This is a genomic window from Acuticoccus mangrovi (assembly GCF_016411865.1).
Taxonomy (GTDB): Bacteria; Pseudomonadota; Alphaproteobacteria; order Rhizobiales; family Amorphaceae; genus Acuticoccus; species Acuticoccus mangrovi.
Window position 1 is genome coordinate 57,672 of sequence record NZ_JAEKJA010000006.1, and the last position, 114,416, is coordinate 172,087.

The following is a 114,416-nucleotide window of genomic DNA, read 5'->3' on the forward strand; positions in this document are numbered from 1 at the left end:
TCGCGGTTGGTGAGGGCGGAGAGGCGGAAGATCGCCACCTCCTCGCCGATGCGGAACTGCTCCACGTGGGGAAGCTGTCGCGGGTCGCGGGCGATGCGCTCGATCTCGGCGCCGCGCGGGTGGACGGCGCTGAGGCGGGCGCCGCGGATCTCGGCCGGCAGCTTGGGGTCCTGCCGGCGCAGGTCGGCGAACACCTTGCCGGCCGAGGGGTTCATGTAGTCGATGCGCAGCTCGTCGTCGGCGGATGCCGTCAGCACCGCCTGGCTCGACTGCTCGATCATCTGCGCCTGACGGAAGGCCCGCTCGGCGGTGACGGCGAGCTTGCCGAGCGCGGCCTGCATCCGCCCCACCTCGTCCTGACGGTTGACCGTGATGTCCACGACCTCGCCGTTCGACAGGGCGGTGATCTGGTCCGCCGCGGTGCCGAGGGGGCGAAGCAGCACGTAGGAAATGGCGCAGGCGGCGAGCGTCGCGAGCAGGATCAGCACGGCGTTCATCAGCACCAGGCCGATGGCGGTCTCGTTGTAGCGGGCGCTCAGCCCGGTGTCGCGCACGCCGACATAGAGGATGCCGGCGACGCCGGCGGCGTTCTTGGGCACGCTCGCCGAGGAGCTGAAGATCGGCAGATAGAGCGTCTGGTAGGAGGTGCCGAGAATGACGGCGGTGCCGAGATAGGGCTTTCCGCTCTGGATGGGGGCGTAGGCGGCGCTGGCGCTGCCGAGCACGGTCCCGACCGCGCGCTGGCCGTCGGGCTTGATGATGTTGGTGGTGCGGCGGACGAAGTCGTTCTGGGCCGGATCGTAGGCGAAGATGGTGGCGGTCTGGCGGGTCAGCTTGCCGATATAGTCGATGAACGAATGATCGGGCTCCGACTTGCTCGCGAGAGCCGGCCACATGGTGACGGTGAGGCGGGAGATGCCGCCGCTCTTGTTCTCCTGGAAGCTGACGCCCTCCACCTCGCCGGCGAGGAGGTTGGCGGCGACGCGCAGATTCTCCCGTTGCATGGCGAGGATCTGATCGGTCATCGTGGCGCGCATTTCGAACAGCGCGAACAGCGTGACCAACACGCCCATCGTGACCATCGCCACCGTCGTCACGGTGACAAGTTTCACCCAGAGGGGCAAACGACTCACAATCGCCATTGCACTCACCGCAGCTTCGAGGAACGGACCGCCCGGTGAGCTATGCGCGAGACTGCTTTGGTCAGCCTTGCCGGCCTAGTTGTAGGGCTCGGCGACCACGTCCTCGAGCTGATAGCCGACGTCGGCGAGGATGGTGGCGACGGGCTTTGCCCGCAGCGTGCCGGTGACCCACACGGGGGCGAACATGTTCGGCGTGGTCGCCGCCTTCTCCACGTAGACGATCTGGTTGGGCGGCGGCGGCGGAACGTGGATGCAGGCGCCGAGCTCCGGCACGAGCAGGAACGACGTCTCCTCCGGGCCGAAGCCCACCGGCGTGGTGTAGCCGGCAAGGCGCACGCGCTTGCCGTCGAGGTCGGGGCGGATGCCGCCGACATTCGCCTGCAGGGCGCGCATGTCGGCGATGTCGAGGAAGAAGTTCGAGATGTCCTCCGCCGTGGAGCCGTCGGGGAAGAGGTCCTTGCCGGGCGTGCCGAGGCGATCCTTGCCGCCATCGTCGATGGTGAGGGTGCCGTCGGTCCAGAGATCCTGCCAGGTGAGGTCGGTGGCGCCCGCGCGTAGTGGCGGCAGCGTCTTCGGCCGGGGCATCTCGTAGCGGATCAGCTGATGCGGTCCGGCGGCGTCGGAGACGGGCGCGAGGTCGCCACCGTCGGTCGGCGCGGGGACTTCGCTGATCTGCGCCTGGCCGCCGGCCCCGCGGCCCGACAGCCCCGTCGGCGGCGACCACAGCGCCAGCACCACGACGACGATGGCGACCACCGCTGCCGCCGCCATCGCGGACCTCAGTAGGAAGGCACCCATCGCCGTCTCCCGAACATCGAACTGGTGGGGCGGCGGCCCGCACCCACCCGATATAGGCCCATGCCGGCCGCCGTGCAGCGCCTCGGTTGTCGCGGGTGGCGCGTCTCGGCGCGGCGTCAGGCGCCGTCGATGGGCTCCACGCCGCACCAATCGGCGATGAAGAGGGCGATGGCGCCGGTGACCCGCTGCAGCGAGGACAGGCTCACGCGCTCGTCGAAGCCGTGGATATTCTCCGTCAGCGGACCGTATACCAGGCAGGGGATGCCCTGGTAGATCACGAACACGCGACCGTCGAGATAGCCGGCGGTGACGAAGGATTCGAGCGCCTTGCCGTGCGCCGTCCGGTGGGCTTTGGCGAGCGTCTCCTCCGCCGCCGTGCCCTCCTCGAGCACATATCCCTCGGCGTAGAAGCCGTTCCACACGATCTTCGGCGGCGAGTTGGACAGGAACGGGTCGTCCCGCGCGGCCGCGGCGATCGCGGCCTCGATCTCGCGGGCGGCCTCCGCCGCAGGGGTGCCGGGATAGATTGCGATGCGGCAGTCGATGGCGCACCAGGCGGGCACGGAGGAGGCCCAGTCGCCGCCCTCGATCTTGCCGACATTGAAGTTGATCGGATGGTCGAGGTCGCCGAAATGGCGGTGGGAGAAGCGGCGGGCGTTCCACTCCGCCTCGAGCTTGCGCAGGGCGGCGATGACCCGGTAGGTCGCCTCGATGGCGTTCGCCCCGGTCCCCGCCTCGCGCACGTGGACGGGCTTGCCCGACACCTCGACGCGGAACCAGATGACGCCGGTGTTGGCGCGCACCAGCATGTCGTCCTCGGGCTCGGGGATGATCGCCGCGTCGGCCTCGAAGCCGCGCGCCATGCAGGCGAGGGCGCCGTTGCCGGTGCACTCCTCCTCGCTGACGGCCTGGAGGTAGACGGTCGCCGCCGGTTGCAGGCCGAGCCGCCGCAGCGCGTCGAGCGCGGCGATGTTGGCTGAGAGGCCGGCCTTCATGTCGCCGGCGCCGCGGCCATAGAGCCAGTCGCCGTCGCGGCGGGCCGAGTAGGGCGGGTCGGTCCACATCTCCACGGGACCGGTGGGCACCACGTCCATGTGGCCGTTGAGGATCAGCGAGCGGCCCGTCTCCTGCCGCGGCCGATGGGTCGCGACCACGTTGACGACGTTGTCGTAGCTGATCGTCGTCGGCGAGAAGCCCGGGTGGTCGCGGATGAGGTCGAGATCGATCGGGAAGACCTCGGTCGCGTAGCCGCGGGCGCGGGTGGCGCGCGCGAAATAGTCCTGCGCCGGTGCCTCGTCGCCCCGCTGAGAGGGGATCTTCACGAGGTCCGAGAGGAAGGCGACCTGCTCCTCGAACCCGTCGGCGACCGCCTGGAGGATCGCCTCGTCGCTCGGCTTCATCGGGACTGTCCCATCGTTGTCATGCGCTTTCGAGGGCGCCGGTCCATGTCGCGCCGGGCACGGCGGCGAGGAGGCGCTTGGTGTAGTCGTCCTGCGGGTTGAGGAACACGTCGGCCACCTTGCCGATCTCTACGAGACGGCCCTTCTGCATCACCGCGATGCGGTCGCAGAGCTGGGCCGCCACACGCAGATCGTGGGTGATGAAGAGGATCGAGAGGCCGAAGCGGTCCTTGAGGTCGCGCAGCAGCTCCAGCACCTGCGCCTGGATCGAGACGTCGAGCGCGGAGACGGCCTCGTCGGCGATGATCAGCTCCGGGCGCATCGCGAGGGCGCGGGCGATGCCGATGCGCTGGCGCTGACCGCCGGAGAATTCGTGCGGGTAGCGGTCGGCGGCGGAGGCGTCGAGGCCCACGGTCTCGAGGAGGCGTCGGGCGTCGGCCATCGCCTCACGCCGGGGTGTGCCGGCGGCGATTGGCCCCTGGGCGATGGCGCGGGCGATCTTGGTGCGTGGGTTGAGCGAGGCGTAGGGGTCCTGGAACACCATCTGCGCCCGGCGGCGGGCGCGGCGCAGACCGGCGGCGTCGAGGCTCGTGATCTCCTCGCCGTCGATGGTGACGCTCCCCCCGTCCGGCTCGACGAGACGCACGAGGCAGCGCCCCACGGTGGACTTGCCGGAGCCCGATTCGCCCACGAGCCCCAGCACCTCGCCCTTGGCGATGGCGAAGGAGACGTCGTCGACGGCGTGCGTCACCCGCGGCTTGGCGAAGAGGCCGCCGCCGGTGGTGTAGGTTTTGCGCAGATGCTGAACCTCGAGCATCGGCGTGTCGCGCACCGCCCCGGCGGTGGGAACGACGTCGGACGGGACGGCGGCGAGGAGGCGCTTGGTGTAGTCGTGCTGCGGCGCGTTCAGCACCGTCTCGCGCTCGCCCTCCTCGACGATCTCGCCGTGGCGCATGACGATGACGCGCGTCGCGATCTCCGCCACCACGCCGAAGTCGTGGGTGATGAACATGACCGCCATGCCGTGGCGGTGCTGCAGGTTGCGGATGAGGTCGAGGATCTGCGCCTGGGTGGTGACGTCGAGGGCGGTGGTCGGCTCGTCGGCGATGAGGATCGAGGGCTCGAGCGCCAGCGCCATCGCGATCATCGCCCGCTGGCGCTGGCCGCCGGAGAGCTGGAAGGGGTAGGAGTGGACGATCGCGGCGGGGTCGGGAAGGCCGACCTCGGCGGCGAGCGCCACGGCCCGCTCCCGGCGTTCGCGCGGAGAGAGCTTGCCGTGCGCCTCGAACACCTCGGCGATCTGCTCGCCGATGCGCATCAGCGGGTTGAGCGCCGTCATCGGCTCCTGGAAGATCATGGCGATGCGGTCGCCTCGGATCGCCTGCTTCGCGCGCTCGGGCAGGGCAAGGAGGTCGCGCCCCTCGAACGTCGCGGTGCCGCGCTCCACCCGCACGAGGTCGGGCAGGAGACCCATGATGGCGTTGGCGGCCATCGACTTGCCGGACCCCGATTCGCCGACGACGCAGAGGATCTCGCCGGCCGCGAGGTCGAACGAGATGCCGTCGACGGCATAGGCGCGGTCGGCGCCCCGCGGCAGGCGGATCGCGAGGTCGCGGATCGCGAGCACGCTCATCGGCCCTTCCTCGCGAGGCGCGGGTTGAGCGCGTCGTTGAGCCCTTCGCCGATGAGGTTGAGGGCGAGCACGGTGACGAGGATCGCGACGCCCGGGAAGAAGGAGAGCCACCAGGCGGTGCGGATCACGGTGCGGGAGGCGCCGATCATGTAGCCCCAGCTCATGATGTTGGGATCGCCGAGGCCGAGGAAGGAGAGCGAGCTCTCGAGGAGGATCGCCGTCGCCACCATCAGCGAGGCCATGACGATGATGGGGCTCATCGCGTTGGGCAGGATCTGGCGCACGAGGATGTGGGCGTTGGAGAGGCCGGCGAGGCGCGAGGCCTCCACGAACTCCCGTCGCTTGAGGCTCATCACCTCGGCCCGCACCAGGCGGGCGACGGGCGGCCAGGAGACCACCGCGATCGCCGCCACGATGGAGGTGAGGGAGGGCTGGAAGATCGCCACCAGCACGATGGCGAGGGCGAAGGGGGGGATCGTCTGGAAGAATTCGGTGAAGCGCATCAAGGCGTCGTCGACGATGCCGCCGAAATAGCCGGCGGCGGCGCCGAGCGGCACGCCGATCGCCAGCGAGAAGAGGGTGGAGACGAGCCCCACGATGAGCGACACGCGCGCCCCGTGGGCGAGCCCGGAGGCGACGTCGCGGCCGAGCGTGTCGGTGCCGAGGGGCAGCCCCTCAACCTGGAAGGGGGCGAGGAAGGGGCGCTGCACCATCTTCCACGGGCTCTGCGGGAACATGACCGTGGCGAGGATCGCCACCGCGATCACCGCGAGGAGGATGAGGAGCCCGAGGAGGGCGCCCCGGTTGCGGGCGAAGCGGAACCAGAAGTCGAGGACGGGTCCGCGCGCGGCGGAGCGGGGGGCGTCGGCGGCAAGGCTCATGGCGCGGCTCCGATGCGGGGATCGACGATGGAGTAGATGACGTCGGTGAGGATGTTGAAGGCGATCACCAAGGCGGCGGAGATCAGAAGGATGCCGAGGAGGAGGTTGTAGTCGCGCTGGGCGAGGGCATCGAACATCAGCCGGCCGATGCCGGGCCAGGCGAACACCGTTTCGGTGAGCACCGCGCCGCCGACGAGCTGGCCCGCCTGGAGGCCGGCGAGCGTCACCACGGGCAGGAGGGCGTTGCGCAGCACGTGGCGGCGCTGGACGCGGCCGGGCGACAGGCCCTTCGCCTTCGCGGTCTTCACGAAGTCCATGCCCGACACCTCCAGCATCGAGGCGCGCGTCATGCGCATGTAGATGGCGGTGAAGAACAGGCCGAGGGTGAGGGCGGGCAGCACCAGATGGCGGGCGACGTCGAGGGCGTGGGCGAGGCCGGTGGCGTCGGAGCCGATCGTCTCGTAGCCGTAGCCCGGCAGCCAGCCGAGCTGCACCGAGAAGAGCAGCACCGCCATCAGCGCCAGCCAGTAGAGAGGCGTCGCGTAGAAGAGAAGGGCGAGGGAGGTGACGAGGCTGTCGGTCCACTTGCCCTGCCGCGCGGCGGCGACGACGCCCGAGACGACGCCAAGGGTCAGCGAGATGACGAAGGCGGTGAGGGTGAGGAGGAGGGTCGCCGGCAGCCGCTCCAGGATGAGGTCGAGAACCGGCGCCTGCTGACGGTAGGAGTAGCCGAGATTGAGTTGCAGAACGCCCTTCACATAGGTCCACAGCTGGACGAGGAAGGGCTGATCGAGGCCGAAGCGCTCGCGCAGCTGGGCGATGAACTTCTCGTCGGCGGCACCCGCCTCGCCCGCCATCACCGCGGCGGGATCGCCCGGCGCGGCATGGATCAGCAGGAAGTTGGCGATCACGATGAGGAGGAGCACCACGACCGCCTTGGCGAGCCGTGTCGCGATGAGACTGAGGATGCGCAAGGGCTGGCTCCCGGTCTGGTGTCGCCTCGGCCGCTGCAATCCGCATGCCCAGCCGCGCCGAGGGTGGCCCGCGGCTCGGGGTGGCGTCAACGCCCCCGCCCGCTCCGGCCCTGACAAGCCTCGCGCAAGCCCCGCCATTGTGGCGACTCGTTCGTTCTGATAAACTTTAGATTGATATTCCCGAAAAGGCAGCCTCCCATGTCCGAGCCGCCGATCGATCGCCCGCCGTCCATCTCGCGAGAGCCACCGTCCGCCGAGCCGGCCGCGGCGATCGACGTCGTGTCGATCTGCGACTGGCTGCCGCCGGACTTCGGCGCTGTCGGCCAGTATGCGGTGCTCGCCGCCCGGGAGGAGGCGGCCGCGGGCGCAAACGTGGTGCTCGTGGGGCTGTCGAGCGCAGGCTCGGCACGCGCGGCGGAGCAGGTGGGGGAGGGCACGCTCACCACCGTGCGCCTTTCGGCCGCCGCCTACGCCAAGCATCGCACGCTCGCCCGGCTGTGGTGGACGGTGGTGACCAACACCCGCCTCCTCCTCGCCGCCTGGCCCTATCTGCGTCGCGCCGAGCGGGTGCGCTTCACCGGCAGCCCGCCGTTCTTTCTGCACTGGATCGCCGCGGCCAATCTCCTGCTGCGGCGGCGCCTTGTCTACCGCATCAGCGACTTTCACCCCGAGTGCGCCATTGCCGAGCGGGGGCGCTGCGGACCGCTCCTCTACCTTGCCCTCGCGACGACGCGCTTCTGGCGCCGCCGCGTCGACACCTTCGAGGCGCTGGGTCTCGACCAGGTCCGCCGCCTCATCGCGGGCGGTATCGACCCGGCCCGCGTCGTGCTGCGCCCCGATCCCTCGCCGGCGACGATCACCGCCGAGACCGCGCCGCTTCCGCGCCCGTCGGCGGCGGACGGGGCGGTTCTCCTCCTCTACTCCGGCAACTGGGGCGTGGCGCACGACGCGGCCACCTTCCTCTCCGCCTATCGGGCGCATCATGTCCTGGGCTCGGGCCGCGTCATCCTGTGGTTGAACGCGCTGGGCGCCAAGGCCGGCGAGGTGCGCACCCAGCTCACGGCCGAAGGAATCCCCTTCGTCGACGGCTCCCCCGTCCCGCTCGACGAGCTTGCGGGCCTCCTCGTCACCCCGGACGCTCACCTCGTGACGTTGCTCGACCCCTTCGTCGGCTACGTCCTACCCTCGAAGATCCACGGTGCCATCGCCTCCCGCCGCCCCGTGCTCTTCGTCGGCAGTGCCGGATCGGACGTGCACCGGCTCGCCAAGGGGGCCGAGCTTCCCTTCTATCGGCGCGTCGACGTCGGCGCCGACCGCCAGCTCGAGGAGGTGTTCGAGGCGCTCGCCGACCATGTCGCCGCGACCCGCCGGGCGGCGCTCACCCTCCATGGCGACAACGTGGTGTCGTTCCTGGAGGCTGCGGCCTCGCTGCGCGCCCGCCGCGAGCGGCACCCGCCGGCCCGCCCCGCCGCGCGCTGAGAGCGCTCGGACCGGCGCGTATCGAGGAGCAAGGAGCCGGGTCACCGCCCGGAATGCGCGCCGAGCAGCGGGATGGGGCTCGATGAGCGCGAGCCGGCACGAGCGGGAAGCGGCACGCGGATGGAAAGACGTCGTGCAGGCAGGCGAGGAGAAGCTCGGCACACCTTAGGTGCGCCGAGGAGGCTTCCTCGCTCCGGCAGCCAACCGGGTCGAGGGTGTGCGCTCGGCCCGCAACGACCGCTCCGCGCCGAACGCTTGCCGAGGCGCGGCCCGCACGGTTCCGTGGCGTTCTGCCGATATGATCCGGATCAATGCCCTCGACCGGAGCGAGGGGGAGCAAGCCGATCTCGAATGCCCAAGGAAGCGAGGCACGAGGCTCGGCGGCAGATGGGACGCGGCTTGGCCGTGCAGGTCACCAAACTGGGCGACGGTCGCGAGAGGTCCTTCCATCCCAGCGGGATCGACGGGATCGGGCAGAGTTTATCGCACCCTCCGAGGGAGAGCCTCCTGCGCCGAAGGGAAGGCAGAACGCTGTGGGTGTGCGGTCCCAAGAGGCGTTCTCTTCATGGAGATTGCGACGCTCGTGCCCCGCCGGCGTTGCCGCTGCCGAGGCGAAGGGTTGCGGGTGCCCTTGGCGGTGGCGGGGATCCGCTCGGAGCGGCGGCGTGCTGTGCGCTCTCAGCGAGAGCGTCGGGTTGGGTCCCGAGCGAGCCGGTCTCACACGACGAAACGGCCGGAGAGGGTCCGGCCGTTTGCTTTGCGTCTCAGTCCGCCGGCGCTGTTCGCGAGGCCGGGCCGGTGTCGTTGCGGCGAGCGCTCCCGCGCTATTGCTGGATGGCGCGCGCCGGGGTGCGGTCCTTCACCGAGTAGAGCCGCTTCTTGGCCCACTCCGAATTCTCGATGTCGCCCTTGTCCGGCAGCGCCGCGGTGTCGGCGGGGGTGCGATAGTCGTCGGGCGGCTGGATGAGATACTTGCGCGGTGCCGCCTTGCCCTCGTCGGTGAGGAGAGCGTTCTGCTTGCGCATGCTGGGGATGCCCTGCTTCAGCTCCTCGCGGCTCATCACGAAGCTCTGGCTGCGCCAGTCGTGCAGCACCTTGTCGTCGCCGCGGGCGAAGCCACCGCCGGCGCGCCGGCCTTCGATCACGTCGTCCGGCGACAGCCGGCCGTCGACACCGGTGGTGCGGCCATTCTGCTCGAACGCGGCCTCTTTGCCCTTTTCGTTGAGCTCGGCCTGGTGCTGACGGCGGCGATCGTCGTCGTCGACCGGGAAATTCACCGCCTGCTCGGCCGCCGAGGCTTGCTCCGGCGGCGGCAGATCGCTGGTGCCGGGCATCGCCAGCGGGGCGCGCGGCTTGTAGTTGATCGGGCTCTTCGGCTTCGCGACGATGCCGCTCATCGACAGGATGGCGCCGAACGCGGTCGAGTCACCCTCCTGCTCGGAGGCGTCGGCATCCTCCTCGAAATAGTTGTAGGCGGTGTTGCAGCCGCCGAGGGCGATCGTGACAACGGCCAGCAGGCAGGCGAGACGGATCATCAAAACTCTCCACTTGTCGGCAACGACCAGATTCCGCCAGCGCGCAGCCTTCGCGCCAACCGGCCTCCCAGTCAACCGCCCGCTGCCGTCCAGCGCGGACTGATGCACAAATGGCACAATTGGCGGACCGAGGTTAATCTTTTGTTTGGCCCGATCGTCCCCCCACCACGCTGTCGAGCAGCAGCAGGGCGACGCCGATCACGATGGCTGCATCGGCGATGTTGAACACGTACCAGTTGAAGCCCGCATAGTGAAGATGCACGTAGTCGACGACCGCGCCATAGGCGACGCGATCGACGAGATTGCCCATGGCACCGCCGAGGATCGTGCCGATGGCAACGGCGAGGAGGAGGCGCCGGGCCCGCATCAGCCAGACGCCGAGGCCGACGGACACCGCGAGCGTCGCCACCACCAGGAGCCAGCGGCCGAGGCCCTCCTGCTGCAACAGGCCGTAGCTGATGCCGCGGTTCCAGATGAGCGTGATGTTGAGGAACGGCAGCACCCGCACGGGACCGGCCGAAAAGTCGATCCCGTGCAGCACCCACAGCTTGGCGAGCTGATCGGCGATGAAGAGCACGACCGCCAGCCAGAGGCCGACGGTGCGCGGGGGCGTGCGGCTCACGCGGCCGCAGCGCCGTCGATCTCGGCCATCGCCGCCGCATCACGGGCGGAAAGGTCCGGATAGCGCGGGTCCGAGCCGACGTCGGAGGTATAGCGCCAGGAGCGGGCGCAGCGCGTGCCCTCGGCGTGGTGGACGGCGGCGGAGACGCCCGGCACCTCCGGCAGCGCGAAGGCGGCCGGGTCCGGCTCGCCCGCCACCAGCGTGACGGCGCTGGTGATCACCACGTCGGCGAAGTCCACCCCCTCCACCACCGCGAGGAGGGCGGGGTCGGCGATGGTGACGACCGGATGGGCCTCCAGCGAGCCGCGGATCCGTTTCTCGCGCCGCTCCACCTCCAGCGCGCCGGTGACGACGCGGCGGACACGACGCACCTTCTCCCACTTCTCAGCGAGCGCGTCGTCGCGCCAGGCGGGATCGATCGTCGCGAAGAGCGCGAAGTTGATCGACCGCTCGTGGCCGCGCGCCGCCCAGCTCTCCTCCATGGTGAAGGGCAGGAGCGGGGCGAGCCAGGTCACCAGCGCGTCGAACAGGGTACGCACCGTGAAGAGGGCGGCATGGCGTCGCGGGCTCGACGGGGCGTCGCAGTAGAGCGCGTCCTTGCGGATGTCGAAGTAGAAGGCCGACAATTCGACGTTGGCGAAGTTCATCAGCGTGTGCGCCACGTGACCGTAGTCGTAGCGGCGGTAAGCCTCGCGCACCTCGCCGTCGAGCACGGCGAGGCGATGCAGCATCAGCCGCTCGAGCTCGGGCATCGTCGCGAACCCGGGCGTCTCGCCGCTGTCGTGGGCGAGGGTGCCGAGCATCCAGCGGATCGAGTTGCGCAGCTTGCGGTAAGCGTCGGCGACGCCCTTCAGGATCTCCTTCCCGATGCGCTGATCGTCGGTGTAGTCCTGCGAGGCGACCCACAGGCGCAGGATGTCGGCGCCGTACTGGTCGATGATGTTCTGCGGGGCGATGGTGTTGCCGAGCGACTTGCTCATCTTGCGCCCGTCCTCGGCCATGGTGAAGCCATGGGTGATGACGGCGTCGTAGGGCGCCCGGCCGCGGGTGCCGCAGGATTCGAGCAGCGAGGAGTGGAACCACCCGCGGTGCTGGTCGGAGCCTTCGAGGTAGACGTCGGCCGGCCATTTGAGGTCCGGCCGCTGCTCCAGGCAGAAGGCGTGGGTGGAGCCGGAATCGAACCACACGTCGAGGATGTCGTCGACCTTCTCCCACACGGCCGGATCGTAGGCCTCGCCCAGGAAGCGGGCGGCGGCGCCCTCCTCGAACCAGGCGTCGGCCCCCTCCGCCTCGAAGGCGGCGCCGATGCGGGCGTTGACGGCCTCGTCCTTCAGGATCTCGCCGGTGTTCTTGTTCACGAACACGGTGATCGGGACGCCCCAGGCGCGCTGGCGCGACACCACCCAGTCGGGCCGGTGCTCGATCATGCCGCGCAGCCGGTTCTGTCCGCTCGCCGGCACGAACTGCGTCCGGTCGATCGCGTTGAGGGCGCGCGAGCGCAGCGTCGAGCCGTCGCCGAGGTCCTTGTCCATGGCGATGAACCACTGCGGCGTGTTGCGGAAGATCACTGGCTTCTTGGAGCGCCAGGAGTGCGGGTACTGGTGCTTCAGCCGGCCGCGCCCGATGAGCGCCCCGGCCTCGGTCAGCGCGTCGATGACGGCCTTGTTGGCCTCGCCCTTCTTGCCCTCGTCGGTGATGACGGAAAGGCCTTCGAAGCCCGGCGCGTCCTTGGTGTACTTGCCGTCGGCGCCGACGGTGTAGGGGATCGTGGGATCGATGCCGGCGGCCTCGAGGTCGCGCTTGTTCTCCATCCACACCTCGAAGTCCTCCACGCCGTGGCCGGGCGCGGTGTGGACGAAGCCGGTGCCCGCGTCGTCGGTGACGTGGTCGCCGGGCAGCAGCGGGACGGTGAACTCGTAGCCCCGTCCCGCGAGCGGGTGATGGGCGGTCACGCCCGCGAGCACGCTGGTCGGCACGTCGTCGCGCCGCTCGTAGGCCTCGACGCGGGCCTCCTTGAACACCTCTTCGGCGAGGCTGTCGGCGAGGAGGAAGCGGTCGCCCGGCTTCGCCCAGTTCTCCGCCGGTGCCGCCGTCACCTCGTAGACGCCGTAGGAGATGCCGGGGCCATAGGAGATGGCGCGGTTGCCCGGCAGCGTCCACGGCGTGGTGGTCCAGATCACCACGCGCGCCTCGAGAAGGTCGGTGAGGACCTTCTCGTCCTCCTCCGTGCCGGGCTCGGACGGGCCGTCGCGCAGCGCGTTGATCGCCTTGGTGTCGATGTTGGCGATCTTGAAGGCGACGAGCACGGTGTCCGACTGGTAGTCGTGATACTCCACCTCGGCCTCGGCGAGGGCGGTGCGCTCCACCACCGACCACATCACCGGCTTGGAGCCGCGATAGAGCTGGTCCGACGTCGCGAACTTCATCAGCTCGCGGGCGATGCCGGCCTCGGCGGGGTAGCTCATCGTGAGGTAGGGGTCGTCGAAGTCGCCCACCACGCCGAGGCGCTGGAACTCGGCCTTCTGCACGGCGAGCCACTTCTGCGCGAACTCGCGGCACTCGCGGCGGAACTCGTTGACCGGGATCGCGTCCTTGCTGCGGCCCTCGGCACGGAAATTCTCCTCCACCTTCCACTCGATGGGCAGCCCATGGCAGTCCCAGCCCGGCACGTAGTTCGCGTCGTAGCCGAGCATCTGGTGGGAGCGCACGACGAAGTCCTTCAGGATCTTGTTGAGCGCGGTGCCGATGTGGATGTGGCCGTTCGCATAGGGCGGGCCGTCGTGGAGGATGAATTTTTCGCGACCGGCGCTCTCTTTGCGCAGCGCGTGATAGAGATCGAGGTCGGTCCACGACCGGATCCAACCCGGCTCCTGCTTCGGCAGTCCCGCACGCATCGGAAAGTCCGTCTTGGGCAGGAAGAGGGTGTCGGAATAGTCGCGGGTGGCCTCACTTGCGGGGGCGTCGCTCATTGCTCATTCTTTCGGCATGTCCGGCGCCTTGCTCGTCGGGGCGGCGCCATGTCAACGGAAGGCGGGCCGGCGGCGCGGCGATTACGCCAGAGGGCACGCAACTTGCAGAAGCCGACAGCGCCACTAGGCGCCGAACGAACCCCGTCCCGCCGACGGCTTCGGACCGGCGGACGGGCAGGAAATTCGCCCGAACACCGGGCCGGTGAGCCCGTATGAGGTCATGCGTCTCATCATGCCGCTTCGATTAGCAGAGCCGGATTGGATCGGGAAGGGGGCCGAGGCCCCCAGCCTATCACAGGGCTGCCAGCATCGCCTGGGCGCCGGACACCTCGGCCTGGCCGGGCGTCTCCTCGATGTTGAGGATCTTCACCACGCCGTCCTCCACCAGCATGGAGAAGCGCTTGATCCGCAGCCCCATGCCGAAGCCGGAGGCGTCGAGCTCGAGGCCGGTGGCCTTGGCGAAGTCGGCCGAGCCGTCGGCGAGGAAGGTGATCTTGCCGACCCCGCCCGACGACTTCGCCCACGCCTGCATCACGAACATGTCGTTGACCGACACCACGGCGATCTCGTCGACACCCTTCGCCTTGATGGCGTCGAGGAGTTCGATGAAGCCGGGGAGGTGGTTGCGGTCGCACGTCGGCGTGAACGCGCCGGGCACGCCGAAGAGCACCACCTTGCGCCCCTTGGTGAGCTCTTCGACGGTCACCTCGGAGGGTCCGTCGGGGGTCATCACCTTGAAGGTGGCGGCAGGCAGAGTATCGCCGACGGCAATCGTCATGGGTGTTCTCCGGTCGCGTCAGGGTCAGTTCCGCTTCTTCTATGGCAACCGCGCGACGCTGACGAGCCCCGACATTCGCGGCATCGACACTATATTGAGCTGAGATCCAACGGCGAGGAGAGGAGATGATGGCAACCACCGAAGGTTACCTCGAAGGACAGTGCCTCATCGCCATGCCGCAGATGGGCGACACGCGGTTCGAGCGCGCGCTGGTCTTCCTCTGCGCCCATTCGGCGGAAGGGGCGATGGGGATCGTCGTCAACAAGCCGGCGAAGAACGTGTCCTTCGTGGACCTCCTGACGCAGCTCAACGTGATCGAGGACGACAAGGCGATCCAGCTGCCCGACACTGCCCGGCGCGTCGCCGTCTATAATGGCGGTCCGGTGGAGACCGGGCGCGGTTTCGTGCTCCACACCTCCGACTTCATCCTGAAGGAGGCGACGCTCGTCACCGGCAACGACGTGTGCCTGACGGCGACGGTGGAGATCCTGCGGGCGATCGCCAACGGTCACGGCCCGTCCCAGGCGCTGCTCGCCCTCGGCTATGCGGGGTGGGCGCCCGGCCAGCTCGAGCACGAGATCTCCAATAACGGGTGGCTGCACTGCGAGGCCGACCACGACCTGCTGTTCGATCCCGACATCGACGCGAAATATGACCGTGCAATCCAGAAGCTGGGGATCGACCCGATGCTTCTGTCAAGCGCCGCAGGACATGCCTGAGGCAACGCGTTCCTGTTGACACGACGGTACGATAAGCGCTTCTGACTGCCGGGGGGAGGAGCGAAGCGTGCAGTACATCTCCACACGGGGCGGCGGGCGTCCGCTCGGCTTTTGCGACGCCACCTTGGCGGGTCTTGCGGCAGACGGCGGCCTGTTCGTGCCGGACACATATCCTGAGTTCAGCGAGGCCGAACTCGTCGCGCTCGCGGGGCAGCCCTTCGAGGCGATGGCGCTCGCCGTGCTCTCGCGCTTTGCCGGCGGCGAGCTCGCCGACGCCGAGCTGAAGTCCGACATCGACGCGGCGATGGCGACGTTCCGCCATGCCGCCCGCACCCCGTTGGTGCAGATCGGCCCGCGCGACTTCGTGATGGAGCTGTTCCACGGCCCGACCTTCGCCTTCAAGGACGTCGCCATGCAGACGCTGGCGCGCCTGATGGACCGCATCCTGAAGGCCCGCGGCCGCCGCGCCACCATCGTGACGGCGACGTCGGGCGACACCGGTGCCGCCGCCGCCGAGGCGTTCCGCGGGCGCGACGCCATCGATCTCTTCATCCTCTATCCGGACGGCCGGGTGAGCGACGTGCAGCGCCGCCAGATGACCACCATCGCCGACGCCAACGTCCACACCCTCGCCGTCGCCGGGGACTTCGACGACTGCCAGCGCATCGTGAAGGCGCTGTTCGTCGACCGCACCTTCAACGAGCGCGTGGCGATGAGCGGCGTGAACTCGATCAACTGGGCCCGCGTCGCGGCGCAGATCACCTACTATCTCTTCGGAGCCCTCGCGCTCGGCGGGCCGCACCGCAAGGTGGCCTTCTCGGTGCCCACCGGCAATTTCGGCGACATCCTCGCCGGCTACGTCGCCGGGCGGATGGGGCTGCCCATCGAGAAGCTCGTCATCGCCACCAACCAGAACGACATTCTCGACCGCACTGCCCGCACCGGGCGCTACGCTCCGGGGCGCGTCGCCCCCTCCACCTCGCCGTCGATGGACATCCAGGTGTCGTCCAACTTCGAGCGCCTGGTGTTCGACCTCTCCGGCCGCGACGCCGGCTCGGTGATGGCGCGGATGGCGGACCTTTCGAACGGCTTCGAGCTGACGGACGGCGAGCGCGCCGCCATGGCGCGGCTGTTCGCCTCCGGCCGCGCCGACGATGCCGACACCGCCCGCCTCATCGGCGAGATCTACGCCGAGACCGGCATGATCGTCGATCCGCACACCGCCGTCGGCCTCAAGGCCGCCCGCGAGACGGCGCTGCCCGACGGCGTGCCGATGGTGACGCTCGCGACCGCGCATCCCGCGAAGTTCCCCGACGCCGTCGAGGCGGGCTGCGGCGTCGTCCCGGCGCGCCCGGCCGCGCTCGAGCGCGTCATGCGCGATCCGGAGCGCATGACGCGGGTGCCGGCCGAGATCGGCGCCGTCGCCGACCACATCCTCGACCATTCGCGGGCGGTGACCGCATGACGCGCATGACGCGGCTCGACAGCGGCCTCACCGTGGTGAGCGACGAGATGGAGCACGTCGATTCGGCCGCGCTCGGGGTGTGGGTCGAGACCGGCGTCCGCTCCGAGGAGGAGGGCGAGCACGGCATCGCCCACTTCCTGGAGCACATGGCCTTCAAGGGCACGGCGACCCGCTCGGCCCGCTCGATCTCCGAGGCGATCGAGAGCGTCGGCGGCGAGATCAACGCCGCCACCAGCGTGGAGACCACCGCCTACCACGCCCGCATCCTCGCCGAGGACATGCCGCTCGCGCTCGGCATCCTCGCCGATATCCTCACCGAGCCGGCCTTCGCGCCGGAGGAGGTGGAGCGCGAGCGCAACGTGATCCTGCAGGAGATCGGCTCGGCCGAGGACGTGCCGGAGGATCGCGCCTTCGACGCTCTGCCCGAGGCCGCCTTCCGCGATCAGGCCGTCGGCCGCCGCATCCTCGGCACCCGCGACAGCGTCGGCGCCGTCTCCGCCGAGGGGCTGCGCCGCTTCTTCGCCCGCCACTATACCGCCGGCGCGATGACGGTGGCCGCCGCCGGCAAGGTGGAGCACGAGCGGTTGGTGGAGGAGGTCGCCGCCGCCTTCGCGCGGGTGCCCGCCGGGGCGATCCCGGAGCTCGCGAACGCCCGCTACACCGGCGGCATCCTCGCCGACACCGACGACACGGCCGAGTGCCAGTGGATCCTCGGCTTCGAGGGCCGGGCGGCGCGTCACGACGATGCCATCGCCGCCCACCTTGCCGCCATGAGCATGGGGGGCGGCCTTTCCTCGCGCCTCTTCCAGGCGCTGCGCGAGGAGCGGGGGCTCGTCTACGACACCTCCGCCTTCCACTGGGCGTTCGCCGATGCGGGCGTGTTCGCCGTCCATCTCGCCACCTCGCCCGACGCGGTGGAGGAGGCCGTGGCCGTGGTGCTCGACGAGCTGGAGGACGCCATCGGCACCCTCACCGAAGAGGAGCTCGCCCGCGCCCGCGCCCAGATGAAGGCCGGCATTCTGATGTCGCGCGAGAGCTGCTCGGCGCGCATGAGCCAGGCGGCGCGCCAGGCGATCGTGTTCGGCCGCCCGGTGCCGAAGGAGGAGCGCATCGCCGAGATCGAGCGCGTGAGCGCCGACGATGTGAAGCGCATCCTGGCGGACGTCACGCGCTCGACGCCCACGATGGTCGCCGTCGGGCCCATGGACGCACCCTCCGCCGATGCCGTCGTCCGCCGTTTCGGGCGAACGGCGGAGCCCACCCTGTGAGCGCCTTGCCGCGGGCGGCGCCGGTGCGTGGTTCGGCCGCCCTCAACGAGGGCACCGTGCTGCGCGGGAGAACCACCACGCTGACGATGCCGCTCGTCTCCGACTATGGGGAGTGGAGCCGGCTGCGTGCCGAGAGCCGCCATTTCCTGCGCCCGTGGGAGCCGACCTGGCCGCGCGACGATCTCACCCGCATGGCCTTCCGGCGTCGCATCCGCCGCTACCATCGCGAGATCCGGGCCGACGAGGGCTACGCCTTCTTCGTGTTCGAGGCGGTCGAGGGCCAGCTCGTCGGCGGCATCACGCTGGCGCATGTCAAGCGTGGTGTGACCCAGTCCTGCTCCATGGGCTACTGGATGGGCGAGCGCTTCGCCGGTCAGGGCCTGATGGGCGATGCGGTGCGCGCCGTGGTGCCCTTCTGCTTCGAGACACTCGGCCTCAACCGCATCGAGGCGGCGACGCTGCCGCACAACGATCGCTCCATCCGCCTCTTGAAGCGCGTCGGGTTCACCGAGGAGGGATACGCGCGGCGCTTTCTGTGCATCAACGGGGCTTGGCGCGACCACGTCCAGTTCGCCCTGTGCGCCGGCGACACGATCGATCCGGGGCGGTTGGCGACGCAGGCCGAGGTGGTCCGTCCCGACGGCGACCGCATGGATCCGTTCGACCCCCGGTTCGGGCTCAATCTATGATTCGACTGCTTATCGTCCTCGTCGTTGCGACGTTGGCAGCCGCCGGCCCCGCACGGGCGTTGGAGCCGGTTCCCGTCGGCGCCAGCGTGCCGGTGATCGACCTCAAGCCCGAGGCCGAGATGCATCTCGACCAGGAGGAAAGCCTCCAGGTGTCGACGGCTCCCTCGGTCGACGGCGTGGTGGAGCGGATCGAGGTGCGCGCTACGCAGTCCGACACGCGTCACTGGGCGGTGATCGGCCTGCGCAACCCGGGCGACGAGCAGCTCGACCGTCTGCTCGTCGCGCCGCATTATCGGCTCGTCGATTCGGGCGTGCTCGATCCGGACCTCGGCGCCGAGCGCGTCGCGGCGATCACCCCGAGCGAGGGCTTCCCGCCGCAGCGGGTGCAGAGCGCCGACGCGGACGTCTTCGCCATCACCCTCGATCCCGGCGCCACCGTCACCTACGTCTTGGAGCTGACGACGCCGGAACTGCCCCAGATCCGCCTGTGGGAGACGTCGGCCTACCGCGACAGCCAGAACGCCTACACCCTCTACAAGGGCATCATCGTCGGCATTTCCGGCCTGCTCGCGGTGTTCTTCCTCGTCGTCTTCGTCATCAAGGGGACGACGATGTTCGCCTCCGCGGCGGTGCTCGCGTGGGTGGCGTTCGGCTACGTCCTCATCGACTTCGCCTTCTTCGGCGACGTTCTCTCCCAGCGCCTCTCCAACGAGGCGACGCTGCGCGCCTTCGCCGAGGCGATGCTGGTGCTGACGCTCGCCGCCTTCGTCGCCTCCTACCTCAACTTCACCCGCTGGCGGGTGCGCAACCGCTATGCCCTCTTCACCTTCGTGCCGCTCGCCGTGGCGGCGGGCTGGCTCGCCCAGTTCAACCCCGACCTGACGGCGGCGATCGCCCGCGTCTCGCTGGTGGTGGTGACGGCGGCGGGGCTCGTGGCGATCATCATCGCGGCGCTGCGCGGCAACGAGCGGGCGGTGATGATCCTGCCGACGTGGCTCCTGCTCGTCGCCTGGATGATCGGGGCGGGGCTCACCGTCACCGGCGAGATCAACAACGACTTCGTCCAGCCGGCGCTCGACGGCGGGCTGATCCTCCTCGTCCTCCTCATCGGCTTCACGGTGATGCAGCACGCCTTCGCCGGCACCTCGATCGCCCCGTCACTCGCCAAGAGCGTGGAGCGCGACGTGCTCGCCCTCGCCGGCTCGGGCGACATCGTGTGGGACTGGGACGTGTCGCGCGACCGCATCGTCTGCGGCCAGGAAGCCGAGATTCGCCTCGGCCTGGAGCGTGGCGAGCTGCAGGGGCCGCCGCAGGACTGGTTCACCGTGCTCCACCCGCAGGACCGCGACCGCTTTCGCGCGAGTCTCGACGCCACGGTCGAGCAGCGCCGCGGCCGCATCAACGACCTCTTCCGCTTCCGCGGCGTCGACGGTCACTTCCGCTGGTTCCGCCTCAGGGCGCGGCCGGTGATCGGCTCCACCGGCGAGATCATCCGCTGCGTCGGCACGCTCAACGACGCCACCGAGGCGAAGACCATCGAAGAGCGGCTGTTGCACGACAGCGTCTACGACAACCTCACGGGCCTGCCGAACCGCCACCTCTTCCTCGATCGGATCGAGATGGCGCGAGCCTGGTCCAACGAGCAGACCGCGCAGCGCCTCTTCGTGGTGGTGGTGAACCCCGACAACTTCACCGAGATCAACGACACCTACGGCCAGTCCGTGGGCGATTCGATGCTGCTCACCATGGCGCGGCGGCTCGGCCGCATCCTGAAGCGGCACGATTCGGTGGCGCGCCTCTCCGGCGACAGCTTCGGCCTCCTCGTCTACAACGACCCGGCCAAGCTCGAGGAGTTCGTCACCCGCGTGCGCGAGGCGCTCGGCGTGCCGATCCAGTTCGCCGACGAGCAGATCTCCGTGGTGGTGTCGCTCGGCATCGCCGGCATCGACCTCAAGGCCGAGAGCGCGTCGGAGATCCTCGACAACGCCGAGCTCGCCTTGCGCCGCGCCAAGCGCCAGGGCGGCGACCGGGGCGAGGTGTTCGACCCGTTGATGCGCCGCCTCAACATGAGCGGCCGCTCGCTCGCACGCGACCTCAAGCGCGCGATCACCGAAGACAAGGTGAAGCTGCAGTTCCGCCCCATCCGCGACCTCACCAACGACCGTACCGTGGGCTACGAGGCGATGCCGTCCTGGCATCACCCGCTGCAGGGGCCGCTGTCCTGGCCGGAGCTTCTCGAGGTCGCCGCCCACGAGGGGATGGCCGTCCAGCTCGCCCTCGCGACGCTCGAGCGGTGCGCCAAGATCGTCGCCGAGTGGCGTACGGTGCGGCGCGACCTCACGCTGCTTCTGACCCTTCCTTCGGCCGACGCCTTCCGCACCGAGCTCGTCGGCGACGTGAAGACGGCGGTGGCCCGCAATCGTCTCGATGCCGGCGCGCTGCAGATCGGCGTGCCCGAGGGCGTCGTCTCCGACAATCCGGAGTTTGCCGCCCAGCTCACCCATCGCCTGCGCGATGTGGGGGCGTCGCCTTGGATCGTCGATTTTGCCCGGCGCTCCACGGCCTTGCCCCACCTCCACCGGCTCGCCCTCGACGGCGTGCGGTTCGACGAGGGGTTGACGGCGGCCGGCGAGGGGGCGCGGCGCCACAAGCTGACGTCGGCCCTGTTCGGGCTGGCGACCGCGTTGGAGGCGCGGGTGATGGTGGGAGGAATCATGGATATCAAGCAGGCCAATGACTTGCACGCGCTCGGCGCGCGCTATGCGGTGGGCGCGGCCTTCGGGCGGCCGGTGACCGCGCAGGGCGTCGCGAGCCTCGCCGTCGAGCACGCGCAGGCGGCCGAATAGGATGCGTCACGGCGGACAGATCCTCGTGGATCAGCTGAAGATCCAGGGTGTCGATCGGGTGTTCTGCGTGCCCGGCGAGAGCTTCCTCGCCGCGCTCGATGGGCTCTATCGTAGCGGCGTCGACGTGGTGAATGCGCGCCAGGAGGGCGGCGCCACCATGATGGCGGAGGCCGACGGCAAGCTCACCGGCCGCCCCGGCGTCGCCTTGGTGACGCGCGGGCCCGGCGCCACCAACGCCTCCTCCGGCGTGCACGTGGCGTTTCAGGATTCCACCCCGATGGTGCTCTTCATCGGCCAGGTGGGCGCCGACATGAAGGATCGCGAGGCGTTCCAGGAGGTGGACTACAGGGCGATGTTCGGTCCGCTCGCCAAGTGGGTCGCCGAGATCGACACGCCCGAGCGCATCCCCGAATATGTCAGCCACGCCTTCCACGTGGCGATGTCCGGTCGGCCGGGCCCGGTGGTGCTGTCGCTGCCCGAAACGATGCTGTCGGCCCACGCCGCCACGGCCGACGTGCCGCCCGCCAACCCCGCCATCGCGGCGCCGTCGGCGGATGCGGTGGCCGAAGCCGCCCGTCTCCTCGCCGCCGCGGATCGGCCGCTCATCGTGGTCGGTGGCCCGGGCTGGTCCCCCGAGATCGCCGCGGGTTTGAAGACCTTCGCCGAGACCGCCGACATTCCCGTCGCCGTGACGCTGCGCTGCCAGGACTATTTCGACAGCCGCTCGCCCCAGGCGGTCGGCGACATGGGCGTCGCGATCAGCCCCTCGCTCGCCAAGACGGTGCGCGAGGCCGACGTGGTGCTCGTCGTCGGCGCCCGCCTCGGCGAGATGACGACGCAGGGCTACACCCTCTTCAACGTGCCGGTGCCCGATCAGACGCTGATTCACGTCTACCCCTCGGGCGACGAGATCGGCCGGGTCTATCGGCCCGATCTCGGCATCGTCTCGGCGTCGGGGCCGTTCCTGTCGGCGCTCGCGGCGGCGTGGCCGGCCGGGGCGCGCGGCCCCGCCCATTGGCGCGAGGCGGCACGCGCCGGCTTCGAGGCCTGGCGCACGCCCAAGGAGACGCCGGGCAGGGTGAAGCTCGAACAGGTGGTGCGCCACCTCGCCGAGCGGCTGCCGGACGACGCCATCATCACCAATGGCGCGGGCAACTACTCGGCCTGGGTGCATCGCTACTACGCGTTCCGCAGCTGGCGCACGCAGCTCGCCCCGACGTCGGGCTCGATGGGCTACGGCCTGCCCGCCGCCATCGCCGCCAAGCTGCGCTATCCGGAGCGCATCGCGGTGTGCTTCGCCGGGGACGGCTGCTTCCAGATGACGTGCCAGGAGTTCGGCACAGCCGCCCAGACCGGCGCGGCGCTGGTGGTGATCGTCTGCGACAACGGCATGTACGGCACCATCCGCATGCACCAGGAGCGGAATTATCCGGGCCGCACCTCCGGCACCACGCTCAGCAATCCCGACTTCGCGAAGCTTGCCGAAAGCTACGGCGGCTTCGGCGCCGTGGTGCGCGACGGGGCCGACTTCCCCGACGCCTTCGAGGAGGCGGTGCGCTCGGCGCGTCCGGCGATCCTCCACCTTCACACCGATCCGGAGGCGCTGTCGCCGGCGCTGGTGCTGTCGGAGATGGCCGCCGGCTGAGGCCGGTGCCGTCCGCGGGTTCGACGGCCCGCCGGCCGAAGCCGGCGCTCTTCCGCGAATTCGTCATAGGACCACCGGCCGGGGCCGGTGGTCGCCGCGGGTTCAAAGGGCCACCGGCCGAAGCCGGTGGCCGGGCGGCTCAGCCGCGCCCTTCGGCGAGCTCGGGATGGAACTGGCGCGGGTGGAGCTGGCCGAGCCAGGTCTCCGTCAGCGCCTCGCCGTCCTTTTCGAGATAGGCGCGGATGTCCACGGTGGAGACGCCGGGCTCGACCTCGATGTCGAACATCATCCGCCAGCCGGTGCCCGAGACGATGGGGTAGGCGGACGAGTCGACGATCTGCGCGCCGTTGCCCACCGACACCACCGGCGTCACGCCGTCCTCGCGCGTGAGGCCCTTGAGCGGAGCCCCGGCGAAGTCGATCACATATTTGGTGAGGCCGGCCGGTCGGGGCTGGCCCGGCACGCCGCCGGGGCCGATGCGGGTCGCCGTGGTGGTCGCGAGCTTGGTCGGGTAGGGCTCGGCGCGGTTCCAGTGGAGGCGATAGCGGTAGGTCATCGAGGTGCCGGCCTCCGGCAGGTCCGCCGGTAGCCAGTAGGCGACGATGTTGTCGTAGATCTCGTCGTCGGTCGGGATCTCCACGAGCTGAACGGCGCCCTTGCCCCAGTCGCCCACCGTCTCGATCCACACCGAGGGGCGGCGGTTATAGAACACGCCGTCGTCCTGATAGTGCGTGAAGTCGCGGTCGCGCTGGAGGAGGCCGAAGCCCTTGATGTGGTCGTCGAAGAAGGACGACGTCACCACCCGGTCGGGGTTGTTGAGTGGCCGCCAGATCCGCTCGCCGGAGCCGGAGGCGATGGCGAGGCCGTCCGAATCGTGCACCTCCGGCCGCCAGTCGCGCCCGTTGATGCGGTTCGCCTCCGAATACCAGAACATCGAGGTGAGGGGGGCGATGCCCACCCGCTCCACCGGTTTGCGGAAGTGCAGCGAGGCGGTGATGTCGAGGATCTGGCCGTCGTCGTTCGCCGCCACCATGCGGTAGGCGCCGGTCACGCTCGGGCTGTCGAGCAGGGCGTAGATCACTGCGTCGCTGCCGTCGTCCCCGGGCGCGATGTAGAACTCGGTGAAGCGGGGGAACTCCTCCGGTGTCGAGAGGCCCGTGTCGAGCGCCAGGCCGCGGGCGGAGAGGCCATATTGGGTGTCGGAGCCGTCGGTACGGAAGTAGGCGCCGCCGAGGAAGGAGATCCAGTCGGTCTTGAGGTCCGGCCGCATGATGCGGAAGCCGGCGAAGCCCGCATCGCCCGAGATCTTATGGGCGGGGCTGTCCTGCGGCATCGAGAAGTAGCGGTCCTGATCGTAGAGGACCTCGCGCGAGGTGCCGTGGTCGACGACGCTGATCTTCACCGGCTCGCGGAAGTAGCGGCCGAGGTGGAAGAACTGGAGCGGGGCGGTCTCGCCCGCCTCGACCGTCGCCGCCTCGCGAAACTTGATCTTCCAGTGGGCGTCGTAGTCGATCGCCTCGTAGGCGGCCGGATCGTCGATCACGGTGGGCTTGAACGGCTCGGCGGCGAGGGTCTGGGCACGCTGGTCGAGGCGTTCGAACGAGAAGGGTGTTGCCGGGCCGTAGAGCGGCTTCGCCGCGGCCGGCGCGCCGGAGGCGATCGTTGCTGCGAGCAGGGCGATGTATGCCGGGCGCCGGCAACGGGAAAGGAGAAGTCGCATATGGTCACTCCGCTGCGGATCCTGGGGACGTGTAGAGCGATTGGCGAGAATCAAGCCATACAATCGTCGCGTCGCCTACCAGACTTGCCGGCGGATAGATCGTGCCACCGTGGCGATCCGATGGCGGGGTGGGATATCCTGTCGCTTCCCCGGGATATTCCCTTCCCCCGAGCCACACCCTAGAATTGTTGCCATCGATGTGGGCACAGTTTGCCGGAATGTGTTGCCGCACGTGGCTGTTTCTTGGAAAGTTGAGTCGTCCGTCATGAAGAACGACAATGAATTGAAGCGACTGGTTCATCGACGGAGGGGAGGGAAGCATGGCGGATTGTGAGGCAGAAATTGCCCGAATCGAAAACCGTCTGAGGGCTCTCGAGCAGGCCGTCGAGATGCTGCGGTCCGGGCACTCCGGCGCCGGCGTGGTGGAGCCGGAGACGCCGCACGGCGCCGCCGAGCCGCCGAGCCGCGAGGTGATCGTGTTCGACGATAGTTTTTCCGATCCCGCCTTCTACCCGGTGGAGCGGCGCGGGTCCGACGGGTTGGTGTTCCGCTGGATGGGACGGCAGGACGAGGCCACCATCCCGACGAAGATCAACCGCGCGAGCCCGGTTCGCATCGAGGTGCACCTCGCCCACTTCATCGACACGGTCGCCCTCGACGGGCTGCGCATCGGCATCGACGGGCGCTACGCCTACAATTACTCCACCAAAGTGTTCGACAGCGGCAACACGCTGAAGACGGCCGAGTTCGACTTCTACGACGACGACCCGGACGATCTGATCGTCGTCAACCTCAAGGTGCTGACCAAGACGGATCTGTCCGACCGCGGCGACAATCGCACATTGGCGGTCGCCGTCCACAAGCTGGTCGTGCAGAAGATCTAGCGCGGGTCCGGCCGTCGCGGCGTCGCGCGGTGGCGGTTCGGAATCATCGAGGGACGAAACCGGCATTCCCCCTGCATATTCATGCCGATGGCAGGGCGGATGGCGGATGCTGCTGCCGGTATTCATGATGATAGGCTGGTGATGCACCTCCATTTGACGTCCCTGACGAATTGGCCAACATGGTCGATGTGCTGCTGATTCTTGCTCAGGTCGGGGTCTACTATGGCGCGATGCTCGCCCTGTTCAGGATGCGGGCGACGCTCGGTATCGGGACGTTCTTCTGCGCCCTGTGCGCGCTGACCTTCGCCGAGACCTATCTCGCGATGAACGTGCTCGTGACGGTCGGCGGGCTCACCTATTCGCCGGGATCGGTGCTGTTGTTCGCCGGCAAGCTGCCGCTTCTCCTGCTCGTCTATATCCGTGAGGACGCGCAGACCGTCCGCCAGCCGATCTACGGGCTCCTGATCGGCAACCTCCTCATCGTCGTGCTCGCCGTGCTGATCACCTGGCAGGAGCCGGGCGGCGGCGGCGCGATTGACGAGGCGATGAGCGCCATCGCGTCCTCGGCGTGGCTGTCGGCGTGGGGCACCTTCCTGCTCTTCGTCGACTGCATCGCCATCATCCTGCTCTACGAGCGGATCTCCCGGCACAGGCGGCTGCCGCTGTTCCTGCGGCTGTGGATCACGGTGTCGCTCGTTCTCGCCGCGGATCACGTCGCGTTCTTCACCGCGCTCAACATCTACTTCGGCGTGCCGATGTCGGCGGGCGTCGGCGGTATGGTCGGCAAGCTGGTGAGCGCCGGTCTCTACTGCGCGATTCTGTGGGGCTATCTGCGCTTCACCGAGAATGGCGAGGCGGGCGACTTCTCCCGGCCGCGCCTCGTCGACGTGTTCGAGGTCCTGACCTACCGCCAGCGCTTCGAGGCGCTGGAGATGGCGAGCCGCATCGACGTGCTCACCGGCGCGCGCACGCGGCTCGCCTTCACCGAGGAGGTGCCCCGCTACGTGCAGCGGGCGTTGGAGAACGGGACGAGCCTCGGCGTCCTGGTCGTCGATCTCGACCGCTTCAAGCAGGTCAACGACACCTACGGCCATTCCGCCGGCGACCTCGCGCTGGTGTTTTTCGTGGACGTGATGACGAACGCCGTCGACGGCACCGATCTCATCTATCGCGTCGGGGGCGACGAATTCGCCATCATCCTCCTCGGCCAGAAGGAGGGTGGGACGGCGCGCGTCGCCGAGGAGTTGCAGCACGCGATACGCGAGGCGCGGATGGAGGAGCCGCCGGGTTCGGTGTCGGCGAGCATCGGCTGGGCGAGTCTGCGGGGCGACGGCTACACGCTGAAGGAGCTCGTCGATGTGGCCGACCGTCGCCTCTATGAAGAGAAGGCGCGCTGCGGCATCGATCTCAGCCACGCGTGAGGCGGCACCCCGGGAGCATCCCGCGCTCCGCTTCGGCGGGACGGGCTCCGGCGTCATGCCGCTGAGAGGCAGACGACCTATCGAGGGGGCGACCCCCGTCGGTGGCATGACCAGCGTTTCTTCCGGGACGAGACGGGCCTACGCTTTGGCGGGCGAGGTGGGGTGATTCGCTGGAGGACGGCCAATGCTGCTGAAGTTCACGGTGGAGGGCGAGACCATCGGCGTCACGCCGAGCCAGGTGGTGATCGCCGGCTGGACGGGGCGGGACATGGCGGCCGTGCAGCATCACATCGACGAGCTCGCGGCGATCGGCGTGCCGCCGCCGAGCACGGTGCCGCTCTACTACCGCGTCGGCGCCGCGCTGGTGACCCAGGCCGACACCATCGACGTCGTGGGCGGCGGCTCGTCCGGCGAGGTTGAGCCGGTGCTGGTGGTGACCGGACGTGGCCTGCTTCTCACCGTCGGCTCCGATCACACCGACCGCGACCTCGAGGCCCACTCCATCGCCTTCTCCAAGCAGCTCGCCGGCAAGCCCATCGGCCGGCATGCGGTGCGCCTCGCCACGGTGGCGGACGTCGACGCGCTGGAGCTCTCGTCCCAGATCAGCGACGACGGCGAGAGCTTCGCCGTCTATCAGCGCGGCACGGTGCGGGCGATTCGGCCGCTCGACGAGCTGATCGAGGGGGCGCGGGCGGCGCTCGGCGGGCTGCCGGAGGGGACCATCATCTTCTGCGGCACCGTGCCGACGACGTCCGGCGAGATCGTCCCGTCGATCCACTTCCGCGGCGCGCTGCGCGATCCGGCGACCGGCGAGACGCTCGACGTGCGCTATGCCGTCAACCGGCTTCCGGTGGTGAGCTGAGCCCGGTCAGATGATCATGCTGTAGGGATCGTCCACGGCGCTGCCGTGGGCGACGCGGGTGAGGCCGGTGACGGCCCGTGCCACCACCCAGATGGCGATGAGCGGAAAGAGCAGGAGCCCGACGCCGGCGAAGGAAAGCCCGTAGGCGATCACGTTGGCGATGAGACCGATCCAGAAGGTGCGGATCTGATAGGTGTAGTGCGTCGCGAGCCAGGCCGGGGGATGGGACCTGCGGCCCTGGTGGGCGAACACCACCCCGAGGATCGCGGCGAAGGGAATGGCAAGGCTCGCCAAATAGGCCGCATAGATCAGCTTGACGTTGACGACGCTCGGCCGAAACCACGGGATTCGGCCGCGCGGGGACTGGCGCTTCTGCTCCTCCCCGCCGCCTCGGGCCGACGTGTCGGCGGGGCGGGTGGCCGCCGCGTCCGCCGGCGGCTCGCTCTCCTTGGCGGGGCGCTTGCGGCTGCGGCCGGAGCCGCCGGTGCCCGTCCGGGGAACGCTCGGGCCGGAACTGGGGCGCGGAGGGTCGCGATCTATCATCCTGGGAACAACCGCGGGGGCGGTGTCTGCGTTCACTGAACGTCGGGGCATCGCGTGTCTCACAATTCGCGCGGATCAGGAGAACCTAGCACACGGACGTTGCCGAGGGGTTTCCCATCCTAGCCCGAGCCGCGGCGATCCGGCCAGAGGAGTGTGGCGTTAACCACCCCTTGCGGAGCGATCGGCCCGAGGGGGGTGGCGCCGGCGCACCGCCCGTCGTCCCTCAGCGGCCGAGCTGTCCGGGGTTGAGGATCCCCTCCGGATCGAAGGCCTGACGCAGCCGGCCCGCGAGGGCGGCAATGCCGGTGGCGGTGGGCTGGAAGGTCGGCACGGCGGCGCGTACCGCCGGCGGCGCCCGCAGCAGCGTGGCGTGCCCGCCGCCGGCCCGGCGGATCGCCTCGCGCAGAGCGGCGGCACCCGCATCGCCCACCGCCGGCGTCTCGACGAGAAGGAGGCCGCCGGCCCAGTCGAACATCACCCGCGAGCCGGTGGGAAGGGCGGCGGCGACGCGCGGCCCCATCGTCGGCGCCACCGAGCAGCGCCAGACGGCGCCGTCGGTCCCGACGAAGGGCGTGGCGTCGCGCACCTTCGGCCACAGCGCCGCCGACGCCTCGCGTTCCAGGAGGCGTGGCCCGTGCGATTTGAGGAGGCCCTCGAGCATGGCACGGCGGGAGGCGACGGAGGGGCCGAAGCCCTCGAGGCGCAGGAGCGTCGCCGCGCCCTTGGCGTCCGGCACGATGGCGGCGACGTCGGCGGGCAGATGCGCTGCTCCCGAAACGTCGGCCGAGGAGCCCATCGCCTGCGCCATCGCGCCGACGGCGGCCTCGGCGGCGAGGCCGTCGAGAACCACGGTCGCCTCCGTCTCCGGCCGCGGCAGCACCTTGACGGTGAGGAGGGTCGCGACGGCGAGGGTGCCCCAGGAGCCGGCGAGGGCGCGGGCGAGGTCGTAGCCCGTCACGTTCTTCACCACGCGCCCGCCCGCCTTGAAGGTCTCGCCGCGGCCCGACACGGCTTCGACGCCCAGCATGTGATCGCGCACCGCCCCGGCGGTCAGCCGGCGCGGCCCTGCGAAGTTGGTGCCGAAGGTACCGCCGAACGTCGCGGTGCCGGAGCTGCCGAGAAGGGGGGCGAAGGACGGCGGCTCGAAGGCGAGCATCTGGTTGGCCTCGTCGAGCGCGGCGGTGACCTCGGCCATGGGGGTGCCGGGTTTCAGGGTGAGCACCAGCTCCTCCGGCTCGTAGGCGACGATGCCGGAGAGGCCGGCGAGGGTGAGGGTGTGGCCGGTCTGGATCGGCGGGGCGACCGAAGCCTTCGTGCCGCCGCCGATCACCCGAAGCGGCTCGCGTGCGGAGACGGCCCAGGCGACCGCGTCGCGGACCTCGCCGGCGGTCCGCGGCGTCAACGTGCTCTCCAAGGCTCAGTCTCCGCTCGTCTTGCCGGCGTCGGCCGGTGTCTCTGCCGGTGTCTCTGCCGGTGTCTCTGCCGGTGTCTTGGGCGCTGCCGTGGGGGCGGTGGCGGGCGCGGGGTCGCACGGAAACGTCTCGGCGAGGATGAAGTGGAACACCGTCGCCGTCGGCAGGTCCGCGGGTGCGCCGCGTTCGATGGCGGCGGCCATCATGTCCATCATCTCCACGAGGGTGACGGGCCGCGGCAGGCAGTAGGGCCGGTCGTTGCCGTTGGCGATCGAGGCGGTGGTGTAGCCCTCGATGAGGCCGGCGACGAAGGCGAGGCAGATATAGTTCACGTCCGGCCGCGTGCCGGTCGTGTCGGCGCGGGCGTCGCAATTCTTCAGAAAGTTGCCGGCGGTCTTCAGATAGTCCCCGCTCGCGGCGGGCGGGGTCTGGTCCTGCGCGGCGGCGGGCTGTGTCGCCGCGAGCGCCAGAAGCAGGGCGCTCGCCGCGGGACGGAGAGGAAGGCGGGCCATCCGTCAGAACCTCGGAATGTCGGGAAAGGGGAGCTGGCCGTGGTGGACGTGCATCCGCCCGAGTTCGGCACAGCGGTGGAGCGTCGGGAACACCTTGCCCGGATTGAGGAGGTGGCCGGCGTCGAAGGCGCACTTCACGCGCTGCTGCTGCTTCAGGTCGTCCTCGGAGAACATCGCATCCATCAGGTCGCGCTTTTCCACCCCGACCCCGTGCTCGCCGGTGAGGCAGCCCCCCACCTCCACGCAGAGGCGCAGGATGTCGGCGCCGAACGCTTCGGCGCGATCGAGCTCGCCCGGCTCGTTGGCATCGAACAGGATGAGGGGGTGGAGGTTGCCGTCGCCGGCATGGAAGACGTTGGCGACGCGCAGCCCGTGCTTCTGGGAAAGCTCGGCCATGCGCTTCAGCACGGTGGGCAGCTCGCGGCGGGGGATGGTGCCGTCCATGCACATATAGTCGGGCGAGATGCGCCCGACGGCGGGGAAGGCGGCCTTGCGCCCGGCCCAGAAGGTGGCGCGCTCCTCCTCGCTTTCCGACACGCGGCAGTGGGTGGCACCGTGCGCGCGGCCGATCCTCTCCACCTCGCCGAGGAGGTGGTCGACCTCCACCTGCGGCCCGTCGAGCTCGACGATGAGGAGAGCGTCGACGTCGCGCGGGTAGCCGGCGTGCACGAAGTCCTCCGCCGCGTGGATCGCCGGCCGGTCCATCATCTCCATGCCGCCGGGGATGATGCCGGCGGCGATGATGGCGGCGACGCAGCGCCCGGCGTCCTCGGCGTCGGGAAAGCCGATGAGCACCGCTCGCGCCGTCTCGGGGGAACGCAGGATCCGCACCGTGACCTCGGTGACGACCCCGAGGAGGCCTTCCGAGCCCACCATGAAGGCGAGCCAGTCGTAACCTTCCTGGTCGAGATGCTTGCCGCCGAAGCGCAGCACCTCGCCCTCGATGGTGACGACCTCGAGGCCGAGCACGTTGTTGGTGGTGAGGCCGTATTTGAGGCAGTGCACGCCGCCGGAATTCTCCGCCACGTTGCCGCCGATGGAGCAGGCGATCTGGGACGAGGGGTCGGGAGCGTAGTAGAAGCCGGCGTGGGCGACGGCCTGCGTCACCGCGAGGTTGGTCACGCCGGGCTGCACCGTGGCGGTGCGGTTGTCGAAGTCGATGTCGAGGATGCGGTTGAAGCGCATCATCGACAACAGCACCGCGTCGGCGAGGGGCAGGGCGCCGCCCGACAGGCTGGTGCCGGCGCCGCGCGGCACCACGCGGATGTTGTTCTCGTGGCAGTAGCGCAGCACGGCGGCGACCTGCTCCACCGTTTCGGGCAGCACCACCACGAACGGCATCTGGCGATAGGCGGTGAGGCCGTCGGTTTCGTAGGGGCGCATCCCGGTCTCGTGGTCGACCGTGCCCTCGCCGGGCACGATGGCCCTCAGCGCGGCCACGATCTCGGCGCGCCGGGCCAGGGTGGCGGCCTCCGGCGCGGGCATCGCAAGACTGGACATCGCGAGCCTCCCTCGTTGTTGTTGCACCGGAACGTGGCCGGCGGGTTGGGGCATTTGCACCCCGTTTCGATGGTCCATGCAAGGGCGGTGGGGGAGATCCCGTCCACCGCCCGTTCGCCACGCGCGAGCACGGCGCCCTCGGCCCCTGCCTCGCGGCGTCCGCCACGCCCTGTGGCCGGGCTGATGCGGTCGCCGCGAGGCAGGGGCCGAGGGCGCCGATCGCCGTCGTCCAGGTTGCGCGTCGCCGCGCTTTCCCTCTAGATGCGCGCGACGTGTTGCGGCTTCGAAGAGGGTTCCATGGCCAACACCCCGGAATATGTGTTCGACACCAATGGCGAGCCGCCGCGCAGCGAACTCGCCGACCATATGCGCACCTACGAGGCGTTCCTGTCGCTGATGAAGTGGGGGATCATCTTGATTGCGCTGCTCTTGATCGGCATGGCAGTATTCCTCCTGTAATACCCTGACACAGCTTATAATTCTTCCAAAGACCTGGGGAGGCGAGCTTGAAAATCGCCGTAGCGGCGGAAGCCGACGATACGCGCGTCGCCGCCACGCCCGACGTGGTGAAGCGCTATGTGGGGCTGGGGGCCGAGGTGGCCGTCCAGAAGGGCGCGGGCGCCGACGCGCGAATCACCGATGAGGCGTTCGCCGAGGCCGGCGCGACGCTCGTCGCCGACGGTGCCGCCGCCGTGGCGGACGCGGACGTCGTCCTCACCGTGCGCCGCCCCACCGCCGAGCTTCTCGCCGCGATGAAGAAGGGTGCCATCGTGGTGGGGGCGCTCGACCCGTTCGGCCCCGAGGCCGGGCTGAAGGCGATGGCCGACGCCGGCGTCGCTGCCGTCGCCATGGAACTGATGCCGCGCATCACGCGCGCCCAGTCGATGGACATCCTGTCGAGCCAGGCGAACCTTGCCGGCTACCAGGCGGTGATCGACGCCGCCGAGGTGTTCGACCGCGCCATCCCGATGATGATGACCGCCGCCGGCACCGTTCCCGCCGCCAAGGTGTTCGTGATGGGGGCGGGCGTCGCCGGCCTGCAGGCGATCGCCACGGCCCGCCGTCTCGGCGCCGCCGTCAGCGCCACCGACGTGCGGCCCGCCGCCAAGGAGCAGGTCGCTTCGCTCGGGGCGAAGTTCGTGGCGGTGGAGAACGAGGAGTTCAAGCAGGCCGAGACCGCCGGCGGCTACGCCAAGGAGATGAGCGACGACTACAAGCGCCAGCAGGCCGAGCTCGTCGCCTCCCACGTCGCCAAGCAGGACATCGTCATCACCACCGCCCTCATTCCCGGCCGACCGGCGCCGAAGCTCGTCTCGGCGGAGATGGTGCGGTCGATGGCGCCGGGCTCGGTGATCGTCGACCTCGCGGTGGAGCGGGGCGGCAACGCGGCAGGCGCCGTCGCGGGCGAGGTGGTCACGGTCGACGGCGTCACCATCATCGGCCACCGCAACGTGCCGGGCCGGATCGCCGCCACGGCGTCGCTGCTCTACGCCAAGAACCTCTTCACCTTCGTCGACACCGTGCTCGTCGACAAGGAGGCCAAGGCGCTCGCTCCCAAGTGGGAGGACGAGGTGGTGACCGCCACCCTCCTCACCCGGGACGGCGCGCTGGTGCATCCGAAGTTCGGCGGGCCGGCGCCGAGCGCGACGAGCGCCGCATGACATGGTGCGGCCTCAGCTCCCGCGGCGCCAGGAAGGATAAGCGATGAAAGCCTATGCCCAGGAGGCGGCCGGGGCCGCCGATCAGGCGGCGACCGCCGCCGACGCCGCCGCCGAGGCGGTGAGCTACGCGACCGGCGGAGCCATCGACCCGACGGTGTTCCGCCTGTCGATCTTCGTGCTGGCGATCTTCGTCGGCTACTATGTGGTGTGGTCGGTCACCCCGGCGCTGCACACGCCGCTGATGAGCGTCACCAACGCCATTTCGTCGGTGATCGTGGTGGGGGCGCTGCTCGCGACCGGGGTGTCGCTCGCCGACGCCGAGGGCGCGCTCTGGGCGAAGATCTTCGGCTTCATCGCGCTGGTCCTCGCGAGCGTGAACATCTTCGGCGGCTTCCTCGTCACCCAGCGCATGCTGGCGATGTACAGGAAGAAGAAGTGATCGACGCGGCGACCGCTCACGCCGCGCGGTCGCTCTCCGTTTTTCACCACCGCCTCGGCCGGACCGGCCCGGGCGGTGACATTGTCTCCGGGCCCGACGGCGCGCCACCGGCCGCCGCTGCCGACCGACTGGATTTCGAGCCATGACCGCCAACCTTGCTGCCATCCTCTATCTCGTCGCGGGCGTCCTGTTCATCCTCGCGCTGCGGGGGCTGTCACACCCCGAAACGTCGCGCCAGGGCAACTATTTCGGCATGATCGGCATGGCGATCGCCGCCGTGACGACGCTGTGGGCGGGGCTGCCCGACATCACCGGCTGGGTGCTGATCGTGCTCGGCGTGGCGATCGGCGGCGGCATCGGCGCGGTGGTCGCCCGCCGCATTCCGATGACGGCGATGCCACAGCTCGTGGCGGCGTTCCACTCGCTGGTGGGTCTTGCCGCCGTGTTTGTGGCGGCGGGCGCCCTCTACGCACCGGAGGCCTTCGGCATCGGCCATCCGGGCCACATCCACGGCATGTCGCTGGTGGAGATGGCGATCGGCGTCGCGGTGGGTGCGCTCACCTTCACCGGCTCGGTCATCGCCTTCGCCAAGCTCGACGGGCGCATGTCCGGCAAGCCGATCATGCTGCCGGGCCGGCACGTCATCAACATCGCGGTGTTCGTCGCCCTCATCGTGCTGATCGTGCTCTTCGTGCAGAGCGATTCGGTGATCGGGCAGCGCGCCCTGTTCTGGGCGATCACCCTCGTCGCGCTGACGCTCGGCGGGCTGATCATCATCCCCATCGGCGGGGCGGACATGCCGGTGGTGGTGTCGATGCTGAACTCCTACTCGGGCTGGGCGGCGGCCGGCATCGGCTTCACCCTCGGCAACACCGCCCTCATCATCACCGGCGCGCTGGTGGGCTCGTCCGGCGCGATCCTCTCCTACATCATGTGCAAGGGGATGAACCGCTCGTTCATCTCGGTGATCCTCGGCGGCTTCGGCGGCGAGTCGGCCGGCCCCGCCGGAGATCTCGGCGACCGCACCGTCAAGCAGGGCTCGGCGGAGGACGCCGCCTTCATCATGAAGAACGCCACTTCGGTGATCATCGTGCCCGGCTACGGCATGGCCGTCGCCCAGGCCCAGCACGCGCTGCGCGAGATGGCCGACGATTTGAAGCGCGAGGGCGTTTCGGTGAAGTACGCGATCCACCCCGTCGCGGGCCGCATGCCCGGCCACATGAACGTGCTCCTCGCCGAGGCGCAGGTGCCCTACGAGGACGTGTTCGAGCTGGAGGACATCAACTCCGAGTTCGCGCAGACGGACGTCGCCTTCGTGATCGGCGCCAACGATGTGACCAACCCGGCCGCGCGGGACGATCCGTCCTCGCCGATCTACGGCATGCCGATCCTCGAGGTCGATCGAGCGAAGACGGTGCTGTTCGTGAAGCGCTCGCTCGGCTCGGGCTACGCCGGCATCGACAACACGCTGTTCTACAAGGACAACACGATGATGCTCTTCGGCGATGCGAAGAAGATGGTCGAAGAGATCGTCAAGGCCTTCTGAGCGCGTCCCCCGCCGGGGGTCCCATCGCCGGACAAAAAGAAGGGGTGCCTGGGGCACCCCTTTGAGTTTGCGGCGGGCCAGAGGGAGAACACCCGCCGGAGCCTTCAGCGCCGGGCGCTGCCGATCGCGATGGTCGTCACGCGGTCGTCCGCGGCCGACCGACCGGCCACCTCCGCCATGGCGATGGTGGCGGCGGGCAGCGGCGTCACGCAGTGAGGATAGTTCGCCCGCGCCGCCGACAGGGTGAGGAGATGGAGGGACGAGGCGAAATAGGTCGACGGACGGAAGCGCTGGAGCGTCGGCGGGAGGGCCGCGCCCCGGGCGGCGCAGGCGGCGAGGGCCGCCACGGCCCGGTAGCCGTTGTCGCCCATCGCCTGCCGCGGCTGATCGTCGGCGAGGTCGTAGTCCTCGGGCATGCCGAGGCCGTTGCGGTTCCACGCCCGGTCGAACGGCTCGAAGAACGCGGTCGGCACTCGCCCCTCCAGCGCCATGTAGAGCGGGATGCGGACCGCGTCGTAGGACGAGCGCGGCGCGGCGGCGACGCCCTTCGCCGGCCGCAGCTGCGATCCGCGCAGGCTGACCCAATCCGGCACCAGGCCGGCGCGGCCGCTGCGCGCGGCATAGGTCAGACGCAACCCCGTCTGCCATGCCTCGAGCCACGGATGTTGGTCGTCGACCTGACGGAAGAGAAGCAGGGCGCCGTACACGTAGTAGGAGAGATTGACGAGCGGCCCTTCGGCATGCTCGTCCGCGGCGAAGCCGAATGCCGCCGGCCGCAGGATGACGAGCCCGTCGCGGCGATAGAGCAGTTTGCGGCCGATCGCGTCGACGATGGGCTCGGCGATCTCCAGATAGCGCGGCGCCTCCCACTTCACCGCCGCCAGCACGAGGCCGTAGGCGATGAGGATGTCGCCGTCCGAGGCGTTGTTGGTGTCGGTGACGGGCGGGTAGGCACGCGGATTGTAGATCCAGCTCACGAGCCCGTCGTTGCGCGTCGCGAGGCTCTCGAAGGTGAAGTCGAGCACGCGGTCGAAGGTGGCGCGGTCGTCGGCGCGCACCGACAGGATGAGGCCATAGCCCTGGCCTTCGCTATGGGACACGTCGCGTCCCTCGCGGTCGATCACGCGGCCACGCTCGTCGATGAAACGGTTCTTGTATTGCGCCCATTCGGCTGGAGCGATGGTGGTAACGACCGCCTCGCTCCAGGCGTTCGCCGGCGCAGGTAGCCCCACAGTTCCCGTAACGCTGAGAAGAACACCAAACAACATGGCGCAAACGGTCATGTTGAACGGGCGTTCTTTGGGGACTTCTTGAGCGATCACCCTCATGCCCGACCTCCCTGTCGAAATAAAGCGGACAGGAAACGGACGAGGGGGCGATGTGGATCTATGCGGGGCGGCTATATCAGGGATCGCACGGGCACGCCTCGCCGAAGCGGTAACGGCTGGCGCGGCGGCCGCTGACCCCTCCCGCCGCGGCCGAGATCCATCGGTTGTTAACCACGCTCGTTTACCATTTGGGCATGGTGGTCTTGCGCGCTCTTCGCTTGCTGTTCGTCGTGCCCGTCCTGTCGGGGGCGGCCGGGGGCTGTGCCCTGTTCCGGCCGATCGAGGTGCGCACGGCCGAGCCCGCCTGCCGCGATATGGGCGACGGGAGCGGTCTACTCGTCTGTCAGGATGGGGGGAGCGTGCGCGTGGTCACGACGACGGGGGTCGACGGTGCGACTCCGCAGTCACCCGAATCGCTCGAGGCACGCGTGCTCGACACGATCGACGTCGCCTCCCTCCCGGTCGGGCGGGAGGGGCCGATGGTGCAGGTCGCCAACCCGTCGATCTCGGCGTGCGTGTCGGCGACCGCGATGGACGAGGCTGCCGTGTCGACGACGCTGACGATGACGTGCCGGCTGACGTTCGACGTGGCGGTGGAGTGAGGCGCCCGTCGGCTCAGTCGCAGGCGACCGGGCGCAGGCTCACATAGTCTTCCTTCACCCGCGTGCGCGTCTCGACATAGACGGCGGGCTTGCGCGTGACGCGATAGCTGTTGCCGCTGACCGACATCGACTTCGACGCGCCGCTCAGGTAGCGGCCCTGGGGATCGACACGGTACTTCGCGGGATAGTAGGTGCCCTCGTAGCAGGCGACGGTGCGGCGGTCGTCCTGCGTGATCTGATAGCTGTCCTCGTTGGGACCGCCGGGGCGGGGGGCGTGGGCCGCGTAATAGACGGTCCTGCCGCTGTGAAAGTCGTCGCCTGCGGCGGCGGGCGCCACGGCGGCGAATGCGCCGCCAATTGCGACACCGGCAACGATCAACATGCGCATCATCTGAAATCTCCCGAAATATGCAGGCTGCGGCGTTGCCGGTCCGGCGCCGCCACCGCGCCACAATCATTGCGCGAACGCCTTATTGTCAACCAAAAATTAACCAATTCGCGGCGGGGACTTATTCGCATCGGCACGGAGCTTGCCGGGCGCTCGGGGTTGCCAGCCGACGACTGGGCTGGGATGGAACAGACCGGATTTCGACCACGGAGGCCCTATGACCACCGATCTCGCCATCGCTCAGCGTGCAACCTTGCGGCCGATCGCGGACGTCGCGGCCACATTGGGCCTCGGCAGCGACGACATCATCCCCTACGGCCACCACAAGGCGAAGCTCGCGCCACACGTGACGGGCGAGCGCGACGGCAAGCTGATCCTCGTCACCGCGATCAGCCCGACGCCGGCGGGAGAGGGCAAGACCACCACCACCATCGGTCTCGCCGATGCGCTGCGCACCGTGGGGGCCGATGCCATGGCCTGTCTGCGCGAGCCCTCGCTCGGACCCTGCTTCGGCGTGAAGGGTGGGGCGACCGGCGGCGGCTACGCCCAGGTGCTGCCGATGGAGGATATCAACCTCCACTTCACCGGCGACTTCCATGCGATCACCTCCGCCCACAACCTGCTGTCGGCGATGATCGACAACCACCTCCATTGGGGCAACGCCGTCGGCCTCGACGTGGGGCGGATCGCCTGGCGCCGCGTGCTCGACATGAACGACCGGGCGTTGCGCGACATCGTGGTGGGTCTCGGCGGGCGCAAGAACGGCGTCACCCGCGAGGCCGGCTTCGACATCACCGTCGCCTCGGAGGTGATGGCGATCCTATGCCTTGCGACCGGCGTTGAGGACCTCAAGGCGCGCCTGTCGCGTATCGTGGTGGGCGAGCGGGCCGACGGCACGCTGGTGCGTGCCGCCGATATCGACGCCTCGGGCGCGATGACCGCGCTGCTCGCCGAAGCCATCCGCCCCAACATCGTGCAGACGCTGGAGGGAACGCCCGTCTTCATTCACGGCGGGCCGTTCGCCAACATCGCCCACGGCTGCAACAGCGTGATCGCGACCAACGCCGCCTTGCGGCTGGCCGACTACGTGGTGACCGAGGCGGGCTTCGGCGCCGATCTCGGTGCGGAGAAGTTCTTCAACATCAAGTGCCGCAAGGCCGGACTGGTGCCGTCGGCCGCCGTGGTGGTGGCGACCGTGCGGGCGCTGAAGATGCACGGCGGGGTGCCGCGCGGCGAGCTCGGCAGCGAGAACGTCGCCGCCGTGCGGGCGGGGGCCGCGAACCTCCTGCGTCACGTCGAGAACGTGCAGCGCTTCGGCGTGCCGGTGACGGTGGCGATCAACCGCTTCACCGCCGACACCGAGGCCGAGCTCGCCGCCGTCGCCGAGGCCGTCTCGGGGCTCGGGGTCAAGGCGATCCTCTGCGAGCACTGGGCGAAGGGTGGCGAGGGGGCCGCCGATCTCGCCCGCGAGGTGCTGCGCCTCACCGAGAGCGAGGGGCAGTTCCACTTCACCTATCCGGATGCCCTGCCGCTGTGGGACAAGATCGAGGCGGTGGCGAAGAGCATCTACCGCGCCGGCGAGGTGGCGGCCGCGCCCGGCGTCCGGGCGAAGCTCGACGCCTGGGAGGCGGCGGGTTTCGGCGAGCTGCCGGTGTGCATGGCGAAGACGCAATCCTCCTTCTCCGCCGATCCCACCCGGCTCGGTGCACCGGAGAATTTCACCCTGCCGATCCGCGACGTGCGGCTTTCCGCCGGAGCCGGCTTCGTGGTCGCTCTCACGGGCGAGCTGATGACGATGCCGGGGCTTCCCCGCCACCCGGCGGCGGAGCGGATCGACGTGGTGGACGGCAGGATCGAAGGCCTCTTCTAGCCACCCCGTCGCAACCGGGGAGAAGCTGCGGCGCGGCTTGCTGCGGGCCACCAAAAGCTCCAAGAGTGAGGCGCACGGGTTGCGTCCCACGGCGATGGTCGCACCCTGTGACGGGGTGGAGACGACGGGGGGCCGACGCAGTCGCGCGGCGTCGAGATAGGGGGGAATGCCGCAGCGCCATGACGGCCGGACGCGGACGATGGGAGGCCGGCGGCGGCGCAGTCGATCGGAGCCGATCGCTGTTGTTCAGCTTCGAGGGCAGGGCGATGGCCGGCCTCGAAGGGGACACCGTCGCCTCCGCCCTCCTGGCGAACGGCGAGCGCGTTCTCGGCGTCGGCCCGCGCGGGCGTCCGCTCGGCATCCTGGACGACACGCCTTTCGACCCGGGCATGGTGGTGACGGCCGAGGGAGCGCCGCTCGCCGTCGGGCGCCCGCTGTGCGAGGGCGTCGCGCTGGCGCGTGCCCCTCGGCCGCGACCCTCGGGGCCACGCGCGCTCGGCCTCGGCGGGCGGCTCGGCACCGCGCTGCGGCGGTTCGGCCAGCGGCCGGCGCCTGCCGAGGGGGTGCCCGTCTCGCCGCACGAGCATGCCCATCTCCATACCGACGTGCTGGTCATCGGCGCCGGCCCCGCCGGCCTCATGGCGGCGCTGGAGGCGGCGCGCGCCGGGGCTCGTGTGGTGCTGAGCGAGGCACAGCGGGATGTCGGCGGCTGGCTCACGGCGGTTCCCTCGACCACTCGGCTCGACGCGCTGGCGCCCGACGCATTCATCGCCCGCACGCTCGGCTCGCTGCGTCAGCTCGAGGCTCGCCTTCTTCTGGGTGCCGTCGCGATCGAGGGGGCCACGGAGGGCGTGGTGACGCTCGCCGAGCCCATGGGCGCGGCGGCGACGCTCACCCGGCTGTGGCACGTCCACGCCCGCGAGGTGATCCTCGCCACCGGGCTCGCCGAGCGCATGCTCGCCTTTCGCGGCAACGATCGCCCCGGGGTGATGCGGGCGTCGGCGGTCGCGCGGTTCGCCCGTCGCTTCGGCGTGCGGGCCGGCACCGAGGCGGTGCTGATCACCAGCGGCGGCCCCGCCGACGACGTCGCCGCGACGATGGCCGAGGCCGGCATCGCCGTGGTGGCGACGGTGGACGTCGCCGCGCCGCGCGAGCGCGTGATGCGCGTGGTGGGCCGGCAGGGTGTGGAGGGGGTCGAGATCGCCGCCGCGGGGCGGGCGCGGCTCGTCCGCTGCGACCTCGTCGCCGTTGCGGGCGGGGTCGTGCCGCGGACGATCCCCGGCCCGGGGAGCGGCGAGGAGCGGGGCGGATGGCGCCGCGTCGGTGGCGCGGCGGGCGTGCTCGACCTCGCCGAGGCGCTGGAGGCCGGCGCCGCCGCCGGCCGGGCCGCCGCATCCGGCGACGGCGTGGCGCGACGCATCTCCGTCGCGGGGGCCGGGCGCTGCGCTGCGGGACCCGAGCCCGCGATCGTCGCTCGGGCCGACGTCTTCCTCGACACGCGCCGCACCCTGACGGCAGCCGACATCCGCCGGGCGCGCGATCCGGCGGCGATCCTCGCTGCGGCGGGGCCCGGCGAGAAGGGCTTGATCGCCGCGGCTCTCGGTGGCCGGGCCGCCTCGCTCCTCGCCGAGGCGGAGCGACGGCAGGCGATGCCGCTTGCCGAGCCGGCGGTGGCGCCGGTGGTGACGCGCGTGCGGCGCTCACCGGTGCATGCGGCGCACCGGGAGGCGGGCGCAGTGTTCGAGCACCACCATGGCTGGGCGCGCCCCGTCGCCTTCCCGCACGCGGGAGAAGGGCCGGCGGACGCGGCCTGCCGCGAGGCGCTCGCCGCACGCGAGGCGGCGGCTCTCTTCGATGCGAGCGGCCTCGGCCGCGTCCTCGCCGCCGGTCCGAGCCTCGCCGACGCGCTCCGCCGGCTTTCCGGGAGCACCGAGCCCGTCGACCCCGCAGTGCATCGCCTGTTGCCGGCGATCGGCGAGGACGGGTGCGTCCTCGATGCGCTGCAGCTCGTGCCGGCGGGGGAGGGCGTCCACCTCGTGGGCCGCGGTCCGGCGGACGCGGTGATTGCGCGCTTGATCGCCATCGATCCGGAGCTCCTCGTCGCCGACATCACCGATGTGGCGACGCCCTTCGTGCTGCACGGACCGCAGAGCGCCGTCGTGCTCGATGCCGTGCTCGACGCGCCGCTGGTGGAGGGCGTGCGCAGCGTCGGCCGGGCGCGGGCGACGCTCGGCGGGGTCGACGTGCACATCACGCCGGAGCGCGAGCTCGGCGGCGCCGGCTTCCGCATCGACGTGCCGACGCCCTTTGCGGCGGCGGCGTGGGTCCGCCTCGCCAACGCCGCGTGGTCGGCCGGGGGCAGCATCGCGGGGTGGGGCGCGGCCCGCATTCTCGGGGTCGAGGCGGGGCGGGCGCCGCTGGCCGCGGCGACGGCGGCCAAGGCCTCGGCGGCCGAGCTGGGATTGGGGCTCCTGTCGAGCGACGTGCGGCGGCTCCTCGTCGGGCTGGAGCCACTCGGCGCGGCGGCGCCCTCCGTTGGGGCGCGGCTCGTCGCGACCCGTCGTCGGGCGCAGAAGACGGTGGCGCTCGGCGAGGTGATCGCCAGCGAGCGCTCGCTGTTCCTCCGCCGCGGGGTGGCGTTGGCGTTGATGACGCGCGGCGCGGCGCGGATGGGTGACGTGCTCTATGCCGTCGACGGGCGCTCCACCACCGCGGTCCGCGTCGGCCCGCCCTCGGCGCTCACGGGGTGAGGCGATGATCGTGCCGCTCGTTTCGACCTCGCCTCTCGGCGGTCTCGACCTCGCCGCGCGCGACGGCAGCATCGCGCTCCGCGAGGCCGGTCCGTTCGCCTACCTCCTGCTGCGGATGCGCCAAGGCGACAAGGCGGCGACCGCGCAGGCCCTCGGCGTCGATCTGCCCGACCCGGGCGCCGGTAGCCTCGCCCGGCCGACGCGGGGACCGGCTCGTGGCGGCGATCTCGGTCTCCTGCGCTGCGGCGTCGACGATCTGCTCATCCGCACCGGCCCGGCGCGGGCGAGCGCGGTGGTCGCCGAGATCGCGAGCGCCCTCGCGGCGACGCCGCACCTCCTGGTGGATCTCTCCGACGCCCTCGTCACCATGGTGTTGAGCGGGGCGGCGATGGAGACGGCGCTCGGCCGCGTGACCGAGCTCGACCTCAGGATGCTGGTGCCGGGCCGGGTGGTGGAGGCGACGCTGTCGGGTGCGCCGGCGAGGCTCTGGTGCTCGGCGCCGGCGCGCCTGGAGATCGTGGCGGCGAGCTCCGACGCACGGCATATCGGGATGGCGCTCGCCGCGGCGGGGCGGCCGCTCGGGCTCCCCGAGGGCCCCAGCGAGCCCGACATCCCCTGGCATCCGCCCGGCAGCGGCCCGCGCTGACGCCAACGCCCGCTTTGCGGCAAAGCGGGCGCCCGAGGGGAGATCGGAGACGGCGGCGGCGGTCTAGGCGGCCTTCGCCGCCTTGACCTTGGCATCCTCGCGCAAGGAGAGGGCCTTTTCGAGGAGGCAGGCGTCGGACACGACGCACAACCGCTCCGACGGGCAGAGCCAGCCGGTAAACTCCTCGAGGGTCGAGGCTTCCCCGAGCTTCACGGTGGCGAGGGCGCTGTTGGTGTCGAACTCGCCGCGCGGGCGGCCGCTCGCGGGTGTGAGGCCCTGGATGTGGGAGCGCAGGAGGTGCGGATCGTCGGCGAGGGCGAGGAGGGCGTCGCGCGGCGGCTCTGCGGGGAAGCGCGCGGCGAGCCGGCGGGCGGTCCGCAGGATCGTGGGGGGCCGGCTCTCCTGCGGCGTCAGCATGACGTAGCCCTTGCGCAGCTTGCGGCCGAGCCATTCCGATCCCACGAACTTGGAGATCGGCACGGCGAAGACGAGGGCGAGGAGGGTCGGCGACATCCAGAGTGCGAGCGCCGGCGAGTGCATTAGCGCCACCACGCCGAGGCCGATGCCGACGAGGACATGCAGCATGTGGAACTGCGCCGCCGAGCGCCAGGGGATCACCCCGCCGCGCCGCGCCTGCGGCATCCACCCGACCGCGCGGCCGAGAAGGATCGAGGTGACGATGCCGGTCTGCGCCAGCATCATGATCGGTGCGATGAGGGTGGAGATGACGAGCTCCACCACCGTGCCCTCAGTGACGCCGACCACGCCGCCCGAGCCCTTGCGCACCGAGCGCACCAGGAGGGCGCGAACGAAGCCCACCGCCTTCGGCAGCAGCAGCACGGCGAGCGAGATGAGAAAGAGGTTGATCATCCGCTCGGTGTCGAACGCCGGCCAGGTGGGGAAGAGGGCGAAGTTCTTCGGAAAATATTCGGGACGGATGACGGTCGCCTGCACCGCGAGGGCGATGCCGACGAGGATCAGGAACAGCCACACCGGGCTCATCAGATAGGACAGGATGCCGATGAGGAGGTGGGCCCGGTTGACGGTCTTGATGCCGGCGGCGGGCAGGATGCGGGCGTGCTGAAGGTTGCCCTGGGCCCAGCGGCGGTCGCGCTTGATGAGGCCGAAGAGGTCCGTCGGCGCCCCCTCGTAGGAGCCGATGATGTCCGGCCGCATGGTGACGCTCCATCCGGCGCGGCGGATGAGGGCGGCCTCCACGAAATCGTGGCTGAGGATGGTGCCACCGAAGGGCGGCTTGCCGGGAAGCTGCGGCAGTCCCGCCGCCTCGGCGAAGGCCACCATGCGGATGATGGCGTTGTGACCCCAATAGTTGCCGTCCTCGCCCTGCCAGGCGGCGACGCCCTCGGCGACCACGGGGCCGGTGATGGTGTTGGCGAACTGCTGGGCGCGGGCGAAGGGGGTCGTCGCGCCGATGAGGACCGGCGTCGTCTGGATGATGCCGGCGTCGGGATCGGCGACCATCGCGTCGCGCAGGCCGACGAGGCACTCGCCGGTCATCAGGCTGTCGGCGTCGAGCACGACCATGTGGTCGTAGCGGCCACCCCAACGGCGCACGAAGTCGGCGACGTTGCCGGCCTTGCGGTGGACGTTCTCGCGCCGGCGCCGATACCAGACGCAGGTGGCGCCGGCGAGCTCGCGCAGCGTCGCGAGGGCGCGCTCCTCGGCGATCCAGGTTTCGGCGTTGGTGGTGTCGGAAAGGATGAAGACTTCGAAGTTGCTGCGTTCCGCGTCCGGCAGATCCTCGATCATGGCGGCGAGGGCGGAGAAGGTGTCGCGCGGATCCTCGTTGTAGACGGGCATGATGATGGCGGTGCGGCCGGGCGGACCCTTGGGCGCATCGCCCGATCGAGCGTTGATCGGGAACAGCAGGCCGACGATCGCGTTTCCAGCTGAGAAGGCGATCCAGGCGAAGGCCACGGCGAACACGCCGACGAGCACCCACTCGAGGGCCGCCATGCCGCCGACCGAGGCGACGGCGTGCATCTCGGTGACCGCGAAGATGGTCCCGGCGAGGGTGACGAGCAGCAGAATCGTACGCGCGGCGATGGTGGCGAGGGAGGGGCCACGGGCCCGGCGGCGCCGGGCGGAACTATTCTTGGGCGGAGCGATGTCGAGCGACTGCTCCGGCATGGAGAGAGGGGAAGAGGGCGGCGTGTAGCTCAGCTGGTCCATCTGAACACCCAGCGTTCTCCTGCAGGGCCTTGTGGGGTGTTAAGCGTCAAGCGCAGTTCGCTGCTCTCGGCGCCGTCGGTATCCAGCTCGAAGCTGGTACGCAGCACATCGGGCTCCGGAGTGGGGTAGAAGGTGATGTTCACCGCCTTCCCCGCAGAGCACTCCACATCAACGGAGATCCCGTCGATTGGTTGCCCGTTCATCGCAAAATCGATCACAAAAAGTCGTCGAGTGCCGTGAAAGTTCTGCCCCTGCCGGGTCGCAATGACACGCGGACCTTGCGTGACGGCTGCGGCGGCGCTGTCCCAATGGATACGATAGGTCAGGCTGAACGGTTCGCCAGCAATAATTGGTTGGTTGGGTTGCCAATAGGTAACGATGTTGTCGTTGGTTTCGTTCTCCGTCGGAATCTCGAAGAGGACCACCGCGCCGCCGCCCCAGTCGCCGATGGGTTCGACCCAGGCGGTCGGGCGCGTCTCGTAGCGCGCCTCGGCGTCCTGATAGTCCGAATAGTGGCGCTTGCGCTGGACGAGGCCGAAGCCGCGCGGAGTGGAATCGACGAAGGCCGAGACCTGGAGCCGCTGCGGGTTCATGATCGGCCGCCACAGCCACTCCCCGGCGCCGGTGAAGATCGATAGCCCGCCCGAATCGTGCACCGCGTCGCGATAGTCGTCGAAGGCGTGGCGGTTGATGGCGTCGAACAGGAACATCGAGGAGAAGGGGGCGAAGCCCACCGTCTTGATGTCGGTGCGGGGAAAGAGGGTGAGCTCGACGTCGGTGACGGTGGCGTCGCCCGGCCGGATGGTGATGCGGTAGGCGCCGGTGGTGGACGGCGAATCGAGGAGCGCATGCACCACCACCGCCTTCGCCCCCTCCGGCGGGCGCTCGATCCAGAACGAGCGGAACACCGGGAATTCCTCGCCCGTCGGCCGGCCGGTGTTGATGGCGAGGCCGCGGGCGGACAGGCCGTAGTTCTCGCCGGCGCCGACGGCGCGGAAGTAGCTCGCGCCCTGGAACACGGCGAACTCGTCGAGCACGCCGGGCTGGTTGAGCTCGGAGCGGAGGCGGAAGCCTGAAAAGGGAATATTTCCTTCCGGCACGACCGTCGCCGCCGGCGGGCGGAAAACGAACATTTCCCGGTCGAAGATGATCCGCTGAGCCTGGTCGCCGTTGACGTACCAGAGGTCGACCGGCTGGTTGTAGACGAAACCGGCAAGGAGCGGATCAAAATAGAAGCGGTTTGCCGGCGAAAGAGGCATCGGCCAGTCGGGGCCCGGCTGCATGGCGCGGTACGCGTCGTAACCCATGGCGGTCAATTCGTCTGACACCTCGCCGCGGCGGTCCTGGAAGGGCTGCTCCGACAGGGCGCGCGCCGCGGCGGCGAGGCGGGCGCGGGAGAACGGCACGGTCTCACCGAACACGCTCGCCTCGGCGCTGCCGATCAAGGCCAGCTGTGAACCAATTCCCAGCGCAGATGCGGTGGCCGTCGCCGCCGCTCCCGCCAGAAGGTGCCGTCTGGCCAATGACATTCGCCGGTCTCCTATCCTAGTACCCACGGTGTTTCGATCGTCCCGAAGCGGGCCGCGGCGCGCTCCGCTGGCCGGTGAGGATCAGTTTTTACCGTTGCACTACAGCAATGTGTGTGCCGCACTGAACAATCCTTAGCCTGCGAATGCGGACTGAATGTGCGCAACTAGCGGCGCGTCCGCGGCGGGCATCTCGAATGTGGACAACGCGGCCGGGTCGACGAACCGCACCGCGGCCACTTCGCGCGGCGTCGGATCGCCGCCCCAGGCGCGACATATATAGAGCGGCATGAGGAGATGAAATGCCTCATAGCCGTGACTGGCGAAGGTGAGGGGGATCAGGTCGCGTTCGGCGGCGTCGATGCCGAGCTCCTCGTCGAGCTCGCGACAGAGTGCCGCTTCCGGGGTTTCCCCGGCTTCGACCTTGCCGCCGGGAAACTCCCACATTCCGGCCATCGACTTGCCGGCCGGGCGCTGGGTGATGAGGATGCGTCCGGCCTCGTCGACGAGGGCCGCGGCGACGACGAGAAGCAGTTTCCCCGTCATGTGGGGGCCGTCAGGTTCGATAGTCGCCGTTGATGGCGACGTAGGCTTTCGTCAAGTCGCATGTCCAGACCGTATTGGTGCCCGAGCCGAGCCCGAGGTCCACCTTGATGGTGATCTCCGGCTTGCGCATGACGGCGGAGACCACCTCTTCGGAATAGGCCGGGTCGCGCTCGCCGTCGACGGCGACGCGCACGTTGCCGAACCAGATGGCGAGGCGATCGCGGTCGGCGGGCTCACCCGCCTTGCCCACGGCCATGACGACGCGGCCCCAGTTGGCGTCCTCGCCGGCGATGGCGGTCTTCACCAGCGGCGAGTCGGCAATGGTGCGGGCGATCTTCTCGGCCGAGCTGTCGCTCTCGGCGCCCGCCACGGTCACCGCCACGAATTTCGTGCAGCCCTCGCCGTCCTTCACCACGAGATGGGCGAGCTCCAGGAGGAGATCGTCGAGCGCGTCGGCGAACGGGCCGGCGACGTCGGTGATCAGCACGTCGGCGGTGCCGGTGGCGAAGGCGATCACCGTGTCGGAGGTGGAAGTGTCGGAATCGACGGTGATCTTGTTGAAGCTCTTGGCGACGCCGTTCGACAGCATCGCCTTCAGGACGTCGGCCGGAATGTCGGCGTCGGTGGCGACGAAGGAGAGCATCGTCGCCATGTCCGGCGCGATCATGCCCGAGCCCTTGGCGATGCCGTTGATGGTGATCGTCTTGCCGCCGATCTCCACGCTGCGGCTCGCCGCCTTGGGATAGGTGTCGGTGGTCATGATGGCGCGGGCGGCATCATCCCAGCCCTCGGGGGAGAGGGAGCCGACGAGCTCGTCCATCACGGCGGCGAACTTCTCGGTCTGGAGCGGTTCGCCGATCACGCCGGTGGAGGCGAGCATCACCTCCTCCGGCGCGATGCCGAGCGCCTGCGCCACCATGTCGGCCGAGGCCTTGGTGGCGGCGCGGCCCTTCATCCCCGTGAAGGCGTTGGCGTTGCCCGAGTTGACGAGCAGCGCCCGCGCCTTGCCGTCTACGATGTTGGCGCGGCACCAGTCCACCGCCGCCGAGGCGCAGCGGGACGTGGTGAACACGCCCGCCACCGTGGTGGCCTCCGCGAAGGCCATCAGCAGGACGTCCCTTCGCCCCTTGACCTTGATCCCGGCCATGGCGGTTGCGATCGCGACACCGTCGAGAGCCGGCGGGTCGAAGGGGATGACGGGGGCGAAGGGGGATGGGGTCATTGGGCGTCTTGAGGGGTCGTGCGTTCGATGGTCGCATTCTCTTTAAGCCGTGCGACCTCCTGAACATAGGCCTCACGTGTCATGATTTGGCGAATCTGATCCTTGACCTGATCATAGGGGGGGATTTCGGCGATCCGTTTGTCGTCCAGTTTGATGATGTGCCAGCCGAACTGCGACTTCACCGGCTCCGTCGTCACCTCGCCGGGCTCCAAGGCGAAGGCCGCCGCCTCGAACTCGGGGACCATCTGCCCCTTGCCGAAGAAGCCGAGCGAGCCGCCGCGCTGGGCCGAGCCCGGATCCTGGCTGTTCTCCTGGGCGAGCTTGGCGAAGTCGGCGCCGCCCTCGATCTCCTTGATGAGCTCCTTGGCCTTGTCCTCGTCGGACACGAGGATGTGGGAGGCGCTGACCTCCTCGCGCGAGCCCATGTTGGCGACTTCCTCGTCGTAGCGAGCGTGCACCGCGTCCTCGGTGATCTTGGGGTTGATCACCTTGTCCATGTAGATTTCGCGCAGCGCCTGGGTGGTGAGGTAGGCGAGGCGGTGCTGGTAGTCCGGATCCTCGTCGTAGCCGGCCTTCTTCGCCGCGTCGGCGAGGACGTGCATGTCGATGACGAGGTTGGTCACCATCTCCTGGCGCTGCTCGGGGGGAACGCGGCTCATCGTGTCGCCGAGGGTGGCGTAGGCGAAGGCGACGTCGGCCATGGTGACCGGATCGCCGTTGACGGTGGCGACGACATCGGCGGGCTCTTGGGCGAGTGCCGATGTTGTGCCGAGCGCAGCAGCCATCGCCACGACGCCAAAGATACGCTTAAACATGGGTAAGGTCCCTCTTATGGGCGTAGGGCGCCTTGTTTGACATGCCCTCCCGCCAAACATATGTCGGATCGCGCGCGCCAGACAGCAATTTTGCCGCATAGCGCTGGTCGTTGCCGCGCGCCGCTCCGCTTCGACGAAGGAAATTGGATGCTCGGCACCCTGACCAAACGCCTCTTCGGCTCGGCGAACGACCGTCGCGTCAAGGGCTACCGCAGCCGCGTAGACGCAATCAATGCCGCTGAACCCGACTTCGTGCGGCTGTCCGACGCTGAGCTGAAGGCGAAGACCGATGAGTTCCGTGCCGCCCTCGCGGCCGGCAAGACCCTCGACGACATTCTCGTCCCCGCGTTCGCGACCGTTCGCGAGGCCGCCAAGCGCACGCTCGGGCAGCGCCATTTCGATGTGCAGCTGATCGGCGGGATGGTGCTTCACGAAAGTGGCATCGCTGAAATGCGAACCGGTGAGGGCAAGACGCTCGTCGCGACGCTTCCCGTTTATTTGAACGCGCTCGCCGGCAAGGGCGTGCACGTCGTCACGGTGAACGACTATCTCGCCGAGCGCGACGCCGGCTGGATGGGGCGTGTCTACGGCTTCCTCGGCCTGACGACGGGCATCATCGTCCACGGCAAGACCGACGCCGAGCGCAAGGCCGCCTACGCCGCCGACATCACCTACGGCACCAACAACGAGTACGGCTTCGACTATCTGCGCGACAATCTGAAATACGACGTCCGCGCGATGGTCCAGCGCGGCCACAATTTTGCGATCGTCGACGAGGTCGATTCGATCCTCATCGACGAGGCGCGCACGCCGCTGATCATCTCCGGCCCGCTCGAGGATCGCTCCGAGTTCTACAACGCCATCGACACCTTCGTGCCGAAGCTCGAGCCGGACGACTACGAGATCGACGAGAAGCTGCGCACGGCGACCTTCACCGAGGCGGGCAACGAGAAGCTCGAGACGCTGCTCGCCGAGGCGAACCTTCTGAAGGGCGAGTCGCTCTACGACGTCGAGAACGTCTCCGTGGTGCACCACCTGCAGCAGGCGCTTCGTGCCCACAAGCTGTTCCAGCGCGACCGCGACTACATCGTGAAGAGCGGCGAGGTGATCATCATCGACGAGTTCACCGGCCGCATGATGCCGGGCCGCCGCTACGGCGAGGGCCTGCACCAGGCGCTGGAGGCGAAGGAAAAGCAGCCGATCCAGCCGGAGAACCAGACGGTCGCCTCGATCACCTTCCAGAACTATTTCCGCATGTACGACAAGCTCGCCGGCATGACGGGCACCGCCGCCACCGAGGCGGAAGAGTTCATGGACATCTACAAGCTGGACGTGGTGTCGATCCCGACCAACGTGCCGGTGCAGCGCGTCGACGAGGACGACGAGGTCTACCGCACCCAGGACGAGAAATACGCCGCGATCCTGAAGCTGATCCGCGAGGCGCACGAGCGTGGCCAGCCGATCCTCGTCGGCACCACCTCGATCGAGAAATCCGAGCAGCTCGCCGAGCGGCTGAAGAAGGACGGCTTCCGCCAGCGCGACGTGACCGCCGCGGACGCCGCCATCAAGGTCGGCGAGACGTCGAAGGGCGGTAAGCCCACCTTCCAGGTGCTGAACGCCCGCTACCACGAGCAGGAGGCGAAGATCATCGCCCAGGCCGGCGTGCCGGGCGCGATCACCATCGCCACCAACATGGCCGGCCGCGGCACCGACATCCAGCTCGGCGGCAACGCCGAGATGCTGATCGAGGAAGAGCTCGGCCCGATGCCCGAGGAGGGGACCGACCCGGAGCGGGCGGCCAAGGAAGCGGCGATCAACGAGCGCATCGCCGAACTGAGGAAGAAGGCGCTCGAGGCGGGCGGTCTCTTCGTGCTCGCCACCGAACGCCACGAGTCGCGCCGCATCGACAACCAGCTGCGCGGCCGCTCCGGCCGTCAGGGCGACCCGGGCCGCTCGCGCTTCTTCCTGTCGCTGCAGGACGATCTGATGCGCATCTTCGGCTCCGAGCGGATGGACGGCATGCTGCAGCGGCTCGGCCTCGAAGAGGGCGAGGCGATCGTCCACCCCTGGATCAACCGCGCGCTCGAAAAGGCGCAGCAGAAGGTCGAGGCGCGCAACTTCGATCAGCGCAAGAACATCCTCAAGTACGACGACGTGATGAATGACCAGCGCAAGGTCATCTTCGAGCAGCGTCGCGAGCTGATGCTGGACGACCACGTCCGCGATACGATCAACGAGATGCGCTACGACGTGATCGACATGATCGTAGCCAAGCACATCCCCGAGAAGGCCTATCCCGAGCAGTGGGACACCAAGGGCCTCGCCGAGGAGGTGCGCCGGATCTTCGATCTCGACCTGCCGGTGGTGGACTGGGCCCACGAGGAGGGGATCGCCGACGAGGAGATCCGCGAGCGCCTCAAGAAGGCGACCGACGAGGCGGCGGCGCGCAAGGTCGCGAAGTACACCTCGGAGATCTGGCGGCAGGTGGAGAAGTCGGTGCTGCTGCAGACGCTCGACCATCTCTGGCGCGAGCACATTGCGAGCCTCGACCACCTGCGCTCGGTGATCGGCTTCCGCGGCTACGCGCAGCGCGATCCGCTCAACGAGTACAAGACCGAGGCGTTCGAGTTGTTCGAGGCGATGCTGTCGGAGCTGCGCATCGCCGTGACGGCGCAGCTCGCCCGCATCGAGATCCAGGCCGCGCCGCCCCAGCCGGAGCAGCCGGAGGACATCGACAGCTTCGCCCCCCACCATCTCGATCCGACGACGGGCGACGACGAGTTCAGCACCGCCGAGCCGGCCTACGCCGAGCCTGCCGCCGATGGCGACGTGGCGGTCGCGGAGCCGGCGACGCGCACGCGCAAGCCGCCCGCGCGCGACCCCAACAACCCCGCCACCTGGGGCAAGGTGAGCCGCAACGAGCTCTGCCCCTGCGGCTCCGGCAAGAAATACAAGCACTGCCACGGCCGCGCCGTGTGAGGAGAGCGGGGGATGCCCGTGACGCCTTCCCCCGCTTTTCTGACGCTCGTCGGCGAGCTGGAAGAATATCTCGCCATCGCCTCGCTCGAGGACGAGCCCATCGCGGACGCCCTCGCCACGGTCTGCGACCGACTGCGCGAAGGCGGCCTGCCCGTCGCGAGGGTGATGGTCGTCTGGCGCCTCCTCAATCCGCTCTATTTCAGCCAGAGCATCATGTGGCGCCTGGGCCACGGCACCGTGAGCGAGCGCTACCGCCACGACGAGGGTGAGGCCAGCGAGGCGTTCATGCGCTCGCCGCTGCGCTATGTGCTCGAGCACGGCGTCGACACCTTGCGCTACCGGCTCGACGCGACGACGGCGCCGCGTCAGTTCCCGATCTTCGACGAGCTCGCCGGCGACGGCTACACCGACTATCTGTCGATGCTGGTGGGCTTCGGGCGCGGTCACCGGAAGCGCGAGCCGGGCGCGGGCTGTATCATCTCGGTGTGCTCCGACGCGCCGGGCGGCTTCGGCGAGGACCACGTCGCGGTGCTCCAGCGGCTGCGCTACATGCTCGCCCTCGCGATCCGCTCCGCCGTTCAGAACGACATGCGCTACTCGATGGCCGTGACCTATCTCGGTCGCACCGCCGGTCAGAGGGTGATGTCGGGGCAGATCCTGCGCGGCGGCTCCGAGGCGCTCGACGCGGTCGTCTGGTACTGCGACCTGCGCGGCTCGACCGCCCTTTGCGAGCGGCTCGGCATGGCCTGCTACATTCCGCTCCTCAACGACTTCTTCTCCGCCACGGCCGGCCCGGTGGCGGAAGCGGGCGGGGAGATCCTGGACTTCGTGGGCGATGCGGTGTTCGCCATCTTCCCGCTCGGCGAGGAGGGCCTCGCCAACGCGCTCGAGGCGACGTGCCAGGTGATGCTGCAGCTGGAGGCGTTCCGCTGCGCCCATGCCGCCGATCTCGGGGGGCGGCAGTCGCTGGCCGAGATCGCCGGCATCGCGATGGACGTCGGGACGCTGATGTACGGCAATATCGGCATCGCCGAGCGGCTCACCTTCTCCGTCGTCGGACCGACCGCCAACCGCGTCAGCCGGCTGGAGCGGCTGACCAAGGTGCTCGGCGAGCCGGTGATCGGCACCCACGCCATCGCGTCCGGCCACCCCGAGGAGTGGCGCTCGCTGGGCTCGTTCGACCTCGACGGCGTCGCCGAGCCGCAGGAGCTCTTTGCGCCGAGGGACTATGGCGCGATGCTCGCCTCCGCCGTCGGCGACGTGGTGCCGAAGGAGGAGCCGCGCTCGAGGATGCGGCTCGCCTGACGGTCAGCAGTCGAGCGTCGTCTCTCGCTCCCACTCCGTCAGGTGATGGCAGTAGGCGTTCCACTCCGCCTGCTTCAGTTTCAGATAGGCGGGCACCACCGGGCCGAGACCGTCGGTGAGCGCGGCGGAGGCTTCGAGCGCGCGCAGCGCGTCGAGGAGGTTGAGCGGCAGCGTTTTCACGCCGCTGACGGTGTGGCCTTCGGTGTACATGTTGATATCGAGCGGCGCGCCGGGATCGCGGCTGTTGGCGATGCCGTCGAGCCCCGCGGCGAGGATCACGGCCTGCAGGAGGTAGGGGTTGGCGGCGCCGTCGGCGAGGCGCAGCTCGAAGCGGCCCCCCTCGGGGATGCGGATCATGTGCGTGCGGTTGTTGCCCGACCAGGTGACGCTCGACGGCGACCAGGTGGCGCCGGAAAGGGTCGCCGGAGCGTTGATGCGCTTATAGGAGTTCACGGTGGGGTTGGCGATCGCCGTCAGCGCCTCGGCGGAGTGCAGGAGGCCGCCGAGGAAGGCGCGCGCGGTGGCCGAGATCCCCAGCGGGTCGGCCTCGTCGGCGGTCACGCAGGTCTCGCCGCGCCACAGTGAGACGTGGGCGTGACAGCCGTTGCCGGTGAGGTTGGTGAAGGGCTTCGGCATGAAGGTCGCCCGCAGCCCGTGCTTCTCCGCGATCGCCTTCACCATGTACTTGAAGAAGGCGTGGCGGTCGGCGGTGACGAGGGCGTCGGCATAGTCCCAGTTCATCTCGAACTGGCCGTTGGCGTCCTCGTGGTCGCTCTGGTAGGGGCCCCAGCCGAGCGCCTGCATCGCCTCCGAGATCTCGGCGATCACGTCGAAGCGGCGCATGAGGGAGGACTGATCGTAGCAGGGCTTGGCCTGGAAGTCGCGCGGGTCGGAGACGGCCGACGCGTCGGGCGCGATGAGGAAGAACTCGCACTCGACGCCCGACTTCATGGTGAAGCCGGCGCTCTCGGCGGCCTCCAGCACCCGGCGCAGGGTGTGGCGGGGCGAGGCGGCGACGGCCTCGCCCTCCATGTAGAGATCGGCGGCGACCCAGCCCACCTCGGGCTTCCACGGCAGCTGGATGAGGGTGGAGGCGTCGGGGACGGCGAACATGTCGGGGTCCGCCGGCGTCATGTCGAGCCAGGTGGCGAACCCCGCGAAGCCCGCACCGGACTTCGCCATCGCACCGATCGCCGAGGCGGGGACGAGCTTGGCGCGCTGGGTGCCGAAGAGGTCGGTGTAGGAGATGAGGAAGTGGCGGATGCCCTTCTCCCGCGCCGCCGCTTCAAGGTCCGTCGTCATCAAGTGGCTCCGTTCTGATCGCTCCAGGTGATGGACGACAGGCAAGATCGGGGCCGGGCGAGGCGCGCGCCGCGGGTGCGGCGCGCCGACGGCTCAGACGGTGGCGGCGCCGTGGTTCACCACCACCTTGGAGCCCACCGGGACGCGCTCGTAGAGGTCGATCACGTCGGTATTGAGCATGCGGATGCAGCCCGACGACATGGCTTGACCGATGGAGCGCGGGTTGTTGGTGCCGTGGAGGCGGTAGAGCGTGTCGCGGTTGCCCTTGTAGAGGTAGAGCGCGCGCGCGCCGAGCGGGTTCGACGGGCCACCCGGCATACCGCTCGCATATTTCTTCAGATCGGGCTCGCGGCGGATCATGTTGGACGGCGGCGTCCAGGTCGGCCACTCGGACTTGCGACCGACCCGTGCCTGGCCGCCCCACGAGAAGCCCTCGCGGCCGACGCCGATGCCGTAGCGGATGGCGGTGCTGTCGTCGACGATGAGGTAGAGGTGGCGATTGGCCGTGTCGACCACGATGGTGCCCGGCGCATATTTGCCGGAGTGGTCGACATACTGGCGGTGGAACTCCTTCGGGATCGAGTCCATGTCGACGCGGGGAAGGGTGAAGGCCTCCTTGTCGGGCGCCCCGAGCTGCGGCACCGGGCGGTAGCCGAGCGTCGCTGCCTGGAAGCTGCCGCCATCGGCGACGCAACCGGCGAGCGCAGCCGTCGCCCCCGCCGCACCCAGCACGCAGAAGGCGCGGCGGCTTAATGAATTGTTCGTCTCCGTCATATCCTCTGTTCCTTAGGGACGAGGCCTCGATCCCGATGCGCATGTGCAGGCGCTCGGGCGATGGCTTCGTGCGTCACCGACCATGTTGGATAGAAGCATCAACTCGAGGGCGTAGGTGGGCTGATCAAGGCTTCGTGAGCCGAACCGCCAGCGCATCCGCGGGAGGTGTGTTCTCGCTACAACGAAAACGCCCGGAAACCGGCCGAAACTAACCGCCTGCGGTCCTGTTTCGAGCCTCAGCCGCCGAGCACGTCGCGGGCGATGATCATCCGCTGGATCTCGCTCGTGCCCTCGTAGATGGTCGTGATCCGCACGTCGCGCGTGTACCGCTCCACCGGATGGTCGGTGAGGTAGCCGGCCCCGCCGTGGAGCTGGAGGGCGAGGTAGGTGACGCGCTGGGCGGCCTCGGTGGAATAGAGCTTCGCCATCGATGCGGCGCGGGCGTAGGGCAGGCCGGCGTCCTTGAGCCGCGCGGCTTCCAGGATCAGGAGGCGGGCGGCCTCGAGCTCGGTGGCCGCATCGGCGATCATCCACTGCGGCCCTTGCATGGCGGCAATGGGGGCGCCGAACTGCTCGCGCTCCTTGGCGTAGGCGATCGCCGCCTCGAGCGCGGCGCGGGCGATGCCGCGGGCGAGGGAGGCGATGCCGATGCGTCCGCCCGCCAGCTCGCCGACGGCGATGCGGAAGCCGGCATTCTGCGCCCCGAGCATCGCTGAGGCCGGCACGCGGCAGTCCTCCAGGGTGACGATGTTGGTCGCCGAGCCGTGCTGGCCGAGCTTCTGCTCCCGCTTTCCGATGACGAGGCCGGGGGTGCCGGCCTCCACGAGGAAGCACGAGATGCCCCGCCCCTTGGGCGCGTCGGGATCGGTGACGGCCCACACCACGAACACCCCGGCATATTCGGCGGAGGTGATGTAGAGCTTGGTGCCGTTGAGGACGTAGTCGTCGCCATCGCGCACGGCGCGGGTGCGCATGCCGGCGGGATCGGAGCCCGCCCCGGCCTCGGTGAGGCAGAAGGCGCCGGCGGGATAGGTGCCGTCGGCGAGCTTCGGCAGATAGGCTTCTTTTTGCGCCTCGCTTCCCACCGCGGCGATGATCTCGCCCACCATGTTGGTGACGGACACGGTGACGGCGGTCGAGGCGCAGGCCTTGGCGAGCTCCTCCACGACGCGGGCGAAGGCGACGGCGCCGGCCTCGGTGCCGCCATAGGCCGCCGGCACGTTGATCGCCATGAAGCCGTTGTCGGCGAGGCGCTTGAGGTTGGCGAGGAAGCCTTCGAGGGCGCCTTCGCGGCCCCGGTCCAGCGTCTCGGCGAAGGGGGCGAGATGCTCCGCCGCGATCCGCGCCGCAGCGTCGGCGATCATGGTGATCTCGTCGTCCATCCGGGCCCCCAGTGCGCTGAGCGGGGATCCGACGCCCTATGGTGCACCTTCTCCCGTGACGACGAAGGGCCCCGCGGAGGGGCCCTTGTCAAGCGTGCGGGCGCTGTGCCGGTGGCGGCGGGTGCGCCCCGTCAGGCCGCCTTGGCGGTGGCGTCGTTGATCGTCTGCCAGAGAACCGACGGGGTGGCGGGCATGTTCACGTGGGTGACGCCGCAGCCGCGGGAGACGGCGTCGACCACCGCGTTCATCACCGCGCCGCAGGAGCCGATGGAGCCCGCCTCGCCGGCGCCCTTGATGCCGAACGCGTTGTGCTTGGAGGGCACGTTGCGCATCTCGAAGTGGAAGAAGGGAATGTCCTCCGCCCGCGGCATCGCATAGTCGAGGAGGGAGGCGGTGATGAGCTGTCCCTCGTCGTCGTAGACGGTGTGCTCGAGTAGCGCCTGGCCGATGCCCTGCGCCGTGCCGCCGTGCACCTGGCCTTCGAGGAGAACCGGGTTCACCGCCACGCCGTAATCGTCGACGATGACGTAGCGCTCGATCGACACGATGCCCGTCGCCGGGTCGACCACGAGCTCGCAGACATGGGTGCCGTTGGGGAAGGTGGGCTGGTCCTGCTTCACCTGGCCTGCGGCGGAGATCGGCGCGCCGCCGCCGAGATCGCCGAAGGTGACCGAGCGGTCGGTGCCCACCACGCGCACGGCGCCGTCGGAGATCTCGAGGTCCTCGGGGGCGGCCTCCAGCTTGTCGCTCGCGAGCTCCTTGAGCTTGTTGGCGAGCTCGATCGATGCGGCGTCGACGGACGGCAAGCCGAGCGGGATCGAGCGCGAGCCGCCCGTGCCGCCGCCGGTCTTCACCCGGTCGGTGTCGCCCTGGATCACCTCGATCTCGGCCGGATCGATCCCGAGATGCTCGGCGATGATCTGGGTGTAGGCCGTCGCGTGTCCCTGACCGTTCGACTGGGTGCCGATCAGGAGGGTGAGCTTGCCGGTGGTGCCGAGCTGCAGCTCCGCCCGCTCCGAGCCCGGGAAGGCGCACGCCTCGATGTAGGTGGAGAGGCCAATGCCGCGGTAGAGCCCCTTGGCGGCGCTCTCCTTGGCGCGGGCGGCGAAGCCGTCCCAGTCGGCGACCTCGAGGGCGCGGGTCATGTGCCCGTCGAACTCGCCGGTGTCGTAGATGCGGCCCGCCGCCGTGGTGTAGGGCATCTGCTCGGGCTTGACGAAGTTGCGCCGGCGAAGCTCGAGGCGGTCGATGCCCATGACGCGCGCCGCCTCGTCCACCAGGCGCTCGATGGTGTAGGAGGCCTCCGGCCGGCCGGCGCCGCGATAGGCGTCGGTGGGCAGCGTGTTGGTGTAGATGCCCTTGATGGCGCAGTAGAGCGCCGGGATGTCGTAGACGCCGGTCGACATGGTACTGCCGCCGTTCGGGATGTAGGGGCCGAACTGGGCGAGATAGCCGCCCATCGCCGCCTTGAGATCCACGCGCAGGGCGAGGAACTTGCCGCTCTCGTCCATCGCCAGCTCGGCGGTGGTGACGTTGTCGCGGCCCTGGCTGTCGGCGAGGAAGGCCTCGGAGCGGCCGCAGGTCCACTTCACCGGCTTGCCGGTGGCCTTGGCGGCGAGCAGGAGCAGCGGATATTCGACGTAGACGAAGATCTTGGTGCCGAAGCCGCCGCCGACGTCGGGCGTAACCACGCGCAGCTTGGCTTCCTCGATCTTCAGGATTTCCGACAGCACGTTGCGCATGCCGTGGCCACCTTGAGTGGCGGCGGTGAGGGTGAAGCGGTCGGTGGCGGGGTCGTACTCGCCCACCGCGCCGCGCGGCTCCATGTAGTTGGTGACGACGCGGTTGTTGATGAGCTCCAGCTTCGCCACCTTGTGCGCCTTGGCGAAGGCGGCTTCGGTCGCCGCCTTGTCGCCGGTGGCATAGCGGAAGGCGAGGTTGCTGCCGTGCTCGGGCCAGACCAGCGGGGCGCCGTCCTCGAGCGCGGCCTTGGTGTCGGTCACGCAGTCGGTGGAGGCCCAATCGATGTCGATCAGCTCGGCGGCGTCGAGCGCCTCGGCCAGCGTTTCCGCCACCACCATGGCGACGGAGTCGCCCACGTGGCGCACCGTGTCCTTGGCGAGGGCGTAGTGGGTGGGGATCCAGGTCTCGCTGCCGTCCTCCTGCGTGGCGGCGCCGCGGCAGGGAAGGGGGTTCAGCGCCGTGACGTCGTCATGGGTGAGGACGAGCTTGACGCCGGGCGCCTCGCGGGCGGCCTCGATGTCGTTGATCGTGAAGGTTCCCGCCGCGATCGGCGAGCGCACCATCACGGCGTAGAGGGTGCCCTCCGGGCGATAGTCGTCCACATAGTGGCCGTGGCCGGTGATGAACGCCCGATCCTCGACGCGGAGCGCGGATGCGCCCATGCCGAATTTTGCCATCGTCATGTCGTTCATGGAGACAATCCCCGCAAGCTTGAAGTCTGAGGCCCGTGCGGACCGCATGCCAATAGCGGGACACGCGCGCCCCGCCAATGGCGAATGATGGAGGAGAGCGGCGCCGACGGACCCGAGCGGTCCACCGCTGCACCGAGAGACCCAGCGCCCGACGCTACTCCTTTGTGACGAGGTGCGCCAGCAGTTGGCGTGTGGACGAGTCGGCGCTCTTCGGCACCGTCCCGCCCATCACCGCCGGCAACAGCTCGTTGGCAAGTTCCTTGCCAAGTTCCACGCCCCACTGGTCGAACGAGTTGATGCCCCACAGCGCGCCCTCCACGAACACCTTGTGCTCGTAGAAGGCGAGGAGCATGCCGAGGGTGTGCGGGTCGAGCGTGTGGTAGGCGAGGGTGTTGCTGGGGCGGTTGCCCGGAAACACGCGATGCGGGGCGAGGCGCACGGCGTCGGCCTCCGACAGGCCCTTGTCGAGGAGTTGGCGCTTCGCTTCCTCCAGCGTGCGGCCGCGCATCAGCGCCTGGGTCTGGGCGAGGGCGTTGGCGATGAGCTTGGCGTGGTGGTCGCCGAGCGCCTCGTGCGGCTCGGCGGCGATGAGGAAGTCGGCCGGGATCGGATCGGTGCCCTGGTGGAGGAGCTGGTAGAAGGCGTGCTGGCCGTTGGTGCCCGGTTCGCCGAACACCACGGCGCCCGTCGGCCCGGACACCGGGGTGCCGGCGCGGGTCACGCTCTTGCCGTTCGATTCCATGTCCACCTGCTGGAGGTGGGCGGTGAACTCCACGAGGCGCTGGTCGTAGGGCAGCACCGCGTGGGAAGTGTAGCCCCAGAAAGTCCGGTACCAGTGGCCCAACAGCCCCGTGATGAAGGGGATGTTGCTGCGCATCGGCCGCTCGCGGAAATGCGTGTCCGCCGTGGCGCCGCCGGCGAGGAAGGCGCGGAAGTTGCGGCCGCCGACGGCGATCGCCAGCGACAGGCCGATCGCCGACCACACCGAGTAGCGTCCGCCCACCCAGTCCCAGAAGCCGAAGGTGCGCGTTTCGGCGATGCCGAACTCGGCCACCTTGGGCAGCGCCGTGGAGATCGCCGCGAAGTGGGCGCCGACGGACGCCTCGCCGAGCGCTTCCACGATGAAGCGGCGGGCGGTGGCGGCGTTGGTCATCGTCTCCTGGGTGGTGAAGGTCTTGGAGGCGATGAGGAAGAGGGTGCGGGCGGGGTCGAGCCCGGCGAGGGTGTCGGCGATGTCGGCGCCGTCGACGTTGGCGACGAAGTGCACCTTGGGGCCGCCCTCGCGGTAGGGCGAGAGGGCGCGCACCGCCATGCGGGGGCCGAGGTCGGAGCCGCCGATGCCGATGTTGACGACGTCGGTGAACGGCCGCCCGTCGGAGGAGGCGATCTCGCCGGAGCGCACGCCGTCGGCGAAGGCGAGAAAGCGCCCGAGTACGGCGGCGACGTCCTGCGACACGTCGTGCCCGTCGACCCGGAAGGGGCCGGGGTTGCGCAGCGCCACGTGGAGCACCGGGCGGTTCTCGGTGAGATTGATGGCGTCGCCGGCGAACATGCGATCGCGCAGCGCCTCCACCCCCGCGTCGCGGGCGTGGGCGAGGAGGAGCTTCATCGTCTCGTCGGTGATGAGGTTCTTCGAATAGTCGAGCAGGAGGTCGCCCTCCTGCGCGGCGAAGCGCTCGGCCCGGTCGGGATCCGCCGCGAACGCGGCGCGCAGGTGGAAGCTCTCCGCGAGCTCGGTTTGATGGCGGCGCAGGGCTTCGACTGCGGTCATCGGCGGATCCTCAAGCAGCTTTGGATGTCGAGAGGTGAATGCGGTTGGCGGTTTGAAGGTTCTCCCAGAATTGTTTTACGCTCTCCTCCCACGAGAAGCCCAGCGCATAGGCGCGGCATCTGTCGCGGGGGATCTCCAGCGCGGCGAGGCAGGCCTTCTTCAGGTCCTCGTCGAGCGCGCCGGTACCGGAGTCGGCGATCACGTCGAGCGGGCCGGTGGTCGGGAAGGCGGCGACGGGCACGCCGCAGGCGAGCGCCTCCATCTGCACGAGTCCCCAGGTGTCGGTCAGGCTGGGAAACACGAACACGTCGGCGGACGTGTAGCACGCGGTGAGCGCCTCGCCGATGCGCGAGCCCACGAACACGGTGTCCGGATAGCGCGCCTTGAGGGCGGGGAGGGCCGGCCCGTCGCCCACCACCATCTTGGTGCCGGGCAGGTCGAGCTTCAGGAAGGCGTCGATATTCTTCTCCACCGACACGCGCCCCACGTTGAGGAAGATCGGCCGGGGCAGATCGGTGAAGGCGGGCGGAACGTCGGGGTCGAAGGTGACGGTGTCGACGCCGCGCACCCAGCGCATCAGCCGCCGGAAGCCGCGCGCGGCGAGCTCCTTCTCGAGCGTGCCGTTGGACACCATGCAGCCGACGCCGGCGTTGTGGAAGTTGCGCACCATCGCGTAGGAGATCGACAGCGGGATCGGCGCCCGCGCCCGGATATATTCGGGAAAGCGCGTGTGGTAGCTCGTGGTGTAGCCCATGCCGTTGAACTTGCACCAGCGGCGGGCGAGCATGCCGAGCGGGCCTTCGGTGGCGATATGGATGTAGTCCGGCGCCGCCTCGTCGAGCTCGCGATAGACCCGGCTCGGCCGCGTGATGGTGAGGCGGATCTCCGGATAGGTCGGCATCGGCACCGTCTTATAGGCGGCCGGGGTGACCATGGTGACGCCGATGCCGAGCTTTTCGAGCTCCTTGCGCGTGGTGTCGAGGGTGCGCACGACGCCGTTCACCTGCGGATGCCAGGCATCCGTCACGAGGGCGAGACGCGTCATGCAGCTTCCGCGCGCGGATTGGGGGCGGGCGTCGCCGCCGTCTGGTGGCGCAGCCGCGTCCAGTGAATGAGTTCGAACGTCCCGTCCTGAAGCTCGGCCACGGCGCTGCAGCTCTCCACCCAGTCCCCCGTGTTGATGTAGCGCGTCCCATGCGTGTCGTGCATGACCGGATGATGAATGTGGCCACAGATGATGCCGTCGGCACCGCGGCGCTTCGCCTCGGAGGCGAGCGCCTGCTCGAACTGGCCGATGAAGGACACCGCGTTCTTGACCTTCAGCTTGGCCCAGGCCGACAGCGACCAGTAGGTGAGGCCGAGCTTGCGCCGCACGATGTTGACCCAGGTGTTGAGGCTCAACGCCGTGACGTAGGCCCAGTCGCCGAGGAAGGCGAGCCATTTGGCGTGCCGCACCACCACGTCGAACTGGTCACCGTGGATGACGAGGAGGCGCTTGCCGTCGGCGGTCTCGTGGATGGCGGAATCGGCCACCTCCACACCGCCGAAGTGGGTGCCGAGATAGTCCCGCAGAAACTCGTCGTGATTGCCGGGCAGATAGATGATCGACGCCCCCTTGCGGCCCTTGCGCAAGATTTTCTGCACCACGTCGTTGTGAGTCTGCGGCCAATACCACGTTTTTCTAAGGCGCCAGCCGTCGATGATATCGCCGACAAGGTAGATTTTGTCGGCTTCGTGGTATCGGAGGAAATCTAGCAGAAGTTCTGCTTGGCAACCACGGGTGCCAAGGTGAATATCCGACAAGAAGAGCGCGCGAAACCTGCGGACGTTGCCGTCGCCCGCCGCATCCTTTTCCGACATTGATTCTTGCCGCTTGCCTATGTCTGAGGGAGGGCTACCACACTCGTTCCGCCTCTGAACAGCCTATGGATGAACTGGGCGGGGGATGGAGGCGGTGTTGTGGCGGGGGCGATGATCTAGGGTCACACCCCGGGCGAGAGAGCCGGCCGATTGGGGCATCGCCGAAGCCGTGAATGGCCTCTATGAGTGTGTGGCGCCGCCGCCCATAGGTGTGATTGGCTGACTGAAGGGCGCGCGGCGGCTCGCGCGCCGGGAGGACCCATGTTCGACAAGTTGCTCGTCGCCAACCGCGGCGAAATCGCCGTCCGCATCATGAAGACCGCGCGTCGGCTCGGCATCCGCACGGTCGCCGTCTACTCGGAGGCCGACCGGGACGCGATGCACGTGCGTACCGCCGACGAGGCGATCCTCATCGGCCCGGCCGACGCCCGCCGCTCCTATCTCGACAAGGACCGCATCATCGCCGCCGCCCAGGAGGCCGGCGCCGCGGCGATCCACCCGGGCTACGGCTTCCTGTCGGAGAACGCGGCCTTCGCCGAGGCGTGCGCGGCGAGCGGCATCGTCTTCGTCGGCCCGCCCGCCGCGGCGATCCGCGCCATGGGGTCGAAGTCGGAGGCGAAGGCGCTGATGGAGCGCGCCGGCGTTCCGGTGGTACCGGGCTATCACGGCGATCTGCAGGACCCCTCCTTCCTGAAGCGCAAGGCCTACGAGGTGGGCTACCCGGTGCTCATCAAGGCGATCTCCGGCGGCGGCGGCAAGGGCATGCGGCGGGTCGACAAGGCGATCCTCTTCGAGGAAGGGCTCGAGGCGGCCAAGCGCGAGGCGGAATCGGCGTTCGGCGACAGCCGCGTGCTCGTCGAGCGCTTCATCGACAATCCGCGCCATATCGAGGTGCAGGTGTTCGCCGACGCCCACGGGCGCACCGTGTCGCTCCACGAGCGCGACTGCTCGGTGCAGCGCCGCCACCAGAAGGTGATCGAGGAGGCGCCCGCGCCGGGCATGACGCCGGAGCTGCGCGCCGCGATGGGCGCCGCCGCCGTGCGGGCGGCCGAGGCGGTCGGCTATGTCGGCGCCGGCACGGTGGAGTTCATCGTGGAGGGCGGCGAAAGCCTCTCGGCCGATCGCTTCTTCTTCATGGAGATGAACACCCGCCTTCAGGTGGAGCACCCCGTCACCGAGATGGTCACGGGGCTCGATCTCGTCGAATGGCAGCTGCGCGTCGCCGCCGGCGAGCCATTGCCGCTCGACGGCGATCCGCCGGGCCCCGACGGCCACGCCGTGGAGGCCCGCCTTTATGCCGAAGATCCCGACAACGGCTTCATGCCGTCGGCGGGCCGCCTCGTGGCGCTGCGCGTGCCGGAGGACGTGCGCCTCGACAGCGGCGTCGAGGTGGGCGACGCGGTGAGCCCGTTCTACGATCCGATGATCGCGAAGATCATCGTCCACGGCCGCGACCGGGCCGACGCGCTGGCGCGGATGGCGGACGCGCTCGACCGCGCCGTCGCGATCGGCCCCAAGACCAACCTCGCCTTCCTGCGCGCCGTGGTGACGCACGAGGAGGTGCTCGACGCGCGCCACGACACGGGCTTCGTCGACCGCGAGCTCGAGGGGCTGACCGGCGGCTCCGTCAGCCCGCAGGCGATCGCGGACGCCGCGACCTCGCTGATCGCCGCGCCGCCGCCGCCCGTCGCCGGGGCGAACGGCTGGGTGGATCCGTTCGCCGAGAACGACGCCTTCCGCATCACTGGCGACGCGGTCTCCGAAGTCGCGCTCAAGGTGGACGGCGCCGACCGTCTCGCCCGCCTCCGTGCCAGTCCCGACGGCCTCGTCCTGACGGTCGACGGCCTCACCGGACGGGCCGACAGCGACCGGGTGATCGAGGCCGACGGCGACGCCTTCGCCGTGGAGGCGGGGCGGGCGGTGCGCATCTCGGTGGTGGACCAGCTCTCCCGCGTGCTCGAGGCGGAGGAGACCGCCAACAGCGCCGCCGCGCCGATGCACGGCCGCATCGTGGCGATCTTCGTGCGGCCGGGCGAGGTCGTGGGGCGGGACGCCAAGCTCTTCGCCATCGAGGCGATGAAGATGGAGCACACCGTGAAGGCGGCGGCCGAAGCCCGCATCATGGCCGTCCACTTCGCCGCCGGCGATCAGGTGGGCGAAGGGGCGGAGGTGATCACCCTCGGCGCGCCCGACGCCGAGATGCCCGACACCGGAACGGGCCACGCCGAGCCGTTTGCGACCGCCACCCCCGCGATGGCCGACGATGCGCCGGTGACCGCCGCCGACAACGACCTCGCGGCCCCGGAGACGGACGACGCCACGCCGCTGGACGAGGCTGACCTCGGCGCCGGAGAGCCCGAGATCGGCGACGACGACGACGCTCTCGACTTCGGCCCCGAGGAGTCCGCCGACACGGAGGACGGATCCTATGCCGCCGAGCCGACGGGCGAGGGCGACGGCAACCCGTTCCGCGGCGACGCGCTCCTCTACGACGCCGAGCCGCGCGGGGACGACGACGATGCGGGCGAGGCCGATGGGGATGAGGCGGAGGAGCCCGATGGCGGGGACGATCCGCACCGCTAGATCTGGTTCGATGAACTCGCGTGCACCGAACCGGCTCCGGCTTCCTCGTCTGCGCGCGGTCCGGGGCGGAAGACCGGCTCGGCTCTTCCTGGACGCACCGCTCTTGAGGCGCGGATATATTGAGGCGTGGATAGCGGGGATCGCTCACGCCGCCGGCTTGCGCCGACCGCGGCGCGGCGCCATCACATAGCCTATGGCTCTTCACCTTCTGAAGCTTGCGGTCGGTGCCGCCTCGTTCGACGACTTGCGCGCGTGGGCGGAGCGCCAGGCGGCCGAGCACGCCGCCGCGGGGCGCAGTGCGGCCGCCCGCATCACCACGCGCATGGCGCCGAAGCGGGTGGACGAGGTGCTCGACGGCGGCAGCCTCTATTGGGTCATCAAGGGCTCGCTGCAGGCCCGCCAGCGCATCCTCGCCTTCGAGCCCTTCACCGATGCGTCCGGTATCGGACGCATCCACATCGCCCTCCACCCGGAGCTCGTGGCGGTGCGGCCGCGGCCCTCTCGCCCGTTCCAGGGCTGGCGCTATCTGCGCCCGGCGGACGCGCCGGCCGACTGGGCCGTCGGCGAGATCGACGACGCGATCCCGGAGACGATGCGGCGCGATCTGATGGAGCTCTGCCTCCTCTGAACCGCGGTCGGGGGCGGGAAGCGGCGGGCGCTGCGCGCTCCGCCCTGCCTTCCGCCGGGGATCGGCCTACGCGGCCTCGGCGCCGACGAAGAGGATCAGGTGGGAGAGGCTGTCGGCGTCGAGGCCCTCGGTGGCGCGCTCCAGCACCGTGCGGCCGGCGCGCAGGATCGTGACGCTGTCGGCGACGGCCACCACGTCGGCCATGTTGTGGCTGATGAGGATGACGGTGACGCCCTGCTCGCGCAGCCGGCGGATCAGGGCGAGCACCTGCGCCGTCTCGCGCACGCCGAGCGCGGCGGTGGGCTCGTCCATGATGATCGTCTCGGCCTTCCAGCGCAGCGCCCGGCAGATGGCGACCGCCTGGCGCTGGCCGCCGGAGAGGGTGTCGACCGGCACCGTCATGTCGGTGATCGCCGAGTTGAGCTGGGCGAGGAACTCCGCCGACCGCGCGATCATCGCGCGGCGCCGCAGCACCGGCACGCCGAGGATGCGGCGCGTCAGCTCCGACCCCATGAAGATGTTCTGGTAGATCGCCATGCGCGGGGCGAGGCCGAGGTCCTGGTGGATCGTGGCGATGCCCGCCGCGAGGGCGGCGTGGGGGTCGGCGAAGTGCACCGGCCGCCCGTCCACCGAGATCTCGCCGCCGTCGGGCGCCTCCACCCCCGAGATCAGCTTGATGAGGGTGGACTTGCCGGCGCCGTTGTCGCCGCACACCGCGTGCACCGTGCCGCGCCTGACGGTGAGGTCGGCGCCGCGCAAGGCTTCCACGGCGCCGTAGGTCTTGGTGGCGCCGCGGACGCGAAGGGCCTCGCTCGTCGCAAGGCCCGGCGCGGCTGCCGCGTCGGTGAGGCTCACTCGGTGAACTCGTCGACGTTCGATTGATCGACCAGCACCGCGTTCATGTAGAGATAGGGGCCGCTGGCGACGGCATCGACCGGCTCGCCGCCCACCGCGATGCGGTCGATCGCCTCCACGGCGGCCGCGCCCATCGCCTCGAAGGGGATCGCCACGCTCGCCATCAGCATGGAGTCGGGCGAGGCGATGCGGCGGAAGGTCTCCTTGCCGCCGTCCACCGAGACGAGCACCACATCGCCCTTCGACATGCCCTGCTCGGCGAGGAGGTCGTCGATGATGAAGGCCTGACCGTCGAACGACGCCCAGATGCCGTCGAAGTTGCCGGCGTTCTGCAGGATCAGCGCGCTCATGCCGTTGCGCACGTCGTCCTGCCAGGACTGGGTGCGGGCCATGGAGTGGCTGCCGACCTCTTCGACGGCGGTGTTCTCCGACAGCACCACGTCGAGCACCTTGCCGCGGATGCGGGTGCCGACGTTGGATTCGAAGCGCTGCGTCAGGATCTTGCCCTCGTAGTTGAGCTGACCGAGGAGGTAGAGGGCGGCCTCGGCGCCGACGGCGTACTCGTTCACCTGGATGTCGAAGAGCGCGTAGGGGGAGGAGCCGCTCATCACCGTGATGAGGGGGATGCCGGCGTCGGACACGGCCTCCATCTGGGCGTCGAACTGCACCGGCTTCGACATCGCGAGGATGATGGCGTCGACGCCGCGCTGCACCAGGTTCTCGATCTGCTCGGCGTGGGTGGGCAGGGCGCCGTTGGAGTTGAGCACCGTCACGTCCCAACCCTTCTCCTTGGCGGCGGCCTCGGCGGCGTTGGCGACGCGGGCGTGGGTCTCGGCCGACATCTGGAAGGCGACGATGCCGAGCTCGAAAGCGTCGGCGGTGGTGGCATGGGCGCCCGCGAGGGCGAGCGCGCCGGCCGCGAGAAGGTGTTTCAGCGTCATGGACATGTCTCTCGTTGGGGGTGGGTCATCATACCGAGAAGGCCGCCTTCTTGAGGACGCTCGCCGAGACGCTGACGGAGCCGATCACGATCAGCCCGAGCATGATGTCCTGGAGATAATAGGGCGCGCCGAGGAGGACGAGGCCGTTGTCGAGCACGCTGATGATCAGCGCGCCCACGAAAGTGCCGGCGATGTTGGGCCGGCCCGGCTCGAACATCGTCATGCCGAGGAGGACGGCGGCGATGGCGTTGAGGAGATAGTCGCCGGCCATCTGCGGGGCCGCCGAGGAGAGGCTCGCGACGAGGAGGACGGCGGCGATCCCCGCCGCGAGGCCCGACAGGGTGAGGCCGATGCGCTTCATGCGCCGCGTCGCGATGCCGGCCCGGTGCGCCGCCTCGGTCGCCTCGCCGGTTGCGAGCATGTGCACCCCGAGCGGCGTCTTGCGCGACACGAACCATCCCGCGATCACCACCGCCGCCATGAAGAAGATGAGCACCGGCACCGGCCCCACCTTGCCGCGTGCGAGCGACAGGAACACCGGATCCCACCGCCCCACGAAGGCGACGCCGCCCGTCAGCATGAAGGCGAGGCCGCCGGCTATCGAGGCGGTGCCGAGGGTCGCGATCAGCGAGGGGACCTTGGCGACCGTCACCACGAGGCCGTTGACGTAGCCGGCGACGAGGCCGACGGCGAGCCCCGCGAGGGCGGCGAGCGGCCAGGCGATGCCGGAATAGATCATGCCACCCGTCACCACCGCCGCGAGGCTCGCGATGTTGGCGAAGGAGAGGTCGAGCTCGGAGGTGATGAGGGCGAACGTGAAGCCGACCGCGAGGATGGTGAGAAAGCTCGTATTCTTCAATACGTTGAGCATGTTGGCGCTCGACGCGAAGTTGCGGGCGAAGAGGATCAGCACCACGAGGATGACGAGCCCCGTGATCGCCGTTCCATACTTCGCGATGATGGTCTTCACGATCCGCTTCTCGCCATCTGGCCGATCGGCGGGATGAGCTCCAGCCCGCCGGTGACAGGGATCACCGCCCCGGTGACGAAGGCGGCGCGGGGCGACATCAGAAAAGCCGCGACCTCGGCGACGTCCTCCGGCTCGCCGAGCCGGCGCAGCGGGGTGCGGGCCGACGCCGCCTTCTCCAGCTTTCCGAAAGCCTCGCCCGGGAAGGCGCCGCGCAACATGTTGGTCGCGATGATGCCGGGGGCGATGGCATTCGCCCGCCCGCCGTGGGGGCCGAGCGTCTGGGCGATGTTGAACACCATCGTGTTGACCCCGCCCTTCGCGGCGCCGTAGGCGGGGTTGGCGCCGCCGGAGAGCCAGGCGATGGAGGAGATGAACACCATCGCCCCGCCGCGCCCGCCGGCGATCAGCGCCCGCGCCACGGCACGCGCCATGCGGTGGGCCGAGCCGATGTTGATGTCCATCACGCGGTCCCAGTCGGCGTCCTCCTGGTCGGGAAAGCCGGCGACGTGGGAGGTGCCGGCGCAGTGGACGAGCCCGTCGACGCGGCCGAACCGGCCGAGGGCGTCGGCGACGATCGCCTCGGGCGCGGCGCGGTCGGCGAGATCGTGGGGCACGAAGACGTCGTCCTCGCCGAGGGTTCCCTCGGGCGGGGCGGGCTCGGCGAGGCCGGTGGCGAAGACGCGCCATCCGTCTCGCCGCAGCGCCACCGCGGTGGCCGCGCCGATGCCGCCGTTGGCGCCGGTCAGGATGGCGACGGGGGTCTCGCTCACGCCGCTCTCTGCGGAATGGAGACGGGAGAGGCGGGGTGATGGGGCATCGGGAACGTCCTCGGGTCGTGGCGGCAATGTTAGCGTGCGTCGTCGAAGCGCGCGAGACGGCGGGAGAGGTCGGCGAGGCGGTCGTGGGCCTTGCCGAAGAGCGGGAAGAGGGCGTCGGCGCGCCGCATCGCCTCCGGCGAGGGGGCGAAGAGGGTGCTGTCGCCGGAACGGTCCGCCGCCGCCGCGAGCGAGGGGGCGAGGCCGAGGCCGACGCGGGCGATGGCGAATGCGCCGGCGAGCCCCATCTCGCGGCCTCCGAAGGTGCGCACCGGGCGGCCGAGCACGTCGGCGCGGATCTGGCTCCAGGTGTCGGAAAGGGCGCCGCCGCCGGCGATGCGCACCTCGTCGGCGCGGCAGCCCGTCGCCGCCTCGGCGCGCCCGAGCACGGTGCGGTTGACGAACGCGACCCCCTCCATCACCGCCCGCACCATGTCGCCGGGCCCGTGGCTCGCCGAGAGGCCGACGAAGGCGGCGCGCAGATCGGCGTCCCAATGGGGCACGCGCTCGCCGTGGAGGAAGGGCAGGAAGAGGAGCGGCTCGGGGCTCACGGGCTGCGCGAGGAGCGCGGCGAGTCGGTCGGCGAAGGGCGCCTCGCCCGGCGCGAGGCGGTCGACGATGAAGGCGAGGGCGTTCGCCCCGTTCTGCCCCGGCCCGCCGATCTGCCACATGCCGGCGCCCCAAGGCAGGGTGATCAGCCCTTCGGCCGGGGCGGCGCGGTCGGCGATGAGGCCGAACACCTCCGAGGAGCCGGAGATGCAGTAGGCGCGCCCGGGCGTCAGCGCGCCGAGGCCGGCGACGGCGGTCCAGGTGTCGTTGGAGCCTGAGAGGACGCGTGCGCCGGCGAGCCGGCCGAGCGCGCCCGGCAGGCCCGGCCGGACGGTGCCGACGACGTCGGTGGGCGTGCCGATCGGCGGCAGGATCGACGAGGCGATGCCGAGGCGCGGGCCGAGCGGGTCGTCGCCGCGCATGACGCCGAGGAGCTGGTGCATCGAGATGGCGTCGGAGCGTGCGGTGCCGGTGAGGGCGAAGTTGATCGCGTCTTTCGGCTCGAGCACCAGCCGCGTGGCGGCCCAAGTCGATGGCTCGTGGGCGCGCACCCACAGGAGCCGGGCGAGGGGGTGGAAGGGATTGAGGCCGGCCGTGCCCGGATGGTCGACGCCGGCGAGCGCCTCGCGCAGCACGTCGCCGGCGCGCGCGTCGCGAAAGCCGATCGCGGGACGCAGCACCGCGCCGTCGCCGTCGAGGAGCACTTGGGTCCGGGTGAGGCCGCAGACCGCGACGGCCGTGACGGCGGCAAGATCCGCCTCGGCGCCGAGGCGCTCCGCGACCTCCCCGAGGGCGGCCCACCACCTGCCGACGTCGGCCTCCGAGCGCCCGCTGCCGTCCTCGTCGAACGCGAGGGCGGCGCTCGCTTCGGCGAGGATGGCGCCGTCGTCGCCGAAGAGGGCGGCCTTCATGCCGGAGCCGCCGAGATCGACGGCGAGGATGGTGTTCACAGGGGCGCGGCCTTGGGCGGGATGGCGGACGACATGCCGGAGCGCGGCGGGGGGACGAACGCTGGCATGACGCTCCGTCGGGGTCGGAGGGGCGGACGGTGGCGCCCGACCTTACGATGTTGCAACCCGACAGGCCAGATTTCCACGGCCGCACCGTCGCGGTGCGGCTGCGCGCCGCGACCCCCGCCCCAGCCGAGCGAAACCTCGCCGAGGCGAGCCCGGGCGAACGAAGAGACGCCCCGGAGGTTGAGCATCGAGGCGGGATCTGGGAAGGGATGGGCGACACGAAGGGGGCTCGGCACCGCCATGGCGGACGGGGCGGACGGCATGCGTGAGGATGCGGTGCTCGACTGGCTGGTGCGCGAGGGGCTCGCCGGCACGGCCGAGGTCGCCCTTCTGGAAGGCTTCTGCGAGCGCTGCATCGCGGCGGGCCTGCCGCTCGCCCGCAGCACGGTGTTCGTCGACATGCTCGACCCCAGCCTCGAAGGCCGTGGCGCCGCCTGGCGGGACGACGCGCCGGCCTACGGCTTCGAATATGGCAGCACCCGGGAGGGGGAGGGGCAGGACGCCTGGCAGCGCACGCCCTTCTTCACCCTCTACGAAGCCGGCGGTGGCGAGATGCGGGTGCGGCTCGGCGAGGGGGAGCGGACCGCCTCGCGGATGCTCGAAAGCCTCGCCGAGGAGGGGATGACCGACTACGTCGCCCACGTCTGCCGCATCCCCGACGACACGGTGATCGGCGAGATGGACGGCGTCTTCCTGCACTTCGCGACGCGCGCCGAGGGAGGCTTTTCCGAGGCGGGGCTCGCGCGCCTGCGCCGTCTCGTTCCGGCGCTGGCGCTCGCCTTGAAGTCGCTCGCCCTCGCGCGGGTGGCGCGCACGCTGGCGCACGTCTATCTCGGCCATGGCGCGGCGCGGACGGTGCTGCACGGCAGCATCCTGCGCGGCCTCGCCGAGCGGATCGACACGGTGCTCTGGTTCTCCGACCTGCGCGGCTACACCCAGATCGCCGAGCGGGCGGACCCGACCGAGCTCATCCCGCTCCTCAACGCCTACGCCGCGGCGGCGATCACCGCCGTGCACGGGGCGGGCGGCGAGACGCTGAAGTTCATCGGCGACGGCGTGCTCGCCGTGTTCCGCGACGGCGACCGGGCGGACTGCGCGCGCCGGGCGCTCGACGCGGAGGCTCACTTCCGCGGCCTCGTGCGCGAGGTGTCGGCGGCGCGCCGGACGGAGGGTAAGCCCGCCACCTCCGCCTACGTCGCCCTCCATGTGGGCGAGGTCTACTACGGCAACATCGGCGCCCGCGAGAGGCTCGACTTCACCGTTGTCGGACCGGCGGTGAACGAGGTGAGCCGCATCGCCGCGATGTCGCGCTCGGTCGACCGCGATCTTCTGGTGTCGGAGGCCTTCCACGACGCGCTGGCCGCGGACCTTCGCGAGCGCTTCGTCTCGGCCGGCCGCTTCGTGCTGCGCGGGGTCGGCGAGGCGCAGCACCTCTTCACGCTCGATCCGGCGCTCAAATCCGGCTGAGCGCGTCAGGCGGGAGGGGTCGCCGGCTCGCCGCCGAGGCTCGCGGTGAGGTCCGCGGCCGCGGCGATCACGCGGGCGCCGATCTCGGGCACCCGCTCCGCCGTGAGGCGCATCGCAAGGCCCGACACCGAGATGGCGCACACCGCCTCGCCCTGCGGCGAGAACACGGCGGCCGCGATGCAGCGCAGCCCCGCGAGATATTCCTCGTCGTCCACCGCGTAGCCGCGGGCGCGGGTCGCGGCGATGTCGGCCATCGCCGCGCCGTCCTCGACGAGGCTCTTCGCCGTCATCGCGCCGAGGCCGTGGCGGGCGATGAAGTCGCTCACCTCCGCATCGGGCCAGGTGGCAAGGATCGCCTTGCCCATGCCGGAGCAGAAGGCCGGCACCACGCCGCCCGGCGGCGAGATCGCCCGCATGATCTCCCGGCTTTCCACCTGGCTCACCGTGACGAGGCGGCCGCCCTCCAAGACGCCGAGATTGGCCGTCTCGCGGGTCGCGTCGCGCAGACGGCGCAGGTGCGGCAGCGCCGGGGCCACGAAGTTGCGGCGTCGGCCGAAGGCGGCCCCCACGGCGAACGCCTCGCGGCCGACATTCCACAGCGCGGCATCGGGGTCGAACTGGGCGAAGCCGTGCTGCTCCAGCGTGGTGAGGAGGCGATGGGTGGTGGAGACGGCGAGCCCCGCCTCACGCGCGAGGGTGGAGACGCGCATACCTTCCTCCGTCCGGCCGAGCAGGCTCAACAGCGTCAGCGCCCGTCCCACCGACTGCACGCCGCCCTTTGCTTCCGTCATCGGCATCTCCTTTCCGCATGATGGAAAACATTTCCATCGCCGATGCACAACGCCGGCGCGTGCGTTACCACCGACCAAAACCAGAAAGGACGGCCATGACCGACTATGTGGACCGCCACGGCCTCAGCGTGGCCGCGCCGCTTGCGGCGCTGATCGAGAACGAGGTGCTGACGGGCGTTTCAGCCGACGACTTTTGGCGCGGCTACGCGGCCCTTCTGCGCGATCTGGTGCCCGAGAACCGCCGTCTCCTCGCCGAGCGCGACCGCCTCCAGGCGGCGATCGACGAATGGCACGCCGCGCGGGTCGGCCAGCCCTACGACACCGCGGCCGAGATCGCCTTCCTGAAGGAGATCGGCTATCTGGTGCCCGAGCCCGCCCCCTTCACCATCGGCACCGAGAATGTCGACCCCGAGATCTGCGAGATCGCCGGGCCGCAGCTCGTGGTGCCGGTGTCGAACGCCCGCTTCGCGCTCAACGCCGCCAACGCCCGCTGGGGCAGCCTCTACGATGCGCTCTACGGCACCGACGCGCTGCCCGGCGCGCCGAAGGGCCCGGGCTACGATCCGCAGCGGGGCGCCGAGGCCGTCGCCTGGGCGGCGGATTTTCTCGACCGTGCCGTGCCGCTCGAAGGTGCCTCCCACGCCGACGTGACCGCCTATCGGCGCGACGGCGACGCCTTCGTCGCCGACACGAAGGCGGGCACCGTGCCGCTCGCCGATCCGGCGGGCTTCGTCGGCAGCCGGACGGACGGCGGGCGGACCGGGTATGTGCTCGCCCACCACAATCTCCACGTCGAGCTCGTGGTGGACCCCTCGGGCCCGGTGGGGGCGGCCCATCCCGCGGGGCTCGCCGACGTGGTGCTCGAGGCCGCGATCACCGCCATCCAGGACTGCGAGGATTCGGTCGCGGCGGTCGATGCCGAGGACAAGGTGCTCGTCTATCGCAACTGGCTCGGCCTCATGAACGGCGACCTCGAGGAGACCTTCGAGAAGGGTGGCCGCATGATGACGCGCCGGCTCAACCCGGACGTGACGCTCGACGCGGTCGGCGGCGGCACGCTGACGCTGCCCGGTCGCGCGCTGCTTCTGGTGCGCAATGTCGGCCACCTCATGACCACCGACGCGGTGCTTCTCGACGGCGAGGAGACGCCCGAGGGCATGCTCGACGCCGCCGTGACGGTCGCCGCGGCGATGCACGACCTCAACAAGACCTCCGGTCCGCGCAACTCGCGCGCCGGCTCCGTCTACGTGGTCAAGCCCAAGATGCACGGGCCGGAGGAGGTCGCCTTCGCCGACACTCTCTATGGCCGCGTCGAGGAGATCCTGGGCCTGCCGAAGAACACCGTGAAGCTCGGCGTGATGGACGAGGAGCGCCGCACCTCGGCGAACCTTCTGGCGGCGATGGCCGCCACCAAGGACCGCCTGGTGTTCATCAACACCGGCTTCCTCGATCGTACCGGCGACGAGATCCACACCGCGATGAAGGCGGGGCCGGTCATCCCGAAGACGGAGATGAAGGACGCGCCCTGGCTGAAGGCCTACGAGGACGGCAACGTGGATGCGGGCCTTGCCGCCGGCATGCGCGGGCGCGGCCAGATCGGTAAGGGCATGTGGGCGAAGCCCGACGCCATGGCCGAGATGCTGGAGGCGAAGATCGGCCACCCGATGGCCGGCGCCAACACCGCCTGGGTGCCTTCGCCGACGGCGGCGACGCTGCACGCGACGCACTACCATCAGGTCGACGTGAAGGCCCGCCAGGAGGAGATCGCCTCGCGCGCCCCCGCCTCCAAGACGGTGCTTCTGACGCCGCCCCTCCTCGCCGGCCGCAACCTCGAGAGCGAGACGGTGAAGCGCGCCCTCGACGACAGCGCCCAGTCGATGCTCGGCTACGTTGTGCGCTGGGTCGACCAGGGCATCGGCTGCTCCAAGGTGCCCGACATCAACGACGTGGGGCTGATGGAGGATCGCGCGACCCTGCGCATCTCCGCCCAGCTCCTCGCCAACTGGCTGATGCACGGGGTGATCACCGAGGAGGAGGTCGACGACGCGCTGCGCCGCATGGCGGTGAAGGTCGACGCCCAGAACGCCGGCGATCCCGCCTATCGGGCAATGGCGCCGGGCTACGACGGTCCCGCCTTCGCGGCGACGCGCGCTCTCATCCTCGACGGCGCCAAGGAGCCGTCGGGCTACACCGAGCCGATCCTGCACCGCTACCGCCGTACCGCGAAGAAGATGGAGTCCGTCTGATGCTCACCACCACTCGGCTCGATGCCGCGGACGCGCGCATCCTCATAGAAGGCGCGGCCGCCAAGGCGCGCGAGATCGGCCGTCCGATGAACATCGCCATCACCTGCGACGACGGCCACCTCATCGCCTTCGAGAGGATGGACGGGGCGAAGATCACCTCGATCACCATCGCCATCGACAAGGCGTTCACCGCGGCGGCGGCGCGCGCGGCGACCCACGACATCGGCGCCGGCTGTCAGCCCGGCGGCCCGGCTTGGGGTCTCGCCAACGCGGTCGGGGGCCGGCTGATCGTGGTGGGCGGGGGCATGCCCGTGGTGGTCGACGACGTGGTGGTCGGCGGCATCGGCGTCTCATCGGGCACACCGATGCAGGACCGCGAGGTGGCCGAGGCGGGCCTTGCGGCCTTCTTCGCCGCGCGCTGACCGCCCGCGAACTCTGGAGCCCGGCGAGAAAGCGGCGGATCGCGCATCCGCCGCTCCTGCCGCGCCGAGCCGGGTTCTAAGCGCCGCACTCCATGGGATTGTTGGCGAGGAATTCGTAGATCTCCTCGTTGCTCACCGCGCGCACCGGCGTCGCGATCGACCAGGCATGGCCGAACGGATCCTCGACGAGGCCGTAGCGGTCGCCCCAGAACATCTCGGACACCGGCAGCCTGACGGTGGCGCCGGCCTCGGCGGCCCGGGCGACCGCCGCGTCGGCGTCGGGAACGGTGAGGTGGATCGTGACCGGCGAGCCGCCCAGCGTCTTCGGGCCGAGCGCGCCCCACGCGGGGACCTCGTCGACGAGCATCACCGACGAGCCGTTGATCGTCAGCAACGCGTGCATGATCGCCCCGTTCTGGCCTTCGATGCGGCGGACCTCCTCGGCGCCGAAGGCCTTCTCGTAGAAGGCGATCGCCGCGGCCGCGTCGGCGCACACGAGGTGCGGCGTGACCGGGTGGATCGGGGCGGCGGACGTGTCGTTCATCTCGGCCATGGTGGTCTCCCTCTTGCCGTGCCGGTTGCTCCGGCGTTTGCTCATATAGATTGATATCAATATAATGGCGACATGATGTCAACCGCACCCGAGATTCCGTTCGAGACGACGCTCTTCGTGAGGGATCATTGTCTCTGTCTTCACCTGCAGCGGGCGGCGCGCGCGCTGGCGCGCCGGTTCGACGCGGCGTTGAAGCCGGTGGGGCTCACCAACGGGCAGTTCTCCTTGCTGATGTCGCTCAATCGTCCGCAGCCGCCACGCATGGGCGAGGTGGCGAGCGTCCTCGCCATGGATTCCACCACCCTGACGGCGGCGATGAAGCCGCTGCTGCGGCGCGCTCTGGTGGAGATGCGGCCCGACGAGAAGGATCGTCGCTCGCGCCGCGTCGCCCTCACCGACGCGGGGAGGGCGCTGCTCGCCGAGGCTCTGCCGATCTGGCGCGAGACCCACGCCGAGATCGACGCGCTCCTCGCCGGCGTCGGCGCGGGAGACGGCGAGCCGCTTCGCCAGACGCTGCGGGCGATCCTGTAGCGCACGCCCGGCCGAGGGGTGCGCGATGGGGACGGATCGAGGGCGCGACAACGCGAACGGAGCATCGCGTTGACAGCGTCGGGGCGTCACTGCTAGGTGCTTATAGCGGACGCATAGTGCGTCTAGCAGACATATAAGGCCCGGCGGCGATCGTCCGCACAAGGCCGACCCCGGATCGTCCGATCCGGATGAGGGAAGGAGACGAGATGGCGTCCGACGCGCAACAGAGCTTGCCGCTTGCGGGCATTCGCGTCGTTGAGTTCGCGCACATGGTGATGGGTCCGACCTGCGGGCTGGTCCTCGCCGACCTCGGTGCCGAGGTGATCAAGATCGAACCCGTCGGAGAGGGCGACAAGACGCGCCGGCTGACGGGGTCCGGCACAGGCTTCTTCCCGACCTACAACCGCAACAAGAAGAGCCTCGCCGTCGACATCAAGTCGGAGGCCGGCCGCGAGGCGGTGCTGAAGCTGATCGACACCGCCGACGTCTTCGCCGAGAATTTCCGTCCCGGCGCCATGGACCGTGCGGGCTTCGGCTACGAAACCCTCTCAGAGCGCAACCCGCGTCTCGTCTACGTGTCCCACAAGGGCTTCCTCGACGGACCCTACCAGGACCGCACCGCCCTCGACGAGGTGGTGCAGATGATGACGGGCCTTGCTTACATGACCGGCCTGCCGGGTCGGCCGCTACGGGCCGGCGCATCGGTCAACGACGTGATGGGCGGCATGTTCGGCGCCATCGCGACGCTCGCGGCGCTGCGCCGTCGCGACGCCACCGGCAAGGGCGAGTTCGTCACCTCCGGCCTCTTTGAGAATTCAGTGTTCCTCGTCGGCCAGCACATGGCCCAGGCGGAAATCACCGGGCAGAAGCTCAACCCGATGTCGGTGCGCTCGCCGGCGTGGGGCATCTACGACATCTTCGAGACCTCCGACGGGGAGATGGTGTTCGCCTCCGTCGTCACCGACATCCAGTGGCGCAAGTTCTGCGACGAGTTCGAGCTTCCCGAGCTCGCTGCCGATCCCGATCTCGACACCAACCCCAAGCGCTGCGCGGCGCGGCCGACGCTGATCCCCCGCGTCGCCGAGATCCTCGCGCGCTATACCAAGGCGGACCTCATCGATCGCCTCGCCCGCGCCGGTCTCCCCCATGCCGACGTCGCAACCCCCGAGGCGATGATCGACGACCCGCATCTCAAGGCGTCCGACGGTCTCGTCGAGGTCACCCTCGACGAAGGCAAGTCCATCGTCGTGCCGGCGCTTCCCGTCGCCTTCTCCGGCGAGCGGCTGCACGCCTATTCCGATCTGCCGGGCATCGGCGAGCACGGACCCGCGCTTCTCGCCGACATCGGCTACTCCGCCGAGGAGATCGCCGAGCTCACCGACGCCGGCGTGATCTCCGTGTCGACGAGGAAGCGCTGATGTCCCTCTACCCGCCACCCGAATTGATCCAGGCCGAGCCCTTCTTCCGCGTGCCCGATGCGCTGCGCATCAAGAACACGGCACCCGACTGGGCCCGCGCCAACAAGCCGGGCCACATGCTCGACTGCTTCCTGGAAGGACCGTCGTTCGACAAGGACGGCAACCTCTGGCTCACCGACATTCCCTACGGGCGCATCTTCAAGGTGACACCGTCCGGCGACTGGAGCGTCGTCGCCGAGTATGACGGCTGGCCCAACGGGCTGAAGCTTCATCCGGACGGCAGCGCCTGGCTCGCCGACTATCGCCACGGCATCATGCGGCTCGATCCGGCGACGGGTGAGGTGAAGCCAGTCCTCACCCACCGCTATTCGGAGCACTTCCGCGGCTGCAACGATCTGGTCTTCGACAGCGCCGGCCGCCTCTACTTCACCGACCAGGGCCAGAGCGGCCTGCACATGCCCAACGGGCGCGTCTATCGCTATGATCCCGCGAGCGAGGTGCTCGACCTCCTGATCGACACCGGCCAGAGCCCCAACGGTCTCGTCCTCAACCTCAAGGAAGACGTGCTGTTCGTCGCGATGACGCGCGGCAACTCCGTCTGGCGCCTGCCGCTGATGGCGGACGGCGGGGTGTCGAAGGTCGGCATCTTCATCCAGCTCTCCGGTGGCCTTTCGGGGCCGGACGGCCTCGCTCTCGACGAGAGCGGTGGCGTTTGGATCGCCCACGCCGGCAACGGCTGCGTGTGGGGTTTCTCCGCCATGGGCGAGCCCAAGTGGCGCATCGTCGGCGGTAAGGGTCTCACCACCACCAACATCGCGTTCGGCGGGGAGGGGAACCGCTACGTCTACGTGACCGAGTCGGACACGGGCACCGTGCTGCGCGCCGAGGTGCCGGTGGCGGGCCGGCCGATGTATTCCCACACGGGTGAGTAGCATGACAATCGACGGAACCGCCCCTGCCGCCTTCGACGAGCTGATGGCTCTGCGCGACCGCTCCGCCCCGCCTGCGGGCGAGGTGACGATCGTGCCCGGCGACACCATTCTGCCCTCGCGCTTTCTGATCGGCGAGACCGCCGCCTCGATCATGAGCGCCATCGGCATCGTCCTCTCCGACATCCACGAGGATGCGCGCGGCAAGCGGCTGCCCTTCACCATCAATCGCCGGCACCTCGAGGCGAACCTGATGGCCGACCGCTTCGCCGCGATTCGTGGCGGCGACGGCGCGCTGACCCAGGCCCCGCAGGATCCGTGGATGGACAAGATGCGGCAGTGCACGCAGCCCTTCCGTACGGCCGACGGGCGCTATTTCCTCCCGCATCTCAACCTCGACCACCTGAAGGCGCGTGTCCTCGGGGTGCTCCAGGCCGAGGACGAGGTGGACGACATCGTCGCCGCCGTCGCCCGCCGCAACGCGCTGGAGCTCGAGGACGAGATCGCCGCCGCCCGCGCCTGCGGCGGCATGGTGCGCACCGAGGCCGAGTGGCTCGCCCATCCGCACGGCGCCCACCTCGCGGCAATGCCGGTCGTGAGGATCACGAGGGTGGGCGACGGGCCGAAGATCCCGCTCGGCGAGGGGGCTCGCCTCCTCTCCGGCGTGCGCGTGCTCGACCTGACGCGGATCCTCGCCGGCCCCGTCGCCGCCCGCACGCTGGCGGAGGAGGGGGCGGACGTCCTGATGGTCACCGCTCCTCACCTGCCGCAGGTCCCCCAGCACGTGCGCGACACGAGCCACGGCAAGCGCTCAACCTACGCCGACCTCGAGACCGCCGAAGGGCGCGCGACGCTCACCCGCCTCGTGGAGGGGGCCGACGTGTTCTCGCAGGGCTACCGTCCCGGCGTCCTGGAGGCGCGCGGTTTCGGGCCCCACGACCTCGCCCGCATCAAGCCGGGCATGGTGTCGGTGTCGATCACCTGCTTCGGGCCGGACGGGCCGTTCTCCGACCGCGCCGGATGGGAGCAGGTGGCGCAGGTCGTCACCGGCATCGCCGCCGCCAACGGTGGCGATGGTCCGCCGAAGCTCATCCCCGTGCCGGCATGCGACTACATGACGGGCTATCTCGGGGCCTACGGCGCCCTCGTCGCGCTCTCCCGCCGGGCGCACGAAGGCGGCAGCTGGCACGTCGACGTGTCGCTCTGCCAGGCCGGCATGATGCTCCTGCGCCAGGGCGTCCTGCCCGAAGAGCGCCCCGTGGTGCCGCTGACCGAGGCCGAGCTCGCCGCCTTCCGCACCGAGACCGACACGCCATACGGCGACCTCGTGCACCTCAAGCCGGTGCTCGACATGCCCGGGGCGCCCGCCTACTGGGAGCGCCCCACCACCACCATCGGCGCTCATCCGCCCGAGTGGCTCGCTGCCTGACCGACTTCCGCCTACCGACACAACAACACGCACTGGAGGAATCCATGACTGATCGCCGCACACTCCTGAAGACAGCCGTCGCGCTGAGCGTCGGCTTGCCGCTCGCGTTCGGCGCCAGCATCGCGTCCGCCGCCACGTATCAGGCGATGACCTACCTGAACGTCGCCGAGAAGCCGGGCGTGCGCGGTCTCCAGCACATCGTCGACAAGGTCGCAGAAGCCTCCGACGGCAGCATCACCTTCCAGATCAATCTCGCCGGCTCGCTGTCGATCAAGGCGTCCGACACCACCCAGGCGCTGGGCGACGGCGTCGTGCAGCTCGCGGACAACCAGTATTATCTCGGCGTTGTGCCGATCGCCGGCGTGCTGCGTCTGCCGGCCCTCATCGAGACGCCGGACGAGTACGAGACCGCCTACAAGATCGTCGAGCCCTACATGAAGAAGGGCTTCGATCGCCAGGGCGTGAAGATGATCGGCCACTATCTCTATCCGGAGCAGACGATCTGGGGTGTGGGCTCGATCACCTCGCTCGCCGATCTCCAAGGCAAGAAGATCCGCGTGACCTCGGCCGAGCAGGGCAAGCTCGTCGAAGCCTTCGGCGGCTTCCCGATCACCATCCCCTCGGCGGAAATCGCGCCGGCGATCCAGCGCAACCTGATCGACGGCTTCATCACCGCCTCCGCGGGTGGCGCGCGCACCCTTGCCGAGCTGGTCGAGACCAACTATCGCCTCAACACGTCGACCGTGGACTCCTTCTACATGGTCAACCAGGACTTCTACGACATGCTGCCCCCCGCGGTGCAGACGGCGCTCGACGAAGCCGGCGCGGAAGCTGGTGAACTCGCCTCCAGCCTGCTCGCCGAGGAGGAGCCCGCCTGGACGAAGAAGCACCAGGAGACCGGCGTGACCGTGACCCCGGCCAGCGACGCCGACAAGAAGGCGGCGGTGGAAGCCATGGTGCCGGTGTGGGAAGAGTGGGCGACCAACACCGGCGGCGACGCGCCGGCGGTCCTGGCCGAGATCCGCAAAGCCCTCGGCAAGTAAGATCGAGACACGGGTGGCCGAAACGACCATGCGCATGTTGAAACGCATCCTCGACGGCATCTTCGGCGTCGCCGCGGCGATCGGCGACATCGCCGTCGCCGGAATGGTGATCGTCATGTTTTCCGAGATCGTGATGCGTCAGGGGTTCAACACGTCCCTGCGCGTCGCGGACGAGGTGTCCGGCTATCTCCTCGTTTCGGCCACCTTCTTCGGCCTTTCGGCGGCGATCCGCCGGGGGGCCCTGTTCCGCTTCGAAAATGTCGTGACGGCGCTGCCGTTGGGCTTGAAGCGCATCTATGAGCGCTTTCTCTATCTCCTCGCCTTCGGCGTGGGGGCGGTGCTGTTCTGGCGCCTCTACATCTACACCGCCCGGTCCTTCACCCGTGGCGTCGTGTCCGAGGGCTACTACGCGATCCCGGTCTGGCTGGTGCAGATCGCGATGCCGCTGGGCCTTGCCGTCATGCTGCTCGCGATCCTCGAACGGCTCGTGCGCCCGATCCAGGATCCCGCATCGTGACCAACATTCTCATCGCCATGGCCCTCTTCGGGGTGATGCTGATCGGCGGACTGTGGATTCCGTTCGCCATCGGCCTCACCTCGCTCGTCTACATCTACCTGGTGCAGGGTCCGTTCGGGATGAACGCCATCGGCTTCATCGCCTGGGACGCGACCAACTCCTTCACCCTGACGGCGATCCCGCTGTTCATCCTCCTCGCCGAGCTGTTGATCCGCTCGGGCGTCGCGACCCGCGTCTATGACGGTCTGTCGCGTATGGTGCGCTTCCTGCCGGGCGGGCTCCTGCAGACCAACATCGCGGGCTGCGCCGTGTTCTCCGCCATCTCCGGCTCGTCGGTGGCGACGGCGGCGGGCATCGGCTCCGTCGCCATGCCGCAGCTCCTGGCCCGCGGCTACTCGCGGCCGATGGCGGCCGGCAGCCTCGCCGCAGGTGGTACGCTCGGCATCCTCATCCCGCCGTCGATCGCCATGATCGTCTACGGCTCCTTCACCGAGACCTCGGTGGCCCAGCTCTTCTTCGCCGGCCTGATCCCGGGCCTGATGATGGCCGGCCTGTTCATGCTCTATATCGGCATCCGCGCCATTCTCGTGCCGTCGGTGGCGCCGCGCGAGACGGTGGAGGAGGGCGACCACATTCCGGCACTCTCCTGGCGCACGGCGGCGGACATTCTCCCCTTCGCGGTGCTGATCGGCCTGACGCTCGGCTCGATCTATCAGGGGATCGTGACGCCGACGGAGGCGGCCGCGTTCGGCTGCGTGGTGACGCTCCTCATCGCCGCCATCTGGGGAAAGTTCAACTTCACCGTTCTGCGCGAGAGCCTCCGTGCGGCGATGATCACGTCGGCCTCGCTGATGTTCATCATCCTGTCGGCCCACTTCTTCGCCTATGCCGTCAGCGTCGACGGGCTCGGCCAGCGCCTCACCGACACCCTGCTCGGCATGGACCTGTCGAAGACCCAGCTCCTTTTCGCCATCGTGGTGCTGTTCCTGGTGATGGGCTGCTTCGTGGAGGCGATCGGCATCATGGTGATCACCCTGCCGGTGCTCTATCCGGTGCTGACGGGCTTCGGCATCGACCTCGTGTGGTTCGGGGTGATGATGGTGATCCTCATCGAGATCGGCCAGCTCACCCCGCCGCTCGGGATCAACATCTTCGTCATCCAGGGCATCTGGGACGGGCGATTGCCGGAGGTGATCCGCGGCGTCGTGCCCTTCTTCTTCCTGATGCTCCTGGCGCTGGCACTGGTGTGGATCTTCCCCGACATCGCGACCTACCTGCCTCGCAACATCACCAGTCGCTAGTGGATCGACCGAGCCATTTGAGGCCCGCCTCTCGGTTCGAGAGCGTGGGCCCAAGCCACTCGAATGTCTGGAAAAGTCGATCCATTAGACAATAGGCCGAGTGGTTCGATCCGCTTCGATCGAACCACTCGGCGAAACACCCCGCCCGCCGAGACCGTGGCCGCACGCCCCCCGTGCGGCCACTTTGCGTTTGGTCGCATGCCAGACTGTCTATCGAATACGTCGAGACTGATGTTGAACCAGTAAGATTTGCAAATATGATTGGAAGTAACTCAATATCTTCTCGTATTGTTTAAAGTAATCTATAGGGACTCGCTACAACAGCGTCCGGATTTCTGATTGGATTCTGTGTTATCGCTATGATGAGACTGAAGGGCGTCGAGATGAGACGTGCTTCAGGAGAAATCGTCATGTTCATGCGCATCGATCGGCTGCAGGTGGAGATGCCTGTGCCGAAGGATCCCGATCCCACCGCGGCCGCGGCCGTTCAAGAGCTGATGGGCGGCCGCTTCGGCGAGATGTCCACGCTGATGAACTACATGTTCCAGTCGATGAACTTCCGCAACAAAGAGAAGCTCAAGCCCTACTACGCGCTGATCTCCAACATCTGCACAGAAGAGCTCGGTCACGTCGAGCTGATCGCGGCGACCGTCAACGGATGCCTGAGTGGGGTGGGATCGACCGGCGACATCACCCAGGGGGACGCGGGCTTCGCGCACATGAAGGAGGCCGGACTTCTCGGCCAGTTCATCAATTTCGGCGCCCAGGCGATGCCGACCGACTCGCGCGGCGAGGGATGGCACGGCTCCTACGTGTTCAACTCCGGCAACCTGATCCTCGACCTGTTGCACAACTTCTTCCTGGAGAACGGGGCGCGGACGGCGAAGCTGCGCGTCTACCAGATGACCGACAACCCGGCGGCGCGGCAGATGCTCGGCTACCTCTTCACCCGCGGCGGGGTGCACGCGCACGCCTACGCGCTGGCGCTCGAGAAGCTGACCGGCGTCGAGATGCGGAAGATGCTGCCCATCCCGGCGGTCGAGGACATTCAGCTGCCCGAATCGCGGAAGTTCATGGAGGAGGGCTGGCACCGCCGCCTCTACCGCTTCAGCCCCGGCGACTATAAGGACATCGCCGAGATCTGGACCGGCAACCACATGGACGGTCAGCCGCTCGAGGTCGTCGACGGCCCGCCGCAGGGGGGCGACATGAACGACTACGAGGGGATCTCGGAGGCGTTCACGCCGGAATATCACCCCGAGGAGATCTTCGAGATGGCGCAGAAGCTCTATAAGCAGGCGGGCGGCGTCTAGGCTCGGTTCCCGACCCCGTCAGACGTTGGCGAGGCGCCGGCCGAGGGCCTGCGCCTCCTCTTGCAGGATGGGCAGGAGCCGCTCGACCGCCCCCGGCGCCTCGAACCGGCTCTTCAGCCCCGACACGTTGAGCGCGCCGACGAGCGCGCCGCCGGTGGCGAGCACCGGCACCGACAGGCCGGCGATGTCGGGGTCGCGCTCGCCGAGCGAGAGATAGTAGCCCGCCTCGCGGATCGCCTCGAAGAAGGGCCCCTCGCCGCCGGAGTAGGCGATGAGCACCCGTCCGCTCGCGCCCCGGTCGATCGGCAGCATCGCCCCTTCCTCCAACACGTGGCGGATGGTGCGGCTCGAATGCTGGCGATATAGGCAGAGCCGCATGTTGCCCCGGCGGACGTAGAAGGTGGCGGTCTCGCCCGTCTCTTCGGCGATGCGGGCGAGCACGGGGCGGACGCGGTCCGCGAGGTTGAAGGCGCTCTGGTAGAGATTGCCGAGTCGCCACAGGCTGGGGCCGAGGCGGAAGTGGCCGTCCTCGTCGCGGTGGAGATAGTCGAAGCGGGCGAGCGAGGCATAGAGGCGCAGCACCGTGCTGCGGTAGAAGCCGGTGCGCTTGGTGATCTCGCTCAGCGTCAGGCGCGGCGAGCCGTCCGCGAACGCCTCCAGAATGGTCAGCGCGCGCTCCACGGCCTCCACCTTCTGCTCCTTGTGAGCGTCGGCTGGCGTTCCGGGAGAGGGGGCGGGGTCCTTCATGGTCGCCTCTTCGAAGGAGACGGGCGCCGCGTCAAGAGCGCGCGGTACCGGAGGCAAAGGCGGCGAGGGCGCGATCGGCGGCGTCGGTGGTGCGGCGCAGCGCCCGGTTCACCTCGCGGCCGAAGGCGAGCGAGGCGGCAAGGTTGCGCTCCGCGCCGGGCGCGGCGTCGAGGGCGCGCTTGATGGCGGTCACCACGGCCGGATCGTAGCCGGCGACACGGGCGGCGAGCTGTTCGGCCCGCGCCACCACGCCGTCGTCGCGCACCTCGTTGACGAGGCCCCAGCCGCACGCGGTGGCCGCATCGAGCCGCTCGTCGGACAGGAGCAGAAACGCGGCCTGCTTGCGCGTCAGCTCCGGCTGGGAGGTCGGGCCGGAGAGGGAGGCATAGCTTCCAAGCCGGGCCTCGGGGAGGGCAAAGGTCGCATCGCGATGCGCGATCGCGAGGTCGGCGACGTTGACGAGGGTCATCCCGGCGCCGATCGCCATCCCCTCCACCGCGGCGATGAGCACCGCCGGATGGCCGCGCAGGGCGAGGACGAGGCGGCGCCATTCCTCGTCCGCGCCGGTCATGTTGCCGGCCGCCTTGTCGGCCTCGCGCTCCTTGAGGTCGAGGCCGGCGCAGAAGGCGGGCCCTTCAGCGTCGATCACGATTGCGCGAGCTTGACCCTCGAGCGCCTCCAGCGCGTCGATCAGGGCGAGGCGAAGGGCCCGGTTCAGCGCGTTGCGTTTCTTCGAGCGCTGCAGGGTGAGGCGAGCCCAGCCCTCGCCTCGCGTGATGGCGAGGGGGGCATCCATCTCAGGCCGCCCGCGCGTAGTGGAAGCCTTTGGGAAGCCCCGCGTCCGGCACGTTGCCGTAGAGCGGCTCGCCCGGCAGGCCCTTCAGGATGATCTGGCGCGCGTCGAGGAGCTTGTCGATGTCGACGCCGGTGTCGAGCCCCATCGATTCCAGGAGGAAGACGAGGTCTTCCGTCACGATGTTGCCGGTGGCGCCGGGCGCGTAGGGGCAGCCGCCGAGGCCGGCTTGCGAGGAATCGAAAGTCGTCACCCCGACCTCCAGCGCGGCGACGACGTTGGCGAGACCCTGGCCGCGGGTGTTGTGGAAGTGGGCGCCGCCCGCCTTGTCGCCCACCTCGGCGATCAGGCGCTTGAAGAGGCGGCGCACCTGGGCCGGATTGCCGTAGCCGGTGGTGTCGGAGAGGCCGATATTGTCGGCGCCGGCCTTGGCGAGGGCGACGGCGATCTCGATCACCCGGTCCTCGTCCACCGCCCCTTCCATGGTGCAGCCGAAGGCGGTGGAGACGCCGGCGTCGATCTCGCGATAGGGCCCGTCGAGGCTGTCGCGCAGGGCGCAGACCCGGGCGACGTCGGCGATGGCTTCGTCGGTGGTGCGGTTGATGTTCTTGCGCGAGTGGGTCTCGGAGGCCGAGATCGGCATGGTGATGCGCAGGGCGCCCGCCTCGAAGGCCCGCTCCGCACCCTTGAGGTTCGGTACCAGAGCGAGAACGCCGAGGCCGGGGATCGCGTTGGCCGCCTGCACGAGCTCGGCGCAGTCGGCCATCTGCGGCAACAGCCGGGGCGAGACGAACGAGCCCACCTCGATCTCGGGCAGTCCGGCGGCGGCGAGCGCGGTGATCCACTCGATCTTGATGGCGGTGGGCATCGTGCGGTCGATGCTCTGCAACCCGTCGCGGGGGCCGACTTCGCTGACGATGACGTCCATACCGGACTCCTTGGCTTCCTCGCAGAGAGTGCGTTGTTCGCTCTCTTAGTCTGTCAGGCAGACAAGTGTCACTCTCGGGCCCATCTGTCAATGTCGCCGACGGCCGCGCGGCCGGGTCGGGCGGTGGACGGGGGCACGGAGGGGTGCGGGTGGGTCAAGGCCGGCGAAGCCGCCCGAAGGGCTTGGCCTTGACGCGCCCGCACCCCTCCCCAGCCTCATCGGCAAGGGGTCAGGAGAGGCGGACGCGAAGCGTCGGTCTCACCTGAACCCTTGGCCGCCGCCGAGGCGGGGGAGCGCGAGGGGGAACACCCTCGCTTTCTGAAGAAGAAAGTCGGCGCGACGCGCCGTCCGCCTCGAGGTCGCGGCGCGCGCCTCAGATGCCGGCGCGGCAGAGCGAGGCGAGGCGGCTCATCATCGCGGCGCCGTCGTCGAGCTCGTCGAGCCCGATCCATTCGTCGGCCTTGTGGGCCCGGCCGATGTCGCCGGGGCCGCAGACGAGGGAGGGGACGCCAGCGGCGGAGAAGACGCCGCCCTCGGTGCCGAAGGAGACGGCGCCGGGCGGCACGTCGGTGCCGGCGATGCGGGCGAGAAGGGCGGCGGCCGCCTCGTCGCGCGTGTCGAGCCCCGGATAGGCGGAGAGTTCCTCGACGAGGATGTCGGCCTCGGGAGCCCGGGCCTTGAGGGCGGCCCGCTGGGCGGCGACGAGCGCGTCGATGCGGTCGAGGAAGAGGCGGGGATCGCTCGCCGGAAGATAGCGGATCTCGAAGTCGAGCGTCGCCGTGTCCGGCACGAGGTTCACCGCCGAGCCGCCGTGGAGGGCGCCGACGTGGATCGTGGTGTAGCCCGGCTCGAAGCGCTCGTCGCCGGGGACCTCGGCCGCCTCGCGGGCGAGGGCGGCGAGACCGACGGCGATTTCGGCGGCCGCATCGACGGCGTTCGCCGCCCGGTGGGGCATCGCCGAGTGGCCGGCCCGCCCGCGGACGCGGATGCGGCGGGCGATCTTGCCCTTGTGGGCGGAGGCGATGCGCATCGAGGTCGGCTCGCCGATGATTGCGAGCACCGGCGGTGCCACCGCCGCGACGAGGGCGGCGGCGAGGTCCGGAACCCCGCGGCAGCCGACCTCCTCGTCGTAGGAGAAGGCGATGTGGATCGGCGTCTGGAGCGGCCGTTCGGTGAATTCGGGAAGATGGGCGAGGGCGAGGGCGAGGAAGCCCTTCATGTCGCTCGTCCCGCGGCCGTAGACGCGGCCGTCCTTCGTCAGCCCGTCGAACGGGGGAACGGACCAGTCCTGCCCCTCCACCGGCACCACGTCCATGTGGCCGGATAGGACGATGCCGGGCACCGTGGGATCGCCGATGGTGGCGAGGAGCGAGGTCTTCGCCCGATCGGCGGAGGGCACGCGGGTGACGGCGAGTCCCGCCTCCGCCATCGCCTCCTCGCAATAGGCGGCGATGTCGAGGTTGGAGACGTCGCTGACCGAGGCGAAGCGCACCAGGTCGACGAGACGGGCGTGGATGCGCTCGCGGGCCGACACGGGCCTCAGACCGGCAGCCGGTGGAAGGCGCGGTCGGAGAAGACCAGCGGTCGTGCCTCGTTCTCGCGCACCGCGGTCACCGCGCCCACCACGATGGCGTGGGAGCCGAACTCGCACACGTGAGCCACCGTGCAGGCGATGTTTGAGAGGGCGCCCTCGAGCGCCGGCGCCGTCCCCTCGATAGGGCTCCAGCCGTGGGCGGAGAATTTGTCGTCCCTCAGATGGGGCACCATGCCGGCGAACACCTTCGCCACCTCCTCCTGCTCGCCGGAGAGGATGTTCGCGACAAACGTCCCGTTGCGCACGATCGTGTCGTAAGAGCGGGCGTTCTGGTGCACGCAGAACATCACCGAGGGCGGCTCCATCGAGACGGACGTGAAGGAGGAGACGGTGAGCCCCGCCCGTCCCCCCACGCCGTCGGTGGTGATGACGGCGACGCCGGCGGCGGTACGGCGCATCGCGCTGCGGAAGGCCGCCTCGTCGACGGCGGGCGGGGTGGGAAGCGCGCGCGCCATCACGATCCCTTCACCCGGTCGGAGAGGCCGGCGGCGCGGCGGACGAAGTCGAGCGGGCCGTCGAAGTCGAAGTTCTGATAGAGGGCGTTCAGGTGGTTGAAGTGCGGCGCCTGGGCGAACTGCACGAAGGTCAGCCGGTGCCCCGCATAGTCGGAGTTGAGGAGGTCGCGGGCGAAGGCGAGGAGCTTGCGCCGATCGTCGGCCTGCCAGGTGTCGTTGAGCGAATAGAATTTCTTGAGCCAGTCGCCGCTGCCTTCGGCGTCGAAGGAGGCGGCGTTGGGGGTGACGCAGATCTGGCCGCCGCAGAGCTCGCGGGCGATGTGCATCATCGTCGGCAGCTGCGAGCAGGCGAGGATGCGGCCGGCGTAGAGGAGCGACTGGTTCGGCATCAACAGGCCGCCGGGGCTCGTCTCGGCGAGGGCGATCGAGGCGGTGAGGTGCGCGTTGATGCCTTCGCGGTAGCAGGCGAGCTCGGCGAGCTTCTCGCGCACCCCCTGGAGCTTGTCGAGGCCGGTCTGCTTGGCGTTCCACATCGCCGCGCCGATCATCATGTCGGCGACGTAGAGGATGCGCAGCACGTAGGGGAAGGCGGAGTAGCGGTGGAGCGTGGAGCGGATGAACTGCGCGGCCTTGGTGTGGCGATAGAAGAAGACGTCCTCCCAGGGGATCAGGACGTCGTCGAACACCACCAGCGCCTCCACCTCGTCGAAGCGGTTGGAGAGGGGGTAGTCGCGCGGATCGCTGCGCCCGGCAAAGCCGGTGCGGCAGATGTGCTTGACGCCCGGCGCGCCCATCTGGACGACGCAGCCGACGGCGTAGTCGGATAGCTCCTCGTCGCGCCACGCGCCGACGGTGGGCTTCAGGAAGGCCTGATCGGCGTAGGCGGCGGCGGTCTCGTACTTCGCGCCGCGGATGACGATGCCGGCGTCGGTCTCCTTGGTGACGTGCACCATGAAGTCCGGGTCCTGCTCCTGCGGCGGGCGCGAGCGGTCGCCCTTCGGGTCGGTGTTCGCCGAGACGTGGAAGACGTCCTTCTCGATCACCTTGCGGATGTTGCGATCGATGTTGTCGGCGAAGCGCGGGTCGATCGAGGCGAGCACGTCGCGCCCGTCCATCAGCGACCACATCTCGCCGATGGTCTCGTCGCCGACGCGCGTCACGACGCCGCCGATGTCTTTCATGACGTGGTCGATGGCGACGCGCTTGTCGTCCCAGTCCTTCGTCTCGCGCGGCGGGCGGTTGAAGATGGAGTGGAGCTCGTTGTCCTCGGCGTAGGTGAGGGCGCTCGCGAACTCGCCGTCGTGCGCCATGTCGAACATGCGCGCCTTGATGTCGATGATCGGCTTCATCGCCGGGTGGGTCGTGACGTCCTTGACGCGCTCACCGTCGACCCAGACCTCGCGGCCGTCGCGGAGCCCTTCCTTGTATTGTTCACCCGTGCGGATCATGCGCACCGTCCCTTGGTGGATGGAGCCTGAACGATAGGACGAGGCCTAGCCTCAGGAAAATATTTTCATTGTGTCGATTGGATCGATTAATCCGATCAATAGCCGCGTGCCACGTCGATCTGGTTGGTCAGAGGCTCGCCGGCTTCGAAGCGGCGGATGGTGTCTATCACCTGCTCGGCCGCCGAGGTGGCGCTGGCAACGGAGGCAAGGTGCGGCGTGATGAGCACGTTCTCCATGGCCCAGAGGGGGCTGTCGGCGGGCAGCGGCTCGGTCTCGAAGACGTCGAGCGTCGCCTCGCCCACCTGGCCGCTCGCGAGGGCGTCGACGAGGGCCGGCTCGTCGATGATCGCGCCGCGCGCCACGTTGATGACCTTGGCTCCGCGCGGCAGCATCGCGAGGCGTTTCGCGTCGAGGAGGTGCGTGGTCTCTGGCGTCTGCGGCAGCACGACCACCAGAATGTCGCTGGTCGCGAGGAAGTCCGGCAGCGCGTCGAGGCCGTGGACCGAGCGCACGCCCGGCACCTCCTTCGGCGTGCGCGACCAGCCCTGCACCTGAAGCCCCTGGCGGGCGACCTCGGCGGCGGCGTGCGCGCCGAGATGGCCGAGGCCGAGGATGCCGACGCGGATGCGGTCCGGATCCGTCGGATGCACGTAGTACCACTCGCCGCGGCGCTGGGCGCGCTCGAACACGGGAATGTCGCGGGCGTAGCGCAGCACGGCGAAGAGCACGTAGCCCGCCATCGTGCGCTTCATGTTGGTGTCGGCGAGGCGGCAGATCGGCAGGTCGGGCAGGTCGTCGCGCGCGAGAAGGGCGTCAACGCCCGCCCCGAGATTGATGACGAGCTTCAGATTGGGGAACTGCGCGAAAAAGCCGTGCGGGGCGTTGAAGACGAGGGCGTAGTGCACCGTCTCGGGGTCGAGATCGTCGGCCCGCGCGAGCGTGACGCCCGGCAGGCCCGCCGCGACGGCGTCGGCCCAGCCGGAGATGTCCTTCATCGTGGTGTCTCGGAAGACGATCGAATAGCTCATTCGGCGGTCTCTGCGATGAGGTGGGCAAGGGCGGTCAGCGCCAGCTCGTAGCCGAGAGCCCCGAGCCCGGCGATCACGCCGGTGGCGGCGCGCGACACGTACGAATGATGGCGGAAGGGCTCGCGCTTCCAGATGTTCGACATGTGCGCTTCGATGATCGGCCCGTCGAAGGCGAGGAGGGCGTCGAGGATCGCGACCGAGGTGTAGGTGAGCCCGGCGGCGTTGATGATGATGCCGGCGGCGCTCCCCCGCGCCTCCTGGATCCAGTCGACGAGGACGCCCTCGTGGTTCGACTGGCGAAAGTCGAGGGCGAGGCCGAGGCGTTCGGCGTGACGCTCACAGCGCGCCTTGATCGCGGGAAAGCTCTCGCTGCCGTAGGTGCCGGAGGGGTCGAGGCCGTAGAGGTTCGCGTTGGGACCGTTGAGGAAGAACACGGTCGTCATGCGGGGTCGCCGGGCACGCCGAAGGAGGGGGCCTCGCCGGGAGCGATCGCCCGGTTGACGTAGTCCTCCATCTGCGGGGCGAACACCTCCCACGTGGTAGCGAGATCGGCGATGGGGGCGTCGGACCAGTCGATCCGGAGGTCGACGAGCGGCCATTCGAGGTCGCGCACCACCTTGAGGCCCGCCGAGTGGACGGGCCCCGCTTCGCCGCCGGCGGCAAGGCCTGCCTCGAGCGCGGCGAGGAGGCGGCCCGGGAAGGGAACCGACGACGCCGCCTCGAACGCGGCGACGATCGCCGCGGGCACGCCCTCGTCGGCGAGGAGGTTGCCGGCGGAGATCGCCCCCGTGCCCTTTGCGATGGCGTGGATGCCGAGGGCGCCCGATCCCGAATAGCCGGCCGTGGCGCCGGTGTTGTCGACCACGGTGAGCTGGCGGAAGGCGGCGTAGGGGGTGGAGGCGACGAGGGTGTCGATCACGTCGGCGGCGCTCATCCCGGCGGCGAGATGGTCGAGGCCGTTGATGCCGAGCATCGGGTCGGTGACGTTCTGGCTCGCGATCACCCCGACGCCGGCCCGGGTGTGGCTGCAGCGGGCGGCGACGGCGGGGGAGGAGGAGGAGATGGCGATGCCGAACATCCCCGTCTCGGGGCAGCGGGCGGAGATCGAGAAGGTCATGCCGCGGCCTCGTCGGGAATGACGGCGATGGCGTCGATCTCGACGACCCACTCCGGCCGCGCGAGCGCCGACACGACGATGCCGGTCGATACCGGATAGACGCCCTTCAGCCACTTGCCGACCACGCGGTAGACCGCCTCGCGGTAGCGCGGATCGATGATGTAGATGGTGATCTTGCACACGTGGGCGAGCTCGGAGCCGGCCTCCTCGAGCAGCATCTTGATGTTCGTCATCGCCTGCTCGGCCTGGGCGGTGGCGTCGCCCACGCCGACACTCTCGGAGGTGTCGAGGTCTTGGCCGATCTGGCCGCGGACGAACACCATCTGGCCCCGCGCCACCACCGTCTGGCAGAGGTCGTTGTCGAGCTGCTGCTCGGGGTAGGTGTCGCGGGTGTTGAACTTGCGGATGCGGGTATGGGCCATCGGTTGCCTCGGGTGGGGCGCTGTCGCGGGACATGCAGGATGCGGGCCTTGTTGCGCCCGCGGTGCGCGCACCACTATGGCGAGGCCGCCGGGCCGCCGGCCAATAGGAAAATCCTTGCCCTTGAAGAGCCTCAGCCGAGGCCGGGCTCGCCCTTGCCCGCCTCGACCTTGCCCGCCTCGCCGACCGCCGTCGTCTCGGTGGAGGACACCGGCTGGTCGCTGCCGGAGAGGAGGGCCGGCGACGTCGGCGTGAGCGAGCCGGGCGCGAAGATGCCGCCGGGGGAGAAGGCGCTTCGCAGATAGCGCGAGAACGCCTCCATCGCCGGCCGCGACACCTGCCGGCCGAGCGCCAGCCCGACGATGCGCACCGGCTCCGGCGAGCCGGCGATGGGGATCGTGGCGATGCGTCCGCCGTCGACGCTGGCATCGGTCTTCGGCACGGCGTTGTGCAGCGTGTAGCCCTGGCGATGGCCGACGAGGCCGCGGATGAGGTCGGCCGACTGCGAGCGCAGCGCCACCTTCGGCTCGACCCCGGCGGTGGCGAAGAGGCTGAGGAAGTAGTCCCGCGTATGCGGCAGGTCGAGGAGGAGGAAGGGTTCGTCGGCGAGCGCGGCGAGCTCGATGGCGGGCTGGCCGGCGAGCGGGTGGTCGGCGGACAGAAGCACGTAGGGCCGCAGATCGGCGAGCGGGAACCTGGTGATGTCGTCGGGCAGTGCGTAGGCGTAGGAGAGGGCGAACTCGATGCGGCCGGAGCGCAGCAAGCCGATGATCTCGTCCTGGTTTCCCTCGCGGATGGTGAGCGTGATGCCCGGGTATTTGTGGCGAAAGTCGGTGAAGAGGGCGGGCATGAAGCGCGCGGCGAGGGTGACGAAGCAGCCGATGGAGATCTCGCCGGACAGCTCCTCGCCGAGGGAGCGGGCGTCCCGTTCGAAATCGGCCGCGTGCTTCAGGAGGAGGCGTGCCTCCCCGATGATGCGCAGCCCCGCCGGCGTCGGCGTGACGCCGCGCGCGTGGTGGCGCACGAAGATCGACACGGAGAACTCGTGCTCGAGCTGCGCGACGGCGGCCGAGACCGAGGGTTGCGAGATGTTGAGCATCCGCGCCGCCTCGGTGATGTTGCCGCAGTCTGCGGTCGCCACGAGGTAGCGCAGCGCCCTCAACGTGACGGTCATCGGAAAAAACTCTGTTTCCTGGTTCCTTTCCGTTGTTTTAGCGATGCATGATCGTTGCGCAACCGGGCGCACTTCGTCGCCGCTCGCGCGCACCGCCCGGACGCCGGCAGAGGGCCGCGGGGCGGCCATGGAGAGGCACGATGACGAAGAAGACGATGGCACTCGCCGTGCTGGTGCAGGGGACGGGCGCCCACCCCGCGTCGTGGATGGAGACCGGCGCGCGCCGCGATCTCGCCACCGACATCGACTACTATGCCGACCTCGCGGCGATCGCCGAGCGCGGCCGCTTCGACCTCTTCTTCATCGCCGACACCCCCGGCGCGCGCACCACCGATCTCCACGCCTGGAGCCGCTTTCCGCTCTTCATGAACGTGTTCGAGCCGGTGACGCTGCTGTCGGCCCTGTCGGCGCGCACCTCGCGCATCGGCCTCGGCGCGACGGCCTCTACGAGCTTCTACGAGCCCTACAACGTCGCGCGCCTGTTCGCCTCGCTCGATCACCTGTCGCACGGCCGGGCGGCGTGGAACGTGGTGACCTCGGCGAACGACTTCGCCGCCCGCAATTTCGGCCTCGACATGCTGCCGCCGCACGACGACCGCTATGCCCGCGCCCGCGAGTTCCTCGAGGTGGTGGAGGCGCTGTGGGACACCTGGGAGGACGACGCCTTCGTCAACGATCTCGACGCACAGCTCTATTTCGATCCCGAGAAATTCCACCCGATCGCCCACGAGGGCGAGCATTTCCGGGTGAATGGGGGCCTCAACATCGCCCGCCCGCCTCAGGGGCGCCCGGTGATCATCCAGGCCGGCGCGTCGGAGGCGGGCAAGGCGTTCGCCGCCGAGCATGCCGAGGTAGCGTTCGGGATCGCCGACACGGTAGACAAGGGCAAGCGCTTCTACGCCGACCTCAAGGGGCGGATGGCGGCGTTCGGGCGGCATCCGGACGAATTGAAGCTCCTTGCGGGCATGTCCGTCGTGGTGGGGGATACCAAGGCGGAGGCGGAGGCGGAGTTCGCCCGCCAGCAGGCGCGCATTCACCCGATCGTGGGGGTGATGCGGATCTCCGCCGATCTCGAGACCGACCTCTCCGATCTTCCCCTCGACGAGCCCGTGCCGGTGGAGCGCATTCCGCAGACGTCCAACCTGCACCAGGCCTATTTCGACAATATCGCCGGCATGATCCGCTCCGGCATGACGCTGCGGGAGGTGGCGATGGCCTATCAGCGCGGCCGCAACACCTTCTGCGGCTCGCCGGTGGAGGTCGCCGACCATCTGGAAGCCTGGATCGACGAGGGCGCCGCCGACGGGTTCATGATGGTGCTGCCGACGATGCCGGAGAGCCTCGCCGCGTTCGTCGACAAGGTGGTGCCGGAGCTGCAGCGGCGCGGCCGCGTGCGGCGGGAGTATCAAGGCACGACCCTGCGCGAGCATCTGGGCCTCGCCCGGCCGCCGCATCCGCGGGCGCGCGCGATCGCGTCCGCGGCCGAGTAGGCCCGCCGCCGACTACTCGGCGGCGACCGGCAGCTCGGCTGAGCAGAAGCCCATCGACGGGCCGCACTGCCACTTCTCGCGCACGATGTCGGCGAGCTTCTGGGCCAGCGCGGCCTTCGCCCCATCGGTGACGTAGAGGCCGATATAGGTCTCCGGCAGCGCCGGAAGCACGTCCTCGTGGTCGATCTTCTCGAGGTGCGGCGGGTTCATCGCCTCGATGCCCGCATGCACGGCGAAGTCGGCCGACACGCTCGCCTCGACGGTGCGGATCGACATGGAATCGACCGCCATCACCCACGGAATGCCCACGTCGTCGAGGGCGCGCTGCACCCAGGGGCGGAAGATGCACCCCGCCTCGAAGGCGAGCGGCAGCGGCCGGCGCCGCCACGCCGTGCCGCCGATGGCACCAACCCAGACGAGGCGGCTGCGCTGCAGGATCTCCGCCGAAGGGTCCGCATGGGTCTCGGTGGTGAGGATCACGTCCACCTCGCCGCGGGCGAACTGCTCTTTCAGCTGCGAGGTGTAGGACGATTGCAGCGATACCCGCACCCGCGGAAAGGCGCGGGCGAAGGCGCGCAGGACCTCCGGCACGTTGGGATAGACCACGTCGTGCGGCGCGCCGAGGGTGAGCTCGCCCTGGTAGCCCTCGTCGGTCATGCGCAGCCAGATCTCGTCGTTCAGCTCCAGCATGCGGCGAGCGTAGGACATCAGTTGCTGGCCGGCGGAGGTCAGCGTCATGCCTTTGCGCGAGCGCTCGAGCAGCGTCTGGCCGAGGCCCTCCTCGAGCCGCTTCAGCTGCATCGACACGGCCGACTGGGTGAGGTTGAGCCGCGCCGCGGCACGGGTCACGCCGCCGGTCTCGGCGATCGCCACGAAGCTACGCAGGGCGGACAGGTCGAGGGTTCGAACCACGATCAATTCCTGTGATGGAAACCATCAGAACGTTTCGTTTCACTTATCGAGCTTGCGAGGACAGATCAAGGGCCACGGTCACGTGGAAGAGGAGGCGAAGGACGTGGAACAGGTGTTGGCTCGGGCCTCTTGGCCCATCCACTGGGGCGCGCGCTCGGTGCGCGGTCTCGTGCGGCTCTGGCTCGATGTGTGGAGCGAGCGGCAGGCGTTGCAGCGACTCGATGATCGCATGCTCGCCGACATCGGCATCACCCCCGAGGTGGCCGCCCGCGAGGCGGCGCGCACCCCGTGGGATGTGCCGGTGGGGCGTATCAGCGGTCATTGAGCCTTGATGCGACGGAGACGATGGACGGTGCCGGTGGGGCGCGCCCTTCCCAAGGAGAGCGCGACGGCACACCGTCCATCGTCAGTCGGTCAGCGCCTTCTTGGCGAGCGCGCGGTGGCGATCGGTGATGTGCGCGGCGACCATCGAGATGGCGCCCAACAGGATCGTCGCGTCGTCGGTAAAGCCGATGCCGAGGAGAAGATCGGGAATCGCGTCGATCGGGGCGACGAAGTAGGCGAGGGCGCCGAGCAGCGTCGCGCGGACGCGCAGCGGCACGTCCGGGTCGATGGCGCAGTAGTAGGCGGCCACGAGGTCGTGGGTGAAGGGAACCTGGCGCAGCGCCTTGCGCAGCGTCGGCCAGAATTTGCGGCGGACCCTGTCCTCTGCCGCGCGGGCCTCCTCCGGCCCCAGGATCTCGCCGTCGAGGGGAGCGTGCTCGATCATGCCGCTGCTCCATCGATCGCCTGGGCGAGGGCGATGTCCTTTCGGGTGAGCCCGCCCGCGTCGTGGGTGGTGAGGCGCACCGACACGCGGTTGTAGACGTTCGACCATTCGGGATGGTGATCCATCTTGTCGGCGGTGATCGCGATCTCGCTCATGAAGGCGAACGCCTTGGCGAACGAGGCGAATTTCAGGTCGCGACGGATCGCGGTACCGGCCTCCTCCAGCTCCCACATCGGCAGCGTCTCGAGTGCCCGGCGCATCTCCTCGATGCTCATCGGTTCGGCCATCGGTCAATCTCCTCGATGAGATCGAGATAGTGCCTTTCGGCGCGGGCGGTAGGGGAGGGGGTCAGGGCGCCGGCGTGGCCACCTTCTTGGCGGTGAAGGAGAAGCTCGTCGCGTCGGTGGCCGCGCCATCGTCCGTCGGGTCGCCGTGGAGGGGGAAGAAGGACAGCGTTGTCTCGCCGGTGAGCGCGCCGTCGTCGTAGGTGCCGGTGGTGGCAAGCTTGGCGAGACGCTGCTCCGACGCACCCGCCGGGGCGAAGGTGAAGTCGAGGAGCACGGCGCTGAAGGCGCCGCCCTCGTCCTTCGGCTCGCACGACCAGGCGCCGGACGCGTCGCTGAAGGGCTGCCAGTCGCTCCCGCCCGCCTGCGCCGAATCGCTCATCAGGACCACGCCGCCCGGCAAGATGGTGAGGAGGCTGCGGTTGGAGGTGGGGTCCACCGCCTCGCCCGGCTTGCCCTTGGAGGTGAGATAGGTGCCGATGATCGCCTCGCAGGGGCCGAGATCCTGGGCGGCGGCGGGCAAGGTCGCAGCGAGCACGGCGAGGGCGGGGAGGAGACGGAGCGGCAGGCGCGTCATGGGTGGGTCCTCTCGAAGCGATCCCGGTGAGGTCCGCTGCTAGCGCGCAGCAGTCGGATGCTGACCATAACGCGTCGCCACGTACTCGGCGACGATCGTCTTGAACTCCCCGGCGATGTTCGCCCCCCGCAGCGTCATCCGCTTCTCGCCGTCGATGAACACCGGGGCCGACGGCTGCTCGCCTGTGCCCGGCAGCGAGATGCCGATATCGGCGTGCTTGCTCTCGCCGGGGCCGTTCACGATGCAGCCCATCACGGCGACCTTCATGGTCTCGACGCCCGGATAGTCGGCCTTCCACTTCGGCAGCTCCTCGCCGATGAAGGCCTGGATCTCCTTGGCGAGCTCCTGGAACACGGTGGAGGTGGTGCGCCCGCAACCAGGACACGCCGAGACGACGGGCAGGAAGGCGCGGAAGCCCATCGTCTGCAGCAGCTCCTGGGCGACCTTCACCTCGAGCGTGCGGTCGCCGCCGGGCTCCGGCGTCAGCGAGATGCGGATGGTGTCGCCGATCCCCTCCTGCAGCAGGATGCCGAGGGCGGCGGAGGAGGCGACGATACCCTTCGATCCCATGCCCGCCTCGGTGAGGCCGAGGTGGAGGGCGTAGTCGCAGCGGCGGGCGAGATCGCGGTAGACGGCGATCAGCTCCTGCACGTCCGACACCTTGGCGGAGATCAGGATGCGGCTCGCCGGAAGGCCGAGCTCCACCGCGCGGTCGGCGGAGGCGATACCCGACACCACCATCGCCTCGCGCAGCACGCCCATCGCGGTGAGCGGCACGGCGGCGCGGGAGTTCTCGTCCATCAGGTGGGTGAGGAGCTCCTGGTCGAGCGAGCCCCAGTTGACGCCGATGCGCACCGGCTTGTCGTAGCGGATCGCGGTGTCGATGATGGCGGCGAACTGGGTGTCCCGCTTGGCCTTGAAGCCCACGTTGCCGGGATTGATGCGGTATTTGGCGAGCGCCTCGGCGCAGGCCGGATGGTCGGCGAGCAGCTTGTGGCCGATATAGTGGAAGTCGCCGACGAGGGGGACGTGAATGCCGCGGGCGGCGAGCCCGTCGCGGATCTTCGGCACGGCGGCGGCCGCCTCGTCGCGGTCGACGGTGATGCGCACCAGCTCGGAGCCGGCTTCGGCGAGCGCGGCCACCTGCGCGATCGTGGCCGCGACGTCCGCGGTGTCGGTGTTCGTCATCGACTGCACGACGATCGGCGCGTCGCCGCCCACCCTGACGCCCCCGACGTCGACCGGTATCGAGCGGCGCCGATTGGCCGGTCCGCTGGTGATCCGGTGGAACGCGTCCATTAGACACCCCATACCTTTTAAGGGGCACGCGCGCCCCGCCTCTGGCATATATCGGCGCAAGGGGCGGGCGACAACGGGCTCCGCTCTTGTGCACTGCAACACATGCGCTAGCTTTGGTCTGGCGAGCACCTGGGAGATGAGAATGTTGAAGGGCAAGTCAGCCGTCATTACCGGATCGACCTCCGGCATCGGACTGGAATATGCGAAGGTGCTCGCGTCAGAAGGCGTCAACGTCGTCATCAACGGCTTCGGCGACGCCGGTGCGATCGAGAAAGAGCGCGCCGCCATCGAAGCGAAGGGCGTCAAGGCGCTCTATTCGCCAGCCGACATGACCAAGCCCGACGAGATCGCCGGCATGATCAAGCTGGCCGAGACCGAGCTCGGCGGCTGCGATATCCTCATCAACAACGCCGGCATCCAGTACGTGTCGCCGGTGGAGGACTTCCCCGACGAGAAGTGGAACGCGATCATCGCGATCAACCTGTCGAGCGCCTTCCACACCGTGAAGCACGCGGTGCCGCTGATGCGCAAGGCGGGCTGGGGCCGCATCATCAACACCGCCTCGGCCCACGCCAAGGTGGCCTCGCCGGACAAGGTGGCCTACGTCGCCGCCAAGCACGGCATCGCCGGCCTCACCAAGACCATCGCGCTCGAGACGGCGCAGGACAACATCACCGTCAACGCCATCTGCCCCGGCTACGTGTGGACGCCGCTGGTGGAAAAGCAGATTCCCGACACTGCGAAGGCCCGCGGCATCAGCGAGGAAGAGGTGAAGCGCGACGTTATCCTCGCCGCTCAGCCCACCAAGCAGTTCGTTACGGTGGAGCAGGTGGCGGCCCTCGCCCTGTTCCTGTGCCGCGACGAGGCGGCCTCGATCACCGGGGCGCTGCTCTCCGTCGACGGTGGCTGGACCGCCTGAGCGCCCATGGCGAAGACCATCAATGTCGCGCTGCAGGGGGGAGGCGCCCACGGCGCCTTCACCTGGGGCGTGCTCGACGTGCTCCTGCATCAGCCCGACCTCGTCATCGAGGGGGTGACGGGCACGTCGGCCGGCGCCATGAACGCGGCGGTGGTGGCGAGCCACTACGGCAGCGGCGGCGCGGAGGCGGCATCCGAAGCGCTGGAGGCGTTCTGGCGGGAGGTGTCGGAGGCGGCACGCTTCTCCCCCTTCCGCCGCACGCTGATGGACCGGGTGCTCGGCAACTGGAGCCTCGACACCTCGCCCTTCTACCTCGCCTACGACATCGCCTCGCGCGTGGTCTCCCCCGCCTTCGCCAACCCGCTCGACATCAATCCGCTGCGCCCGCTGGTGGAAAAATACGTGCGCTTCGACGTGCTCAACGGGGTGTGCGCCCACAAGATCTTCATCGCCGCCACCAACGTGTGGACCGGCAAGGTGCGGATCTTCGAGCACGGCGAGATCAGCGTCGACGCACTGCTCGCCTCGGCCTGCATTCCGGAGCTCTTCGCGCCGGTCTTCATCGATGGCGTGCCCTATTGGGACGGCGGCTTCATGGGCAACCCGCCGCTCTTTCCGCTGTTCTACGGCACCGACACCGCCGATACGCTGATCGTGCAGATCAACCCGATCGAGCGGCAGAAGACGCCGGTGACGGCGCGCGAGATCGTCAACCGCGTCAACGAGATCACCTTCAACGCCTCGCTCTTGAAGGAGCTGCGGGCGATCCGCTTCGTGGCCCGCCTCGTCGACGAGGGCAAGCTCGATCCGAGCGAATATAAGCGCGTCCGGATGCACCGGATCGCGAGCCCCGAGCTGAAGCCGCTCTCGGCCTCCTCCAAGCTCAACGGCGAGTGGACCTTCCTGCGCCATGTCCGCGACATCGGCCGCCGCGCCGCCGAACAATGGCTCGCGGCGCACTTCGACGACATTGGCGAACGCGATACGATCGACATTGCACGAGAGATCGCCTGATCATCGCGGCCCGCGCCGGGCCGGCGGATCGGCGGCGGAGGCACCGGCAGGCGGATGGATCACGGCGTTTCTTTCCTGATGATCATTGCGCTGCTCGCCGGCGCGGTGATCTTCGTGCCGGTGTTCAAGCGGCTCGGCCTCGGCGCGGTGCTCGGCTATCTCTGCGCGGGGGTGGTGCTCGGTCCCTCCTTCCTCTCCGTCAGTGAGGAGCCGGAGGCGATCATGGAGGTCGCCGAGCTCGGCGTGGTGTTCCTCCTCTTCCTCATCGGGCTGGAGCTGAACCCGCACCGGCTGTGGTTGATGCGACGGGACATCTTCGGCCTCGGCGCCCTGCAGGTGGTGGTGTGCGGGGGGCTCATCATGCTCTATCCGCTCTTCGTCACGGGCCGGTCGTGGGAAACGGCGCTGGTGGCGGGTCTCGGCCTCGCCCTCTCCTCCACGGCACTGGTGATGCAGCTCATCGAGGAGCGCGGCTCGATGCGGCTGCCCTACGGGCAGAAGACCTTCGCCGTTCTCTTGATGCAGGACATCGCCATCGTCCCCCTCCTGGTGGTGGTGACGCTGCTGTCGCCCGGCGGCGACAACATGGACGGGGCGAGCGTCTTTCTCGATCTCGCCCTCGCGGTGGGGGCGGTGGCGGCGATCGTCGTCATCGGCCACAATCTGCTGTCGCCGATGTTTCGCATTCTCGCCCGCTTCGGCGGCACCGAGATCATGACGGCGGCGGCCCTCCTCGTGGTCATCGCCGCGGGCACGGCGATGGTGGCGGTGGGCCTGTCGATGGCGATGGGCGCCTTCATAGCCGGCGTGCTCCTCGCCGAGAGCAACTATCGCCACGAGCTCGAGGCCGACATCGAGCCGTTCCGCGGCCTGCTCCTCGGGCTGTTCTTCGTCTCGGTGGGCATGTCGCTCGACCTGCCGCTGATCGCTCAGAATCTCTTGCTGGTCCTCGGCGGGGTGGCGTGCATCCTCGTCGCGAAGTCGGTGGCGGTCTACGGGCTGGTGCGCGTCTTCGGCGGCGATCACATGACGGGGGTGAAGACGGGCCTTCTCCTATCGCAGGGCGGCGAGTTCGGCTTCGTCCTCTTCACGAGCGCGGCGACACAGGGGGTGATGACGGCGGAGGTGGCCGGGCTCCTGAGCGCCACGGTGATCCTCTCGATGGTCACGACGCCCTTCCTCGTGCGCTACCTGCCGCCGCTCCTCATCCGCGCCCGCCCCAAGCCGGAGCCGACGGAGGACTATTCCGACGCCCAGGGCGACGTGCTCGTGATCGGCTTCGGCCGCTACGGCCAGATCGTGTCGCAGATGCTGCTCGCCGCGGGCTTCCGGCCGATCCTCCTCGACAACGACGTGGAGCGGGTGACGGAGGCCCGCCGCTTCGGCAGCCGCGTCTACTATGGCGACGGATCGCGCCTCGACGTCCTGCGGGCGGCGGGGGCGGGGAAGGCGGCGCTGATCGCCGTGTGCACCGCGCCCAAGGAGCGCACGAGCGCCATCGTCGACCTGCTGCGCCACGAGTTTCCTCAAGCGCGGATCTTCGCCAGGGCCTACGACCGGCGGCACGCGCTGAACCTCTTCGCCCTCAATGTGGACTATCAGCGGCGCGAGACCTTCGATTCGGCGTTGCGCTTCGGGCGGGACGCGCTGGTCGCGCTCGGCAAGGAGCCGGGCGATGCCAAGGACGCCGAGATCCTGGTGCGCAAGCGCGACCGCGAGCGGCTCGAATATCAGCGCATCGAAGGACTGGCCGAGGGACACGCCAAGTGGCGCGAGGTCACCCCCGAGCCCTACATGCCCCCCATCGAGGACGAGGTGGACGACGACGAGCCTCCCGCCCCGCGCAAGGCCGCCGAATAGGGCTCAGCTCTCGCGCCAGGCCTTGCGGAACTGCTCGGTCAGCGGCTTCAGCAGATAATGCACCACCGTCTGCTCGCCGGTGGAGATATAGAGCTCGGCCGGCATGCCCGGCAGGAGGACGAGATTTTCGGGCAGCCGGTCGAGCTCGCCCTCGTTCAGCGTGACCCGCACCACGTAGTAGGTGAAGCCCTGCCGCTCGTCGATGCTGGCGTCGGCCGAGACGAACGACACCGTGCCGTGCAGCTGCGGCGTGGTGCGGAAGTCGAACGCCGAGAGCACCACGATGGCGTCCTGGCCCATCTTCACGTCGTTGACGTCGGTGGGGGCGAGGCGGGCCTCGATCACCAGCTGATCGGCGGTCGGCACCACCTGCATGATCGTCTGCGCCGGCTGCACGACGCCGCCGACGGTGTGGACGGCGAGCTCGAACACCGTGCCGTCGGTCGGCGAGCGGATGTCCATGCGCTTCAGCTGGAAGTCGGCCGCGGCGCGGCGCTCCTTGAGGTTGGCGAGCTCGGGCTTGATCTCGGTGATCTCGGCGAAGGTCTTCTCGGCGCGGTCGGTGGTGAGCTGCATCACCTCGAGCTCGGTCTCGTTGATGCGGCCTTCGGCCATGGCGATCTGCGAGGTGAGCTCGCCGCGCTCGCCTTCGAGGCGCAGGCGGTTGCGCTTCAGGTTGACGATCTTGTCGCGCGTGGTGCGCCCGCGGTCGTAGAGGCCGCCGAGCACCTCGAGTTCTTCGTCGATGAGGTTGATCTCGCCTTCCTTCGCCTTGCGCTGGGCGGTGAGGCCGTCGATCTGCTGGCGCAGCTGCTTCATGCGCTCGTTGAGCCGGTCGACCTGCCCGTCGATGGTGGCCCTGCGGGCGTCGAACACCTTCATCTGCGAATCGATCGCCTGCTTCACCAGCGGGTCGTCCTGGCGTTGCTGCAGCTCGCCGGGAACGGTGATCGCTTCGGCCTCGTCCCGTTCCGCCTCGAGGCGGGCGAGCTGGGCCTCCTTGGCGATGATCTGACCGTCGAGCAGGGCCTGGTTGGCGGCGACGAGGGTGTCGTCGAGGCGGATGAGGAGGTCGCCCGCCTTCACCTTGTCGCCGTCGGCGACGTTGATCTCGCCGACGATGCCGCCGTCGGGGTGCTGCACTTGCTTGACGTTCGAGGCGACCACGATCGTGCCGGAGGCGACGATGGCGGAGGCGAGGCGGGCCGTCGCCGCCCAGCCGCCGAGGCCGAACACCAGCGTGCAGCACACGACCACTCCGAACAGCACGTAGCGGCGGATCGAGCTCGAGAAGCGCTTGGGCTTGGTGCGCTGAGCGGGAAGGGGGGCCATTGAGATGGTCTCCGCTTAGGCGTTCTGGGGAGCGGCGGGCTGGGTCTTCTGCCCCGGCTGCGGCTTCTGGAGTTGGGCTGCGGGGCGCACATTGTCCACCTTCTCGCGCCGCATCACCTTCTTCAGCACCTCGTCGCGGTCGCCGAAGTCGGCGAGGCGGCCGTTCTCGATCAGCGCCAGCTTGTCCGTCGCCGACAGCGCCGAGGGGCGGTGGGCGACGATGATCACCACCGAGCCGCGCTCCTTCATGGTGGCGATGGCGCGGTTGAGGGCGCTGTCGCCGTAGCCGTCGAGGTTGGAGTTGGGCTCGTCGAGCACGATCAGGAAGGGATCGTCGTAGATCGCGCGGGCGAGGGCGATGCGCTGGCGCTGGCCGGCCGACAGCATCGCCCCCTGGTCGCCGAGCATCGTGGCGTAGCCGTCCTTCAACGACAGGATCAGCTCGTGGCAGCCGGCGGTCGTGGCGGCGGCGATGACCTTTTCGTCGGTGGCGTCGGGGGAGAAGCGGGCGATGTTGGCGGCGATGGTGCCCTCGAAGAGCTCCACGTCCTGCGGCAGGTAGCCGAGATGGCGGCCGAGAGCGTCGGGCTTCCACTGGGAGAGCGGGGCACCGTCGAGATTGACGCTGCCGCGGGCCGGCGGCCAGACGCCGACGAGGACGCGGGCGAGGGTCGACTTGCCCGACCCCGACGGGCCGATGATGCCGAGCGCCGTGCCGGCTTTGGCGCCGAGGCGGATGTCGATGAGGGTCGGGGTGCGCGAGCCCGGCGGCACCACGGTGATGGTGTCGACCATCAGATCGCGCTTGGGGGCGGGAAGGTCGACGGGCTCCGCCTCTTCGGGGCGATCGAAGAGGGCGCGCAGGCGGCGATAGGCCTGTTGGGCGGACAGCATCTGGCGCCAGTTCTGCACCGCCATCTCCACCGGCTGCAGACCGCGCGCCATGATGATCGAGGCGGCGATCATCGCGCCCGGCGAGATCTGCTCCTGGATCGCGAGATAGGCGCCGAGGGCGAGCACGGCCGACTGCAGGAACAGGCGGAACACCTTCGACAGCACCGAGGAGAGGCCGACGACGTCAGCGGCGCGGGCGTTGGCGGCGAGGAACTTGTCGTTCACCCCCTCCCACAGCGTGCCGACGGCCGACAGCATGCCCATGCCGTGCAGCACCTCGGCGTTGCGCCGGCCGGCGGACACGATCGAGTTGCGCTGGGCGGCGAGCTCGCCGCTCTGGCGCATCACCGGCCGCGCCGCCCGATCGGTCAGGAGGGCGATCGAGAAGAGCACGACCGCGCCCAGGACGGCGAGGTAGCCGAGCCAGGGGTGCACCAGGAAGACGATGCCGACATAGAGCGGCAGCCAGGGCATGTCGAAGATCGCCGTGACGCCCGAGGAGGAGAAGAACTGGCGCAGCTGGTCGACGTCGCGCACCGGCTCCGACTTGGCGGCCAGCGGCCCGGAGCGGATCGGCGCGCTCACCTGCGACAGGAAGGCGGCGCGGCCCACCTCCTCGTCGAACCGGTGGCCGACCCGCGTCAGCACGCGGTAGCGCACGAGGTCGATGAGACCCATGAAGACGTAGAGGCCGATGACGAGCACCACCAGGGCGAGCAGCGTGGGTACGCTGCGGCTCGTCAGGACGCGGTCGTAGACCTGCAGCATGAACAGCGGGCCGGTCAGCATCAAGATATTGACGACACAGCTGAAAATCGCCACGGACACGAAGGTCCGTCGCGTGGCCGCGATGGCGCTCGCAAGGATGTTCGACTTCACCACGGTGGGGCCTCAGACAAGCTCGATCGACTTCATAGGGGTCGCGGCTGCCCCCACCCTATCGGCGAGGGTCCGCTTCGAAAAGGGCGACGCCGGCACGAAGGCGACGGCGTGCGCCGCGCGGGAAGGCAACGACCCGATCGGTGGTGTGATTCGGGCACGAGTGCGGAACAAATAGGTGTGTGCACTCGACATTCTCGTCCATGTCAATGCACGATCTTGTAGCCGAATGTGAGAGAATTGTTATCTTGGTCATGAACCCGTTCATGGAGGCGCCCGAGGGATCGATGCGCCGGGGGTGTCTTCTGCTGTTCTTCGCGTGGCCAGGATCGAGGGTGGGCGGGCCGCAATGATCGATCACCGACAGGATAGGGCGCTGCTCGGCCTCGCCATGACAGCGGGCGGGTTCACGCGCGCCCTGTTGTGTCCCTCGCTCGAGCGGATCACCGCCGACGGGGATGCGGCGATCTCGCAGGAGGAGAACGTGCTCGCCGCGGCGAGCTTCGCCGAGGCTGTGGACGTGCCGGCGGCCGAGGTCGCCGCGCTGCCGCCGCGGGGCGACTGGCTGCGCTATTGCGACCGCCGGGGCCATGCGCCGGTGCTCCTCCTCCTGCGGCGCGGTTCGACCTCGCCGACCGACGCGACGCGGATCGCGGAGGTGGTGTTCAACGACCATGCCGCCCGCGTCGGCCTCGCCGAGGTGCGCAGCGCTCTGCGTCGGCGCAACGCGATCCTGAGCGGCGTCGAGACGATGACGCACATCGGCATCTGGCAGGTCGGGCTGACGAGCGGGCGCACCTCCTGGTCGGACGAGACCTACCGCATCTGTGGCATCGACCCCTCGGAGGCGACACCCAGCCTCGACGACGCCATCGCCTTGTTTCCGGAAGAGGTGCGGGGCCTCGTGCGCAACTATCTCGACGATGCGATCGAGCAGAAGTCGGGCTTCAACTTCGTGCTGCCCTTCCGCCGGGCCGACGGGGTGCTGCGCACCGTGCGCAGCGTCGGCTACGTGGTGACGGACGACGACGCCGAGGATTATCTCTTCGGCATCATTCAGGACGTGACCGACGAGCGCGAGGCGCAGCTCCATCTCTGGTGGACGGCCAACCACGACACCCTCACCGGGCTGCCCAACCGGATGCTGTGGCAAGAGCGCCTCTCCCATGCGCTGGAGATGGCGCAGAAGCGCAACCAGGCGGTCGGCCTCATCCTCGCCGATCTCGACCATTTCAAGTCGATCAACGACGTCTATGGCCACGAGGCGGGCGACGAGGTGCTCAAGGCGGTCGCCGACCGGCTGACCGCCCACATGCGCCAGGGCGATACGCTCGCTCGCCTCGGCGGTGACGAGTTCGCCATCATCGTCAACGAGCTGGCCGAGCCGGACGACCTCGAGCGGCCGCTCCAGCGCCTCGTCAGCGCCGCCAACGTCGACTTCGGCTATCGCGGCACCGCCATCCCGGTCACCCTGTCGCTCGGCGCCGCCGTGTTTCCGCGCGACGCCGACGATGCGCGCGAGCTCTACCGCAACGCCGATCTTGCCCTCTTCCGCACCAAGGCCGACCCGCAGCGGCGCGGCACGCTCTACGATCCGCGCTACGGGCTCGAGCAGGAGGGGCGCGAGAAGCGGGTGCGGCTGATCCGCGAGGCGATCGACGCGCAGGAGATCGTGCCGTGCTACCAGCCGGTCGTGCATCTCGGCACCGGCCGGCCGGCCTGCGTCGAGGCGCTGACGCGGTGGCGCGACGGCGAGCGCCTGCTCGACGTGAGTGCCTTCCCCACCGCCTTCGAGGATGCCGAGCTCGCCCCGCTCCTGGGGCTCACCCTGATCGACCAGATCTCGCGCGACTGGCGCATCATGCGGGCCGAGCTCGGCGACGTGCCCGCTCTCAGCCTCAACGTGTCGCTGCGCCAGCTCCAGAACCTCTCCTTCGTCTCGGCGATCAACCGGATGCTCGACGAGGGCGTGGTCAAGGGTCCCGACCTCATCCTGGAGGTGAAGGTGGATCCGCTCGCCTCGCTGAGCCGCCACGTGCGTCCGGCCTTCCTGCAGCTCCTGAAGCGGGGGGTGTCGATCTCCTTCGACAGCCTCGTGAGCGGGGTCTCGGTGCTGGTGGAGCCCGGCGCGCTCGCCGTGCGCCAGATCAAGGTGAGCTGGGCGGCGATCGAGCAGTCGGAGGAGAAGGGACGGGCCGGGCCGGTGATCCGCGGCATGATCGACACCTGTCGCAATCTCGGCATCGAGCTCGTCGCCTGCGAGATCGAGACGCAGGAGGAGCTGCGCCGGGTGCGCGGCATGGGGTTCCGCCTCGCCCAGGGCTTCCAGTTCGCCCGCCCGATGCGGTTCGATGTGCTGCTCGGCTGGTTGCGGCAGGTCGAGCCGGTGGCGAGCGAGCGCTGAACTCGGCGGATGGGCTGTGGCGCGGCTGCCGCAGCCGCGCCGGAAACGCCCCGGCGGCCCGGCCCGGCGCGGCCTCTCGCTCGGGCGTGCCCTTTTCGCCCCGTCGGAGCCGCGATAGGTACGTGCCACAGGTGCCCGTGTCGGCTCGGAGGGGACAACGCTCATGCCGCCTATCCAGCATCATCATTGGCCGGGATGCTCGACGGTCAGCCCTTTCATCGTGTCCGACCGGGCGCTCGAGATCGTCGACTTCATCCGGACGGTGTTCGACGCCGACACGCTGGAGCCGCCCCTCATGCGGGGCGACGGGACGCTGTCCCACGCGGTGGTGAAGATCGGCGACACCACCATCATGCTGGGCGATCCGCGCGATCCGAACAGCCACCACAAGGCGTTCCTGCACATCTACGTGCCGGACTGCGACGAGACCTACGGCCGGGCGCTCGAGGCCGGCGCGACGAGCGTGATGGAGCCGGCCGACCACTTCTACGGCGACCGGGCGGGCGGGGTCGTCGACATCGCCGGCAACACCTGGTGGATCGCCACCCACGTGCGCTCCCTCTCGCGCAGCGAGATCGAGCGCTTGGCGCGCGACGCGGAGGCCGCCGGCTGAGCCCTCGCCGCCTGCGACAAAATCGCTTGCGGCGACACCGGGCGCCCCGCAGGATGGGCGCCCACCGCGGCCCGGGGGCCGGGTGGCGAATGCCCGGCGCCGAGGTCTTGCCATGGACATCCTCTACCGCATCGTCATCGACCCGTTCGTGCAGATGGTGGCGACGCCCGACTTCCTCATCCAGGTCCTGTGGGAGGGCTTCGTCGCGGGGGTGCTCTACGCGCTGATCGCGCTCGGCTTCGTGCTCATCTTCAAGGCGTCGGGCGTGTTCAACTTCGCCCAGGGCATCATGGTGGTGTTCGCGGCCCTCTCGCTGGTGGGCTTCGTGGAGGTGGGGGTGCCGGCGCCGATCGCCTTCGTGCTCTGCCTCGGGGTGATGCTGGTGCTCGCGGTCGGGGTGGAGCGCCTGGTGCTGCGCCCGCTCGTCAACCAGCCCGACATCATCCTCTTCATGGCCACCATCGGCCTCACCTTCTTCCTGATCGGGCTCGGCGAATTGATCTTCGGCGGCGAGCCGAAGACGATGGTCACCGAGGAGCTGTTCCTGCCCACCGGGTCCTCGGTGTGGGAGCCCGCCGGCCTCGGTCCGGACGGGGCGCCGGGCTTCATCCTCTTCCAGCACCTCGACGTGGCGGCTGCGGCGATCGCGCTCGCCCTCGTCGCCGCCCTCGGCTTCTTCTTCTCCAAGACGCGCATCGGCCGGGCGCTGCGAGCCGTCGCCGACGATCATCAGGCGGCTCTCTCGGTCGGCATCTCGCTCAACCAGATCTGGGTCATCGTCTGGTTCGCGGCCGGCGTGGTGGCGCTCTTCACCGGCATCATGTGGGGGGCGCGGTCGGACGTCTCGTTCGCGCTCGAGATCATCGCCTTCAAGGCGCTGCCCGTCCTGATCCTCGGCGGCTTCACCTCCATCCCCGGGGCGATCGTCGGCGGCCTGATCATCGGCATCGGCGAGAAGCTCGGCGAGATCTATTGGGGCCCGCTGGTGGGTGGCGGCATCGAGAGCTGGCTCGCCTACATGATCGCGCTGGTGTTCCTGCTCTTCCGGCCGCAGGGGCTGTTCGGCGAACGGATCATCGAGCGCATATGAGATCTGCGTAGGCGCATGGCCGGCCCGCTTTGCGCTCCCTTGTCGCACTGCGGGGGGCAGTGTACGGGGCGTAGGTGAGCATTTGCGCATCCCCCACAGTTTCGAGCACCGGGTCCGAGTTTCGCGCCGGAATGGTCGCGTCCTTGCCGGTCGTGTCGGCGATCGCGCCGGTCGGCATGCTGTTCGGCGCGGTGAGCGTCAATCACGGCCTCTCCACCCTCGATGCGGCGCTGATGAGCGCGCTGGTCTTCGCCGGCGCGAGCCAGTTCATCGCGGTCGACCTCTTCGGCCACCAGGTGCCGATATGGTCGCTGGCGCTCGCGGTGTTCGCGGTGAACTTTCGCCATATCCTCTATTCGGCGGCGCTCGCGAGCGCGCTGCGGCCCTTTCGCTGGCTCACCAAGGTCTCGATCTTCGCCGTCCTCACCGATCCCGCCTTCGCCTATGCCGAGCACCGGGTGGAGCAGGACAAGCGCTTCTCGGTCGCGGCCTACATGGGCATCGGCCTGACGCTCTATGTGGTCTGGTTCCTGTCGACCGTCGTCGGCGCCCTGTTCGGCCAGCTCATCGAGGATCCGTCGGCCTTCGGCCTCGACCTCCTGTTGCCGATCTACTTCCTCACCCTGGTGATGGGCTTCCGCAGCCGGCCGGGCTGGGGGCTCACCGTGATCGTGAGCGGCGCGCTGTCGACCCTCATCTACGCCTTCCCGATGCTCGGAGTGCCCTTCCTCGGCCCGCCGTGGCACATCACCATCGGCGCGCTGGGCGGCATCCTCGCGAGCGTCCTCTTCGTGAAGCGGGACAAGGACGTGCCGATCGTGGAGGCGGCGGAAGAGCTCGCCCACACCGACGCCGGCGATCCGCACGAGCGGAGGACGATGTGAACGAGGACTTTTTCGTCGTCACCATCGTCTGCGCGGTGATGACGATCCTCACCCGCAGCGGCGGCTATCTCCTCCTGTCGCGCTTCACCCGGCTGCCACCGCGCGTCGACGCGGCGCTCGAGGCGGTGCCGGCCGCGGTGATGACCACGCTGTTCGCCCCCGCCATCCTGTCGGGCGGCTGGCGCGAGGCCGTCGCGATGGGCGTCGCCGTGCTCGTCGCCCTGCGCCTGGGGCCGACCGCGACGCTCGTCATCTGCGTCACCGTCCTCGTCACTCTGCGCTCGCTCTGATCCCCATTGCCCCGGCGTCGCTTCTCGGCGACACTTCGCGGCAAAAATACGGGGAAACGCCGCGGATGTTCTACCGTGAAGCCGGCCAGTTCAAGACGAACTACGCCGACGACCAGGCTGCTTTTCCGGTCCGCGAGGACCGGATCGGCATTATACTGCTTGCTGTGCTTGCCGCCGTGGTGGTGCCGATCGTCGCCAGCGACTTCGTGCTCAACACCATCATGATCCCGTTTCTGATCTTCGCGCTCGCGACGATCGGACTCAACGTCTTGACGGGCTATTGCGGCCAGCTCTCGCTCGGCACCGGCGCCTTCATGGGGGTCGGCGCCTACGCCTGCTACAAGCTGACGTCGATCTTTCCGGACGTGAACATCGTCCTGTGGGTGTTGTGCTCGGGGGTGTTCTCGGCCGCCGTCGGGGTGGTCTTCGGGCTGCCGTCGCTGCGCATCAAGGGCTTCTACCTGGCGGTGGCGACGCTCGCGGCCCAGTTCTTCCTCGAGTGGTGCTTCATCCGCATCCCCTGGCTCTACAACAACAACGCCTCCGGGGCGATCGAGGTGCCGACGCGCGAGGCCTTCGGCGTCGCCTTGACGGGACCGACGGCAGAACCCCTCACGCGCTACCTGATCGTGCTCGCCATCGTGGTGGTGATGACCTTCCTCGTCGGCAACCTCCTGCGCGGCCGGATCGGGCGCACCTGGATGATGATCCGCGACATGGACATCGCCGCCGAGCTGATCGGCGTCCGGCCGCTCTACGCCAAGCTCTCCGCCTTCGCCGTGTCCTCCTTCGTGTGCGGCGTGGCGGGGGCGATGTTCGTGTTCTTCTGGCTCGGGGCGGCGGAGCCGGCGAGCTTCAACATCCGCCTCTCGTTCCAGGTCCTCTTCATGGTGATCCTCGGCGGGCTCGGCTCGATGGCCGGATCCTTCATGGGCGCCGCCTTCATCTTCATCATGCCCATCCTGATCCGCATGGTGCCGGCTGCCTTCGGCCTCGACGTCGACGCGGCGACGGTGGAGCACCTCAACTTCGTGATCATCGGCGCCCTGATCATCGGCATCCTGATCGCCGAACCCCACGGCCTCGCGCGTCTCTGGTCGGTGCTGCGCCAGAAACTGAGGGTTTGGCCTTTTCCGTATTGAGTATAGTCTTCGTCCCGAGAGGGACGATGAAACGTCCCCGTGCATAAGAACAGACAAAGTCATAGGGAGAGATCATGAAACGGACACTCGGAGCCGCCTTGGGGGTGCTTCTGGCCGGATCGACGGTGGCCCCGGCGCTGGCCCAAGAGGGCGAACTCTTCCTGCCGCTCTTGACCTATCGGACCGGCCCCTTCGCCGGCTCCGGCATCCCCATCGCCGACGGCATGCGCGACTATCTGACGATGCTCAACGAGCGCGACGGCGGCATCGGCGGCGCCAAGATCTACATCGAGGAGTGCGAGACGGGCTACAACACCCAGAAGGGCGTCGAGTGCTACGACAGCCTCAAGGGCCGCGACCCGCTGGTGGTCAATCCCTATTCCACCGGCATCACGCTGCAGCTCATCCCGAAGGCGAGCGTCGACGGCATCCCGGTGCTGTCCATGGCCTACGGTCTCTCCGCCGCGGCGGACGGGACGGTGTTTCCCTGGGTGTTCAACCCGCCGCTCAGCTACTGGGACGGCGCGTCGGCCGCCATCAAATATATCGGCGAGCAGGAGGGCGGCCTCGAAGGGCTGAAGGGCAAGAAGATCGGCTACATCTTCCTCGACGCCGGCTACGGCCGCGAGCCGATCCCGCTGCTGGAGGATTTCGCCAAGGAGTACGGCTTCACGCTGACGCAGTATCCCGTGCCCTTCGACACGAT

The 114,416-nt window shown here is 69.4% G+C and carries 99 protein-coding genes (2 of these 99 cut by a window edge); 45 read left to right on the plus strand and 54 right to left on the minus strand.

The window, feature by feature from the left end:
• The 6 genes from JCR33_RS08290 to JCR33_RS08315 all read right to left on the minus strand — a co-directional run.
• A protein-coding gene (locus JCR33_RS08290; protein ID WP_211110159.1) for a methyl-accepting chemotaxis protein crosses the window boundary here: on the minus strand, positions 1–1,112 show its 5' portion. It extends 886 nt beyond the left edge of the window; the window shows 1,112 of its 1,998 coding nt (coding positions 1–1,112); the start codon lies at positions 1,110–1,112; its stop codon lies off the left edge, out of view.
• Positions 1,113–1,217: 105 nt separating this feature from the next.
• Positions 1,218–1,940 carry a DUF3299 domain-containing protein gene (locus JCR33_RS08295; RefSeq protein WP_198881585.1) on the minus strand — a complete coding sequence of 241 codons (723 nt, stop codon included), beginning with the start codon at positions 1,938–1,940 and terminating at the stop codon, positions 1,218–1,220.
• A gap of 116 nt (positions 1,941–2,056) precedes the next feature.
• Positions 2,057–3,340, minus strand: coding sequence for an ArgE/DapE family deacylase (locus JCR33_RS08300; RefSeq protein WP_198881586.1), 1,284 nt, complete (start codon positions 3,338–3,340; stop codon positions 2,057–2,059).
• A gap of 19 nt (positions 3,341–3,359) precedes the next feature.
• Positions 3,360–4,973 (minus strand): ABC transporter ATP-binding protein, encoded by a 1,614-nt coding sequence (locus tag JCR33_RS08305; protein ID WP_198881587.1) that lies wholly within the window; start codon positions 4,971–4,973, stop codon positions 3,360–3,362.
• The gene (locus JCR33_RS08310; RefSeq protein WP_198881588.1) at positions 4,970–5,854 is read right to left on the minus strand and encodes an ABC transporter permease; all 885 of its coding nucleotides are present in this window, start codon (positions 5,852–5,854) and stop codon (positions 4,970–4,972) included. The genes JCR33_RS08305 and JCR33_RS08310 overlap by 4 nt, the downstream gene beginning before the upstream one ends.
• Positions 5,851–6,822 (minus strand): ABC transporter permease, encoded by a 972-nt coding sequence (locus tag JCR33_RS08315; RefSeq protein WP_332461152.1) that lies wholly within the window; start codon positions 6,820–6,822, stop codon positions 5,851–5,853. The genes JCR33_RS08310 and JCR33_RS08315 overlap by 4 nt, the downstream gene beginning before the upstream one ends.
• A gap of 204 nt (positions 6,823–7,026) precedes the next feature.
• On the opposite strand from JCR33_RS08315, the gene JCR33_RS08320 reads away from it, so the two are divergent.
• The gene (locus JCR33_RS08320) at positions 7,027–8,307 is read left to right on the plus strand and encodes a glycosyltransferase family protein (RefSeq protein ID WP_198881590.1); all 1,281 of its coding nucleotides are present in this window, start codon (positions 7,027–7,029) and stop codon (positions 8,305–8,307) included.
• Between the two features lie 824 nt (positions 8,308–9,131).
• Here JCR33_RS08320 and JCR33_RS08325 read toward each other — a convergent pair.
• The 4 genes from JCR33_RS08325 to JCR33_RS08340 all read right to left on the minus strand — a co-directional run bounded on the left by JCR33_RS08325 (position 9,132) and on the right by JCR33_RS08340 (position 14,211).
• Positions 9,132–9,842: a hypothetical protein gene (locus JCR33_RS08325; protein ID WP_198881591.1), complete on the minus strand. Its 711-nt coding sequence runs from the start codon at positions 9,840–9,842 to the stop codon at positions 9,132–9,134.
• A gap of 133 nt (positions 9,843–9,975) precedes the next feature.
• Positions 9,976–10,464 (minus strand): signal peptidase II, encoded by a 489-nt coding sequence (gene lspA / locus JCR33_RS08330; RefSeq protein ID WP_198881592.1) that lies wholly within the window; start codon positions 10,462–10,464, stop codon positions 9,976–9,978.
• A complete protein-coding gene (gene ileS / locus JCR33_RS08335) occupies positions 10,461–13,433 on the minus strand; it encodes an isoleucine--tRNA ligase (RefSeq protein ID WP_198881593.1) in 2,973 nt (990 codons plus the stop codon). Before ileS ends, lspA begins: the two co-directional genes overlap by 4 nt.
• A 292-nt stretch (positions 13,434–13,725) precedes the next feature.
• The gene (locus JCR33_RS08340) at positions 13,726–14,211 is read right to left on the minus strand and encodes a peroxiredoxin (protein ID WP_198881594.1); all 486 of its coding nucleotides are present in this window, start codon (positions 14,209–14,211) and stop codon (positions 13,726–13,728) included.
• 125 nt (positions 14,212–14,336) lie between these two features.
• Between JCR33_RS08340 and JCR33_RS08345 the strand changes: the two genes are divergently transcribed.
• From JCR33_RS08345 to JCR33_RS08370, 6 genes are all read left to right on the plus strand, one after another.
• Positions 14,337–14,930, plus strand: coding sequence for a YqgE/AlgH family protein (locus tag JCR33_RS08345; protein WP_198881595.1), 594 nt, complete (start codon positions 14,337–14,339; stop codon positions 14,928–14,930).
• A gap of 67 nt (positions 14,931–14,997) precedes the next feature.
• Entirely contained in the window at positions 14,998–16,395 is a 1,398-nt protein-coding gene (gene thrC / locus JCR33_RS08350; RefSeq protein WP_198881596.1) for a threonine synthase, read from the plus strand.
• On the plus strand, positions 16,392–17,663 hold the full coding sequence (locus JCR33_RS08355; RefSeq protein ID WP_198881597.1) for a M16 family metallopeptidase: 1,272 nt from the start codon (positions 16,392–16,394) through the stop codon (positions 17,661–17,663). Before thrC ends, JCR33_RS08355 begins: the two co-directional genes overlap by 4 nt.
• Positions 17,660–18,352, plus strand: a complete 693-nt coding sequence (locus JCR33_RS08360; protein WP_332461147.1) for a GNAT family N-acetyltransferase — start codon at positions 17,660–17,662, stop codon at positions 18,350–18,352. The genes JCR33_RS08355 and JCR33_RS08360 overlap by 4 nt, the downstream gene beginning before the upstream one ends.
• Positions 18,349–21,198: an EAL domain-containing protein gene (locus tag JCR33_RS08365; RefSeq protein ID WP_198881598.1), complete on the plus strand. Its 2,850-nt coding sequence runs from the start codon at positions 18,349–18,351 to the stop codon at positions 21,196–21,198. Before JCR33_RS08360 ends, JCR33_RS08365 begins: the two co-directional genes overlap by 4 nt.
• Position 21,199: 1 nt before the next feature.
• Complete coding sequence (locus JCR33_RS08370; RefSeq protein ID WP_198881599.1) at positions 21,200–22,843, plus strand: thiamine pyrophosphate-binding protein; 1,644 nt, start codon at positions 21,200–21,202, stop codon at positions 22,841–22,843.
• 139 nt (positions 22,844–22,982) lie between these two features.
• On the opposite strand, the gene JCR33_RS08375 is transcribed toward JCR33_RS08370, so the two are convergent.
• A complete protein-coding gene (locus JCR33_RS08375) occupies positions 22,983–24,563 on the minus strand; it encodes a glucan biosynthesis protein (RefSeq protein ID WP_198881600.1) in 1,581 nt (526 codons plus the stop codon).
• A 389-nt stretch (positions 24,564–24,952) separates the two neighbouring features.
• Between JCR33_RS08375 and JCR33_RS08380 the strand changes: the two genes are divergently transcribed.
• The 3 genes from JCR33_RS08380 (at position 24,953) to JCR33_RS08390 (ending at position 27,730) form a co-directional block, all read left to right on the plus strand.
• Positions 24,953–25,447 (plus strand): hypothetical protein, encoded by a 495-nt coding sequence (locus JCR33_RS08380; RefSeq protein WP_198881601.1) that lies wholly within the window; start codon positions 24,953–24,955, stop codon positions 25,445–25,447.
• 179 nt (positions 25,448–25,626) lie between these two features.
• Entirely contained in the window at positions 25,627–26,868 is a 1,242-nt protein-coding gene (locus tag JCR33_RS08385) for a GGDEF domain-containing protein (protein ID WP_211110160.1), read from the plus strand.
• Positions 26,869–27,052: 184 nt separating this feature from the next.
• Positions 27,053–27,730 carry a DUF2848 domain-containing protein gene (locus JCR33_RS08390; protein ID WP_198881603.1) on the plus strand — a complete coding sequence of 226 codons (678 nt, stop codon included), beginning with the start codon at positions 27,053–27,055 and terminating at the stop codon, positions 27,728–27,730.
• 6 nt (positions 27,731–27,736) lie between these two features.
• Here JCR33_RS08390 and JCR33_RS08395 read toward each other — a convergent pair whose 3' ends face one another.
• The 4 genes from JCR33_RS08395 to JCR33_RS08410 form a co-directional block, all read right to left on the minus strand.
• Positions 27,737–28,273, minus strand: coding sequence for a DUF4870 family protein (locus JCR33_RS08395; RefSeq protein ID WP_198881604.1), 537 nt, complete (start codon positions 28,271–28,273; stop codon positions 27,737–27,739).
• Between the two features lie 223 nt (positions 28,274–28,496).
• Positions 28,497–29,675, minus strand: a complete 1,179-nt coding sequence (locus JCR33_RS08400) for an FAD-binding protein (protein WP_211110161.1) — start codon at positions 29,673–29,675, stop codon at positions 28,497–28,499.
• Positions 29,676–29,690: 15 nt separating this feature from the next.
• Complete coding sequence (locus JCR33_RS08405) at positions 29,691–30,197, minus strand: Rap1a/Tai family immunity protein (RefSeq protein WP_198881606.1); 507 nt, start codon at positions 30,195–30,197, stop codon at positions 29,691–29,693.
• Between the two features lie 3 nt (positions 30,198–30,200).
• The gene (locus JCR33_RS08410) at positions 30,201–31,697 is read right to left on the minus strand and encodes an FAD-linked oxidase C-terminal domain-containing protein (protein WP_198881607.1); all 1,497 of its coding nucleotides are present in this window, start codon (positions 31,695–31,697) and stop codon (positions 30,201–30,203) included.
• A gap of 297 nt (positions 31,698–31,994) precedes the next feature.
• On the opposite strand from JCR33_RS08410, the gene JCR33_RS08415 reads away from it, so the two are divergent.
• The 4 genes from JCR33_RS08415 (at position 31,995) to JCR33_RS08430 (ending at position 35,343) form a co-directional block, all read left to right on the plus strand.
• Positions 31,995–32,156: an aa3-type cytochrome c oxidase subunit IV gene (locus tag JCR33_RS08415; protein WP_198881608.1), complete on the plus strand. Its 162-nt coding sequence runs from the start codon at positions 31,995–31,997 to the stop codon at positions 32,154–32,156.
• Positions 32,157–32,203: 47 nt separating this feature from the next.
• Complete coding sequence (locus JCR33_RS08420; RefSeq protein ID WP_198881609.1) at positions 32,204–33,358, plus strand: Re/Si-specific NAD(P)(+) transhydrogenase subunit alpha; 1,155 nt, start codon at positions 32,204–32,206, stop codon at positions 33,356–33,358.
• Positions 33,359–33,401: 43 nt separating this feature from the next.
• Positions 33,402–33,797 carry a proton-translocating transhydrogenase family protein gene (locus JCR33_RS08425; RefSeq protein WP_198881610.1) on the plus strand — a complete coding sequence of 132 codons (396 nt, stop codon included), beginning with the start codon at positions 33,402–33,404 and terminating at the stop codon, positions 33,795–33,797.
• 142 nt (positions 33,798–33,939) lie between these two features.
• Positions 33,940–35,343, plus strand: a complete 1,404-nt coding sequence (locus tag JCR33_RS08430; RefSeq protein WP_198881611.1) for an NAD(P)(+) transhydrogenase (Re/Si-specific) subunit beta — start codon at positions 33,940–33,942, stop codon at positions 35,341–35,343.
• A 104-nt stretch (positions 35,344–35,447) separates the two neighbouring features.
• Here JCR33_RS08430 and JCR33_RS08435 read toward each other — a convergent pair whose 3' ends face one another.
• Positions 35,448–36,611 carry a glycosyl hydrolase family 8 gene (locus JCR33_RS08435; protein WP_198881612.1) on the minus strand — a complete coding sequence of 388 codons (1,164 nt, stop codon included), beginning with the start codon at positions 36,609–36,611 and terminating at the stop codon, positions 35,448–35,450.
• 263 nt (positions 36,612–36,874) lie between these two features.
• Here JCR33_RS08435 and JCR33_RS08440 point away from each other — a divergent pair, with 263 nt between their 5' ends.
• On the plus strand, positions 36,875–37,273 hold the full coding sequence (locus JCR33_RS08440) for a hypothetical protein (protein WP_198881613.1): 399 nt from the start codon (positions 36,875–36,877) through the stop codon (positions 37,271–37,273).
• Positions 37,274–37,286: 13 nt separating this feature from the next.
• On the opposite strand, the gene JCR33_RS08445 is transcribed toward JCR33_RS08440, so the two are convergent.
• The gene (locus JCR33_RS08445; RefSeq protein ID WP_198881614.1) at positions 37,287–37,664 is read right to left on the minus strand and encodes a hypothetical protein; all 378 of its coding nucleotides are present in this window, start codon (positions 37,662–37,664) and stop codon (positions 37,287–37,289) included.
• A gap of 214 nt (positions 37,665–37,878) precedes the next feature.
• Between JCR33_RS08445 and JCR33_RS08450 the strand changes: the two genes are divergently transcribed.
• The 3 genes from JCR33_RS08450 (at position 37,879) to JCR33_RS08460 (ending at position 42,927) form a co-directional block, all read left to right on the plus strand.
• Positions 37,879–39,531: a formate--tetrahydrofolate ligase gene (locus JCR33_RS08450; RefSeq protein ID WP_198881615.1), complete on the plus strand. Its 1,653-nt coding sequence runs from the start codon at positions 37,879–37,881 to the stop codon at positions 39,529–39,531.
• A gap of 242 nt (positions 39,532–39,773) precedes the next feature.
• Positions 39,774–42,281: an FAD-dependent oxidoreductase gene (locus JCR33_RS25285; RefSeq protein ID WP_198881616.1), complete on the plus strand. Its 2,508-nt coding sequence runs from the start codon at positions 39,774–39,776 to the stop codon at positions 42,279–42,281.
• A 4-nt stretch (positions 42,282–42,285) separates the two neighbouring features.
• Entirely contained in the window at positions 42,286–42,927 is a 642-nt protein-coding gene (locus JCR33_RS08460; RefSeq protein ID WP_211110162.1) for an aminomethyltransferase family protein, read from the plus strand.
• A 63-nt stretch (positions 42,928–42,990) separates the two neighbouring features.
• Here JCR33_RS08460 and mdoH read toward each other — a convergent pair whose 3' ends face one another.
• The 5 genes from mdoH to JCR33_RS08485 form a co-directional block, all read right to left on the minus strand.
• Positions 42,991–45,120, minus strand: coding sequence for a glucans biosynthesis glucosyltransferase MdoH (gene mdoH / locus JCR33_RS08465; protein WP_198881618.1), 2,130 nt, complete (start codon positions 45,118–45,120; stop codon positions 42,991–42,993).
• On the minus strand, positions 45,108–46,541 hold the full coding sequence (locus JCR33_RS08470; RefSeq protein WP_211110163.1) for a glucan biosynthesis protein: 1,434 nt from the start codon (positions 46,539–46,541) through the stop codon (positions 45,108–45,110). Before JCR33_RS08470 ends, mdoH begins: the two co-directional genes overlap by 13 nt.
• A gap of 240 nt (positions 46,542–46,781) precedes the next feature.
• Positions 46,782–47,192 (minus strand): (deoxy)nucleoside triphosphate pyrophosphohydrolase, encoded by a 411-nt coding sequence (locus JCR33_RS08475; RefSeq protein ID WP_198881620.1) that lies wholly within the window; start codon positions 47,190–47,192, stop codon positions 46,782–46,784.
• A 10-nt stretch (positions 47,193–47,202) separates the two neighbouring features.
• Complete coding sequence (gene argJ / locus JCR33_RS08480; RefSeq protein WP_198881621.1) at positions 47,203–48,414, minus strand: bifunctional glutamate N-acetyltransferase/amino-acid acetyltransferase ArgJ; 1,212 nt, start codon at positions 48,412–48,414, stop codon at positions 47,203–47,205.
• Entirely contained in the window at positions 48,411–49,229 is an 819-nt protein-coding gene (locus tag JCR33_RS08485; protein ID WP_198881622.1) for a peptidylprolyl isomerase, read from the minus strand. The genes argJ and JCR33_RS08485 overlap by 4 nt, the downstream gene beginning before the upstream one ends.
• A gap of 147 nt (positions 49,230–49,376) precedes the next feature.
• Between JCR33_RS08485 and secA the strand changes: the two genes are divergently transcribed.
• On the plus strand, positions 49,377–52,208 hold the full coding sequence (gene secA, locus JCR33_RS08490; protein ID WP_198881623.1) for a preprotein translocase subunit SecA: 2,832 nt from the start codon (positions 49,377–49,379) through the stop codon (positions 52,206–52,208).
• A 12-nt stretch (positions 52,209–52,220) separates the two neighbouring features.
• Positions 52,221–53,513, plus strand: coding sequence for an adenylate/guanylate cyclase domain-containing protein (locus tag JCR33_RS08495; protein WP_198881624.1), 1,293 nt, complete (start codon positions 52,221–52,223; stop codon positions 53,511–53,513).
• A gap of 3 nt (positions 53,514–53,516) precedes the next feature.
• Here JCR33_RS08495 and glnT read toward each other — a convergent pair whose 3' ends face one another.
• From glnT to JCR33_RS08530, 7 genes are all read right to left on the minus strand, one after another.
• Entirely contained in the window at positions 53,517–54,815 is a 1,299-nt protein-coding gene (glnT, locus tag JCR33_RS08500; protein ID WP_198881625.1) for a type III glutamate--ammonia ligase, read from the minus strand.
• 93 nt (positions 54,816–54,908) lie between these two features.
• Entirely contained in the window at positions 54,909–55,589 is a 681-nt protein-coding gene (locus JCR33_RS08505) for a L,D-transpeptidase (RefSeq protein ID WP_198881626.1), read from the minus strand.
• 236 nt (positions 55,590–55,825) lie between these two features.
• Positions 55,826–56,971: an acyl-CoA dehydrogenase family protein gene (locus JCR33_RS08510; RefSeq protein ID WP_232372444.1), complete on the minus strand. Its 1,146-nt coding sequence runs from the start codon at positions 56,969–56,971 to the stop codon at positions 55,826–55,828.
• Between the two features lie 131 nt (positions 56,972–57,102).
• A complete protein-coding gene (locus JCR33_RS08515) occupies positions 57,103–59,406 on the minus strand; it encodes a xanthine dehydrogenase family protein molybdopterin-binding subunit (protein ID WP_198881627.1) in 2,304 nt (767 codons plus the stop codon).
• Positions 59,407–59,560: 154 nt separating this feature from the next.
• The gene (pgi, locus tag JCR33_RS08520) at positions 59,561–61,177 is read right to left on the minus strand and encodes a glucose-6-phosphate isomerase (protein ID WP_198881628.1); all 1,617 of its coding nucleotides are present in this window, start codon (positions 61,175–61,177) and stop codon (positions 59,561–59,563) included.
• A gap of 10 nt (positions 61,178–61,187) precedes the next feature.
• A complete protein-coding gene (locus tag JCR33_RS08525) occupies positions 61,188–62,222 on the minus strand; it encodes a glycosyltransferase family 4 protein (protein ID WP_198881629.1) in 1,035 nt (344 codons plus the stop codon).
• Positions 62,219–63,037 carry a UDP-2,3-diacylglucosamine diphosphatase gene (locus JCR33_RS08530; protein ID WP_198881630.1) on the minus strand — a complete coding sequence of 273 codons (819 nt, stop codon included), beginning with the start codon at positions 63,035–63,037 and terminating at the stop codon, positions 62,219–62,221. Before JCR33_RS08530 ends, JCR33_RS08525 begins: the two co-directional genes overlap by 4 nt.
• A 261-nt stretch (positions 63,038–63,298) precedes the next feature.
• On the opposite strand from JCR33_RS08530, the gene JCR33_RS08535 reads away from it, so the two are divergent.
• Positions 63,299–65,620 carry an ATP-binding protein gene (locus JCR33_RS08535; protein ID WP_198881631.1) on the plus strand — a complete coding sequence of 774 codons (2,322 nt, stop codon included), beginning with the start codon at positions 63,299–63,301 and terminating at the stop codon, positions 65,618–65,620.
• Positions 65,621–65,813: 193 nt separating this feature from the next.
• Positions 65,814–66,248 carry a DUF1489 family protein gene (locus JCR33_RS08540; protein ID WP_198881632.1) on the plus strand — a complete coding sequence of 145 codons (435 nt, stop codon included), beginning with the start codon at positions 65,814–65,816 and terminating at the stop codon, positions 66,246–66,248.
• A 66-nt stretch (positions 66,249–66,314) separates the two neighbouring features.
• Here the strand turns inward: JCR33_RS08540 and JCR33_RS08545 are convergent, their stop codons facing one another.
• The 5 genes from JCR33_RS08545 to JCR33_RS25490 form a co-directional block, all read right to left on the minus strand.
• Positions 66,315–67,103: an ATP-binding cassette domain-containing protein gene (locus JCR33_RS08545; RefSeq protein WP_198881633.1), complete on the minus strand. Its 789-nt coding sequence runs from the start codon at positions 67,101–67,103 to the stop codon at positions 66,315–66,317.
• A complete protein-coding gene (locus tag JCR33_RS08550; RefSeq protein WP_198881634.1) occupies positions 67,100–68,044 on the minus strand; it encodes a sugar ABC transporter substrate-binding protein in 945 nt (314 codons plus the stop codon). Before JCR33_RS08550 ends, JCR33_RS08545 begins: the two co-directional genes overlap by 4 nt.
• 28 nt (positions 68,045–68,072) lie before the next feature.
• The gene (locus tag JCR33_RS08555) at positions 68,073–69,014 is read right to left on the minus strand and encodes an ABC transporter permease (protein WP_198881635.1); all 942 of its coding nucleotides are present in this window, start codon (positions 69,012–69,014) and stop codon (positions 68,073–68,075) included.
• Positions 69,011–69,784 carry an SDR family NAD(P)-dependent oxidoreductase gene (locus JCR33_RS08560; protein WP_198881636.1) on the minus strand — a complete coding sequence of 258 codons (774 nt, stop codon included), beginning with the start codon at positions 69,782–69,784 and terminating at the stop codon, positions 69,011–69,013. The genes JCR33_RS08555 and JCR33_RS08560 overlap by 4 nt, the downstream gene beginning before the upstream one ends.
• Before the next feature lie 77 nt (positions 69,785–69,861).
• A complete protein-coding gene (locus JCR33_RS25490) occupies positions 69,862–71,328 on the minus strand; it encodes a xylulokinase (protein WP_198881637.1) in 1,467 nt (488 codons plus the stop codon).
• Positions 71,329–71,655: 327 nt separating this feature from the next.
• Here JCR33_RS25490 and JCR33_RS08570 point away from each other — a divergent pair, with 327 nt between their 5' ends.
• Positions 71,656–72,861: an adenylate/guanylate cyclase domain-containing protein gene (locus JCR33_RS08570; RefSeq protein ID WP_198881638.1), complete on the plus strand. Its 1,206-nt coding sequence runs from the start codon at positions 71,656–71,658 to the stop codon at positions 72,859–72,861.
• Positions 72,862–72,866: 5 nt separating this feature from the next.
• Here JCR33_RS08570 and JCR33_RS08575 read toward each other — a convergent pair whose 3' ends face one another.
• The gene (locus tag JCR33_RS08575; RefSeq protein WP_198881639.1) at positions 72,867–73,652 is read right to left on the minus strand and encodes an IclR family transcriptional regulator; all 786 of its coding nucleotides are present in this window, start codon (positions 73,650–73,652) and stop codon (positions 72,867–72,869) included.
• Positions 73,653–73,747: 95 nt separating this feature from the next.
• Between JCR33_RS08575 and JCR33_RS08580 the strand changes: the two genes are divergently transcribed.
• Both JCR33_RS08580 and JCR33_RS08585 read left to right on the plus strand, forming a co-directional pair.
• Complete coding sequence (locus JCR33_RS08580; RefSeq protein WP_198881640.1) at positions 73,748–75,898, plus strand: malate synthase G; 2,151 nt, start codon at positions 73,748–73,750, stop codon at positions 75,896–75,898.
• Positions 75,898–76,320, plus strand: coding sequence for a GlcG/HbpS family heme-binding protein (locus tag JCR33_RS08585; protein ID WP_198881641.1), 423 nt, complete (start codon positions 75,898–75,900; stop codon positions 76,318–76,320). The genes JCR33_RS08580 and JCR33_RS08585 overlap by 1 nt, the downstream gene beginning before the upstream one ends.
• A gap of 76 nt (positions 76,321–76,396) precedes the next feature.
• Here the strand turns inward: JCR33_RS08585 and JCR33_RS08590 are convergent, their stop codons facing one another.
• Positions 76,397–76,873: a VOC family protein gene (locus tag JCR33_RS08590; RefSeq protein WP_198881642.1), complete on the minus strand. Its 477-nt coding sequence runs from the start codon at positions 76,871–76,873 to the stop codon at positions 76,397–76,399.
• 75 nt (positions 76,874–76,948) lie between these two features.
• On the opposite strand from JCR33_RS08590, the gene JCR33_RS08595 reads away from it, so the two are divergent.
• The 8 genes from JCR33_RS08595 to JCR33_RS08630 all read left to right on the plus strand — a co-directional run bounded on the left by JCR33_RS08595 (position 76,949) and on the right by JCR33_RS08630 (position 85,354).
• Positions 76,949–77,404, plus strand: coding sequence for a MarR family winged helix-turn-helix transcriptional regulator (locus JCR33_RS08595; protein WP_198881762.1), 456 nt, complete (start codon positions 76,949–76,951; stop codon positions 77,402–77,404).
• 206 nt (positions 77,405–77,610) lie between these two features.
• Positions 77,611–78,822: a CaiB/BaiF CoA transferase family protein gene (locus JCR33_RS08600; RefSeq protein WP_198881643.1), complete on the plus strand. Its 1,212-nt coding sequence runs from the start codon at positions 77,611–77,613 to the stop codon at positions 78,820–78,822.
• On the plus strand, positions 78,822–79,754 hold the full coding sequence (locus JCR33_RS08605; protein WP_211110165.1) for an SMP-30/gluconolactonase/LRE family protein: 933 nt from the start codon (positions 78,822–78,824) through the stop codon (positions 79,752–79,754). The genes JCR33_RS08600 and JCR33_RS08605 overlap by 1 nt, the downstream gene beginning before the upstream one ends.
• 1 nt (position 79,755) lies before the next feature.
• Entirely contained in the window at positions 79,756–81,180 is a 1,425-nt protein-coding gene (locus JCR33_RS08610) for a CoA transferase (RefSeq protein WP_198881644.1), read from the plus strand.
• Between the two features lie 44 nt (positions 81,181–81,224).
• The gene (gene dctP / locus JCR33_RS08615) at positions 81,225–82,223 is read left to right on the plus strand and encodes a TRAP transporter substrate-binding protein DctP (RefSeq protein ID WP_198881645.1); all 999 of its coding nucleotides are present in this window, start codon (positions 81,225–81,227) and stop codon (positions 82,221–82,223) included.
• 34 nt (positions 82,224–82,257) lie between these two features.
• Positions 82,258–82,740 (plus strand): TRAP transporter small permease, encoded by a 483-nt coding sequence (locus JCR33_RS08620; RefSeq protein ID WP_211110166.1) that lies wholly within the window; start codon positions 82,258–82,260, stop codon positions 82,738–82,740.
• Positions 82,737–84,041: a TRAP transporter large permease gene (locus JCR33_RS08625; RefSeq protein WP_198881647.1), complete on the plus strand. Its 1,305-nt coding sequence runs from the start codon at positions 82,737–82,739 to the stop codon at positions 84,039–84,041. Before JCR33_RS08620 ends, JCR33_RS08625 begins: the two co-directional genes overlap by 4 nt.
• A 410-nt stretch (positions 84,042–84,451) precedes the next feature.
• Positions 84,452–85,354 (plus strand): manganese catalase family protein, encoded by a 903-nt coding sequence (locus JCR33_RS08630; RefSeq protein WP_198881648.1) that lies wholly within the window; start codon positions 84,452–84,454, stop codon positions 85,352–85,354.
• A gap of 18 nt (positions 85,355–85,372) precedes the next feature.
• Here the strand turns inward: JCR33_RS08630 and JCR33_RS08635 are convergent, their stop codons facing one another.
• From JCR33_RS08635 to JCR33_RS08685, 11 genes are all read right to left on the minus strand, one after another.
• Complete coding sequence (locus tag JCR33_RS08635) at positions 85,373–86,101, minus strand: IclR family transcriptional regulator (protein ID WP_198881649.1); 729 nt, start codon at positions 86,099–86,101, stop codon at positions 85,373–85,375.
• A gap of 31 nt (positions 86,102–86,132) precedes the next feature.
• Positions 86,133–86,897 carry an enoyl-CoA hydratase/isomerase family protein gene (locus JCR33_RS08640; RefSeq protein ID WP_198881650.1) on the minus strand — a complete coding sequence of 255 codons (765 nt, stop codon included), beginning with the start codon at positions 86,895–86,897 and terminating at the stop codon, positions 86,133–86,135.
• 1 nt (position 86,898) lies between these two features.
• Entirely contained in the window at positions 86,899–87,822 is a 924-nt protein-coding gene (locus tag JCR33_RS08645; RefSeq protein ID WP_198881651.1) for a hydroxymethylglutaryl-CoA lyase, read from the minus strand.
• Positions 87,823–88,195: 373 nt separating this feature from the next.
• On the minus strand, positions 88,196–89,356 hold the full coding sequence (argE, locus tag JCR33_RS08650; RefSeq protein ID WP_198881652.1) for an acetylornithine deacetylase: 1,161 nt from the start codon (positions 89,354–89,356) through the stop codon (positions 88,196–88,198).
• A gap of 5 nt (positions 89,357–89,361) precedes the next feature.
• Positions 89,362–89,871 carry a flavin reductase family protein gene (locus JCR33_RS08655; RefSeq protein WP_198881653.1) on the minus strand — a complete coding sequence of 170 codons (510 nt, stop codon included), beginning with the start codon at positions 89,869–89,871 and terminating at the stop codon, positions 89,362–89,364.
• Positions 89,871–91,319: a 4-hydroxyphenylacetate 3-hydroxylase family protein gene (locus JCR33_RS08660; RefSeq protein WP_198881654.1), complete on the minus strand. Its 1,449-nt coding sequence runs from the start codon at positions 91,317–91,319 to the stop codon at positions 89,871–89,873. Before JCR33_RS08660 ends, JCR33_RS08655 begins: the two co-directional genes overlap by 1 nt.
• 95 nt (positions 91,320–91,414) lie before the next feature.
• Positions 91,415–92,347, minus strand: a complete 933-nt coding sequence (locus JCR33_RS08665; protein WP_198881655.1) for a 2-hydroxyacid dehydrogenase — start codon at positions 92,345–92,347, stop codon at positions 91,415–91,417.
• On the minus strand, positions 92,344–92,790 hold the full coding sequence (locus JCR33_RS08670; RefSeq protein WP_198881656.1) for a type II 3-dehydroquinate dehydratase: 447 nt from the start codon (positions 92,788–92,790) through the stop codon (positions 92,344–92,346). Before JCR33_RS08670 ends, JCR33_RS08665 begins: the two co-directional genes overlap by 4 nt.
• Positions 92,787–93,464 (minus strand): DUF1028 domain-containing protein, encoded by a 678-nt coding sequence (locus tag JCR33_RS08675; RefSeq protein WP_198881657.1) that lies wholly within the window; start codon positions 93,462–93,464, stop codon positions 92,787–92,789. The genes JCR33_RS08670 and JCR33_RS08675 overlap by 4 nt, the downstream gene beginning before the upstream one ends.
• Positions 93,461–93,886: a RidA family protein gene (locus tag JCR33_RS08680; RefSeq protein ID WP_198881658.1), complete on the minus strand. Its 426-nt coding sequence runs from the start codon at positions 93,884–93,886 to the stop codon at positions 93,461–93,463. The genes JCR33_RS08675 and JCR33_RS08680 overlap by 4 nt, the downstream gene beginning before the upstream one ends.
• 131 nt (positions 93,887–94,017) lie before the next feature.
• A complete protein-coding gene (locus JCR33_RS08685; RefSeq protein WP_198881659.1) occupies positions 94,018–95,058 on the minus strand; it encodes a LysR family transcriptional regulator in 1,041 nt (346 codons plus the stop codon).
• Between the two features lie 140 nt (positions 95,059–95,198).
• Here JCR33_RS08685 and JCR33_RS08690 point away from each other — a divergent pair, with 140 nt between their 5' ends.
• On the plus strand, positions 95,199–96,548 hold the full coding sequence (locus JCR33_RS08690) for an LLM class flavin-dependent oxidoreductase (protein ID WP_198881660.1): 1,350 nt from the start codon (positions 95,199–95,201) through the stop codon (positions 96,546–96,548).
• A 12-nt stretch (positions 96,549–96,560) separates the two neighbouring features.
• On the opposite strand, the gene JCR33_RS08695 is transcribed toward JCR33_RS08690, so the two are convergent.
• Entirely contained in the window at positions 96,561–97,460 is a 900-nt protein-coding gene (locus JCR33_RS08695) for a LysR family transcriptional regulator (protein WP_198881661.1), read from the minus strand.
• An 82-nt stretch (positions 97,461–97,542) separates the two neighbouring features.
• Between JCR33_RS08695 and JCR33_RS08700 the strand changes: the two genes are divergently transcribed.
• On the plus strand, positions 97,543–97,785 hold the full coding sequence (locus tag JCR33_RS08700) for a DUF1127 domain-containing protein (protein ID WP_332461148.1): 243 nt from the start codon (positions 97,543–97,545) through the stop codon (positions 97,783–97,785).
• 81 nt (positions 97,786–97,866) lie between these two features.
• On the opposite strand, the gene JCR33_RS08705 is transcribed toward JCR33_RS08700, so the two are convergent.
• The 4 genes from JCR33_RS08705 to ispG form a co-directional block, all read right to left on the minus strand.
• Positions 97,867–98,229 carry a YkvA family protein gene (locus JCR33_RS08705; RefSeq protein WP_198881662.1) on the minus strand — a complete coding sequence of 121 codons (363 nt, stop codon included), beginning with the start codon at positions 98,227–98,229 and terminating at the stop codon, positions 97,867–97,869.
• On the minus strand, positions 98,226–98,516 hold the full coding sequence (locus JCR33_RS08710; protein WP_198881663.1) for a 4a-hydroxytetrahydrobiopterin dehydratase: 291 nt from the start codon (positions 98,514–98,516) through the stop codon (positions 98,226–98,228). The genes JCR33_RS08705 and JCR33_RS08710 overlap by 4 nt, the downstream gene beginning before the upstream one ends.
• Positions 98,517–98,577: 61 nt before the next feature.
• Positions 98,578–99,090 carry a hypothetical protein gene (locus tag JCR33_RS08715; protein ID WP_198881664.1) on the minus strand — a complete coding sequence of 171 codons (513 nt, stop codon included), beginning with the start codon at positions 99,088–99,090 and terminating at the stop codon, positions 98,578–98,580.
• A gap of 39 nt (positions 99,091–99,129) precedes the next feature.
• Entirely contained in the window at positions 99,130–100,389 is a 1,260-nt protein-coding gene (gene ispG, locus JCR33_RS08720; RefSeq protein ID WP_198881665.1) for a flavodoxin-dependent (E)-4-hydroxy-3-methylbut-2-enyl-diphosphate synthase, read from the minus strand.
• A gap of 136 nt (positions 100,390–100,525) precedes the next feature.
• Here ispG and JCR33_RS08725 point away from each other — a divergent pair, with 136 nt between their 5' ends.
• The 3 genes from JCR33_RS08725 (at position 100,526) to JCR33_RS08735 (ending at position 104,182) form a co-directional block, all read left to right on the plus strand.
• A complete protein-coding gene (locus JCR33_RS08725) occupies positions 100,526–101,308 on the plus strand; it encodes a 3-hydroxybutyrate dehydrogenase (RefSeq protein ID WP_211110167.1) in 783 nt (260 codons plus the stop codon).
• Between the two features lie 6 nt (positions 101,309–101,314).
• The gene (locus JCR33_RS08730; RefSeq protein ID WP_198881667.1) at positions 101,315–102,322 is read left to right on the plus strand and encodes a patatin-like phospholipase family protein; all 1,008 of its coding nucleotides are present in this window, start codon (positions 101,315–101,317) and stop codon (positions 102,320–102,322) included.
• 78 nt (positions 102,323–102,400) lie between these two features.
• A complete protein-coding gene (locus JCR33_RS08735; protein ID WP_198881668.1) occupies positions 102,401–104,182 on the plus strand; it encodes a monovalent cation:proton antiporter-2 (CPA2) family protein in 1,782 nt (593 codons plus the stop codon).
• A gap of 3 nt (positions 104,183–104,185) precedes the next feature.
• Here JCR33_RS08735 and JCR33_RS08740 read toward each other — a convergent pair whose 3' ends face one another.
• Positions 104,186–105,514 (minus strand): HlyD family type I secretion periplasmic adaptor subunit, encoded by a 1,329-nt coding sequence (locus tag JCR33_RS08740; protein ID WP_198881669.1) that lies wholly within the window; start codon positions 105,512–105,514, stop codon positions 104,186–104,188.
• A gap of 15 nt (positions 105,515–105,529) precedes the next feature.
• Positions 105,530–107,287, minus strand: coding sequence for a type I secretion system permease/ATPase (locus JCR33_RS08745; RefSeq protein WP_332461149.1), 1,758 nt, complete (start codon positions 107,285–107,287; stop codon positions 105,530–105,532).
• Between the two features lie 349 nt (positions 107,288–107,636).
• Between JCR33_RS08745 and JCR33_RS08750 the strand changes: the two genes are divergently transcribed.
• The 7 genes from JCR33_RS08750 to JCR33_RS08780 all read left to right on the plus strand — a co-directional run.
• Complete coding sequence (locus JCR33_RS08750) at positions 107,637–109,691, plus strand: putative bifunctional diguanylate cyclase/phosphodiesterase (protein ID WP_198881671.1); 2,055 nt, start codon at positions 107,637–107,639, stop codon at positions 109,689–109,691.
• Positions 109,692–109,854: 163 nt separating this feature from the next.
• Positions 109,855–110,304, plus strand: a complete 450-nt coding sequence (locus tag JCR33_RS08755) for a VOC family protein (RefSeq protein WP_198881672.1) — start codon at positions 109,855–109,857, stop codon at positions 110,302–110,304.
• Positions 110,305–110,416: 112 nt separating this feature from the next.
• Positions 110,417–111,394, plus strand: a complete 978-nt coding sequence (locus tag JCR33_RS08760) for a branched-chain amino acid ABC transporter permease (RefSeq protein WP_198881673.1) — start codon at positions 110,417–110,419, stop codon at positions 111,392–111,394.
• A 131-nt stretch (positions 111,395–111,525) separates the two neighbouring features.
• Positions 111,526–112,278, plus strand: coding sequence for an AzlC family ABC transporter permease (locus JCR33_RS08765; RefSeq protein WP_198881674.1), 753 nt, complete (start codon positions 111,526–111,528; stop codon positions 112,276–112,278).
• Complete coding sequence (locus tag JCR33_RS08770) at positions 112,275–112,568, plus strand: AzlD family protein (RefSeq protein ID WP_332461150.1); 294 nt, start codon at positions 112,275–112,277, stop codon at positions 112,566–112,568. The genes JCR33_RS08765 and JCR33_RS08770 overlap by 4 nt, the downstream gene beginning before the upstream one ends.
• Before the next feature lie 65 nt (positions 112,569–112,633).
• Complete coding sequence (locus JCR33_RS08775; protein WP_198881675.1) at positions 112,634–113,710, plus strand: branched-chain amino acid ABC transporter permease; 1,077 nt, start codon at positions 112,634–112,636, stop codon at positions 113,708–113,710.
• 74 nt (positions 113,711–113,784) lie between these two features.
• Positions 113,785–114,416 carry the start of an ABC transporter substrate-binding protein gene (locus JCR33_RS08780; RefSeq protein WP_198881676.1) on the plus strand. Its footprint extends 688 nt past the window's final position, so 632 of the gene's 1,320 nt are visible here — the first part of the coding sequence; the start codon lies at positions 113,785–113,787; its stop codon lies beyond the right edge, outside the window.

Coding starts and splice junctions, on each gene's coding strand:
- JCR33_RS08295 (WP_198881585.1), bottom strand. CDS start 1,940: ATGGGTGCCTTCCTACTGAGGTCCGCGATGGCGGCGGCAGCGGTGGTC.
- JCR33_RS08300 (WP_198881586.1), bottom strand. CDS start 3,340: ATGAAGCCGAGCGACGAGGCGATCCTCCAGGCGGTCGCCGACGGGTTC.
- JCR33_RS08305 (WP_198881587.1), bottom strand. CDS start 4,973: ATGAGCGTGCTCGCGATCCGCGACCTCGCGATCCGCCTGCCGCGGGGC.
- JCR33_RS08310 (WP_198881588.1), bottom strand. CDS start 5,854: ATGAGCCTTGCCGCCGACGCCCCCCGCTCCGCCGCGCGCGGACCCGTC.
- JCR33_RS08320 (WP_198881590.1), top strand. CDS start 7,027: ATGTCCGAGCCGCCGATCGATCGCCCGCCGTCCATCTCGCGAGAGCCA.
- JCR33_RS08325 (WP_198881591.1), bottom strand. CDS start 9,842: ATGATCCGTCTCGCCTGCCTGCTGGCCGTTGTCACGATCGCCCTCGGC.
- ileS (WP_198881593.1), bottom strand. CDS start 13,433: ATGAGCGACGCCCCCGCAAGTGAGGCCACCCGCGACTATTCCGACACC.
- JCR33_RS08340 (WP_198881594.1), bottom strand. CDS start 14,211: ATGACGATTGCCGTCGGCGATACTCTGCCTGCCGCCACCTTCAAGGTG.
- JCR33_RS08345 (WP_198881595.1), top strand. CDS start 14,337: ATGATGGCAACCACCGAAGGTTACCTCGAAGGACAGTGCCTCATCGCC.
- JCR33_RS08355 (WP_198881597.1), top strand. CDS start 16,392: ATGACGCGCATGACGCGGCTCGACAGCGGCCTCACCGTGGTGAGCGAC.
- JCR33_RS08365 (WP_198881598.1), top strand. CDS start 18,349: ATGATTCGACTGCTTATCGTCCTCGTCGTTGCGACGTTGGCAGCCGCC.
- JCR33_RS08370 (WP_198881599.1), top strand. CDS start 21,200: ATGCGTCACGGCGGACAGATCCTCGTGGATCAGCTGAAGATCCAGGGT.
- JCR33_RS08375 (WP_198881600.1), bottom strand. CDS start 24,563: ATGCGACTTCTCCTTTCCCGTTGCCGGCGCCCGGCATACATCGCCCTG.
- JCR33_RS08380 (WP_198881601.1), top strand. CDS start 24,953: ATGCTGCGGTCCGGGCACTCCGGCGCCGGCGTGGTGGAGCCGGAGACG.
- JCR33_RS08385 (WP_211110160.1), top strand. CDS start 25,627: ATGGTCGATGTGCTGCTGATTCTTGCTCAGGTCGGGGTCTACTATGGC.
- JCR33_RS08390 (WP_198881603.1), top strand. CDS start 27,053: ATGCTGCTGAAGTTCACGGTGGAGGGCGAGACCATCGGCGTCACGCCG.
- JCR33_RS08395 (WP_198881604.1), bottom strand. CDS start 28,273: ATGATAGATCGCGACCCTCCGCGCCCCAGTTCCGGCCCGAGCGTTCCC.
- JCR33_RS08405 (WP_198881606.1), bottom strand. CDS start 30,197: ATGGCCCGCCTTCCTCTCCGTCCCGCGGCGAGCGCCCTGCTTCTGGCG.
- JCR33_RS08410 (WP_198881607.1), bottom strand. CDS start 31,697: ATGTCCAGTCTTGCGATGCCCGCGCCGGAGGCCGCCACCCTGGCCCGG.
- JCR33_RS08415 (WP_198881608.1), top strand. CDS start 31,995: ATGGCCAACACCCCGGAATATGTGTTCGACACCAATGGCGAGCCGCCG.
- JCR33_RS08425 (WP_198881610.1), top strand. CDS start 33,402: ATGAAAGCCTATGCCCAGGAGGCGGCCGGGGCCGCCGATCAGGCGGCG.
- JCR33_RS08430 (WP_198881611.1), top strand. CDS start 33,940: ATGACCGCCAACCTTGCTGCCATCCTCTATCTCGTCGCGGGCGTCCTG.
- JCR33_RS08435 (WP_198881612.1), bottom strand. CDS start 36,611: ATGTTGTTTGGTGTTCTTCTCAGCGTTACGGGAACTGTGGGGCTACCT.
- JCR33_RS08445 (WP_198881614.1), bottom strand. CDS start 37,664: ATGATGCGCATGTTGATCGTTGCCGGTGTCGCAATTGGCGGCGCATTC.
- JCR33_RS08450 (WP_198881615.1), top strand. CDS start 37,879: ATGACCACCGATCTCGCCATCGCTCAGCGTGCAACCTTGCGGCCGATC.
- JCR33_RS08460 (WP_211110162.1), top strand. CDS start 42,286: ATGATCGTGCCGCTCGTTTCGACCTCGCCTCTCGGCGGTCTCGACCTC.
- mdoH (WP_198881618.1), bottom strand. CDS start 45,120: ATGGACCAGCTGAGCTACACGCCGCCCTCTTCCCCTCTCTCCATGCCG.
- JCR33_RS08475 (WP_198881620.1), bottom strand. CDS start 47,192: ATGACGGGGAAACTGCTTCTCGTCGTCGCCGCGGCCCTCGTCGACGAG.
- argJ (WP_198881621.1), bottom strand. CDS start 48,414: ATGACCCCATCCCCCTTCGCCCCCGTCATCCCCTTCGACCCGCCGGCT.
- JCR33_RS08485 (WP_198881622.1), bottom strand. CDS start 49,229: ATGTTTAAGCGTATCTTTGGCGTCGTGGCGATGGCTGCTGCGCTCGGC.
- secA (WP_198881623.1), top strand. CDS start 49,377: ATGCTCGGCACCCTGACCAAACGCCTCTTCGGCTCGGCGAACGACCGT.
- JCR33_RS08495 (WP_198881624.1), top strand. CDS start 52,221: ATGCCCGTGACGCCTTCCCCCGCTTTTCTGACGCTCGTCGGCGAGCTG.
- glnT (WP_198881625.1), bottom strand. CDS start 54,815: ATGACGACGGACCTTGAAGCGGCGGCGCGGGAGAAGGGCATCCGCCAC.
- JCR33_RS08505 (WP_198881626.1), bottom strand. CDS start 55,589: ATGACGGAGACGAACAATTCATTAAGCCGCCGCGCCTTCTGCGTGCTG.
- JCR33_RS08510 (WP_232372444.1), bottom strand. CDS start 56,971: ATGGACGACGAGATCACCATGATCGCCGACGCTGCGGCGCGGATCGCG.
- JCR33_RS08515 (WP_198881627.1), bottom strand. CDS start 59,406: ATGAACGACATGACGATGGCAAAATTCGGCATGGGCGCATCCGCGCTC.
- pgi (WP_198881628.1), bottom strand. CDS start 61,177: ATGACCGCAGTCGAAGCCCTGCGCCGCCATCAAACCGAGCTCGCGGAG.
- JCR33_RS08525 (WP_198881629.1), bottom strand. CDS start 62,222: ATGACGCGTCTCGCCCTCGTGACGGATGCCTGGCATCCGCAGGTGAAC.
- JCR33_RS08530 (WP_198881630.1), bottom strand. CDS start 63,037: ATGTCGGAAAAGGATGCGGCGGGCGACGGCAACGTCCGCAGGTTTCGC.
- JCR33_RS08535 (WP_198881631.1), top strand. CDS start 63,299: ATGTTCGACAAGTTGCTCGTCGCCAACCGCGGCGAAATCGCCGTCCGC.
- JCR33_RS08540 (WP_198881632.1), top strand. CDS start 65,814: ATGGCTCTTCACCTTCTGAAGCTTGCGGTCGGTGCCGCCTCGTTCGAC.
- JCR33_RS08550 (WP_198881634.1), bottom strand. CDS start 68,044: ATGACGCTGAAACACCTTCTCGCGGCCGGCGCGCTCGCCCTCGCGGGC.
- JCR33_RS08570 (WP_198881638.1), top strand. CDS start 71,656: ATGCGTGAGGATGCGGTGCTCGACTGGCTGGTGCGCGAGGGGCTCGCC.
- JCR33_RS08575 (WP_198881639.1), bottom strand. CDS start 73,652: ATGACGGAAGCAAAGGGCGGCGTGCAGTCGGTGGGACGGGCGCTGACG.
- JCR33_RS08580 (WP_198881640.1), top strand. CDS start 73,748: ATGACCGACTATGTGGACCGCCACGGCCTCAGCGTGGCCGCGCCGCTT.
- JCR33_RS08585 (WP_198881641.1), top strand. CDS start 75,898: ATGCTCACCACCACTCGGCTCGATGCCGCGGACGCGCGCATCCTCATA.
- JCR33_RS08590 (WP_198881642.1), bottom strand. CDS start 76,873: ATGGCCGAGATGAACGACACGTCCGCCGCCCCGATCCACCCGGTCACG.
- JCR33_RS08595 (WP_198881762.1), top strand. CDS start 76,949: ATGTCAACCGCACCCGAGATTCCGTTCGAGACGACGCTCTTCGTGAGG.
- JCR33_RS08600 (WP_198881643.1), top strand. CDS start 77,611: ATGGCGTCCGACGCGCAACAGAGCTTGCCGCTTGCGGGCATTCGCGTC.
- JCR33_RS08605 (WP_211110165.1), top strand. CDS start 78,822: ATGTCCCTCTACCCGCCACCCGAATTGATCCAGGCCGAGCCCTTCTTC.
- JCR33_RS08610 (WP_198881644.1), top strand. CDS start 79,756: ATGACAATCGACGGAACCGCCCCTGCCGCCTTCGACGAGCTGATGGCT.
- dctP (WP_198881645.1), top strand. CDS start 81,225: ATGACTGATCGCCGCACACTCCTGAAGACAGCCGTCGCGCTGAGCGTC.
- JCR33_RS08620 (WP_211110166.1), top strand. CDS start 82,258: ATGTTGAAACGCATCCTCGACGGCATCTTCGGCGTCGCCGCGGCGATC.
- JCR33_RS08630 (WP_198881648.1), top strand. CDS start 84,452: ATGTTCATGCGCATCGATCGGCTGCAGGTGGAGATGCCTGTGCCGAAG.
- JCR33_RS08635 (WP_198881649.1), bottom strand. CDS start 86,101: ATGAAGGACCCCGCCCCCTCTCCCGGAACGCCAGCCGACGCTCACAAG.
- JCR33_RS08640 (WP_198881650.1), bottom strand. CDS start 86,897: ATGGATGCCCCCCTCGCCATCACGCGAGGCGAGGGCTGGGCTCGCCTC.
- JCR33_RS08645 (WP_198881651.1), bottom strand. CDS start 87,822: ATGGACGTCATCGTCAGCGAAGTCGGCCCCCGCGACGGGTTGCAGAGC.
- JCR33_RS08655 (WP_198881653.1), bottom strand. CDS start 89,871: ATGGCGCGCGCGCTTCCCACCCCGCCCGCCGTCGACGAGGCGGCCTTC.
- JCR33_RS08660 (WP_198881654.1), bottom strand. CDS start 91,319: ATGATCCGCACGGGTGAACAATACAAGGAAGGGCTCCGCGACGGCCGC.
- JCR33_RS08665 (WP_198881655.1), bottom strand. CDS start 92,347: ATGAGCTATTCGATCGTCTTCCGAGACACCACGATGAAGGACATCTCC.
- JCR33_RS08670 (WP_198881656.1), bottom strand. CDS start 92,790: ATGACGACCGTGTTCTTCCTCAACGGTCCCAACGCGAACCTCTACGGC.
- JCR33_RS08675 (WP_198881657.1), bottom strand. CDS start 93,464: ATGACCTTCTCGATCTCCGCCCGCTGCCCCGAGACGGGGATGTTCGGC.
- JCR33_RS08680 (WP_198881658.1), bottom strand. CDS start 93,886: ATGGCCCATACCCGCATCCGCAAGTTCAACACCCGCGACACCTACCCC.
- JCR33_RS08685 (WP_198881659.1), bottom strand. CDS start 95,058: ATGACCGTCACGTTGAGGGCGCTGCGCTACCTCGTGGCGACCGCAGAC.
- JCR33_RS08690 (WP_198881660.1), top strand. CDS start 95,199: ATGACGAAGAAGACGATGGCACTCGCCGTGCTGGTGCAGGGGACGGGC.
- JCR33_RS08705 (WP_198881662.1), bottom strand. CDS start 98,229: ATGATCGAGCACGCTCCCCTCGACGGCGAGATCCTGGGGCCGGAGGAG.
- JCR33_RS08710 (WP_198881663.1), bottom strand. CDS start 98,516: ATGGCCGAACCGATGAGCATCGAGGAGATGCGCCGGGCACTCGAGACG.
- JCR33_RS08715 (WP_198881664.1), bottom strand. CDS start 99,090: ATGACGCGCCTGCCGCTCCGTCTCCTCCCCGCCCTCGCCGTGCTCGCT.
- ispG (WP_198881665.1), bottom strand. CDS start 100,389: ATGGACGCGTTCCACCGGATCACCAGCGGACCGGCCAATCGGCGCCGC.
- JCR33_RS08725 (WP_211110167.1), top strand. CDS start 100,526: ATGAGAATGTTGAAGGGCAAGTCAGCCGTCATTACCGGATCGACCTCC.
- JCR33_RS08730 (WP_198881667.1), top strand. CDS start 101,315: ATGGCGAAGACCATCAATGTCGCGCTGCAGGGGGGAGGCGCCCACGGC.
- JCR33_RS08735 (WP_198881668.1), top strand. CDS start 102,401: ATGATCATTGCGCTGCTCGCCGGCGCGGTGATCTTCGTGCCGGTGTTC.
- JCR33_RS08740 (WP_198881669.1), bottom strand. CDS start 105,514: ATGGCCCCCCTTCCCGCTCAGCGCACCAAGCCCAAGCGCTTCTCGAGC.
- JCR33_RS08750 (WP_198881671.1), top strand. CDS start 107,637: ATGATCGATCACCGACAGGATAGGGCGCTGCTCGGCCTCGCCATGACA.
- JCR33_RS08755 (WP_198881672.1), top strand. CDS start 109,855: ATGCCGCCTATCCAGCATCATCATTGGCCGGGATGCTCGACGGTCAGC.
- JCR33_RS08760 (WP_198881673.1), top strand. CDS start 110,417: ATGGACATCCTCTACCGCATCGTCATCGACCCGTTCGTGCAGATGGTG.
- JCR33_RS08765 (WP_198881674.1), top strand. CDS start 111,526: ATGGTCGCGTCCTTGCCGGTCGTGTCGGCGATCGCGCCGGTCGGCATG.
- JCR33_RS08775 (WP_198881675.1), top strand. CDS start 112,634: ATGTTCTACCGTGAAGCCGGCCAGTTCAAGACGAACTACGCCGACGAC.